Here is a 112270-nt window from a genome sequence, read left to right as displayed (position 1 = left end):
ACCGCGATGGAGGCGGTCGGAAAGCCGGTGCGGTTCATCCGGGGCAGCAGGTCGCCCTCGGCCTCGCCCGCGAGGGCGTCCGCCAAGGCGTGCATGCCGGGGTTGTGGCCGACGAGCAGCAGGTCGCGCACGTCGTCGGGGGTCTCGTTGAGTACGGCGATGAGTTCGCCCAGGCCGGCTTCGTACAGCCGGTCCTCGTAGACGGTCTTGGGGCGCTGCGGCAGCTCGTGGACCGCGAGCTTCCAGGTCTCGCGGGTACGGGCCGCGGTCGAGCAGAGGGCCAGGTCCGGCACGATGCCCGCGTCGGCGAGGCGGCGTCCGGCGATCGGCGCGTCCTTGCGGCCGCGCTCCGCGAGCGGACGTTCGTGGTCGTCCACGTCGGGCCAGTCGGCCTTGGCGTGCCGGAGAATGACGATCCTGCGGGATTCCATGGCTTGGGGGGTCGTACCCCGGGAAGATGCGGCGGCGCTCATACCTCCAGCTTCGCATGAAACCGTCGGTGAGGCGCGGGGTGTTGAAAGCCTCGTTCACCACGGCGGTACGCCGCGGACCGGGCCGCGTCGGCCGGCGCCGGGCTGCCCGAGGGCGTACGGGGCGGCGGTCACTCACCGGGTGGTGGGCGGTCCGCCGGCAGCGCGCCGGTCGGCGCGAGGGCGCGGCTCATATCGACCGCGTCGAAGCCGTTCGCGGCGGCTCGGGCACGGGGCGGATCGCCCGCTCGGGCGGCGGAGGCCCGCAGGGGAGGCAGGGGACAGGGGCCTGCTGCCGGGGACGGCTCGGGCCGGGGGCGCCATGCCCGTACGGCTCGGAGCTGCGCGACTCTTTACGGCCGGTGCGTGCGGCTGGCGCGTGCGAATGGTGTGTACGGCCGGGTGCGTACGAGCGTGGCCTACGCCCCATGCGTACGACCGACGTGTACGACTGTCACGACAGCAAGCCGCCGAGGAAGTGCCTCAGCACCTCCAGCGCGTGCGCGGCCGAGGCGGAGCTCACCGAGTCCGCGGCGGCGGGCGAGATCATCAGCGCGAACAGCACGACGAAGGCGACCGCGGGCAGCACCAGGGCCCACCAGGGCAGCCGCGTCTGCGCGGTACGGGGAGCAGGGACGTGCAGGTGCGTGTCGGCGGACACGTGGATCGCCTCCGAGCGGTTCGATCGGGCACCGCCGGTTCGCGGTGTACATCAAACCTATGGAGCGGAGACCGTCCGCCCCATCCGGTGACCCACCCACTTCTCCCTGACCCACCTCCCCTAGGGGTGGTGGGGTTAGCCCCACCATCGGGACCGACCGCGGCGGTCAAAGGCGCGGTCAGGGGGCGCGGTCAAAGGCCAGGGGCCGGGGTCAGGGGGCCGCGAGGGAGGCGACGACCGCGATGACGACGGTGATGGCGAGCATGACGCCGAGGATGGTCAGCAGGGTCTTCTGACCGTTCTTGGGGTTCTCATCGAGCACGGGCATGGAGCAAGTCTCCCACCCCGCCCGGCGGCCGCGCCGCGGGGTCCGGCCCTCACGCCGGGGCCCGTTGGGCCTGTCCGGTCGCGCCTGGGCGGCGGACCCGCGTACCTGCCCGCCGGGCCCGCGCGCCCGCCCCCTCAGACCTCGCCCTCAGACCTCGTCCTCGATGACGCGGTCGCGGCCCGCCAGTATCCCGGCGAAGACCTGAGGCACCAGGAGGGCCGCCATCAGCGCGATCGGCTGCCCCCAGCCGCCGCTGTGCTGGTAGAGCACACCGACGAGCAGCGGACCGGGGATGGCGATGAGATAGCCGGTGCTCTGCGCGAAGGCGGAGAGCCGGATCACGCCCGCGCTGGTCCGCGCCCGCATCCCGATCATCGTCAGGGCCAGCGGGAAGGCGGAGTTGGCGACGCCGATCAGCAGCGCCCACGCCCAGGCGCCGCCGGCCGGAGCGAGGTAGAGCCCGGCGTAGCCGGTGAGGCCGAAGACGCCGAGGAGCACGACGAGCGGGCTCTGGCTGCGCAGCCGGGCGGCTACGCGCGGCAGCACGAAGGAGAGCGGCACGCTCACCAGCATGACCACGGCCAGCAGCACGCCAGAGGTGGAGGCGGACATCCCCGCGTCGCGGAAGATCTGCGGCATCCAGCCCATGGTGATGTACGCGCCGGTGGCCTGGAGGCCGAAGAAGACGGTCATGGCCCAGGCGGTGGCGGAGCGGGTGATGGGGGCGCGGGGCCCGTCCGGCGCGGCGCCCGTTCCCCCGCCGGACGCGGCGTGCGGCTCGCTCCGGTGCGTACGGTCGCGGGCGACGGCCGCCCAGGGCACCACCGCGATCGCGGCGAGCACGGCCCACACGCCGAGCCCGACGCGCCAACTGCCGCCCAGCGCGTGGGTCATGGGCACGGTCGCGGCGGCGGCCGCCGCGGTGCCCAGTGCCATCGCCATGGAGTAGACGCCCGTCGTCGAGCCGACCCGGTCGGGGAAGTACCGCTTGACGATCACCGGCATCAGGATGTTGGAGACGGCTATGCCGGCCAGCGCGAGGGCGCTCGCGGCCAGGAAGGCGGCCGTGCCGCCGGCGAACGGCCGCAGGACGAGGCCCGCGGCGATGGCCGCCATGCCCGCGCAGACGACGGTGCCGGGGCCCCACCGGCGCGCGAGCCGGGGCGCGGCGAAGCCGAAGACGGCGAAGCACAGGGCGGGCACCGAGGTGAGCAGTCCGGCGACGGCGCCGCTCATGCCGAGGCCGGTGCGTACCTCTTTGAGGAGGGGTCCGAGGCTGGTGACGGCGGGGCGGAGGTTGAGGGCGGCGAGGACCAGCCCGGCGAGCACCAGGGGGCGCAGCCACCGCGAGACGACACCACCGGAGCCGTCCAGCGCCTCGGGCATCTCAGGTGCATCAGGTATCTCGGATGCCGCAGGTATCTCGTGCGCATCATCGGACGCCTTCGGTATCCCGGAAGACTCCGCTGTCCCGGGAGTTTCGTGGCCGCGGTCCGCCGCGCCGGGGCTGCTTGTCATAACCTCTTCATCTGCCATTGGTCCATCATAGAATCATGGGATGAATGGCTGTCCAGATTTTCATGAGGTGGATCACCTCCACCGTTCACACTCAGGAGCCGCATGCCACTGACCTCGCCCCGGCGCTCCGCCCTCGTCGACCAGGTGATCGCCGGGCTCCGGACCCAGATCACCTCCGGCGAGTGGCCCGTCGGCTCCCGCATCCCGACCGAGCCCGAGCTGGTCGAACAGCTCGGTGTGGCCCGTAACACCGTCCGGGAGGCGGTGCGCGCGCTCGCGCACAACGGCCTGCTGGACATCCGGCAGGGCTCGGGCACGTACGTCGTCGCCACCAGCGAGCTGGCCGGGGTGATGCACCGCCGCTTCGCGGGCTCCGATCCGGAGCACGTCGCGGAGTTGCGCGGCGCGCTGGAGACCAGGGCCGCCGCGCTGGCGGCGCTGCGGCGCACCGAGGCGGACCTGCGGCAGTTGGAGGCGCTGCTCGACCGGCGCGAACGAGCGTGGGAGTCGGGGGACGCGGAGCTGTTCGTGGAGGCGGACGCCACCCTGCACGCGGCCGTCGTGGCCGCCGCGCACAACGAGGTCATGAGCGCGGTGTACGCGGACCTCGGCGGGGTGGTGCGCGGCTTCCTGCGCTCGGGTCTCGGCACGGAACTGCGGCCGGAGGCCCGGATGGACCACTCCCGGCTGGTCGCCGCGATCCGCGCGGGCGACAGCGAGAAGGCGGAGACCGAGGCGGCGGCGCACAACTTCGACTGCCGTCCGGCGCGCTGCACCCGGAGTTGACGGGCGGAGCTGATGCACGGAACTCACAGGCGGAAGGAGCGGCCTCGGGGGCCCGTCGTCCCTCAGTGATGGGTCACCCAGGCCGCGCGTATCTCCTTCCAGCAGCGCCCGGCGAGCGAGACGTGCTGGGCGGGGCCGACGGCGGTGTTCGCGCCGTCCATGTCGGGGTCCCACCAGCGGGCGCACTCGATGTGCAGCTGCACGCGGTCCGCGAAGGAGTTGGGGTTGAAGCAGTCGGCGGCGGCGTGCGAGCCGCGTATCTCGGCGCGGCACCGCGTCTCGGGCCGGTCCGGGGACGGCGACGGCTGTTCGGCCCGTACGAACGCGGAGCGCTCGGCCTCGGCTCGTACGAGCGGTACGTGCTCGGCCCGTACGTACGGAACACGCTCAACCCGTATGTCCCGTACGTCCCGTACGTCCCGTACGTGCGGAACGCGCTCGGCCGGGGCGGCGGGCGGCGGGGCCGCGAAGCCGAGACCGGCGGCGGTCAGGACGGCCGCGGCCAGGCGGCGGGGCATGCGCATGGCGGCACCTCCTCGGCCGTACCGCGGCGGTCTGCCGCGGCTGCACCACAAGGGGAACGCCCTTCCACAGTGCCCGGCGGAGCCGCCCGGCCGCCCGGCCTGCTGGACCGAACGGGCGACGCCCCGGCCCCCGCGCGCTGCGGGTTCCGGGGCGTCGTCGCGTACGTACGGCTCCGCGCGAGTCCTGAGGGCTCAGGCCCCCATCATGTGCACGCCGCCGTCCACGTGGACGATCTCGCCCGTGGTCCGCGGGAAGAAGTCCGAGAGCAGGCCGACGACGCCGCGGCCGGCGGGCTCCGGGTCGGCGAGGTCCCAGCCGATGGGCGCGCGGTGGTTCCAGACGTCCGCGAGCTCCTCGAAGCCGGGGATGGACTTGGCGGCCATCGACTTGATGGGGCCGGCCGAGACCAGGTTGCAGCGGATCTTCTTGGCGCCCAGGTCCCGCGCGAGGTAGCGGTTGGTGGACTCCAGGGCCGCCTTGGCCACGCCCATCCAGTCGTACTTCGGCCAGGCGAACTGCGCATCGAAGGTGAGGCCGACGACCGAGCCGCCATGCTCCATGAGCGGCAGGCAGGCCATGGTCAGGGACTTCAGCGAGTACGCCGAGACGTGCACCGCGGTCGAGACGTCCTCCCAGCTCGCCTCCAGGAAGTTGAAGGCGCCCTGCGGGCCGAAGGCGATGGAGTGCACGATGCCGTCGAGGCCCGCGTCGTCGCCCTGGAGCTCGCGGACCTTGTCGGCCAACCCGTCGAGGTGCTCCTGGTTGGTGACGTCCAGCTCGATGACCGGGGCCGGCTTGGGCAGCCGCTTGGCGATGCGCTCGACGAGGGAGAGCCGGCCGAAGCCCGTGAGGATCACCTCGGCGCCCTCGTTCTGGGCGACCTTGGCGGCCTGGAAGGCGATCGAGGACTCCGTGAGGACGCCCGTCACCAGAATGCGCTTGCCTGCGAGGATTCCGCTCATGCTGATCAGTGACCCATGCCCAATCCGCCGTCGACAGGAATGACGGCTCCAGTGATGTATGCGGCCTCGTCCGAGGCGAGGAAGCGGACCGAGGCGGCGACCTCGGCCGGCTCCGCGTAACGCCCGAGCGGGACCTGCCCGACGATGCCCTTGCGCTGCTCGTCGGTGAGTACGCGCGTCATGTCGGTGTCGACGAAGCCGGGGGCGACGACGTTGACGGTGATGTTCCGGGAGCCCAGCTCACGGGCGAGGGAACGGGCGAAGCCGACCAGTCCGGCCTTGGAGGCGGCGTAGTTGGCCTGCCCCGCCGACCCCATCAGCCCCACGACGGAGGAGATGAGCACGACCCGGCCCTTGCGGGCGCGGAGCATGGCCTTCGAGGCGCGCTTGACCACCCGGAAGGTGCCGGTGAGGTTGGTCTCGACGACCGACGCGAAGTCGTCCTCGGACATCCGCAGCAGCAGCTGGTCGCGGGTGACGCCGGCGTTGGCCACCAGCACCTCGACCGCGCCCTGCTTCTCCTCGATCTCCTTGTACGCCTGCTCGACCTGCTCGGGGTCCGTGATGTCGCACTTCACGGCCAGGAACCCGGCCGGCGGCTCACCGGAGCGGTAGGTGATGGCGACCTTGTCGCCTGCGTCGGCGAAGGCCCGGGCGATGGCGAGGCCGATGCCCCGGTTGCCTCCGGTGACGAGAACCGAGCGGCTCAACGGATCACCCTTTCGTAGGTGGTGCTGGATACACCGAACGTATAGGTCCGCGTCGCCGAAAAGAGAATCGAGCTTCGACAGGGGCGAGTGGCGGACCCTGTCGGGTCTCTACAGAAGGGGACACGGACGGCATCGGGCGCCAGGGGCCGCAGGGTTGCCGGGCCGTGTTCGCTCCACGGCTTCTCTCCGTGCGATCCATGCGATTCAGGCATGGGAGGAGCGGCACCAGCCTGGCCTCAAGATCCACTGCGCGAAGCCGCCGGCGCGAAGCCGCCGGCGCGAAGCCGCCGGCGCGGACCCGCGCCGGCGGGCGACATCGCCCCGCCAGACGCCGACAGAGGCGTAACACGGCGTGCTACGGTCGGCTGTATGGCCACCAGGGAACGCTTCAGCGTCAGCATGGACCCGGCTGTCCGCGCATCGGTGAAGGAGCACGCCGACGCCATGGGGCTCGACGTGTCCTCGTACGTCACCGCCGCCGTGCTGCGTCAGATGACAGAGGACGCGGTCGTCACCCGCCGTTTCGCGGAAACGGACGCCGCGGTCAGCGCCACAGAGGCCCTGCCGGCCCCCGAGGGCGCCGGTCCGGAGTTCGATGAGGCCGAGCTGTCGGCGGCTCGGGCCGGGATCGCCGAGGCCCTCGCCGCCGAGGCCCGGGACGCGGCGTGAAAACACCGGTCTTCGTCTATGACGCGGGGATGCTCATCGCCCTGGACCGCCGGGAGAAGTCCGCCCACATCCTGCACACGATCCTGACCGAGGAGGGGCACCCGCCCGTCGTACCGCTCCCCGTCCTGGCACAGGCATGGCGCCCTGGGCGGTGGACTCCGCTGACCCGCGCGGTGACGCAGTGCGTCGTCTTCGGCACTCGTAACGCGGCACAGCCCGCGTGCGGCGTCTGCCAGGCGGGGCACACGGAGGACGACGCGAAACGCGCCGGACACCTGCTGGCCTCGGCGTCGATTCCGCGGGAGAAGCGGCCCGACGCCGTCGACGCGCTCCTCGTGGTCGTCGCCGCCCGACACCCGTCCGCGGTCATCATCACCTCGGACCCCCACGACATCGTGGCGTACCGCGACGCACTCACCGGTTCCGTGGACGACTGCGTCCGCGTGCTCCCCGCACCGGACATCGCCGGATTCATCGCGGGCAAGCGCGTCGTGCGATAGCCCCGACCCACTGCTTCGCAAGCTTGTCACCCGAATTGATGGATCGAGAGTTCGTTCCATCGACTTGCAGTTAAGGCGGCTGCAACACTCCAGCCATGCCAAACGTTCGCCCCACGCCCACCGTCCGCCGCCGACGGCTCGGCGAAGCTCTCAGGCGGTACCGGAACTCCGCTGGTCTGACCCTCGATACGGCCGCCGAGGAACTGGGGTGGATCGGCCCGAAGCTCTCCCGCATCGAGACCGCGAATGGGCACATCCGGCCGGAGGACGTATCAGCACTCCTCGCGTTGTACGGGGTGGAAGACCCGGAAGTGTTCGCCGCGTTGGAGGCGCTGGCGAAAGACGCGCGCAAGCAGGGCTGGTGGCAGACGTACAGCGGGGTGGTGGCACCCGCGTACGCGGACTACATCTCGTTGGAGTTCGACGCGGACAGCGTGCGCGAGTTCGCCCCGCTGCTGGTGCCCGGACTGCTCCAGACCGCCGCTTACGCCCGGGAGACCATCGGGGCCGGCGCCATGACGCGCACTCCGGAGGAAGTGGCGGCGCTGGCCGAGGTCCGTCAGGCCCGTCAGGCCGTACTCACCCGCCCCGACGGGCCGTTGCGGATGTGGGCGGTCATCAATGAAGCGGTCCTGCACCAACGCTTCGCCGTCCGGCCGACGACCATGCGGGAGCAGTTGCGGCGGCTGCTCGACGTTTCCGAAATGCCCAACGTGACCTTGCAGGTCATGCCGTTGGACGCGCCCCCTCACCCCGGCAACGCGGGCAGTTTCAGCCTGGTGGGCCTCCCGGGCCCCATGCCCGACGTAGTACTTCTGGAGAACCTCATCGGGGCGTCCTACGCTGAGGGCACCGACGAAGTCCAGACCTTCGCCGATGCCTTCGAACGCATCGTCGCCGCTGCCCTGCCGATGGATGATTCGTTGGCTCTGATCGCACAGATGGAAGAAAGAAGCCGCGATAAGTGAATGTCGAACGCGAGGCAGAGTCCTACGCCTTCGACCTCTCAGCAGCCGCCTGGCACAAATCCTCCGCCAGCGGTCCGGAGAACAACTGCGTCGAGATCACCGACCTGCCCGGCGGGGCAGTCGCCATACGCGACTCCAAAGACACCGGTCGCGATCCTCTGCGGTTCAACGCCTCAGAATGGGCCGCCTTCCGCAACGGCGTCATATCCGGGGAACTCTGACCCCACAACACGACCGTCAAAGGCCGCCACACCCGCAGCGTGCAACCGGAGGCTACGGCCCCCGCCGAGGCGGGCAACGCATCGCGCAGCGCCTGGCGACAGGAACCGCACCTCACCACCGTGGCGCGAACAGCGCCCGGTATTCAGCCGCGTCGGCTGAAGACACCGTCCAGCCAGTCGCAGACTTCCTGGGCCAGGCGAGTGGGGTTGTTGGCCTGGCAGTGCGCGTCCGCGCCGGTGGACGCGTCGAGTTCGAGCAGTGTCTTGTCCGCGACGGGGAGGCCGTCGTGCCAGCGGCGGGTCTGGTCGATGAAGCCGGGCCCTTCGCTGCTGCCCGCGATGGACAGGAAGGCGCAGTCGACCCCGGACGGATCGGCCCGGAAGGTGGCGAAGAGTTCGGCCAGTTCTGCCGCCGTGGTCAGGCCGGAGCGCCACAGGTACATGAGGAAGCCGGCGTGTACCGCGCCACCGGTGGCGGCCATGGCTTCGAGCGCCTCGACGGGAAGCATGCTGCCGCCGTCGTAGAGCGGGGTGCTGGCGACGCAGGCGGCGACGCGGCGTTCGGTCATCACGGCGCGACTGACCATGTAGCCGCCGGCGCTCATGCCCAGGAGGGCCAGGCTCGCGGGGTCCGTGCCGTAGGCGTCGACGAGGTGGTCGACGGCCGCTCCGACGGGCCGTTCCGCCTCGCTCATCAGGTGCAGACCCCGCAGCGGGGTGGTGCCCTGGCCGGGCAGGTCCACCATCACCGCGGTGTAGCCGCGCCGCCACGCGTTCAGTCCGATGAGGTGGAACACGTCCTCCCGGCAGGTGTCGAGGCCGCCGAACAGCAGCAGTGTCGGGGCCCCGGGGCCGGCGTCCAGGCGCAGTCCGGGGAGCGACGCGGGCCCGAAGGGCACTTCCAGGTACGTCAGGGGCAGTTCCATCAGCCTCGTGGCGTCGGCGAACGCGCTCTCGAACTTACCGATGAGGGCCTCGAACACGGCAGCGTCCGCGGCGGCGAACTGCCATGCCTGCCGATAGGCGTAGTACGCCTTCATCAGGACCTCGCCGGCGCTGCGCCGCCGCCCTTTCGCCTCCCAGTCCGCGGCCAGGGCACGCTGCGCGTCGCCGTAGGCTTCGAATTCCTTCACCCAGCTCTTCGTATCGCCGTCCTCGATCCGGGAGGCGATGGCGTACAGCTCGCCCGCGTCCGGGCCACCGGTCTTGGCGGCGGCCACGGACATCTGGAACACGTAATCCATGTCGCGGTCGTCGAAACGGTAGTGGATCGCGGCGCTGCTGCGCTGAATCGGCTCATTGCTCATGCACGCCACGCTAAAAGCGGTACGAGCGGTGGCGGGAGGACCGAATCCGCGGGCTCGGGGACCGTTCACGCGGTCGTGCCGCGCCGATAGGCGTCGGGACCGCAATCGTGCCGCCGGTGGAAAGCGCGGCGGAACGCCCGGTCATCGGAATAGCCGAGCCGGGTCGCGATGGCTCTGACCGGCAGCGGGCTGTTGCGCAGCAGATCGACCGCCTGGCTGTCGCGAGCCGCCTCGACCTCGGCCCGCCAGTTGGTTCCGGCTTCCCGCAGGTGCTGCTGCATCATGCGGGGGCTTACCGCCAGGTGCCGGGCGGCGGTGTCGAGCGTGACCGGGCGGTCGGCGAAACCGTCGGCCAGGAAGGCCCGTACCCGGTCGGGCCAGGACTCCGCGGGCAGCCGGCGCCCGTCCGCGTGCCGGCGGAGCATCGCGGCGAGCAGGGGGTCGGCTCCGAGCAGCGGCAGGTCGAGGTCCCGGCGCGTCAGCGTGATCGTGGTCGCCGGGCACCCGAAGTCGACGTCGTCCGCCCCCAGGATCTCGGCGAGCGCGTGGCGCCGTTTCGGGGCCGGGGCCGGCTGCACGAGGCCGAGGTGGGCGGGGCGGATCGGGCGGCCGGTGGCGTGCCGGGCCATGGTCAGATGCCAGCTCAGCGCGTAGGACTCCGCGTGCGGGAAACGGGGGCCGCCCGGCAGCGTCCGTTCGACGACGGCCCCGCTGTCGCCTTGGGCCCACCCGTACGCACCGCCGGTGGCGACTACCGAGATGTACCGGATCGCCGTGTCGAAGGCTGCCTTGAGTGAGTCCGCCGTGAGGAACAGGTAGTCGAACAGGCCCTGCCTGCCGGGCTGGTGATCACGGCCGAAGCGCGCGCCGAACAGGGGGTCGCCCACCGTGTCGGCGGCACGGTCCAGCAGATCCATGCCGAGCCGGCCCTCCACCCAGCCGGCCGGGTCGGTGAGCCGGTCCGTGTCGAGACCGGTTGCGCGGGCCAGTCGGCGGCTGTCGACTCCCGTTCTGGACAACAGGTCCAGGAGGGCCCGGGGCCCGGCTACCGAAATGGTGCCCAAGCTCGATGAAAGCGGCCCGCTGCCACGGGGAGAGTTCGTCGGATCACTCACTGTGCCTTTCACCTCATCGCATGAATGGCGTGCCCCTCACCGCCTTGTCGGGCCATCGTGGTCGAGCCTTTGTGCGGCCGCGAATGTCAGGAAGGCCGTGCCGCCGCGCGTTCTTCCGACGCTACACGCCGTGCGATCAGCCCCGGCGAGAGCTCGGCCGCCGCCGCGCGCCAAGGCCGGTAAACGATAAAGGCGCTGGGCAACGGGGCACCCGAGCGGCATGATGCGCAGGAACCACTACCGGAGGATGCCGTGCCTGCTGCTTCGCCACACTCCATCGACATCGACGCGTCGTTTCTCGCGTTGCCGCTGCGACCGCTGGCCGACGCGGCGCTGGCCCGCGCGCGGGCGCTGGGGGCCGATCACGCCGACTTCCGTTTCGAGCGGGTGCGCAGCGCGTCGTGGCGGCTGCGGGACGCCCGGCCTACGGGGGCCTCGGACAGCACGGATCTGGGGTACGCGGTGCGTGTGGTGCACGGCGGGACGTGGGGGTTCGCGTCCGGGGTGGATCTGACCATGGACGCGGCGGCGCGCGTGGCCGCGCAGGCCGTGGCGATGGCGAAGCTGTCGGCGCGGGTGATCGCGGCGGCGGGCTCCGACGAGCGGGTGGAGCTGGCGGCGGAGCCGGTGCACGGGGAGCGGACGTGGGTCTCCTCGTACGAGATCGATCCGTTCACCGTGCCGGACGCGGAGAAGACGGACCTGCTGGCCGACTGGAGTGCCCGGCTGATGCGCGCGGACGGGGTGGCGCACGCGGACGCGTCGCTGATGACCGTGCACGAGAACAAGTTCTATGCCGATACGGCCGGCACCGTGACGACGCAGCAGCGGGTCCGGCTGCACCCGGAGCTCACGGCCGTCGCGGTGGACCCGGCGAGCGGCGAGTTCGACTCGATGCGGACGATCGCCCCGCCGGTGGGGCGCGGCTGGGAGTACCTGACGGACGGGCGTTACGACTGGGACGCGGAGCTGGCGCGCGTCCCGGAGCTGCTGGCGGAGAAGATGCGCGCCCCGAGCGTCGAGCCCGGCGCGTACGACCTGGTGGTGGACCCGTCGAATCTGTGGCTGACGATCCACGAGTCGATCGGCCACGCCACGGAGCTGGACCGGGCGCTGGGCTACGAGTCGGCGTACGCGGGGACGTCCTTCGCCACCTTCGACCAGCTGGGCAAGCTCAAGTACGGCTCCGAGATCATGAATGTGACCGGCGACCGCACGGTCGAGCATGGGCTGGCCACCGTCGGCTACGACGACGAGGGGGTGGCCGGCCAGTCCTGGGACCTGGTCAGGGACGGCACCCTGGTGGGCTACCAGCTGGACCGGCGGATCGCGAGGCTGACCGGGTTCGAGCGGTCCAACGGGTGCGCGTACGCGGACTCGCCGGGCCATGTGCCCGTACAGCGGATGGCGAACGTCTCGCTGCGGCCCGCGCCGGACGGGCCGTCCACACAGGAGCTGATCTCCGGCGTCGAGCGCGGCATCTACGTGGTGGGCGACCGGTCCTGGTCCATCGACATGCAGCGCTTCAATTTTCAGTTCACCGGGCAGCGCTTCTTCCGCATCGAGCACGGGCGGCTCGCCGGGCAGCTGCGCGATGTCGCCTACCAGGCGTCGACGCCCGAGTTCTGGGGCTCGATGGCGGCGGTCGGCGGCCCGCAGACGTACGTGCTGGGCGGGGCCTTCAACTGCGGCAAGGCGCAGCCGGGCCAGATCGCGGCGGTCTCGCACGGCTGCCCCTCGGCGCTCTTCGAGGACGTCAACATCCTCAACACCACGCAGGAGGCCGACCGATGAGCCGGCGCCGACCGCAAGCCGTACGCCCCGCAGCCCTCGGACAGCAGCACCGTCACCACCCCGCCCAGGAGGCCGGCCGATGAGCCCTCGCAGCAGCAAGCCCCACGAGATCGTCGAGCGGACCCTGGAGCTGTCCCGGACGGACGGCTGCGTCGTCATCGCCGAGGAGCGGACCACCGCCAACCTCCGCTGGGCGGGCAACGCCCTGACGACCAACGGCGTCACCCGGGGCCGCGGGCTGACCGTCGTCGCGACGGTCGACGGGGCGCAGGGCACCGCCTGCGGCGTCGTCTCCCGCTCGGCCGTCACGGCCGAGGAGCTGGAGCCGCTGGTACGGGCCGCCGAGGAGGCCGCGCGGACCGCCGGGCCGGCCGAGGACGCCCGGCCGCTGGTGGCGGGCGTGCCGCACTCCCCCGACTTCGCCGACGCGCCCGCCGAGACCTCCTCCGAGGTCTTCGCGGACTTCGCCCCGGCGCTCGGCGAGTCCTTCGCGCGGGCCCGCGCGGACGGCCGGGCGCTGTACGGGTTCGCCAATCACGAGGTCGTCTCCAGCTACCTCGGCACCTCCACCGGGCTGCGGCTCCGGCACGACCAGCCCGCCGGCACCCTGGAGCTGAACGCGAAGGCCGCCCGGCGGGACGGCGGGCCGGCGCGGTCCGCCTGGGCGGGGCGGGCCACCCGGGACTTCAAGGACGTCGACCCGGCGGCGCTCGACGCCGACCTCGCGCGGCGGCTCGCCTGGGCCGAGCGGCGGACCGAGCTGCCGGCCGGGCGGTACGAGACGCTGCTGCCGCCGACGGCCGTGGCGGACATGCTGATCTACCAGCAGTGGCAGGCGTCGAGCGCGCGGGACGCGGCCGAGGGCCGGACCGTCTTCGCCCGGCCCGGCGGCGCCACCCGCATCGGCGAGCGGCTGTCCGAGCTGCCGCTCACCCTGCGCAGCGACCCGGCGGAGCCGGGCCTGGAGGCCGCGCCGTTCGTGATCGCGCACGCCTCGGAGGACGACTCGTCGGTCTTCGACAACGGCCTGCCGCTGGCCGGCACCGACTGGATCCGCGACGGAGTGCTGAACCGGCTGCTGACCACGCGCCACAGCGCCGAGCTCACGGGGCAGCCCGTCGCCCCGGCCATCGGCAATCTGGTCCTCGACGGCGGCGGCGCCCGTTCGCTGGAGGAGATGATCGCGGGGACGGAGCGCGGGCTGCTGCTGACGAGCCTGTGGTACGTCCGCGAGGTCGACCCGGCCACGCTGCTGCTGACCGGGCTGACCCGGGACGGCGTCTATCTGGTGGAGCGCGGCGAGGTCGTCGGCGAGGTGAACAACTTCCGCTTCAACGAGTCGCCGGTCGGCCTGCTCTCCCGCGCCGCCGAGGCGGGCCGCACCGAGCCCACGCTGTCGCGCGAGTGGGGCGACTGGTTCACCCGGGCCGCGATGCCCGCGCTGCGGGTGCCGGACTTCAACATGAGCTCCGTCAGCCAGGGGGTGTGAGCGGCGGCCTCCGAAGCCTCCCCCGAGCCGCGGCCTGGGGGGCGCGAGCCGGAGCCGGCGGTGCGAGCTGTGAGCGCGGCCTGGGGGTACGAGCTGTGAGCCGCGGCCAAGGGGTACGAGCCGCCGAATAGACTGGTCCCGACCATCCGACCGTCAACCGATCATCAGGAACGCCATGACACGCCTCGGCGAATCCGTCGCCCGCGCCAGCGAGCTCCTCGCGCAGGACCTCTCCTCCGACACCACGGTCGAGCGGCTGCTCGCCGAGACGGGTTCGCGGCGCTATCTCGACCTGACGGACCTCTCCGCCGAGGAGCAGGCGGAGCTGATCGCCGGGCGGGCCGTGAACGTACTGCCGTCGGCGGAGAAGCTGGCCGCGGAGATCGAGTCCGTACGGGCCGCCGGCCGCGGCCTGAAGGTCAAGCTCGGCATCGACCCCACCGGGGCCGATGTGCACCTGGGCCACACCGTGCCGATGATCGTGCTGAGCCGCTTCCAGCGGATGGGCCATGACGTCACGCTGCTGATCGGCGACATCACGGCCAAGATCGGCGACCCGTCGGGGCGGTCCGCGGAGCGCCCGCCGCTCACGGACGAGGACATCGCCCGGCACCTGTCCACGTACCAGGACCAGGTCCGGCCGTTCTTCGACTTCGACAAGGTCGCCGTGCGGTTCAACAGCGAGTGGCTGGCGGGGATCACGCTGCCGAAGCTCATCGGCATCCTCGCCCAGGTCCCGGCCTCGCAGCTGCTCCAGCGCGACGACTTCCGCAACCGGCTGGCGGCCGGCTCGGGGCTGACGATGTCGGAGCTGATCTACCCGATCGCGATGGCCATCGACTCCGCCGAGCTCGACTGCGACATCGAGCTGGGCGGCGTCGACCAGTTGCTCAACATGCAGATGGGCCGCAAGGTGATGGAGGTCTACGGTCAGCGGCCGCAGATGATCGCCACCATGCCGCTGATCGAGGGCACCGACGGCACCGGCGCGAAGATGAGCAAGTCCAAGGGGAACGCGGTCGCCCTGACCGCGCCCGCCGACGATGTTTTCGGCAAGATCATGTCGATTCCGGACCGGCTGATGGTCCCGTACCTGCGGGCCTGGACCGAGTGGACCGACGCCGAGATCGACGCGGCGGGCGCGCGGCTGGAGGCGCGGACGCTGCACCCGATGGACCTGAAGAAGGTCCTGGCCGGCGAGGTGGTGGCCGCGCTGTACGGGGTTCCGGCGGCGATGGCGGCGCGGGCCGGGTTCACGGCGCAGTTCTCGAAGAAGAGCTTCGTGGACGTCGACTCGCTGCCCGTGGTGGAGATGGCCGAGCACGGCGAGAAGCCCGCCACGGCCGTGCTCGCCGCGGTCCTGGGGTTCCAGCCCAGCGCGTCGGCGGCCCGCCGGGTCGCCAAGCAGAACGGGCTGCGGCTGGTCGTGGAGACCGGCGACGGCCAGGAGTCGATCGTGCTGGCCGAGGCGGAGGCCATCCGGCCGCTGGCCGAGGTCGTCGCCGAGGTGCTGGCGAAGGCCGGTCTCGGCGCCGAGGGCGGCGTGTACCTGAAGGCCGGCCGCAAGCTCGCCCAGCTCCGGGGCGTGCAGGAGGCCTGACGGCGCTCCTATCACGCACCTGCTCAGCTGGCTACAAGTCGGCTGTAAGTCGCAACGCGGCCGGGAAACCACCCGTCAGGTGGCTTCCCGGCCGCTCCCTCATTCCCCGCGCGCTCACCCGTTCACGTGCGCTGCTTGTTGCCCCGTACCGCGGCCCACAGCCGGTCGCCCACGGCGACGACCACGACCGCGCCCGCCAGTTGCAGCAGGTGCCGCGTCCAGTCGATGCCGCGGGTGTCGTTGACGCCGAGCCCGGTGGCCGCCCAGTTGCCCAGGACGCTGCCGAGGATGCCGAAGACAGCCGTCAGCCAGAGCGGGATCTGCTGCTTGCCCGGAAGGATCGCCTTGGCGATCAGACCGAGCACCAAACCGACGATGATGGCCCACAACCAGCTCATGTCGCCTCCTATGCGGCGCGATGTGGCATGCCCAGCCAGTCTCCGTCCAATACCCGTACGGCGCATGTCGGACCGGGTCGTACGAGGTAGGCATGACAGAGGACCGCGTCGCGGGACGCGCCCCGGTCTCGAACCCCGACGTGGCTCGGCGTAACGTTGGCTACGTCCCGGACGGGGAGAGCCGGCGCTGCGATCAGGTGGTGGAACGTGATGCGGAAGCAGAGCAGTGCCGAGTCCTTCCGGATCACCGGAGCCCGGCAAGGGCTGACGGAGGACGTGCGCGGCCGGCAGCGGCGCTACATCATCTCCATGTCGATTCGGACCCTGGCCGTCATCGCGACCGTCGTCTTGTGGGACGTCGAGCGGTTTGTGGCCATCGCGACACTGGTTCTGGGCGTCGCGCTGCCTTATATCGCGGTGGTCATCGCCAACGCGGGCCGGGAGAACGCCCCTTCGCTGCCGGGTACCTTCGTGCCGCCGCCGACCCGTCCGATGCTGGTCGCCGGTGCGGCGGAGTCCGGCGCGGAACCCGTCCCGGAAGCCAATGCCCGTGAGCGGAGCGAGGGTTCGGCGACGCAGGGCTGATCTTCAGCGCGGTACAAAGCTCAAGAAAAGCTCAGATCAATCATGTGGTTCCGGTGCACCGCCTCCGCCCGCCCGTGACATACTTCGTATGCGCTCCGCATCCCCCGTCGGAGCGACGGACCGACGCCGGGCGGCTCCCCCCGTGGCTGCCCGGCGTCGCCATGTGCACACTGGTTGCCGTGAACGACGAATCGCCGATCTGCTCGGCCAAGGGCTGCCGCACCACCGCCGTATGGGTGCTGGCGTGGAACAACCCGAAGATCCACACTCCGGAGCGCCGCAAGACGTGGCTCGCGTGCGAGGAGCACCGCGAGCACCTCTCCCAGTTCCTCGGCGTACGTTCGATGCTCAAGGACGTGGTGACGCTCGCCGACTGGGAGGCCGGGGCCGCCGGGCGGTCAGCCGCCGATGGCTGACATCGGGCGCTGAGGCTGGAGGAAGGCGGGGTCGTCCAGACCGGAACCGGCCTTCTTCCCCCACATCGCGAGCTTCCAGCGGCGGGCGATCTCCTCGTCGGGCGCGTCCGAGCGCAGCGCGCCGCGCAGGTCCGATTCCTCCTGGGCGAACAGGCACGTACGGATCTGGCCGTCGGCCGTGAGCCGGGTGCGGTCGCAGGCGGCGCAGAACGGGCGGGTGACGGAGGCGATGACGCCCACCCGGGCCGGGCCACCGTCGACGAGCCAGCGCTCGGCGGGCGCGGAGCCGCGCGCGTCGTCGCTCTCGGGGGTGAGGGCGAAGCGGGTGCGCAGCGACGTGAGGATGTCCCCGGCGGTGATCATGCCGTCGCGCTTCCAGCCGTGCTGGGCGTCGAGGGGCATCTGCTCGATGAAGCGGAGTTCGTAGTCGTTCTCGACGGCCCAGGCCAGCAGGTCGGGCGCCTCGTCGTCGTTGAGGCCGGGCATCAGAACGGAGTTGACCTTGACCGGGGTGAGCCCCGCGTCGCGGGCGGCCGCGAGACCGTCCAGTACGTCGCTGTGCCGCTTGCGCCGGGTCATGGCCTGGAAGACGTCGGGGCGCAGCGTGTCGAGGGAGACGTTGACGCGGTCGAGGCCGGCGTCGGCGAGGGCCCGGGCGGTGCGCTGGAGGCCGATGCCGTTGGTGGTCAGCGACATCTTGGGGCGCGGTTCGAGGGCGGCGCAGCGCTCGACGATGGAGACGAGGCCGGGGCGCAGCAGCGGTTCGCCGCCCGTGAAGCGGACATCGGTGATGCCCAGCTCCGTGACGGCTATGCGGATCAGGCGGACGATCTCGTCGTCGGTGAGCAGATCGGGCTTGGCGAGCCACTGCAGGCCCTCTTCCGGCATGCAGTACGTGCAGCGGAGGTTGCAGCGGTCCGTCAGGGAGACGCGGAGGTCGGTGGCGACGCGACCAAAGGTATCGATGAGCATGGTGGCGGCCCCTCCTGCGGAAATGAACCATGGATACATCCAATTGTCCGCAGCGTACGCGATGGGTCGGACACTGGGCATTTCGCCGGAGCGAGCGCCCAGTGACCCTGCGTGATAAGGGGCCGCCACAAGCCGTACGGCCGGCTGGTGATCGTTACGGAGCGGTACGGCCGTTACGGCTAGTGCGCCCCGTAGCCGGTGAGGGAGCGGACCTCCAGTTCGGCGTACTTGCGGGCGTCCGGCCGCTCCTTCGACAGCAGCGAGCCGAGCCAGCCGAGCAGGAAGCCCAGCGGGATGGAGACCAGGCCCGGGTTGGCGAGCGGGAAGTAGTCGAAGGCCATGCCGGGGAAGAGCGCCTTCTCGTTGCCGGACAGCACCGGCGAGAAGATCACCAGCGCGACCGAGGAGATGAGCCCGCCGTAGATCGACCAGACGGCGCCCTGGGTGGTGAAGCGCTTCCAGAAGAGGCTGTAGAGGATGGTCGGGAGGTTGGCGGAGGCGGCGACGGCGAAGGCGAGGGCCACCAGCGCCGCGGCGTTGAGCCGGTGGGCGAAGATGCCGAGCGCGATGGAGATCGCGCCGATGACGACGGCCGCCAACTTGGCGGTGAGGACCTCCTCCCGCTCGCTGGTGCGCCCCTTGCGGATGACGTTGGCCCACAGGTCGTGCGCGAAGGACGCGGACGAGGCGAGGGTCAGCCCCGCGACCACGGCGAGGATGGTGGCGAAGGCGACCGCGGAGATGACGGCGAGCAGGATGGCGCCGCCGGTCGAGCCGGCGCCGCCGCCGACCTCCTGGGCGAGCAGCGGGGCCGCGGTGTTGCCCGCCTCGTTGGAGGCGATGATCGCCTTGGAGCCGACGAGGGCGGCGGCCCCGAAACCGAGCGCGATGGTCATCAGGTAGAACGCGCCGATGATGCCGATGGCCCAGTTGACGGACTTACGGGCGGCCTTGGCGGTGGGCACCGTGTAGAAACGGATGAGGATGTGCGGCAGTCCGGCCGTGCCGAGGACGAGCGCGATGCCGAGCGAGATGAAGTTGAGTTTGGAGGTGCCGTCCTTGCCGTACTGGAGGCCGGGTTCGAGGAACGCCCTGCCCTTGCCGCTCTCCTTCGCCGCCTCGCCGAGCAGCGTGGAGACGTTCCAGCCGAACTTGTTGAGCACCAGGATCGTGACCAGCAGGGTGCCCGCGATGAGCATGACCGCCTTGACGATCTGCACCCAAGTGGTGCCCTTCATGCCGCCGATGGTCACGTAGAGCACCATGACGATCCCGACGAGGGCGATGATCCAGCGCCGCGCGCCCTCGCCCGTGGCGCCGAGCAGCAGCGCGACCAGGGCGCCCGCGCCGACCATCTGGGCCAGCAGGTAGAAGATCGAGACGACGATGGTGGAGGTGCCGGCGGCGGTGCGTACGGGCCGCTGCTTGAGGCGGTAGGCGAGCACGTCGGCCATGGTGAACCGGCCGGAGTTGCGCAGCGGTTCGGCGACCAGCAGGAGCGCGACGAGCCAGGCGACGAGAAAGCCGATGGAGTAGAGGAAGCCGTCGTAGCCGAAGAGGGCGATGGCGCCGGCGATGCCGAGGAAGGAGGCGGCGGACATGTAGTCGCCGGAGATGGCCAGGCCGTTCTGGAAGCCGGTGAAGGAGCGGCCGCCGGCGTAGAAGTCGGTGGCGTCCTTGGTCTGCCGGCCGGCCCACACGGTGATGCCCAGGGTGATGGCGACGAAGACCGAGAAGAGCGTGATGATCAGGGTGCGGTGCTCGCTGGCTGCCGCGGCGGCGAGCTGCTGGCTGGTGGTCACGCGTCGCCCTCCAGGCGCTCTTTGATGGCTTCGGCCTTCGGGTCGATGCGGGCGGCGGCGTGCCGCGAGTACCACCACGCGATGAGGAACGTGGTCAGGAACTGGGCCAGGCCGAACACCAAGGCGATGTTGACGTTCCCGACGACCTTGGTGCCCATGAAGCCGCCCGCGTAGTTGGACAGCAGCACGTACAGCAGGTACCAGGCGATGAACGCGATGGTGAGCGGGAAGGCGAACGAGCGCTGGGAGCGCCGCAGTTCGGCGAATTCTTCACTGGACTGGACGTCCGTGAAACGATCCGGCCCGCCCTGTCCTTCGGCGGTGTGTGGTGCGGAGTCCACGGTCTCTCTCCTGACGGGCGGCAGCGGCGCGTGAGCCATGACATGTGATCCGGATCACGCATCGTAGAGGGGTGCGGCCCCGTTCGACAGGGGGTTGTGGTTGAAGTCGACAAGAACCACCTTCGGGAGCGACACCGCCCGTGCGCGGCTTCGTTGTCCAGATGTGAACAATCCCCAGCCCCCGCCGCCCGGACGGTCCGGTTCCGGCCCGGTACGGCGCCCGTACGGGATGGTCGCCCTGGCGGCCCCGGTAGCGGCCGTACGGTCGGGGCGGCGGGCCTCGCCGGCGGCCGACGGCCGCTGGTACGGGCCCCGGCCGCCGCTGCCGCCGCTGAGCATCGACGCGCTGCGGGGACCCGCGGCGCCGCCTTGAGGGCACCGCCTGGGGGCACCGCCTTGATCGCCCGAGGGCCGGCCGGGGCCGCGTCGCGCGGGGGCCCGTAACGGACTTCGCGTGGCCTCACACGGGTCGTCACAAGAGGCCCGATCGGGGCCCGTACCGGACTTTCTTGGGGAATTCATTGCTCGACGGCCATGATCGGCGCTAGCTTCACTCGTCATGTACCCGTCCGTGCGCGGCATGTGCGCGTGCGGTACCCGGATGATGTGGAGAACCCATGGCTCATCTGCGATCCAGACGTCGGCGCGCCCTGCTGGCGGTGCCGGCCGGACTGGCGCTCGTCGCCTCCCTCGGCCTGCTGCCCGGCGCGGCCTCGGCCGCCCCGCAGGACGCGCTCCCGGCCAAGGCGCCCGTAGCCGCCGACGGGCCCCTGCTGTCGTACGTGGTCAACACCACCGCCGACCACGCCACGGTGGCCAAGGTGAAGAAGGCGATCGGCCGGGCCGGCGGCAGCGTCGTGACCGCCTACGAGCAGATCGGCGTGATCGTCGCCCACTCGAAGAACCCCGACTTCGCGAAGACCGTCCGTACGGTGCCGGGCGTGCAGACCGCCGGCGCCACCCGGACCGCGCCGATCACCTCGGCCGCCACCACCGACATCGGCAAGCCCGAGAAGATCAAGGTCCCGAAGGCCACCGCGCGGAGCGAGGCGCGTTCGCTGGCCACGGGCAAGGAGCCCCTGGAGGGGCTTCAGTGGGACATCGCCGCCATCAAGGCCGACAAGGCCGCGGAGGTCAACCCGGGGTCCCGGAAGGTGACGGTCGCCGTCATCGACACCGGCGTGGACGACACCCACCCCGACCTCAAGGCGAACTTCTCGCGGAGCCAGTCGGCGAGCTGCGTCACCGGCAAGGCCGACACCAGCCCGGGCTCCTGGCGGCCGTTCAACCCGGACGAGGACTACCACGGCACCCACGTGGCCGGTGAGATCGCGGCCCCGCGCAACGGCGTCGGCGTCACCGGCGTCGCGCCCAACGTGAAGGTCTCCTCCATCAAGGTCAGCCAGGCGGAGGGCAGCTTCTTCTACGCCGAGAGCGTGGTGTGCGCCTTCGTCTTCGCCGCCGAGCACCACGTGCAGGTGACGAACAACAGCTATTACGTCGACCCGTGGATGTTCAACTGCGCGGACGACCCCGACCAGAAGGCCATAGCCGACGCCGTCGGCCGGGCCGCGAAGTTCGCCACCCGCAAGGGCGCGGTCAACGTCGCCTCCGCCGGCAACTCCAACTTCGACCTGGCCGCCAAGAAGATCAACGACGCCTCCAGCCCCAATGACGGCACCCCGGCGTCCCGCGACATAGACCCGTCGAAGTGCCTGGACGTGCCCGCCCAGGTGCCGGGCGTCGTCACGGTCGCCGCGACCGGCGTCAAGTCGCTGAAGTCGTACTACTCCAACTACGGCCTCAACCAGATCGACGTCGCGGCCCCCGGCGGCGACGTCCGGCAGGTGCCGGAGCTGCCCGCCAAGGACGGCCGCATCCTCTCCACCCTGCCCGGCGGCGACTACGGCTACCTCCAGGGCACCTCGATGGCGGGCCCGCACGTCGCGGGCGTGGCAGCGCTCCTCAAGAGCGCGCACCCGGACGCGAGCCCGCAGGAGATCCAGTGGCTGCTCAAGGCCCAGGCGGACAACCCCGGTTGCCCGACCGCGCCGGCCGACTCGGCCTGCACCGGCACCAAGCACGTCAACAGCTTCTACGGCTTCGGGATCGTCAACGCCCTGAAGGCGGTGGAGGACTGACCTCCGCCACGTGAGTGACTGAACCGTGGGGCCGGGCGGCGGGACGCGCCCGGCCCCACGTACGTGTTCGGTCGCTGCCCGTCTCCGGTGCCGCCCGCAGCAGTCCGTCCGTGAGGAGGTACTGCGCCGCCAGGTAGGTGACCATGATGCACAGCTGCGGCACGGGCGGCTGCGGCCAGTCGGCGAGGCCGCTCGCGATGAGCGTGTCCGACAGCAGGAACAGCAGCCCGCCCACCGCGGTCCGCACCCCGACGCGTGTCGCGCCGAGCGCCATGGCGGTCAGCAGCAGCGCGTACCCGGCCACCGGCAGCCGCAGCCCGGATTCGAGGCCGGGCCACAGGAGGGCGACGGTGCCGAGCCAGGCGGTTCCGTAGGCGGTCGTGAGTCCGTACGTACGCGAGCGGCCGTTCGCTGTTCCGAGTCGGGCGAAGAGGACGAGGTAGCAGAGGTGCCCGGCGGCGAAGGACCCCATTCCGGCGAGGAATGCGGCCTGGTCGTCGAGTTGCAGCAGAGTGTCGCCGCCGCAGCCGAACAGCAGCGCGGCGAGCAGCGGGCGGGGCGCGCCGCGGGCGGCGGCGTGCAGGGCGAGGGCGGGCATCAGGGCGGGTTTGGTGAGGTGGTGCACGCCGTCGAGGTGCGCGGCGAGGGCGATGAGGTGGGCGGCGCCGAGGGCGGCGAAGAGGGCGCCGGTTGCGCGTACGGCCGGGGCCCGCTGTCGGTGGTTCATGCGACGCGTTCGGGGGCGGTACGGGCAGGGGGCTCTTGTCGCAGGGCTTCCTCCCCGGTCGACCGTACGGGCTGCCACCCCGGCCCCCGGAACACCCGCCCGGCCCGTTCGCGCCAGCTCGTGGCCGCCCGTACGTCGCGCGCGATGGCGACGTACTCATGGGTGGCGACGCGCAGCGGGTTGAACGTGCGGATGTTCTTGGTGAGCCCGTAGACCGGCCGCTCCGTCTCGGGCACGAAGGAGCCGAACATCCGGTCCCAGACGATGAGGATGCCGCCGAAGTTGCGGTCGAGGTAGCCGCCCTGCGAGGCGTGGTGCACCCGGTGGTGGGACGGCGTGTTCAGCACGTACTCGAAGGGCCGCGGCAGCCTGTCGACCCGCTCCGTATGCACCCAGAACTGGTAGACGAGATTGGCCGACGAGCAGAACGCCACCGCCGCCGGGTGCACGCCGAGCGCGATCATCGGCACGTAGAACGGCCACACGGTCAGCGTCGTCCACGGCTGCCGCAGCGCGGTCGTCAGGTTGAACTTCTCGCTGGAGTGGTGGACCACATGGCAGGCCCACAGGACGCGGATGACGTGGTGGCCCCGGTGCGACCAGTAGTAGAAGAAGTCCTGCGCGAGCAGCATCAGGGGCAGCGTCCACCACAGGACGGGGACGCGCAGCGGCGTGAGCTCGTAGACCGCGGTGTAGACCGCCACGATCGGGATCTTCCAGAGGGCGTCGAAGACGAGGCTGCCGACGCCCATGCCGATACTCGTGGCGGCGTCCTTGGTCTCATAACCCGCGGCGCCCCTCTCCTCGGCGGGGTGCCGTCGGTAGCTCGCCATCTCCACGACGGTGAGCAGGACGAAGGCGGGTATGGACCACATCACGACATCGGGGAGATGGGGCATGGCGGCACCATAGGCGGGCGGGAGGGGGTGCCGCTAGGGGTTGTTACCGATCGGTATGGGATGGGGTTACCGAGGGTTCGGCCAGTAGGGGCGGGGGTGCGGGCGGATACTGGCTCCGACGTTGCGACACGGGAGGTAGCCGCGGATGCAAGGAGCGGAAGCGGTCGTCGTACGGCTGGCGGCTACGGTCGTGAGCGCGCTCGCCAAGTCGCTGATCGCCAAGAACCCGAGTGCGGGGCTTGTACGTAAACCCGGCAGCCCGGCGCCGGTCGGGCGGCGGCCCGAGCGGCTGGGCGAGAAGGAGACGGCGCGGCTGGTGGGGGTGCTGGCGCGGCGGTTGGCGGGGATTGGGCCGTCGGGGCCGTCGCTGCCGGAGCATGAGCAGCGGGCGGTTGTGGAGGCTGTGTGCGATGTCTTCAGCGGGCCGGACGTCATCGATCAGGAGACGCTGTTCGCTGCGGACCTCGATCCGGCGCGGCTGCGGGCCGCGCTCTTGGAGCGCTCCCCTGGGCTGCCGGAACGGGCGGGTCTCGGCGAGGCGGGGGCGGCGTTGTTCGGGGAGTTGCTGGATGCTGCTTGCCTGCACCTTGTTGAGTACGTGACGTCGCTGCGGTCTTTCCCGGCGCGCACGAGTGTTGAGTTGGTGCGGCGGTCGGGCGAGGCGGGACGGGCGCTTGAGGCCGTACGGGAGAGGCTGGGGCCCGCGCCCGAGACACGGTCCCTTGAGTTCGAGGAGCGCTACGGGCGGTACGTCGAGGCGACGCACGGCAGGCTGCAGCTCTTCGGGCTGACGCTCGGGGGTGCGGCGGCGCGGGAGTGGCCCCTGAGCACGGCGTACATCGCGCTGAGCATGAGCAGCGAGGCCGAGTGCTATCGAATCGAACCCGACGCTCTTCCCATGACCACGTCCGTCTCGGCCGAACAGGCGCTCTCGGGCTGCAACCGGATGCTGCTGCGCGGCCCGGCGGGCTCGGGCAAGAGCACACTCATGCAATGGCTAGCCACCAATGCGGCGCGCCGCAGCTTCGGGCAGACGTTGGGCGACTGGAACGGCCACGTGCCGTTCGTCCTGCGACTGCGGTCCTTCGCGACGCGCGAGACGCTGCCGCTGCCGGGTGAGTTCCTGGCCGCCACGGGCAACCCGCTGGCGGGGGCCGCGCCGGCGGGGTGGGTGGAGGAACTGCTCAGCGCTGGGCGGGCGCTGGTCCTGGTGGACGGCGTGGACGAGGTCCCGTCGGCGCTGCGGCAGCGCACGAGGGAGTGGCTGCGGTCGCTCTTGGCCGCCTTCCCGAACTCCCGCTACATCGTTACCACGCGCCCTTCCGCCGTCCCGGAGGACTGGTTGCAGGGGCAGGGCTTCACCGTGCACTCCCTGCTGCCGATGGGGCGCGAGGACATCCGGAAGTTCATCGCGCATTGGCATGGGGCGGCCCGCGAAGAATGCGACGACCCGCAGCGGCCACTCCTGGACGGCTACGAACGCTCCCTCCAGCAAGCCGTCACCTCCCGCCGCGAACTGGGCCAGCTCGCCACGAACCCCTTGATGTGCGCCCTCCTATGCGCCCTCAACCGCGACCGCCGCATGCACCTGCCGCGCGCCCGCAAGGAGCTGTACGACGCCTCCTTGGACATGCTGCTCGTACGGCGTGACACGGAGCGCGAGATCACCGGAGTGGAGGGCGTCGACCTCACGCGGGACGAGCAGATGCTGCTGCTTCAGCGCCTGGCGTACTGGCTGATCCGCAACGGGCAAGCGGAGGCTACGTGCGCGGAGGCCGTCGAGATGATCGACGGCTGGCTGGCCGCCATGCCGCAGGTTCGGGCGCAAGGCGATGCGCAAGCGGTCTTCAAGCATCTGCTCAACCGCAGCGGACTGCTTCTTGAACCGATCCCCGGTTCGGTGAACTTCGTCCATCGGACGTTTCAGGACTACTTGGGGTCTAAGGAAGCGGTCGAGACGCGCGACTTCGGGCTGCTGGTCCGCAACGCGCATGACGACCAATGGGACGACGTCGTACGGATGGCGGTGGGGCACGCGCGCGTGGAGGAACGGGCGCGGTTGCTGCGGCAATTGCTACGGCGCGCTGACCGGGTGAAGGGACATCGGCAGCGGCTTGTGCTGCTGGCTGCGGCTTGTCTGGAGCATGCGCCGGAGTTGGATCCGGCGCTCCGGGAGGAGGTGGAGGGGCGGACGGCGGAACTGCTGCCGCCGCGTAGCAATGAGGATGCCGAGAGGTTGGCCAAGGTCGGCGAGTTGGTTCTTGAACTACTGCCGGGGCCAGACGGACTTGACGAGGATGCAGCGGCAGCGGTCGTACGGACAGCAGGGCTGGTCAAGGGGGATGCTGCCTTCGCGCTGATATCCCGGTTCCGAGAAGACACGCGCTCCCGTGTCGCGTTCAGAATTGCGCAGGCTTGGGGTTCTTTTGAATCAGAGCCGTACGCGCGGGAAATTCTGGCCGCTAACTCGTGGGAAAACTGCTACCTGACGGTGGAGAACACAGAGCAGATAACTACCTTAGAGCACATTCCGGAAGTCTGCCGGGTAATTATGAGAGGTTCGCACACCGACTTAATGCCACTAGCTCAGGCCAACGGTATGACAAACCTCATCATTACCGACAATCGCACCCTCAGCGACTTCTCTTCAGTCACCTCAATCTCCCACCTGCAGAGTCTCTCAATTGACCGCTGTCCGAAAGTATGCGACTTGCGCCCACTCGCCGGAACTGGACTGACGAGGCTTTTACTTCATGACGTCCACCCTGATGTCTCCCTGGATCCGCTGCGGGACATGACCGATCTCCTTTTCCTTGAGATCGGGTACCCCGTGATCATCGACGACATAGGGGACCTGCCAGTCGGCCCCCAGCTAACCGGACTCCACCTCCGGCAGCAAACGCGCTATCTGAGCCTGGAAGGGATCGAGCGCTGGCCTCGCCTCACTACTCTCCGGCTCGGGGGCTCGACGCAGTTGCATCAGCTGTCCAGGACGACTCGTCTCACGGAGTTGACCGAGCTGTCCCTTGATGAACTCAGCGCGCTCGACCTCAGCCTGGTAAGCCAACTCACGCAGCTGCAGCAAATCATCCTATGGCGATGTGACATCCCCAACGGCCTCAGCCCGTTGCGTGAACTACCCAACCTCACATCTCTCTGGCTATCGTGTTGCGCGCTGTCGGGGACTCCGATCGACCTGAGCCCATTGGCCGACCTGGAGAAGCTCAGCATCAAACTCATCGCCGGAACCCCAGTGATCGGCGATGACCAGTTCCAGCCCGAACGCCTGGCCCGCCTATAGTCCCTCACCAAACCCGCAAAGAAGCCCCCTTCGCGAACACCGGACTAATAGCCCTCTCCGGCGCCTCCCCCAACGGCTCCTCAATCTCCGCGACCGTAGGCCCGACCCTCCCCGCAATCGAATCCAACAGCCCCAAGTCAAACCCGTAAACCCGCGCCGCGTTTCCCCCGACCATCGCCGCGACCTCCCCCCGCTCCACCCCCGCATAGGCGGCCCGCAGCCCTTCCCGCGTGTACGGATACGTGCCCTCATCGTGCGGGTAATCGCTCCCCCACATGATCTTCTCCAGGCCGATCCGGTCGCGCAGCGGCACCTCATGAGGCCGCATGAAACTCGCGCCGACGAAGCAGTGGTCCCGCCACACTTCACTCGGACGCGCACCCATCAATTCCCCCAGCCCTGCCCCGAACTTGGCCTCCGCCGTAGCCGCGCGCGTAGACGCGGCCACCAATCGCCCGTGGTAGTAATCCAGCATCTCCAGCACACCCGGAATCCAGCCCGAGCCCTGTTCCGTAAGGACCAATCGCAACCCCGGGTGACGGTGGAAAGCTCCGCCGAATATCAAATGCCACAAGGCCCGATGCGAGAACCACGTCGTTTCGACCATGAAGACGGCACGGTCCGAAGGCTCGTCGCCCAGCGGCGGGGAGGCCGAGCCCGCGTGGTGGTTGACCGGGACGTCGAGTTCCGCGCAGACCGCCCACAGGGGGTCGTACGTCCGGGAGTGGAGTTCCGGGAGGCCCGAACCCGGCGGGGTGCCTGGCAGCAGGATGCCGCCGGTCAGGCCCGCCGCCTTCGCCCAGCGGACCTCTCGTACGGCCTCCTCGACATCGTTCAGCAGGATCTGCGCCACCCCCGCGCGGCGGCCGGGGGCCGCCGCGCAGAAGTCGGCGAGCCAGCGGTTGTGGGCGCGCAGGCCGGCCCAGCGTTGGGCGAATTCTTCGGGTGTCGGTGCGGGGGCCATCAGGGCGGCGCTGGGGAAGAACGGCGGGATGGTGTTGGGGAAGACGACTTCCGCGACGATGCCGTCCGCCTCCAGTTCGGCGAGACGGCGGTCGGAGTTCCAGTTGCGGTCGGCGGAGTCGGCGAGGAGGTCCTCGTACGGGTTGACGTACGTGGCCGCCCAGGCGTCGAACGCCTCGTGGTGGGCGCGTTCCAGGTACGGGCGGTAGTCGAGGAGGTCCGCGCCGGCGTGGCAGTCGGCGGAGACGACCGTGTAGCGATCGGCGGGGGCGTGCTCAGTCATCGCCCACCCCGATGTACGGGAAGTCGAACCCGGTCAGCCAGTGCCGGCCGGTCTCCCGCGACCGTCGCCAGGACGCTTCGACGGGCGCCTGGTTCGCGCTCTGGCCGAGGTCGGCCGGGACGGGGCCGATGCGCCGGGCGAGTTCGGTCAGGGCCGGGACGTCGAAGCCGAAGACCTCGGCCGCCGACTGGCCGAGCATCCGGCGGGTCTCGCCGACGGGGATGTCGTGGAACGTGCCGCGCAGCCATTCCCTCGTGCGCGGCCAGGTGCCCTCGGGGTGCGGGAAGTCGCTGCCCCACAGGATGTTGTCGACGCCGATCTCGTAGCGCTGGGCGAGTTCGCGCCGCTTGGTGTTGGTGGCGCAGATGAAGATGTTGCGGTCGAGGTATTCGTGCGGCGCGCGTTTGAGTTCGGCGAAGGGCGAGAGCTTCTTGCCGCCGTGCGAGCCGAGGTAGAGGCGGTCCATGAACCACAGCAGGTTGGGCAGCCACCAGCAGCCCGACTCGGCGATGCCGAAGCGCAGTCCGGGGTGGCGTTCGAAGACGCCGGACCAAAGCATGAACCACAGGGGCCGGGCGGGCCACCAGGTCACTTCGGAGACGTAGATGCCGAGGTGGTCGCCGTACTCGTGGCGCGGCGCGGCCCCCGAGTGGGTGATAACCGGCATCCGGGCCTCGGCGGCGGCCGCCCACACCGGGTCGTAACGGCGGTCGTGGTAGGGGGCCTTGTCCACCCACATGGCGGGGATCATCAGCGCGCCGAGCCCGGCGTCCTTGGCGCGGTGGATCTCGGCGACGGCACGGTCCACGTCGCCGGTGATGGGCAGCAGGGCGACGCCGCAGTGCCTCTTCGGGTCGTGCGCGCAGAAGTCGGCGAGCCAGCGGTTGTGGGCCTGGGCTCCCGCCATGCCGAGGTCCGGGTCCTGGTCGCCGGAGAGGCCGAGGCCGACGCCGAAGGGGGCTGCGGTGCGACTGTCGACGGCGTCGGCGTCCGGGAAGACGACCTCGCCCGCCACCCCGTCGCCGTCGAGCTCCTTGGCCCGCTGGGCGGCGTCCCAGCCGCCGCGCAGCCCTTCCTCGTGTTCCTCGAACCACTTGGCGGCGAAGGTCTCGTTCCGGATGCCGAGGCGGGTCATCTCCTCGCGGCGGCTTTCGCGCTGCCCGAGGAATTCGTCGAAGTCGCGGTGGAACCTCGCGTCCAGATACGGCCGGTACTCCTCGGTGGGCAGCCCGGCGTGCGAGTCGGAGGAGATGATCAAGTACGGGTCCGTCATGTCCGTCATCACTTGCTCCTCGGTCGGGTGGAGTCAGCTGGAATCAGCGGTGATCAGCTGACATCGGGCGATCGGCTGGTATCGGGTGACCAGCCGACATCGGGCGATCAGCTGATATCGGGTGATCTACGAAGCCGCGTGCGCCGGGTCGGCCGCACCGGCTCAGACGCTCCCCTCCGGCGGCCCGTCCATGATCTGCCGGGCGTCGTCGTACCGCTGGTGCACGTACGGCAACAGGGCCTGCGCGCTGACCCGTTCGACGACCCGGCCCTTCTGGTCGGTGGTCTTCTCGCCGATCGTGATCTCCACGAGCCGGCGCACCGGCAGGTCGGCGACCGGGTCGTACGCGGACTCGCGCAGCAGCACGTCGCCGCTCATCGACTCCAGCTTGCGGACCTTCTCGGTGCGCGTGCAGTACACGAGCACCGGGTCGGCGTCGAAGCCGGTGCCGTCCACGCCGGGCAGGAACTTGAAGTAGAAGTCCAGCTTCTCGGCGGGCGGCGGCAGCGGCAGTGCGCCGCCGACCGCGCCGCGCACCTCGACGAAGGCGATGCCGTGCCGCGCCAGGTACGCCCGTACGACGCCGCCGTCCCGTTCGATCACCACCTCGCCGAGCTTCTTGGGCTCGCCGAAGACCTCGCGCCCGCCGATCAGCGCCCGTTCGTGGGTCATCGGCATGACCAGCGGGTACCAGCCGTCGTGCCCGCCGTGGTGCGCCGCGACCGCCACCGAGCCCGCGCCCAGGGGGTAGCCGGGGAGGTCGACCTTGCTGACGGCGGCCCGTACGAGCGGGCGGCCGGCCGGTTTGAGCGGCGGCGGCAGGACCGCCGCCACCGCGTCCGGATCGCTCTCCCAGAGCGCGACCACGCCCGTGGACCAGATGTCGGGGAGCCGCGCGGCCCCCTCCCGCGCCGCCTTCACCTCGGCCGCCTCGCGCGCGCCGTACCGTACGCGTGCCATGTCCTACCGCCCTTCGACAGCGTGCTCGGCCTGTTGCGTGTAACACAGTTACAGGCGGGAGCTCGAAGGGTAAAGAGCGCCGTACACAGCGGAGTTGGGGGCGACATGCCGAAACCGGCGCTGACCCGCGAGGACGTGCTCGACGCCGCCGCGCGACTCGTCGAGCGGCACGGGCCGCAGGCCCTGTCGATGCGCAGACTGGCCGCCGAGCTCGACACCGCCGTCACCTCGATCTACTGGCATGTGGGCAATCGCGAGTCGCTGCTCGACGCGCTCGTCGAGGCGACCGTGGGCCGGCTCGGGGCGGTCCGGCCCACCGGGCGCACCCCTCGGCAGCGCATCGTCTCCGTCGCCCGCGCGCTCCGGCGCGATCTGCTGGAGCATCCGCAGCTGATCGCGGTGGTCCATGAACGGGGCCTGACGGAGCGGATGTTCGTCCCCGCGCAGCAGGCGCTGATCCGTGAGGTGCACGCCGCCGGGCTGCGCGGCGCACGCGCCGCGGCGGCCGTGCGGGCCGTGCAGTTCCAGGTGGTCGGGTACGTCCTCGTGGAGCGCAACCGCGAACGCGCGCCCGTACGGGGGCGGAGCGGGGCGGCCCGGTGGGACGCGTCCGCCGCCGATCGCGATCCGCCGCTCGCGCGCGCCCTCGCCCGTCCGGTCGATTCCGAGCGGCTCTTCGTCACGTCCGTACGGGCCTTGGTCGACGGGCTCCTGCCGCGCTGACGTCGGTTCCCCCCGTACTGACGTCGACGGGCTCCTGCCGCGCTGAGGTCGAGGGTTTCTCCCGCGCTGACGTCAGGGGCTTCTCCCGTACTGACGTCGCCGGGCTCCTGCCGCGCCGGCCCCGCCTCCCCGCCGCCCCTCACCTCCGGCCACCTCCGGCCGGTGCGGGGCGCGGTGCGCGCGGGGCCGGTCCGCCGTGCCCTGGCGGGCCTCGCTGTCAGCGGTGGCCCGTATCCTCTGGGACCATGCTCGAAGACCACACCGCAGCCGCACCGCCGACCCCGTGGCCGACCGCGTACCCCGAGGGTTACGCGGTCGTCGACGTGGAGACGACCGGCCTCGCCAGAGACGACCGGATAGTGTCGGCGGGCGTCTATCAGCTGGACGCGCGCGGCGAGGTGCAGGACCAGTGGTACACGCTGGTCAACCCCGAGCGCGATCCGGGGCCGGTCTGGATCCACGGCCTCACCTCGGACATGCTGGCGGGCGCGCCGCTGTTCGGGGAGATCGCGGCCACGCTGTCCGAGAAGCTGGCGGGCCGGGTGCTCGTCGCGCACAACGCGGCCTTCGACTGGTCGATGCTGGCGCGCGAGTACGCCCGCGCGCGGGCCACGACCCCGGTGCGGCAGCGGCTGTGCACCATCGCGCTCTCCAAGGAGCTGCGGCTGCCGCTGCCCAACCACAAGCTGGAGTCCCTCGCCGCGCACTACGGGGTGGTGCAGCAGCGCGCCCACCACGCGCTGGACGACGCGCGGGTGCTGGCGGAGGCGTTCCGGCCGAGCCTGGCGCTGGCGGCGCGGGCGGGGCTGCGGCTGCCGCTGCTGGCGTGCCAGCCGCTCACGGAGTGGTCGGACGGGCCGTCGGCCGCCTCCCCCATCGGTTATCAGGGCGGGCGCTCCGGGCATGCCGGGGGAGGTTCGTACCGCCCCGGCACCTGGCGGGCCAGCCGCAAGCGGCCCGCCTGCCCGTATCCGAATCCGGGCCGGTACGTACCGGGCGAACAGCTCATCCAGGGCATGCGGGTGGCGTTCTCGGGCGACACGTCCGTGGACCGCGAGCTGCTGGAGGACCGGGCCATCGAGGCCGGGCTGCACATCGCGACCAGTGTCTCCCGGCTCACCAGCGTGCTGGTGACCAACGACCCCGGCTCCGCCACCTCCAAGACCGTCAAGGCCGCCACCTTCGGCACCCCGGTGATCGACGAGGCCGCTTTCATGCAGCTGCTCCTGCACGTGGTGCCCGCGCCTCCCGCACCGTGAGGCCGGCACCAGGTGGCGGTCCGGCGGCCCCGGACGACGACCCGGCGGTCCCAGGCAGCGGCCAAGCGATCCTGGGCGACGGCCCGGCGGTCCCAGGCAGCGGCCCGGCGGCCCCGGGCGGCGACCCGGCGGCCCCGGACGACGACCCGGCGGTCCCAGGCAGCGGCCAAGCGATCCTGGGCGACGGCCCAGCGATCCCAGGCAGCGGCCCGGCGGCCCCGGACGACGGCCCGGCGGTCCCAGGCAGCGGCCAAGCGACCCTGGGCGACGGCCCGGCGGACCCGGACGACGACCCGGCGGCCCCGGGCAGCGGCCCGGCGGCCCCGGACGACGGCCCGGCGATCCCGCACGGCGACCCGGCCGTCCCGCGGGGCCGGGCCCGCGGGACCCAATAGTCCGGGTCCGCACCCCTGCGGGTACCGTCAAAGCCGTGTATCGCTTCCTGTTGTCCCGGCAGTGGGTGATCCTCACGCTGGTGGGGCTCGTCCTGATTCCGGTGATGATCAAACTGGGCTTCTGGCAGTTCCACCGCCATGAGCACAGAGTCGCGCAGAACCAGCTGATCGCGGACAGCCTGGCCGCCGAGCCCGTACCGGTCGGCAAGCTCACCGCGCCCGGCCGCACCGTTCCGCACGACGACATGTGGCGGCGGGTGACCGCGCAGGGAACGTACGACGCCGAGGACGAGGTGGTGGTCCGCCAGCGGACCTCGGCGGACGGGCAGAACCAGGGCTACTACGTGCTCACCCCGCTGCTGCTCGACGACGGCCGCGCGGTCCTCGTCAACCGCGGCTGGATTCCCGCCGACGGGAACCTCACCGAGTTCCCGAAGGTCCCCGCGGCGCCCGCCGGCAAGGTCTCGATCACCGGCCGCCTCAAAGAGGACGAGACCAGCGGCTACAGCGGTATCAAGGACAAAAAGGGCCTGCCGCCCCGCCAGGTCATGCTGATCAACAGCGGCGAGCAGGCGAAGAACGTGCACCGCCCGCTGCTCGGCGGCTACATCGAGCTGATCTCCCCGCACGCCAAGGGCCAGCCCGAGCTCGTCCCCGCCCCCGACCACAGCGGGATCGGCCCGCACATGGCCTACGCCGTGCAGTGGTGGCTGTTCTCCGGCGCGGTCCCCGTCGGATGGGTCATCCTGGTCCGCAGGGAGCGCCGCGACCGCCTCGCCGACGCGGCGAAGGCCAAGGCGGCGGAGGAGGCCGCCCCCGGCGAGCCGGAGGACGCCCAGATCGCCCGTACGGCCGCCGCGGCGGAGTAGCACCCCCGCCAACCGGGAAGGCGGCACGCGTGGCTCAACGCATCGAGGATTACGCGCTCATCGGCGATCTCCAGACCGCCGCCCTGGTCGGCAAGGACGGCTCCATCGACTGGCTCTGTCTGCCCCGCTTCGACTCGTCCGCCTGCTTCGCGGCGCTGCTGGGGGACGAGGACAACGGGCACTGGCGGCTCGCCCCGACCGGCGGTGGGACCTGCACCCGCCGCGCCTATCTCGACGACTCCCTCGTCCTGGAGACGGTCTGGGAGACGGAGAGCGGCACCGTCAAGGTCACCGACTTCATGCCGCAGCGCGACGAGGCCCCCGATGTGATCCGCATCGTCGAGGGCGTCAGCGGCTCCGTCGACATGAGCGGCGTGCTGCGGCTGCGCTTCGACTTCGGCCGCGTGGTCCCCTGGGTGCGCCGCTCCGGCGACAGCCGGCGGGTGGCCATCGCGGGCCCGGACTCCGCCTGGCTGCGCAGCGAACCCCCGGTCAAGACGTACGGCCGCGACTTCTCCACGTGCTCCGACTTCACCGTCGCCGAAGGCGAGCAGGTCGCCTTCGTCCTCACCTGGCACCCCTCGCACAAGCCGCGCCCCAAGGAGATCGACCCGTACAAGGCCCTCGAACACAGTCTCACGGACTGGCGCGCGTGGGCCCGCAAATGCAGCCACCAGGGCCCGCACCGGCAAGCCGTCGTCCGCTCCCTCATCACCCTCAAGGCGCTCACCTACGCCCCCACCGGCGGCATCGTCGCCGCCCCCACCGCCTCCCTCCCCGAGTCCATCGGCGGCGTGCGCAACTGGGACTACCGCTACTGCTGGCTGCGCGACTCCACGCTCACCCTCGGCGCGCTGCTCTCCGCCGGATACCAGGAGGAAGCGGCCGACTGGCGCGACTGGCTGCTGCGCGCCATCGCCGGCGACCCCGCCGACCTCCAGATCATGTACGGCATCGCGGGCGAGCGCCGGCTCCCGGAGTCCGAACTCCCCTGGCTCGCCGGGTTCGAGGGCTCCGCGCCCGTACGCATCGGCAACGGCGCCGTCGACCAGCTCCAGCTCGACGTGTACGGCGAGGTCATCGACTCGCTGCACCTCGCCCGCGCCGCCGGGCTCAAGGACAAGCCGCATGCCTGGAACGTGCAGCGACGCTTCATGGAGTTCCTGGAGTCCACCTGGCGGGAGCCCGACGAGGGGCTGTGGGAGGTCCGCGGGCCGCGCCGGCACTTCGTCCACTCCAAGGTGATGGCCTGGGTCGCCGCCGACCGCGCCGTACGCACCCTGGAGGCCGATCCCGAGCTCGAAGGCGATCTCGACGCCTGGCGGACGATGCGCGACGAGGTGCACCGCGAGGTCTGCGAGAAGGGGTACGACCCCGAGCGCGACACCTTCACGCAGTCCTACGGCTCGGCCGAGCTCGACGCCGCCACGCTCCTCATCCCGCGCGTGGGCTTCCTGCCGCCCGACGACCCGCGGGTGGTCGGCACCGTCGACGCGGTGGCGCGCGAACTGTGCCACGACGGCCTCGTACGCCGCTACAGCACCGAAGGCGGCACGGTCGACGGACTCCCCGGGTCCGAAGGCGCCTTCCTCGTCTGCTCGTTCTGGCTGGCCGACGCGTTGTGCCTGACCGGCCGGAAGAAGGAGGGCGAGGAACTGTTCCAGCGGCTGCTGGCGCTCCGCAACGACGTCGGGCTGCTCGCCGAGGAGTACGACCCGGTGGCCCGGCGGATGCTCGGCAACTTCCCGCAGGCGTTCAGCCACATCGGCCTGGTCGGCACCGCCCACACGCTCTCGGACGGGGAACCGGCAGACTGACCCCATGGATCTTGGACTCGAAGACCGCGTGTACATCGTCACCGGGGCCACGCGTGGGCTGGGCAACGCCACCGCGCGCGAACTGCTCGCCGACGGCGCCAAGGTGATCATCACCGGCCGGGACGAGGAGACCGTGGCCGCCGCCGCGGACCGGCTCGGCGACGGATGTGCCGGAGTGCCCGCCGACAACGCGGACCCCGACGCGGCCGACCGCCTCATCGCCGCCGCCCGCGACCGTTTCGGCCGCCTCGACGGCATCCTGATCAGCGTCGGCGGCCCGCCGCCGGGGTCGGCCGCCGACAACACCGACGAACAGTGGCGTACGTCCTTCGAGACCGTCTTCCTCGGCGCGGTCCGGCTCGCCCGCGCCGCGTCGCGGGCGCTCGACGCGGACGGCGTGATCGCCTTCGTCCTCTCCGCATCCGTGCACGAGCCGATCGACGGACTCACCATCTCCAACGGGCTCCGGCCGGGGCTCGCCGGATTCGCCAAGTCCCTGTCCGTGGAGCTCGGCCCCCGCGGCATCCGCGTACTCGGCCTGCTCCCCGGCCGGATCTCCACCGACCGCATCCGCGAACTCGACGCGCTCGCCGGCGGCGACGCCGAGGAGAACCAGGCGCGCCGAACCGCCGCCATTCCGCTGCGCCGCTACGGCACCCCCGCCGAGTTCGGCCGCACCGCGGCCTTCCTGCTCTCCCCCGCCGCCTCGTACGTCAACGGCGTGATGCTGCCGGTCGACGGGGGCGCGCGACACGGCTTCTAGCCTCTGCGGCCTTCACGGGGTGCGCTGTCCGGCGGCCGCTTGAGCGGTACGGGCAGCGCGGCGGGTGTCCGGCCCGTACCGCGGACGCCCAAGCGGTACGGCCCGGGGCGCGCCGCCCCGGGCCCGTCAGGTCATCAGGTCGTCACGTCACGCGGCGCGCGCGGTGCCGGACCGCTCTGAGGCGGACCTCGGCCGGCAGCCGGTCCAGGCCCGCCGAGGCGCGGGCGTGTTCCAGGGACTCGGTCCGCAGCCGGTCCAGCGCCGCCGCCGGCTGCGCGTGCGCCTGGAGGACCAGGCCCAGCCGGGCGTGCGGTGACGTGCGCCGGCCGCGCAGCGTGACGTGGGCCCGGTCGACGCCGTCCAGGTCCTCGGCCTCGGCCGCCAGGGCGTCCTCCAGCGCCCGGCCGCGCAGCAGCGCGCCTTCGCCGTCGCCGCTGTCCACCAGCAGTTCGCGCAGACGCCGCCGCCGCAGCTGCGCCAGCAGCCACCACAGGCACAGCAGCACCAGGACGGCCAGCACCGCGATGACCACCGGCCACCACCAGCCGTCCGCCCGCCACTTCGTACGGTCCTCGTCGCTCAGCAGCACGTCGTGGGGGTCGCTCCACGGCCAGGCCGAGGGCAGCGAGAAGCCCCACCGGCGCGGCAGGTCCAGGCCGCCGAGGAGCACGGTCGCGCCCAGCGCCACCAGCACCAGGCCCGCGAGCCCGAGCAGTACCCGATTGACGGTCCTCAACACCGCGCGCTCACCTCTTCGCCGGTCGGCGTACGTGCACGGACAGGCCCGGCTGCCGCACCAGCCCCAGCTGGCGGATGCCGTCGGCCAGCGCCGCGTCCAGATCGCCGCGCACCTCGTCCACGTCCCTGAAATGCGACTGCGCCCGCGCCTTGACCCGGCGCCGGCCGACGTCCACCCGCACCGACTGCACCCCGGCGACCTCCATGGCCCGGTCCCGCAGGACGAGGGAGGCCGCCGCTCGGTCCAGCCCGGCCCGCACGTCGCCGGACCGCCGCATGGGCAGCGACCTGCGCAGGCCCGGCGTCAGGGCCAGCACCAGCAGCCACAGCCCGAGCACCACGGCGATCGCGGCCCCGGCGATGACCCAGGCGTGTTCGAGGTGCCGGGTCGCCAACTGGTCCGCGAGCCACCGGCGCCAGCGCATCGCGGGGCGGTCCGCGCGTACGGCCGCCACGTCGTAGAGGAAGAGCCCGGCGGCGCCCAGCAGCACCAGTCCGACCACGATGGCCGGGGCCCGCCGCGCGGACCAGAACCGTCCGGCCCGGCCGCCGTCCACGACGCCCGGCTCCGGGTCCGTGCCGCTCCCGGACCCCTCGGTCCCCGCCGTGCCCGACGCCTTCTCCAGCGTCGGCGAACTCCGCGTACCCGGTTCGATGTCGCTCATCGCACCCTTCCCTGGCCCGCGCGCCGGAGCTGCGGCGAGTGCAGCCGCTCCACGGTGACCGCGACCTCGGGCACCTCCATGCCCGTCAGCGTCCGTACCCGCTCGGCGACCCGGCGGCGCACCGCGCCGCACTGCGCGCCGATGTCGGACGGGTAGCCGAGTTCGACGGAGACCCGCACCCGGGCCGTCATCTCCCGCACGGCCACGGCCGCGTGCGGGACGTCCGCCGCGCCGTCCGCCGCCGGGCCGGCCAGCGCCTCGCGCGCCGCCTGCGAGGCGATCTTCGATACGACCCGGTCCGCGATGCGCGTCGCACCACGCTCAGCCGGCTCCACCGTGCCCCCTCACCGCGCGTTCCCGCTCCGCGTGTTCAGCGTTCCCGGCGTCTTCCGAGTGTGCGGTGACTCCCGTGCTCCCGGGTTCTCCAGGCTTTCCGCGCACTGTCACCGCCGGCGTCCGTCACGCTCGCGCGTGCGGAAGAAGTCGCCCGGCTCCAGATCGCCGTCCAGGAACCGGCCGGCCACGAACCCGATGGCGCCCAGGGCCGCCACCAGCAGAAAGGCTCCGAACCCGCCGAAGTACCCGGCGAAGCCCAGCGCCATGCCCACGATCAGTCCGACCACGGCCATGCTCATCCTGTGCTCCTTCTACTGGAGCCTCGGCTCCGGTTCGTCCTCTTCTTCGTCCGGCAACTTCACATCGCTCACCGCGATGTTGACCTCGACCACTTCGAGGCCGGTCATCCGCTCGACCCCGGAGACCACGTTCTCCCGCACGGAGCGCGCCACGTCGGCGATCGACACGCCGTACTCGACCACGATCTCCAGATCGAGCGCCGTCTGCACCTCGCCCACTTCGGCCTTCACACCACGCGTGACGGACTTCCCGCTGCCGGGCACCCGGTCCCGTACCGCGCCGAAGGTCCGTGAGAGACCACTACCCATCGCGTGCACGCCGACCACATCGCGGGCCGCCAGCCCCGCGATCTTCTCCACGACGCCGTCGGCGATGGTGGTCCGGCCCCGGTCACCCGGCGCGTCGCCGCGCTTGCCGCCCGACCCGAGCGTCTTTCTGCCCTCGCCGCCCTGGTCCTGGCCGGACGATCCGGACTTGTTGAACTGTGCCGTGTCGCTCATCGCCGATCATCCCTTTCCGCGGGGAAGGAGCGGCCTGCCGCTCCTTTTGCCACCCTAAGGGCGATTCCGCCGTCCCGCTCCGGGGATACGTCAGCCGTGGCGCGTCACCCGCCGATCGGGTGGGCCGGTGCGGCAGGCTGGGCGTACGGACGGATGAAGGGCGACGGACACGTGGTCACGGACCGGTTGGCACAAGCGGTACGGCAGCAGCTGAGCCTCGGCAGAGTGGTGCCGCTGGGGGGCCCGGCGGACGGCGCGTGGATCACGGAGCGGGCGGCGGGCGGCGTGCTGCGCCGGGCCGCCGACGCGCTGCCCGGCGTCCGCCTCGGCCCGCTGCGCATCGGGCCGTCCGGCCCTCGAACCGGCCAGGGGCCCGACACCCGATCGGCGGCACGGCCGCCGGTGCCGCCCCCGCCGAGCGCCCTGCCGCCGGGGCCGCTGAGCGTCGAGGCGCGGTTCGCGGCCTCCGCCGACCAGCCGTTGCCCACCACGGCCGGGCTGCTGCGCGACACACTGCGGGCAGCGGCCGTGGACCGCCTCGGGCTGGCGGTGGACACGGTGGACCTGCACATCACGTCGCTGCTCGACAGCGACAGCGACAGCGACAGCGACAGCGACAGCGAGGACGACGACGGGAACGGCGGCGACGGTGCGGCCGACGCCCCCGCCACCAGCGGGGACTCGGCGTCAGCGGGCCCGGACGCCCCCGGCGGCGCTCCCTCGGGCGCCCGCACGGAGACCGCCGCCGTGGAGGACGCGGCGCGGGGCGTCGCGGGCGTCACCCGGCTGGCGCCCGCGCTCGGCGGTCCGGCCGCGCACGCCGTACGTATCGAGGACCGCGCGGCGGAGGGCGACGGGGACGCGGCGGCCGGTCGCCATGTGCAGGTCCAGCTCGCCGTCGGCGCGGACCACCGCGCGCTGGACGTGGCGCTGGCCGTCCGGGCGGCGGTGGCCGAGGCCGTGGGGCCGGCCGCGGCCGGCCCGGTCACCGTCGCCGTGCTCGTGACGGCGGTGGACGACGCCGAGGGCTGAGGTCTTCGCGGAGCGGCGGGGCCGGGGTCTGTGCCGTCCCGCCGACCGGGTACCGCCGGAGCACAGGAGACGAGCGGAAGTTCAGTCGGAGAGCCCCGCCAGGTCGCGCAGCCGGCGCCCCTGCGCCGCGCGCTCCGCGGCGCGCTGCTCCTCGTACGTACGGCCGGCGGCGTCCCGCAGCAGGGCCTTGGTCTCGATGACGGCGTCGCGCGGGGCGGCGAGCAGCGCCGCGGCCAGGTCCGCGACGGCGGCGTCGAGGTCCTCGGCGGGCACGACGAGGTTGGCGAGCCCGGTCCGTTCGGCCTCCTCGGCGTGGACGAACCGGCCCGTGGCGCAGATCTCCAGCGCGCGGGCGTAGCCGACCAGCGAGAGGAGCGGCTTGGTGCCGGTGAGGTCGGGCACCAGGCCGAGGCTCGTCTCGCGCATCGCGAACTGGGCGTCGTCCGCGCAGACGCGCAGGTCGCAGGCGAGGGCGAGCTGGAATCCGGCGCCGATCGCGTGCCCCTGGACGGCGGCGATGGAGACGATGTCGTTCCGCCGCCACCAGGTGAACCCCTCCTGGTACTCGGCGATGGCCGCGTCGAGGTCGCTCTCCGAGCCGCGCGCGAGGTCGAGGAAGGACGGCTCCCCGTCGAAGCCCTCGGGCGTGAACGCCTGCCGGTCGAGGCCCGCGGAGAAGGACTTGCCCTCGCCGCGCACCACGACGACGCGCACGGTGCCCGGCAGCAGCTGCCCGGCCTCGGCCAGCGCCCGCCACAGGGCGGGCGACTGGGCGTTGCGCTTCGCCGGGTTGGTCAGCGTCACCGTGGCCGTGGTCGCCGCTTCGTCGACGGCGAGCCGCACGCCGTCCTTGTCGAGCAGGGTCAAGGGGTGCCTCCGGAGTCAACCGCGGTTAAGTTGACTGAACAGTAACCACCCGGTCGGCCGAACGGCAGACCGGGTGGCACCACTCCTTGCCGGAGCCCGCCTCGTCATGCAGAGGCGGGTTTCTTGCCCCTCGTCGCTCCTCCGCGGCCACGCAGGGTTACGCCCGATTCGCTGAGCATCCGGTGGACGAACCCATAGGAACGGCCGGTTTCCTCGGCCAGCGCCCGAATGCTCGCACCGGAGTCGTACTTCTTCTTCAGGTCTGCCGCGAGCTTTTCGCGCGCGGCGCCGGTAACCCGGCTGCCCTTCTTCAGAGTCTCGGCCACCCGTGCCTCCTCGTGGGAAGTGCGCTCTGGACTCTCATGATCACCCCTCCACGCCGTCATGGCCACCCATTCGGCAAGGTAGGTGGGAGGGGTTTTCCCGGCGTTGAGGGGCCGACAACCGCCGGAACACGGGATTCCGAGAGGGTCCGGCCGTACGGCCGTCCGGGTTGCCGAGCGAAGCGGCAGGTCAGGCCCGGCGGGGGCGCGGGCGGGGCCGGAGCGCCCGGCGGGACGCACAGGGCGCACGCCGGGGCGCTCAGCCACGCTGCGGTACGAGCCGCACTCACTCAGATGATGGATCACCTGTCGGCCGAATGATCCAGTCGGCACTGATCACCTCATGCGGATCGGCCCGCACCCCGAGGGGTACGGGCCGATCGCGGCATTCGGTTACGTTCCGTGCTCAGAGCCGGTGTCAGGCCAGGGCGACCAGATCCAGATAGTCGGCGCCCCACAGGTCCTCGACGCCGTCCGGGAGCAGGATGATGCGCTCCGGCTGGAGCGCGTCCACCGCGCCCTCGTCGTGCGTCACCATCACGACCGCGCCCTTGTACGTGCGCAGCGCGCCCAGGATCTCCTCGCGGCTGGCCGGGTCGAGGTTGTTGGTGGGCTCGTCGAGGAGCAGCACGTTGGCGGAGGAGACGACGAGGGTGGCCAGCGCCAGCCGCGTCTTCTCGCCGCCGGAGAGCACCCCGGCCGGCTTGTCGACGTCGTCGCCGGAGAAGAGGAACGAGCCGAGCGTCTTGCGGACCGCGACGAGGTCGAGGTCCGGGGCGGCGGAGCGCATGTTCTCCAGGACCGTGCGGTCCGGGTCGAGCGTCTCGTGCTCCTGCGCGTAATAGCCGAGCTTGAGGCCGTGGCCGGGCGTGACCTGGCCGGTGTCGGGCTGCTCGGCCCCGGCGAGGAGCCGCAGCAGCGTGGTCTTGCCGGCGCCGTTGAGGCCGAGGATGACGACCCGCGAGCCCTTGTCGATGGCCAGGTCCACGTCGGTGAAGATCTCCAGCGATCCGTACGACTTGGAGAGGCCCTCGGCGGTGAGCGGGGTCTTGCCGCACGGCGCGGGGTCGGGGAAGCGGAGCTTGGCGACCTTGTCGGAGACCCGCACCTCGTCGAGCCCGGCGAGCAGCTTCTCGGCCCGCTTGGCCATGTTCTGCGCGGCGACGGTCTTCGTCGCCTTGGCGCGCATCTTGTCGGCCTGCGAGTTGAGGGCGGACGCCTTCTTCTCGGCGTTCTGCCGCTCGCGCTTGCGCCGCTTCTCGTCGGCCTCGCGCTGCTGCTGGTACAGCTTCCAGCCCATGTTGTAGATGTCGATCTGGGACCGGTTGGCGTCGAGGTAGAAGACCTTGTTGACGACGGTCTCGACCAGCTCGACGTCGTGGGAGATGACGATGAAGCCGCCGCGGTACGTCTTGAGGTAGTCGCGCAGCCAGACGATGGAGTCGGCGTCGAGGTGGTTGGTCGGCTCGTCGAGCAGCAGGGTGTCGGCGTCCGAGAAGAGAATGCGGGCCAGCTCGACGCGGCGGCGCTGGCCGCCGGAGAGGGTGTGCAGCGGCTGGCCGAGCACCCGGTCGGGCAGCCCGAGGCTGGCGGCGATCGTCGCGGCCTCCGCCTCGGCCGCGTACCCGCCCTTGGTCAGGAACTCCGTCTCCAGGCGCTCGTACTTCTTCATCGCCTTCTCGCGCGTGGCCCCCTGCCCGTTGGCCATGCGGTCCTCGTTCTCCCGCATCTTGCGGAGCACCGAGTCCAGGCCGCGGGCCGAGAGGATGCGGTCGCGGGCGAAGACGTCGAGGTCGCCGGTGCGCGGGTCCTGCGGCAGGTAGCCGACCTCGCCGGAGCGGGTGATGGAGCCGGCGGCGGGCTGGCCCTCGCCCGCGAGGCACTTGGTGAGCGTGGTCTTGCCCGCTCCGTTGCGGCCGACGAGGCCGATGCGGTCGCCCTTGGCGATACGGAAGGAAGCGGACTCGATGAGGATGCGTGCTCCGGCACGCAGCTCGACGCCTGAGGCGGTGATCACGGTGTTGCTCCTGGGCAGGGTGGACGGCGGGCGGGACGGTCGAGGTCTGTCTGACGCCGTCTAATGCACAAGGAGGAAAGCCATACGAACCATTCTAACGGTGGCTCGCAACTCGATTGCCGCGACGGCCGGGGCGGCCCGCGGAGCCTCGGCGGATGCGGCCCCGGCGCGTACGGCCGCGCCGGGGCCCGGGCTCAGACGCCCCCGGTGTGCACCTGGAACGCCGCCCGGCGCACCGCTTTGGCGAGCGCGGGGTCGGGGTGGGCCGCGGCGAGGGCGACCAGTACCTGCACGGTGCGGGGGTGGCCGACGGCCCGTACCTCCTCCAGGAGGGCCGGCACGGTGCCCTGCACGGCCGAGTCGAGGTGGCGGACCAGCAGCCGGCTCTCGCCGTGGTCGGCGACGGCCGCGGCGGTGTCGACCCACAGCCAGGTGGCTTCCTCGCGGGTGAGCACGTCCAGGGTGCTCTCCGGGTCGCCGCCCTCCTGCTCGGCCAGCCACAGCAGGGCGTACGGGCGCAGGACGGGCTCGTCGGAGGCGGTGCGGACGGCGGGCTCGGCGGGGGCGCCGACCGCGCGGAGCGCCTCGAAGGCGAGGCCGCGGAGCAGGGCGTCGTCGCCGCGGGCGGCGTCGAGGAGCTCGGTGACGGCGCTGCCCACGGGGCGGGCGGCGAGCCAGGCGCGGTATTCGGCGCGGGCCGGGCCGGGGGTGAGGTCGGCGCAGCCGCGCAGCATGTCCTCGGCGGACAGTTCGATGTTGCCCGCGGGGCTCTGGGCGGCGACGCAGATCTGTTCCAGCTTGACCCACACCGCCCAGTTGCCGAGCGGCGTCAGCGTCGCCACGCGCGTGTCGGCGTAGGCGGTGCCGGGCCGGCCGGCCGTGTCGGTGGCGTCGGCCGGTGTGCCTTCGCGGACGACGAGCGCGCCGACGGAGGCGAGGGCCGCGAGGGCCCAGTCGAGGAGCGGGGGCAGCGGGTCGTCCGAGGGGGCCGGGGGCTCTGGGGGCTCTGCCAGGCGGGTGCCGGCGGTGGCCGCCGGTTCGGCGGGCCCGGAGGCGGCCGGTGGCCGCTGTCCGTACGGGACTTCGCACCGCTCGGCGCGGATCTCGGCCACGCGCTGCTGGAGCAGGTCGAGCAGCATCGCGGCGGAGAGCGCGCCGGCCGACAGGTGCATGACGGACAGGAGCTGCGGCACGGCCTCGACGACTTCGGCGGCTATGGCGGGGTCGGCGTCGGGGTGGGCCGGGTGGGCGAGCGACCAGGCGTCGAAGAGGGCGACCCAGCCGCGCAGTACGGCGCTGTCGTCGCGGTCCCACGCCTGGAGCCGCCAGCCGGGGCGGGCGGCGGCGCCGTGGAGCTCGACGAGGCCCGCGAGGCGGGCCCGGTCCCAGTCGGCGCGCACCCTGGGCGCGGGGAGCAGCAGGGCGGCGGCGGCCCGCTCGGCCGCCTCGTCGGAGAGCGCCGCGACGTGACCCGGTCTCGGCTCCGCGCCCTGGTCGCGCTCCCCTGCCATCCAGCGGGCGACCTTGACGGCGCCGGTGAGCCCGACTCTCGCGTGCCGGGCCAGCTCCGTCGGTGGCGGCATGCCCGCTGGTGGGCGGGGCGCCGGGCGGGAGCCGCGGTTCGCCACGGCCCGGCGGGCAGCGGCGATCGGCGCTTGAGGGACGAGTCGGAGCCGGGAGTCGCGCGGAGTACGGGACGTCACAGGAGCAGTCTTGCCGTTGACGCTCCGAAAACCCAATCGGAATGCCCGATGGGGATCTTCGCCGCGGTGCGCGACGGTGTCCGGGGCGCTACATGAGCGGTGTCATGAAGCGCCGCAGGGCTTCTTCGTAGCCCTGCGGATCAGCGTTCCACATCGCGGCGTGCGGCGCGCGCGGAACGGCGTGAAGTGTGATCAGTTCGGGTCGCGCGTCGGCCAGTTCGCGGGAGCTCTCCCATGGCGCGATGACGTCGTCCGGGCCGTGCACGATCAGGGTGGGCACGGCGAGGCCGGCGGCTGCCTCGGCGGTCTCCGCGCGGCCGCCGTCGAGCAGGCCCGTACGGCCCTGGGCGGCCCGTACGGCCAGCGGCAGCAGGGCGGCGGGGGTGTGCCGGGCGGCGGCCGTGGCGCGCAGGGTGGCCTGCCAGTCGAGCACCGGGGAGTCCAGGACGACGCCGCTGACGCGGTGGCGCAGCGCCGATCCGGTGGCGGCGCGCAGCGCCATGGTGGCGCCGGTGGAGAAGCCGTGCAGGACGACGCCGCGCGCGCCGTAGCGCACGGCGAAGCGGATCGCGGCGTCCAGGTCGCGCCATTCGGTGTCGCCGAGGCGGCCGATGCCGTCCGGCTGACGGGGCGCGCCGGGGTCGCCGCGGTAGGCGAGGTCCAGTACGGGCAGCTGCTGGCCGTGCAGGAACGGCATGACCACCATGGGGTGTTCGCGGGTGGTGCCGAGGCCGTGGGTGGTGATGACCCAGATGTCCCGGGCGCCGGGCACGAACCAGGCGGGGAGGGAGCCGAGTTCGCCGGGCACGTCGACGTCGGCGTGGTCGAGGCCGAGCGCGTCGCGCGGGTTGCCCACGTGCACCTGGGGGGTGAGCCGCAGGCGCAGGCCGGGTTCGAGCCTGCCGTGGGTGACGCGTTCGAGGCGGCGGACGACGCAGGCGGCGGGGGACGGGGCGCCCTCGACGACGGGGCCGACGACGGCGTGGACGCCGGGGCCGGTGAGTCCGTACGTGCCGGGGCGCAGCGAGGCGAGGGTGCGGCTCAGGGTGATCTGGCCGGCCGCGATGGCGTGCACGGTGAGCTGCGGTTCGCCCGGCAGGGGGCGGCCCGGCGCGGGTTTGAGGGCAGCATCGCTGGCGTACCGTCCGGCCGCCACGACGGCGGCCCCGGCACCGAGCACGGTGGTGACGGCCGCGGCCGCCGCTGTACGCAGGCGCATCCTCCTCAGTGTGGGTGCGCGCGGGCGGCCCGGCCAGTGGGCAGGCGCGGGCGGGTGACGCGGGCGCGGCGCGGCGGGGGCCGGAACCTGCCGCCCCCGCCGCGCTTCGGCCCGGACCGGACCGACCGTCATCGGTCAGGGCCGGTCCGGGTCGGGCGATACGGGCGGGCCGGGGCGAACCGGACGGCTCGGGCCCGCGCGGCGAACGCGGGTCGGGCTCGACGGGAGCCGCGGTCGGGCGCGTACGACGGGCGCGGCCCGAGGGCGAGCGGCCGGCGCGGGTCGGGCACGAGCAGCCGGCTCGGGCCGGGCACGAGCAGCCGGTGCGGCTCGGGCGCGAGCGCCGGTGCAGCCGAGGCACGTACGGCGGGTGCGGCCCGGGCGCGAGCGCCGGTGCGGCCAAGGCACGTACGGCGGGTGCAGCTCAGGCGCGAGCGCCGGTATGGCCGAGGCACGGACGGCGGGTGCGGCTCGGGCGCGAGCGGGCCCGGCCCGTTTCAGTCGCTGTCGCTGTCGTGGTCGCGGGCGGGGGCGCGTTGCCCGTAGCCGCGGAGTTTCTCGGTCACCTGCTGGAGCTGTTCGCCCGTCAGCAGGGTCGGGGTGCGGCCCGGCAGGGCGGCGGCGGTGAGCCAGACCCGGCACATCCAGTCGAGCTGGGCGGTGCGGTCGTACGCCTGGTCGAGGGTGTCGCCGTAGGTGACGGTGCCGTGGTTCTGGAGGAGGCAGCCGGTGCGGTCGCGGAGGGCGTGGAGCATGTTCTCTGCCAGTTCCCGCGTGCCGTAGAGGGCGTACGGGGCCACGCGGACGGGGCCGCCGAGCGCGGCGGCCATGTAGTGGATCAGCGGCAGTTCGGGGACGAGCGTGGAGACGGCCGTGGCGTGCTCGGCGTGGGTGTGGACGACGGCGGCGGCGGGTGTCTCGCGGTAGACGGCGAGGTGCATGGGGAGTTCGCTGGTGGGGATCAGCTCGCCGAGCACCTGGCGGCCGTCGAGGTCGACGGCCACGGCGTCGTCAACACCGAGCCTGTCGTAGGGGACACCGCTGGGGGTGACGAGGATCAGGTCGCCGACGCGGGCGGAGACGTTGCCCGAGGTGCCGACGACGAGTCCGTCGGCGACCGTCCTGCGGGCCGTGGCGACCACGTCGGTCCAGGTCCGTTCCACCGCTGCGCGGTCCGTCATGAGCCTTCGCCTCCGCTGGGTTCCGTGCGCTCCGGCCGGTTCGCGCCGGTTCGCGTCCGCTTCCGTCCGCCTCCGTCGCGCGATGGTACGGGCGGCGGGGCGGACCGTGGGCGCGGACGGCCGGAGGACTCCAACCGGAGGACCCCGAAGGGATGGCGTCAAGGGGTGCGGCGGCGGAGGGCGCTGTCGCGCGGACTCCGGGCATCCGGAATCCGCTATAGAGAGCCCGATAAGCGACTTACTGTGATTGGCTGGTGATCGACGGTGTTGGTCATGACATCCACGAATTTCGCACGACTTTGTCATGTACTCCGCCCTCTGGCGGGAGACATGGACCATGGCGGCCATCCGCCACGGCGGCGGGGCAGGCTGATCGCCGCCTCCGCCGCCGCGCTCGCACTCGGGGCCGCCGTCCTGGCCGAGGGCACTCCGGCCGCCGCCGGGGCCCAGCCGCAGGGCCATGACGTGTCCTCGCACCAGAAGAACGTCAGCTGGCCGGCGGTCCGCGCCGACGGCGGGAGCTTCGTCTACGTGAAGGCCACCGAGGCCACGGACTACCGCAACCCGTACTTCGCGCAGCAGTACAACGGCTCGCGGAAGGCCGGGATGCTGCGCGGCGCGTACCACTTCGGGGTGCCCAGCCGCTCCTCGGGCCGTACGCAGGCCGCGTACTTCCTGCGGCACGGCGGCGCGTGGCGCGCGGACGGCTGGACCCTGCCGCCCGCGCTGGACATCGAGGGGAACCCGTACAGCAAGAGGAAGTGCTACGGGCTGGACCGGACGGAGATGGTCCGCTGGATCTCGTCCTTCAGCGGCGAGGTGCGGCGGCGTACGGGCCGCCATCCGGTGATCTACACGACCACCCGCTGGTGGAACAGCTGCACGGGCGGCAGCCGGGCCTTCGGGGCGGATCATCCGCTGTGGCTGGCGAACTGGCACGATTCGCCGGGGCCGATGCCCGCCGGCTGGTCGTTCGCGACCTTCTGGCAGCACGCGAACCGCGGCCTCCTCCCCGGCGACCAGGACGTGTTCAACGGCACGATGAAGGGGCTGCGGCAGTTCGCCTCCGGGTGATTCTCCGGGCGCGGCCCAACCCCCGCACCGCGGTGGCGCGGCTCCCGGGACGCCGGGCGCCGCGCCACTCCGGTTGGCGTCACCACCACGCCCGTTCCAGTTCACCTTCCGTTCATCCAGGCTCTTTAGGTTCGCCGCGTCACTGCTCACCAAACTGATTGCCTGGGTGAATGGAACACATCACGCTTCTCATCGGGATCGTGATCGTCACGGCCTTGGTGTTCGACTTTACGAACGGCTTCCACGACACGGCCAACGCCATGGCCACCACCATCTCCACCGGCGCCCTGGGCCCCCGCACCGCGGTGGCGATGTCGGCGGCGCTGAACCTCGTCGGCGCGTTCCTCTCCGTCGAGGTGGCCAAGACCATCTCCGGCGGGATCATCGACGAGAGCGCGGGCATCAGACCTGAGGTGATCTTCGCCGGGCTGGTCGGCGCGATCGTCTGGAACCTCCTGACCTGGCTGGCCGGACTCCCCTCCAGCTCCTCGCACGCCCTCTTCGGCGGACTGATCGGCGCGACGCTGGTCTCCGTCGGCACCGGCGGGGTCAACGGCGACGCCGTCATCATGAAGGTCGTCATCCCGGCAGTGGCCGCGCCCTTCGTCGCGGGCCTCGCCGCGCTGCTCGCCACCCGCCTGACCTACCGCCTCGCCCGGGGCCGCGACGAACGGGACACCGCCAAGGGGTACCGCGCGGGCCAGATCGCCTCCGCCGCCCTGGTCTCCCTCGCCCACGGCACCAACGACGCGCAGAAGACCATGGGCGTGATCACCCTCGCGCTGGTCACCGGCGGCGTCGTCGCCCCGCACTCCGACCCGCCGCTGTGGGTCATCGTCTCGGCCGGCCTCGCCATCGCGCTCGGCACCTATCTGGGCGGCTGGCGCATCATCCGCACCATGGGCAAGGGCATCACCGACATCCAGCCGCCGCAGGGCTTCGCCGCCCAGACCGGCGCGGCCGCCGTCATCCTCTCCTCCTCCCACCTCGGCTTCGCGCTCTCCACCACCCAGGTCTGCTCCGGCGCGGTGATGGGCTCCGGCCTCGGCCGCAAGGGCGGCGTCGTCCGCTGGTCGACCGCCGGCCGCATGGTCATCGCCTGGTGCCTGACGCTCCCGGCCGCGGCCCTCGTCTCCGGCGGCGCGGCGCTCCTCGCCGATCAGGGCGACTGGGGCATCACCGCGGTCGCCGTCCTCGCCCTCGCCGTCTGCGGCGCGATCTGGGCGGCCTCGCGCCGCAAGCCGGTCGACCACACCAATGTGAACGCGCCCGAAGCCGCCGCCCCGGGGGCCGCGGACGCCCCGGCCGCCGAGCCGGCCGGCGTGGTCACCGCCGCGCTCCAGAGCGTCGCCCCGCCGCCCGCCGGTCCGCTCGCCGCGGCGGACGCGCCGGGCCCCCAGTCCCACGACCTCGCCCCGGCCGCCGCGGCCACCAGCTAAGGAACCAGGAACCACGCCATGAACATCGACTGGGCGGCCCTCGGGCAGGTCTTCGGCGTCAGCCTCGTGGTGACGGTCGGCATGGTGGGCGTGTTCACGCTCGGCATCGTCGGCACGTCCCGCAAACCACGGGAACAGGGGAACGGCACGGCCGCCGCGACCGGCGGCCCCGGCGCCCTCGCCCGCACCGGCGCGTACGCCTGCTTCGCCCTGTGCGCGGCGGTCGTCGCGTACGGCATCTACCTCATCGTCGCCTGAGCCGGGCGACGGCGGCGCCTTCGGGCCCGCCGGGCGGCGGAGCGTTTCGACGCCGCCGCCCGGCGGGCCCTTCCGCGCTTCCCGCTGTGTGCCTCCGCACACTCCCCCGTCGCAGGTCAAGCGTGAGTTGACGGCCGTTCCCGGGCCATGGTGGACTTCCGGAGCCAAACGGCGACAGCAGAGGAAGCCGGTGCGAATCCGGCGCGGTCCCGCCACTGTTACCGGGGAGCGCTCCCCCACTGCTCACAGGCCACGGCTCGCCGACAGCGAGCTGGAAGGCCGGGGAAAGCGCGGATCCGGGAGCCAGGAGACTCTGGTCGCCGGTCACGTCGAGCCAGGGCGCGGACCCTGAGTGAGGACACATACGGATGCGTGCCGGTCACGCCCCTTTCGCGTACGGCGCCGCCCTCGGCTTCCTCGGCGACCTCCTCGCGGGCGACCCCCGCCGCGGCCACCCCGTGGCCGCCTTCGGACGCGCCGCCGCCGCGGCCGAGCGCGCCCTGTGGCGCGACCACCGCGGCCTCGGCGCACTGCACACCGCGCTGTGCGCGGGCGGCGCCGCCGCGGGCGGCGCGCTGCTGGCCCGTGCCGTACGCACCGCCCCCGCGCCCCGCGCCGCCGAGACCGCGCTGACCGCCGCCGCCGTCTGGGCCGTGCTCGGCGGCACCTCCCTGGGCCGCGAGGCGCGGGCGGTCGGCGGCGCGCTGGCCGCCGGGGACCTCGCGGCGGCGCGGGAGCGGCTGCCGCATCTGTGCGGGCGCGACCCCCGCGAACTGGACGAGCAGCAGATCGCGCGCGCCGTGGTGGAGTCCGTCGCCGAGAACACCTCGGACGCGGTGGTCGGCGCGCTGGTGTGGGGCGGCCTCGGCGGAGTGCCGGGGCTGATCGGCTTCCGCGCCGTCAACACGCTGGACGCCATGGTCGGCCACAAGTCGCCGCGCCACCGCCGGTTCGGCTGGGCCGCCGCCCGCCTCGACGACGTCGCCGGCTGGCCGGGGGCGCGGCTGACCGCCGTGCTCGCCGCCGTCGCCGGGCCCGACCCGCGCGGCGCGTGGCGCGTGGCCCGCCGCGACGCGGCAAAACACCCGAGCCCCAACGCCGGCCCGGTCGAGGCCGCCTTCGCGGGCGCCCTCGGCGTGCGCCTCGGCGGCACCCTCGCCTACCAGGGCCGGGTCGAGCACCGACCCGTACTCGGAGCGGAGCTGCGCCCGGTCGCCGTCGCGGACATCGAACGGGCGGTACGGCTCTCGCGGCGGGTCTCCCTGCTGGCGCTGGGCTGCGCGATCGCCGGACGGGCGGCGCTCCTGGCCGCCGCGGGCAGGGGGCGGAGCCGGGGAGGCGGCAGCGCGGCCGAAGCCGTCACGGGCGTGGCGCGCGCTGTCGCGGGCGTGGCGGAGGCGGCGGAGGCGCTGGGCCGTACGGGCGCGGCCGGACGGGCCGGAGCGGTCGGCCGTACGGGCGTGGCGGGCGACGTCACGGGCGTGAGCAGGAGGAGTACGGGCGTTGGCGACGGACGGACCGGGGCGCCGGTTGTTGTCCCTGTCCCGAGCGACGAGGCTGGGGCGGCAAGAGCGGTGGCGGGCATAACCCGCCGCGCAGGTGCGGCCTGCGGGCCGGTCGGCGCGGCGAGCAAGGTAACGGGCGTGACCGGCCCGGCGGATGCGGCCGGCCGTACGGGCGCGGCGGGCGACGTCGCTGGCGTGAGCAGGAGGAGTACGAGCGTTGCCGACGGACGAACCGGGGCACCGGCTGCTGTCCCTGCCCCGAGCGACGGGGGCGGCGCGGCGGGGGCGGTAAGAGCGGTAACGGGTGTGAACCGCCGCTCGGGCGCGGCCTGCGGACGGACCAGCGTGGCCGCCGCTGTCGGTCCCGGCCGGGCAGGTGCCGCAGGGCCGGGGCGCGGTGCCGTCCTGCTCCGTGGTGTTGCGGGAGTGGTCGGCGGGGTGGCAGTGGCCGGTGTTGTGGGCAGGCTCGTGGCGGGTGAATGGGGGCCGGTGTGGGTTCGCGGAGCGAGGAGACAGCGGTGACAGGCGACGTACACGGGCCGGGCGGCCCGATCGGCGGTGGGCTGCTCGTCGCGGGGACCACCTCGGACGCGGGCAAGAGCGTGGTGACGGCGGGGATCTGCCGGTGGCTGGTCCGCAAGGGCGTCAAGGTCGCCCCGTTCAAGGCGCAGAACATGTCGCTGAACTCGTTCGTGACCCGCGAGGGCGCGGAGATCGGGCGGGCGCAGGCGATGCAGGCCGCGGCGGCGCGCGTGGAGCCGAGCGCGCTGATGAACCCGGTGCTCCTCAAGCCCGGCAGCGACCGCAGCAGCCAGGTCGTACTGATGGGCAAACCGGTCGGCGAACTCAGCGCGCAGGGCTATTTCGGCGACGGCGAAGCGGCCCGGTACACCGGGCGGGAGCAGCTGCTCGGCACCGTGACGGAGTGCCTGGAGGAACTGCGGCGCACGCACGACGCCGTGATCTGCGAGGGCGCGGGCAGCCCGGCCGAGATCAATCTGCGGCGCACCGACATCGTCAACATGGGCATCGCGCGGGCCGCGCGGCTGCCGGTCGTCGTGGTCGGCGACATCGACCGCGGCGGCGTCTTCGCGTCGTTCTTCGGCACGACCGCGCTGCTCTCCGAGGCGGACCAGCGGTTCATCGCGGGGTATCTGGTCAACAAGTTCCGCGGCGACGTGTCGCTGCTCGAACCGGGTCTGGACATGCTGCGGGACCTCACCGGGCGGCCGACGGTGGGCGTCCTGCCGTACGCGCACGGGCTCGGCATCGACGAGGAGGACGGGCTGCGGGTGTCGATGCGCGGCGCGGTGCGCGAGAGCGTCGTCGCGCCGCCGCACGGCGCGGACGTGCTGCGCGTCGCGGTGGCCGCCGTGCCGCTGATGTCGAACTTCACGGACGTGGACGCGCTGGCCGCCGAGCCGGGCGTCGTCGTGCGGTTCGTGGACCGGGCGGAGGAGCTGGTCGACGCCGACCTCGTGGTGCTGCCGGGCACCCGCGGCACCGTACGGGCGCTGGCCTGGCTGCGCGAGCGCGGGCTGGCCGACGCCGTCGTGCGCCGGGCCCGCGAGGGGCGGCCGGTGCTGGGCGTCTGCGGCGGTTTCCAGATGCTGGGCGAGCGCATCGAGGACGACGTGGAGTCGAAGGCCGGGACGGTGCCGGGGCTGGGCCTGCTGCCGGTACGGGTCCGGTTCGCCGCCGGCAAGACCCTGGCCCGGCCGGCGGGCAAGGCGCTGGGCGAGCACGTGGAGGGGTACGAGATCCACCACGGGGTCGCGGAGGTGGCGGGCGGGGACGAGAAGTTCCTGGACGGCTGCCGGGTGGGGTCCGTATGGGGCACGCACTGGCACGGGTCGCTGGAGAGCGACGGTTTCCGGCGGGCGTTCCTGCGGCGGGTCGCGGAGGCGGCGGGCCGGGCGTTCGTACCAGCGCCGGACACGAGCTTCGGGGCGCTGCGCGAGGAGCAGCTGGACCGGCTGGGCGACCTGATCGAGGAGCACGCGGACACGGACGCGCTGCTGCGGCTGATCGAGGACGGCGTGCCGGAGGGGCTGCCGTTCATTCCGCCGGGTGCGCCGTGACGGGCGCCGGCTCGGCGGGCGCGAGGGGCCTGTGCTTCGGATACCCCGGACGCCCCGGCCGCCCCGGACGCCACAGACACCCCGAATGCCTAAGACACCTCACACACCTCACACCCCTCGGAAACCAACGAACCAATCGCCAAAGGCCACTCGAAGGAGTGATCACCGGATGAGCACCACCTATCCGTTCACCGCGGTCGTCGGGATGGAGGACATGCGGCTGGGCCTGCTGCTCAACGCCATCTCGCCCGCTATCGGCGGTGTGCTCGTACGGGGCGACAAGGGCACCGCGAAGACCACCACCGTGCGCGGCCTCACGGCGCTGCTGCCCGGTGTCGCGGTCGTGCCCGGCTGCCGCTTCTCCTGCGACCCCGCCGCCCCGGACCCCCAGTGCCCCGACGGGCCGCACGAGAGCGGCGCGGGCGGTACGGCGGAGACGTCCGGCACGCGCGGCGCGAAGATGGTCGAACTGCCCGTCGGGGCCTCCGAGGACCGGCTCGTCGGCGCGCTCGACATCGAGCGGGCGCTGTCCGAGGGCGTGAAGGCGTTCGAGCCCGGCCTGCTGGCCGCCGCGCACCGGGGCGTGCTGTACGTCGACGAGGTCAACCTGCTGGGCGACCACCTGGTCGACGCGCTGCTGGACGCCGCCGCCACGGGCGCTTCCTACGTGGAGCGCGAGGGCGTCTCCGTACGGCACGCGTCCCGCTTCCTCCTCGTCGGCACGATGAACCCCGAGGAGGGCGAGCTGCGCCCGCAGCTGCTGGACCGGTTCGGCCTGACGGTGGAGGTCGCGGCCTCGCGGGAGCCGGACGAGCGGGTCGAGGTGGTGCGCCGCCGGCTCGCCTACGACGAGGACGCGGCGGCCTTCTCCGCGAAGTGGGCGGCCGAGGAGACCGCCCTGCGGGAGCGGATCGCGGCGGCGCGGGCGCTGCTGCCGTCCGTACGGCTCGGGGACGGCGCGCTGCGGCGGATCGCCGCGGTGTGCGCGGGGTTCGAGGTGGACGGCATGCGCGCGGACATCGTGACCGCGCGGGCCGCGACGGCGCTGGCCGCGTGGGCGGGCCGGTCCGATGTGGCGACCGAGGACGTGCGGCAGGCCGCGCTGCTCGCGCTGCCGCACCGGCGGCGGCGGGCGCCCTTCGACGCGCCCGGTCTGGACGAGGAGAAGCTCGACGACATCCTGCGGCGGTTCGAGGAGGAGAACCCCGAGCCGGAGCCCGACCCGGAGCCGGAGCCGGAGGGCCCGGACGACGGCGGGCCGGACGAGGGCGGTCCGGGCGACAGCGGACCGGAGGACGACGGTCCCGGCGGCGGGTCGCCGCAGGACCACCAGGACGGGGACGGGCCCGACAGCCCGGACCTGCCCACGCAGCGCGAGTCGGGCGCCGATCAGCAGGACGCGCCCGAGCCGCAGCCCCAGTCGCAGGAGCCCCGCGGGGACCACGGGCCGGAAGCGGACGGCGATGGCGGCGAGGACGGCGAAGGGGGCCCGCTCGCCGCGGCCGTCCGCGCGGACGAGCCGTTCAAGACGCGCAGGCTGGACGTGCCGGGGCTCGGGGAGGGCGCGGACGGGCGGCGCTCGCGGGCCCGTACCGCGCACGGGCGTACGACCGGTGCGCGCCGCCCCCGGGGCGCGCTGTCCAAGCTGCACCTGGCGGCCACCGTCCAGGCCGCCGCCCCTCATCAGCGGGTGCGCGGGCGGTCCGGGACGGGCCTCGTCGTGCGCCGGGACGATCTGCGGGAGGCGGTGCGCGAGGGGCGCGAGGGCAACCTCGTGCTGTTCGTCGTGGACGCCTCCGGGTCGATGGCGGCCCGGAAGCGGATGAGCGCCGTCAAGGGCGCGGTGCTGTCGCTGCTGCTCGACGCCTACCAGCGCCGCGACAAGATCGGCATGGTCACCTTCCGGGGGTCGGGGGCCGCGGTCGCGCTGCCGCCGACGTCCTCGGTGGAGGCGGGCGCGGCGCGCCTGGAGCAGTTGCCGACCGGCGGCCGGACGCCGCTGGCCGCCGGGCTGCTGACCGCGCACGAGGTGCTGCGCGTCGAGCGGATGCGGGACCCCTCGCGCCGCCCGCTGCTGGTCGTGGTGACCGACGGCCGGGCGACCGGCGGGCCCGAGCCGGTCGTACGGGCCACCCGCGCGGCGCGGCTGCTGGCCGGCGGCGGCACGGCCTCGGTGGTCGTGGACTGCGAGGCCGGGCCGGTGCGGCTGGGGCTGGCGGGTCAGCTGGCGCGCGAGCTGCGGGGCCCGGCGGTGACCCTCGACGAACTGCGCGCGGACAGCGTCTCCGCGCTCGTCCGGACCGTACAGAACTCACGGAAGGCCGCGTAATGCCCAAGGGACAGCCGTCAGTCGTGCCCGAGGACGGGCTCACCACACGCCAGCGCCGCAACCGGCCGCTGGTCTTCGTACACACCGGGGTCGGCAAGGGGAAGTCGACGGCCGCCTTCGGGCTCGCGCTGCGGGCCTGGAATCAGGGCTGGCCGGTGGGGGTCTTCCAGTTCGTGAAGTCGGCGAAGTGGAAGGTCGGCGAGGAGCGCGCGCTGAAGGTGCTCGGCGAGAGCGGCGAGGGCGGGGCCGTGGCCTGGCACAAGATGGGCGAGGGCTGGTCGTGGGTGCAGCGCGACATGGCGTCCAGCGAGGAGGCCGCGCGCGAGGGCTGGGAGCAGGTCAAGCGGGACCTGGCGGCCGAGACGTACAAGCTGTACGTGCTCGACGAGTTCGCCTATCCGATGCACTGGGGCTGGGTGGACGTGAACGAGGTGGTGTCGGTGCTGCGCGACCGGCCGGGCACCCAGCACGTCGTCATCACCGGCCGCAACGCGCCGCAGGAACTGATCGACTTCGCCGACCTGGTCACCGACATGTCGAAGGTCAAGCACCCGATGGACACCGGCCAGAAGGGCCAGCGGGGCATCGAGTGGTGAATGCCCCCCGTACTGCCCCCCGCGCCGTCCCCCGCCTGGTCATCGCCGCCCCGGCGTCCGGGAGCGGCAAGACGACCGTCGCGACGGGCCTGATGGCGGCCTTCGCGGCGGCCGGGCTCGCGGTCTCCCCGCACAAGGTCGGCCCGGACTACATCGACCCCGGCTACCACGCGCTCGCCACGGGGCGGCCGGGACGCAACCTGGACGCGTACCTGTGCGGTCCGGAGCGGGTCGCGCCGCTCTTCCTGCACGGCGCCCGCGGGTGCGACCTCGCGGTGGTCGAGGGCGTGATGGGGCTCTTCGACGGGGCCAGCGGCCAGGGCGAACTGGCGTCGACCGCGCACGTCGCCAAGCTGCTGCGGGCGCCGGTCGTGCTCGTCGTAGACGCGTCCTCGCAGTCCCGGTCGGTGGCGGCGCTGGTGCACGGCTTCGCCTCGTGGGACCCGGAGGTGCGGCTCGCGGGCGTCATCCTCAACAAGGTCGGCACGGACCGCCACGAACACCTGCTGCGTGAGGCGCTCGACGGCGCGGGCGTCCCGGTGCTCGGCGCGCTGCGGCGGGTACGGACGGCGAGCACGCCCAGCCGCCACCTCGGCCTGATACCGGCGGCCGAGCGGCACGCGGAGGCGCTGGAGGCTGTGGCCGCGCAGGCGGCGCAGATCCGCGAGGGCTGCGACATGGAGGCGCTGCTCGCTCTGGCGCGCAGCGCTCCCCCGCTGACGGAGAGCGCGTGGGACCCGGCGGAGGAAGCCCGGGGGGCGATGGCTCCCGCGGCCGCTTCGGGTGCGGCGGGAACGGACGGTGCGTCGGCATCGGCATCGGCGGCGTCGGGAGTGGCGGGGACGGACAGCACACCGGTGGCGGGCCTGCCGGGCGCGAGCGGCCCCGGGACCGCCCCGGCCGGCAGGCCCGTGGTGGCCGTGGCGGGCGGCGCCGCGTTCTCGTTCTCGTACGCCGAGCACGCCGAACTGCTCACCGCCGCCGGGGCCGAGGTCGTGCCCTTCGACCCGCTGCGGGACGAGGAGCTGCCGCCGGGTACGGGCGGGCTGGTCATCGGCGGCGGCTTCCCCGAGATGTACGCGCCGGAGCTGTCGGCGAACGAGCGGCTGCGCAAGTCCGTGGCGGAGCTGGCCGCGTCCGGGGCGCCGATCGCCGCCGAGTGCGCGGGGCTGCTGTATCTGGCGCGCTCGCTGGACGACAAGCCGATGTGCGGGGTGCTGCCCGCCGCCGCGCGGATGTCGGAGCGGCTGACGCTCGGGTACCGCGAGGCGGTGGCCGTGGCGGACAATCCGCTGGCGGCCGCCGGGCAGCGGGTGCGCGGGCACGAGTTCCACCGCACGGTGATCGAGCCGGGCGCGGGCGCGGGCCCGGCGTGGGGGCTGACCCACCCGGAGCGGCGCGTGGAGGGCTTCGTACAGGGCTCGGTGCACGCCTCGTATCTGCATGTGCACTGGGCGGGCGCGCCGGGGACGGCGGGGCGGTTCGTGTCGGGCGCGGCCGGGCCGCGCCGGTGACCGTACGGGCGGCCGCGTGTGCCGAGGCGCTCTCAGGCGGCGAGGCCGACGACCAGCCAGATGAAGCCCACCCCGGCCGCCGTGCAGGCCAGCGTGGACAGGGCCGGGTGGTCGTGGTGGGCCTCGGGGAGGATGTCCGAGGTGGCGAGGTAGAGCAGTACGCCGCCGAAGAAGCCGAGGTAGATTCCGAGCAGTTGCTCCGGAAGGGTGAACAGCAGCGTCGAGGCCGCGCCGACGAGCGGGGCCAGGGCGTCCGCGCAGAGCATGAGGACCGCCTTGCGCCGCGCGTTCCCGTACAGGCTGGTGATCGTGTACGTGTTGAAGCCGTCGGCGAAGTCGTGGGCGATCACGGCGAGCGCCACGGCCGCCGCGACCCCGCCGCCCACCTGGAAGGCCGCGCCGATGGCGACGCCGTCCATGACGCTGTGCCCGACCATCGCGGTGGCGGCGGTCAGGCCGACCTGCGGTACGCGTTCGTCGGGGTCCAGCCCGTGGGCGGCCTTGCGGACGGCGAGCAGCCGTTCCACGGCGTGGGCGGCGAGGAAGCCGAGCACGAAGCAGAGCAGGGCGGCCGGGACGCCGAAGACCTCGCGGTCGGCGGCCTCCAGCGCCTCGGGGAGCAGGTCGAGTCCGACGACGCCGAGCATCAGGCCGCCCGCGAGCCCGAGTATCAGGTGCCGCCGGTCGGTGACGCGCTGGGCGGTCCAGCCGCCGAGCAGCGTCATCAGGAACGCCCCCAAGGCTATGACCACCGGCACGGGTGCACCTCTTCTCTTGACTGTCTCGGCTTCGCCACGTGCTGATCCCTGCTTACTGACCCCGGCCCTTCCCCGCATGTCCGACGAACGCGATTCCATCCCCTTCCGCCGCACGAGAGGAGCCCGTCATGACGCCCGGCCACGCTCCCTCGTTCTTCGTCGGGCTCGGCGCGTCCAGCGGGGCCGACGCGGCGGAGGTGCTCGGGCTGATCGGCCGGGCCCTGGCCGAGGCGGGGATCGGCCCCGAGGAGGTCGCCGCGCTGGCGACGGCCGAGACGAAGACGGCCGAGGCCGGGCTGGTCGCTGCCGCCGCGCGCCTCGGCGTGGAGCTGCGCGGGTACGCGGCCGAGGCGCTGGCCCGCGTCGAGGTACCGCATCCGTCGGGCGCGGCGCTGGCGGCCGTTGGCACGCCGAGCGTGGCCGAGGCGGCGGCGCTCCTCGCGGCTGGGGCGGGCGGCGCGCTCGTGGTGGGCAAGCGGAAGTCCGCTCCGGCGGCCGGGCCCGCGAGGGTGACCTGTGCCGTCGCGCGCGGCGCGGGCGTCGAACGAGACGGACCTGCCCGCACGGGGACGCCGGGCCGAAAGTAACGTCTGGGGGCGGCCGTACGCCCGTACCCCTGCCCGTACCGCCCGCAGGAGCCGCGTCCCGGAGCGCGAAGTCCCATCAAGTACGGAATCAGCATGATTCAGCACGGAGGAGATCGAGTGACCACCCCGCCAGCGCTGCTCATCGCCGGCCACGGCACCCCCGACGAGGCGGAGGCCGAGGCGTTCCGGGAGGTCGTACGGGCGGTGAGCGGCCGGGCCCCCGGGGGCGCCGTCGCGGGCGCTCCCGTGGGGCGGCGCGACCCGCGGCAGCTCGACGAGGCGGTCGCCGCCCTCGTCGGGGAGGGCGCCGGCCGCATCGCGGCCGTACCGCTCGCGCTGGCCTCGGACGGGCCGGGCGACGGCGGCCCCGGCGGCGTACCGGCCGCGCTGGAGCGCGCGCTGGCCCCGTACCCCGGCGTCGGCTACACCTGCGGCCGCCCGCTCGGGGCGGAGCCCGGGCTGCTGGCGGTGCTGGAGCGGCGGCTGGACGAGGCGCTGGGCGAGGCGGCCCGTACGCCCTCGGACCGGGCGGCGACGACGGTGCTGCTGGTGGGCCGTGGGTCGGCCGACGCGGAGGCCAACGCCGAGGCGCACCGGGCGGCGCGGCTGCTGTGGGAGGGGCGGGGTTACGCGGGCGTGGAGACGGCGTTCGTGTCGCTGGCCGCCCCCGATGTGCCCTCCGGGCTCGACCGCTGCGTACGGCTGGGTGCGCGGCGGATCGTCGTGCTGCCGTACGTGCTCTTCCCCGGGGCGCTGCCGGCCCGGATGCGGATGCAGACGGAGGGGTGGGCGGCGGCCCATCCCGAGGTGGAGGTGGTCGCGGCGGAGGCGATCGGTCCTGCGGAGGAGCTGGTCGAACTGGTCGTGGGGCGTTACGAGGAAACGGTGGGTGCTCATGCGTAGGACGACGGCGGACAGCCAGGCAGCGCCGACGCACGATCTCCGGCACCACGGGGATGCCGAAGTGCGGGGCAGCGGGGCGGAGTTGACCGATCTGGCGGTGAATGTGCGGTCCGGCACCCCGCCGGTCTGGCTCAAGGAGCGGATCGCCGCCTCCCTGGACGCTCTCGCGGCCTACCCGGACGGGGGCGCGGCGCGGTCGGCGGTGGCGGTGCGGCACGGGCTCGGGGCCGAGCGCGTGCTGCTGACGGCGGGTGCCGCGGAGGCGTTCGTCCTCATCGCGCGCGCCCTGCCGGCCCGGCGGCCGGTGGTCGTGCACCCGCAGTTCACGGAGCCGGAGGCCGCGTTGCGGGACGCGGGCCACGACGTGGAGCGGGTGCTGCTCGACGAACGCGACGGGTTCCGCCTCGCGCCGGAGGCGGTGCCGGTCGACGCCGACCTGGTCGTCATCGGCAACCCCACCAACCCCACGTCCGTACTGCACCCGGCCGACGACATCGCCCGGCTCGCCCGGCCGGGGCGGACCCTGGTGGTGGACGAGGCGTTCATGGACGCGGTGCCGGGCGAGAGCGAGTCCCTGGCGGCCCGTACGGACCTGCCCGGCCTGGTCGTGCTGCGCAGCCTCACCAAGACCTGGGGGCTGGCCGGGCTGCGCATCGGCTACGCGCTGGCCGCACCCGGCACGATCTCCGCACTGGCGGGCGCGCAGCCGCTGTGGCCGGTGTCGACTCCGGCCCTGGCGGCGGCCGAGGCGTGCAGCGCTCCCCCGGCCCTCGCGGAAGCCGGCCACGCCGCGCACCGCATCGCCTCGGACCGGGCCCATCTGGCGGCGCGGCTGGCGGAGTTCGAGGAGGTGCGGGTGTACGAACCGGCGTCGGGCCCGTTCCTGCTGATCCGCCTGCCGAACGCCGCCCGCGTCCGCTCCCGCCTCCGCGACCTGGGCTTCGCCGCCCGGCGCGGCGACACCTTCCCGGGCCTCGGCCCGGACCACCTCCGCCTGGCCGTCCGCGACCGCGCCACCACGGACCGCTTCGCGGTGGCACTGGCCAAGGCGCTGGGCGAGGGGTGACGGGCGGCCTCGAAGTGCCCGGCGGACGGTAGCCGCTACGGAACGGCCGGGTTGCGGCGGATCGGCCGCGACCCGGTCGTTCCTGGCGCCGGAGGGGCGACGGTCCCGGACCCCTCCGGCGCTTCGCGCTGTCGGCCTCAGCCGCGTCCCCCTGCGGCGGCGGACCGGCGGCGGAGGGCGATGAGGGTGCCGGCGCCCGCCGCCACCAGCAGGGCGGCGCCGCCGGCCAGGTACGGGGTGAGGGAGCTGCCGCCGGTCTCGGCGAGGTCGGCGGGGGCGTGGCCGGAGCCCGTCTGGGGCTTGGGGGCCGGGCCGGCCGGGGTGCTGGGGGCGGGGGCGGAGGGGCTCGGGGCCTTGGTGGCCTCGGGCGACTCGCAGGTGGCCTGGGCGAGGGTGATTCTGCCCTTCACGTCCGCCACGTTGAGCTTGAGCGGATTGACCGCGACATCGAGTTCGAGGGCGGTCGCCGCCGCGGTGCGCGACGTGGTCGAGGTCTTCGACAGGTCGAGCCGGACCTCGCCGACGCCCGGCACGTCCACCTTGGTCGTACCGGCCGCCGAGAGGGCGACCTTCTTGCCGAGCACCGACACGTCGCCGAGGACGTTCGACGAGGCGGTCGGCTTGCGGCCCGCCTCGCACACGGCCTTGGACGTGACCTGCCGGACCTCGATGAGGGAGAGCAGCGGCAGACCCGGTACGTGCACCTTGGCGTGCGCGAGGTCGGCGTACCCGCGCGCGGCGTGCCGGTCGGCCGTGGCGCGGGCCGTGGCGGCGTCGGCGCGCAGCACGTTGACGGGGTTGCCCCGGTCGACGCCGTCCAGGGTGACGCTGAGCGCCGTCTTGGACGCCTCGGCGGGTGCGTGGACCTCGTTCAGGGAGGTGGTGAGCGGCACCTCGATCGCCTTGTTGAGCAGCGAGACGTCGAGCCCCGCCCGGAGGACGACCGCGCCGGCCTTGCCCTTGCCGGTGGACTTGCCGCCTCCGGCGGCTTTTCCGGCGTCGGTGGCTTTTCCGTCACCGGTGGGCTTTCCGTCACCGGTGGGCTTTCCGTCACCGGTCGCGGTGGTGCCGGTGGCGGGAGCGGCCTGTGCCGGTGCGGCGCCGGAGAGGACGGCCGGTCCGGCGGCGAGCGCGGTGGCCACGGCGACCGACGCGAGACGGCGTACGGGCAGGCCGAAGGGAGAGTTGGTGGTGCTGGGCATGTGTGTGGAACCCCCACATGAGGCATGGAGCCGTCGGCGCTGCCAATGGGGGACATCGCGCGCCGACGGCATCGACCCCGTCATGTTTGACGCACCTAGGGTGAACGGACAGCTACCTGGCGTCAGTTCATTCCAAAGGGTGGTTTCCGCATCTGGATTCGATTCTCCTAGCGCTCACGTCACATCCCGTCACCTAAGCCGCCGCACCCCCACCCCGTCCAGCCCAGCCCCATCAGGTCCAGTCCGCTCCAGGCCATGCCAGTCCAGTCCAGTCCAGTCCACGATGCGGAACCACTTGTTCGAAATACGCGGGTCATCGCTAAAGTGCCGTTCTGTGTCACATGAGCAGACGGACCAGCGCACCGAGACCCCGACAGCAGCCGCCCCCGCGGGCGACTCTCCCGCGGGCGACTCCCCCGCCACCGACCGGGCCGCACGCCTCGCGGTAACGGTCTTCCCGCTGCTCGTGGTAGCGGCCGGGGTACTCGGGCTGGCCCTCCCCTCGCCCTTCACGGGCTGGGCGCCCGCGGTCCCGTACCTGCTGGGCATCGTGATGTTCTCGATGGGGCTGACCCTGACGCTGCCGGACTTCACGGCCGTCGCCAAGCGCCCGTGGGCGGTCGCGATCGGGCTGGTGGCGCACTACGTGATCATGCCGGGACTGGGCTGGCTCATCGCCACCGTGCTCGATCTGCCGCCGCAGCTCGCGGCCGGGGTGGTCCTGGTCGGCTGCGCGCCGAGCGGCACGGCCTCCAACGTCGTGACCTACCTGGCGCGCGGCGACGTGGCCCTCTCGGTGTCGGTCGCGACGGTCTCGACGCTCGTAGCGCCGCTCGTCACGCCGCCGCTGACGCTGCTGCTCGCGGACCAGTTCCTGCACGTCGACGCGGGGGCGATGGTCTCCGACATCCTGAAGACGGTGCTGGCGCCGGTCCTGCTGGGCGTGCTGGTCCGGCTGGCGGCGAGTCGTTATGTCGACAAGATACTGCGTGTGCTGCCATGGATCTCGGCGGCCACCATCGCCGTCATCGTGCTGACGGTGGTCTCCGGCAGCGCGCAGCTCATCATGGACGCGGCGGCGCTCGTCTTCGTCGCCGTCATACTCCACAACGGTCTGGGCCTCGCACTCGGCTACGCCTCCGGAAAGCTGGCCCGGCTCGGCAGGCCGGGCAGCAAGGCGATGGCCTTCGAGGTCGGCATGCAGAACTCCGGCCTCGCCGCCTCGCTGGCCACCGCCCACTTCAGTCCGGCGGCGGCGCTGCCGGCGGCGGTCTTCTCCGTCTGGCACAACATCTCGGGCGCCCTGGTGGCGGCCTGGATGGCCCGCTCGTCCCGCCGCTCGGAGTAGCCCCGGCCGCGACGAGCCCGGCCATCGCGCGTCGGAGACCGGCCACCGATCGACGGCGCGGCCCACCTCGCCCGCGCCCCCGCGCCCGCGCCTCCGCGCCCGTCGCCTCCGCCCCGCGCCCCGCGCCTCCCCCGCCGCCTCCGCTCAGCGGATCACCTTCCCCCGCAGCACCACCCGGTCCGGCGCCCCCAGCACCCGTACGTCGGCACGCGGGTCCGTCCCGTAGACGACCAGGTCGGCCGGGGCGCCCTCCTCCAGCCCCGGGCGGCCGAGCCACTCGCGGGCGCCCCAGGCGGTGGCGTGCAGCGCGTCGGCGGCGGGGATGCCGGCCTTGACCAGTTCGGCGACCTCCTGGCCGACCAGCCCGTGGGCCAGCGCGCCGCCCGCGTCCGTGCCGACGTAGACCGGCACGCCCGCGTCGTACGCCGCGCGCACCGTCTCGTAGCGCCGCTCGTGCAGCCGCCGCATATGGGCGGACCAGCGCGGGAACTTCCGCTCGCCGCCGTCCGCGAGCTTCGGGAAGAGCGCGATGTTGACGAGCGTGGGCACGATGGCGACGCCGCGCTCCGCGAACAGCGGGATCGTCTCCTCCGTCAGCCCGGTGGCGTGCTCGACGCAGTCGATGCCCGCCTCGACCAGCGGGGCCAGCGTCTCCTCCGCGAAGCAGTGCGCGGTGACGCGCGCGCCGAGCCGGTGCGCCTCCGCGATGGCGGCCTCGACCTCGCCGCGCGGCCAGCAGGCCGACAGGTCGCCGGTCTCGCGGTCGATCCAGTCGCCGACGAGCTTGACCCAGCCGTCGCCGTTGCGCGCCTCGCGCGCCACGTACGCCACGAGGTCCTCCGGCTCGATCTCGTGCGCGTAGTTGCGGATGTACCGGCGGGTGCGGGCGATGTGCCGGCCCGCGCGGATGACGCGCGGCAGGTCGTCCCGGTCGTCGATCCAGCGGGTGTCCGACGGGGAGCCGGCGTCGCGCAGCAGCAGCGCGCCCGCGTCGCGGTCGGTCACCGCCTGCTTCTCGCTGGTCGAGGCGTCGACCGGGCCGTGCTCGTCGAGGCCGACGTGGCAGTGGGCGTCGACCAGGCCGGGCAGCGTCCAGCCCTCGATGACGGTGGTCCCGCGCGCGCCGCGCGGCCGTTCGTACGTGATGCGGCCGTCGACCACCCACAGTTCGTCGCGTACGTCCTCGGCGCCGACCAGCACCCGCCCCTTGATGTGCAACACCGGCACCCCCGGCAGCACAGCGCTATCGCTCATGGACGGCACTGTACGAGCCCGAACGCGCGTATGCGTAGGGCGCCCGCGAGCAGTGGCGCCAGGGTGCGCCAAGCCTTCCCGAGTCTCTCCCGAGCCCTCCCCGGGGCCGTCCCGGTTCTTTCCGGCGCGCCTTTCCGGCACGGCTCTCCGGCGAGCCTTACCGACCCCTTCCCGTAACCGGCACCCCTATCCCTATTGATGAATTACTTATTCCATCCCTAGAATCCTATTAAGCGCAGCTTCCCGGATTCTTCTGCCCGCTTTCCCGGACCTTAAACACCAAGATTCCGCTAACGCCAGATGGCGTAATTCCAGGGAATCTCAAGACCGTTACGCAGATGTGACACACTCCACAACACGCCCGGATCGCCCGTAAAATACCGGACAAACCCCAACATCTTGCAGGAGATCCGCGCGCTCGCGAGCCCCCGCGCGTTAACACAAATGCGCATCCGACGTAACCCCTACCCGCGATGCAATTTCGAATTTAGCTCGGTAAATTCAATCCGCATGACCGCCGCACAAGCAGACCTTGCACGTGCCCGCTGCGAATTTCTCGAAATGCCGGAGGGGCTCAAGCTCGACACTCCATGCCTGGAGGACGGAGCCGCGATCTGGCGCATCGCCCGCGACTCCGAGGTGCTGGACCTCAACTCCTCGTACAGCTACCTCCTGTGGTGCCGCGACTTCGCCGCCACCTCGGCGGTGGCCCGTTCCGAGGACGGCGAGCCGGTCGGCTTCGTCACCGGCTACATACGCCCCGAGCGCCCGCGCACTCTCGTCGTCTGGCAGATCGCCGTCGACCGTGCGCACCGCGGCCGGGGGCTCGCCGCCGCGCTGCTGGACGGACTGGTGGAGCGGACCTCCCGCGAGCCCGGCGTGGACGAGGTCGAGACCACGATCACGAAGGACAACGCCCCCTCCAACCGGCTGTTCGCCTCGTTCACCGAGCGGCACGGCGCCCGCGTGGAGCACGAAGTCCTCTTCGACGCCGGACTGTTCCCGGACACCGGGCACGAGCCCGAGGTGCTGCACCGCATCGGGCCGATCGTGGTCTGAGGAAGGCCCCGCGCCGCCGCGGTCCGAGCCCGGACCGCGCCGCGGCGGCCGGGCCGCACACGGCCCCGCCTCTCCGGCACACCCCCATCGCTTCTCACTCACCCCCTCGCGATTCGTCTCCCAGGAGAACGCTGTGACCATCACCCCGCCCGCCCTGAGCGTCTTCGAGACCCTGGAGTCGGAGGTGCGCAGCTACTGCCGCAGCTGGCCCGCCGTCTTCGACCGTGCCCAGGGCAGCTACATGTACGACGAGGACGGCCACACCTACCTCGACTTCTTCTCCGGCGCCGGCGCCCTCAACTACGGCCACAACAACCCGGTGCTCAAGCGCGCGCTGATCGACTACATCGCGCGGGACGGCGTCACGCACGGCCTCGACATGGGCACCACCGCGAAGCGGGCGTTCCTGGAGTCCTTCCAGAACATGATCCTGCGCCCGCGGGACCTGCCGTACAAGGTCATGTTCCCCGGCCCGACGGGCACCAACGCCGTGGAGGCCGCGCTCAAGCTGGCCCGCAAGGTCAAGGGCCGCGAGTCGATCGTGTCGTTCACCAACGCCTTCCACGGCATGTCGCTCGGCTCGCTCGCGGTCACCGGCAACGCCTTCAAACGGGCCGGCGCGGGCATCCCGCTGGTGCACGGCACCCCGATGCCGTTCGACAACTACTTCGACGGCCGCGTCCCCGACTTCCTGTGGTTCGAGCGGCTGCTGGAGGACCAGGGCTCCGGCCTGAACACCCCCGCCGCCGTCATCGTCGAGACGGTGCAGGGCGAGGGCGGCATCAACGTCGCCCGGCCCGAGTGGCTGCGGGCCCTCGCCGACCTGTGCAAGCGCCGCGACATGCTGCTCATCGTCGACGACATCCAGATGGGCTGCGGCCGTACGGGTGCCTTCTTCTCCTTCGAGGAGGCGGGCATCACCCCGGACATCGTGACGCTGTCGAAGTCCATCGGCGGCTACGGGATGCCGATGTCGCTGACCCTCTTCAAGCCGGAGCTGGACATCTGGGAGCCGGGCGAGCACAACGGCACCTTCCGCGGCAACAACCCGTCCTTCGTCACCGCCGCCGCGGCCCTGGACACCTACTGGGCCGACGGCCAGACGGAGAAGCAGACCCTCGCCCGCGGCGAGCAGGTCGAGCAGGCGCTGCGCGCGATCTGCGAGGAGCACGTGCGGCTCGGCGCCGAGTACCGCGGCCGCGGCCTGGTCTGGGGCCTGGAGTTCACCGACAAGTCGCGCGCCTCGGCGGTGGCCCGGCGCGCCTTCGAACTCGGCCTGCTGATCGAGACGTCCGGCCCGGAGAGCGAGGTCATCAAGCTCCTCCCGGCGCTGACCGTCACCCCCGAAGAGCTGGACGAGGGTCTGCGGACCCTCGCCCGAGCGGTCAACGAGACCGCCTGACCGCAGTACGCGCGGTGAGCGCGCCAGGCGCGACGAGCGCAGTATGTACGTACGAGAGAAAGGCAGCACCGCACCGTGATCGTCCGATCCTTCAAGGACATCGAGGGCACCGACCGGCACGTCAAGGCGGCGACCGGCACCTGGGAGAGCAAGCGCATCGTGCTGGCCAAGGAGCGGGTCGGCTTCTCCCTGCACGAGACCACGCTCTACGCCGGCACCGAGACGTCGATGTGGTACGCCAACCACATCGAGGCCGTCCTGTGCGTGGAGGGTGAGGCCGAGCTCACCAACGACGAGACCGGCGAGAAGCACTGGATCTCGCCCGGCACCATGTACCTGCTCAACGGGCACGAGAAGCACACCATGCGCCCGAAGACCGACTTCCGCTGCGTCTGCGTGTTCAACCCGCCGGTCACCGGCCGCGAGGACCACGACGAGAACGGCGTGTACCCGCTGCTCACCGAGGAGGAGGCCACTCCGGAGACCGTCAGCAGCTGAAGCCAGAGCCCCGCAGGCCCAAGAGAGGAGAGATCATGACCACCGCCCCCGAGCGCACCACTGACCTGTACCCCACCCGTGGCACGAGCGAGGTGACCACCCAGCGCCAGGACCCGGTGGTGTGGTCCGACCCTGGGGCGCCGGGGCCGATAGACCCGGCGGAGCTGCGGGACTACGAGCGGGACGGCTTCCTGTCGGTGGAGCGGCTGATCACTCCGGACGAGGTCGAGGTCTACCGGGCCGAGCTCGACCGGCTGATCGCCGATCCGGCCGTACGGGCCGACGAGCGCTCGATCGTCGAGCCGAAGTCGCAGAAGGTGCGGTCGGTGTTCGAAGTGCACCGGCTCAGCGAGGTGTTCGCCGGCCTGGTCAGCGATCCACGGGTGGTGGAGCGCGCCCGGCAGATCCTGGGCTCGGACGTGTACGTCCACCAGTCCCGGATCAACGTCAAGCCGGGGTTCGGGGCGAGTGGCTTCTACTGGCACTCGGACTTCGAGACCTGGCACGCCGAGGACGGGCTGGCGAACATGCGGACCGTGTCGGTCTCGATCGCGCTGACCGAGAACTACGACACCAACGGCGGCCTGATGATCATGCCGGGCTCGCACCGGACGTTCCTGGGCTGCTCGGGCGAGACGCCGAAGGACAACTACAAGCAGTCGCTGAAGATGCAGGACGCGGGGACGCCCTCGGACGAGGCGCTGACCGGCTTCGCCGAGCAGCACGGCATCAAGCTCTTCACGGGGCCGGCCGGCTCGGCGACCTGGTTCGACTGCAACTGCATGCACGGGTCGGGCGACAACATCACGCCCTTCGCGCGCAGCAATGTCTTCATCGTCTTCAACAGCATGGAGAACCCGGCGGTGGAGCCCTTCGCGGCGCCGGTCCCCCGCCCGTCGTTCATCGGCGCGCGGGCCCCGTTCACGCCTGTGAAGTGACAACCGCGCGCGAGTAGCGCCGACACCGTGTGATGTGACGCGCCGGTGGGCGGCTCCCCGATCGGGGGGCCGCCCACCGGCGTACGGTCATTTGACGCCGACCACCGCCGCCTGGGCCCCCGCCAGATGGCGTACCCGGCTCTCCCGGAACCCGGCCTCGGCCAGCCAGCGGCGGCAGTCCGCGCCGGTGAAGTCGAAGCCGCCCGTGGTCTCTATGAGCATGTTGAGGCTCATCAGCAGCCCGGTCGCGTTCTCCCGCCGGTCGTCGTCGATCAGCGACTCGTAGACGATGACGGCCCCGCCCTCGGGCAGCGCCTCGTACGCCTTGCGGAGCAGCATGCGCTTGGTGGGCAGGTCCCAGTCGTGCAGGATGTGGCCGAAGATCAGCACGTCGGCGGTGGGCAGCGGCCCGGTGAAGAAGTCGCCGCCGGTGAACGAGAGGCGGTCGGCGAGGCCGGTTCTCTCCAGCCGGCGGTGGAAGTTGCCGGCGACGGCCGGCAGGTCGAAGCCGATGCCCGACAGGTGGGGCCGCATGCGCAGCAGCTGGGTGAGCAGCGCGCCCTCGGCGCAGCCGATGTCGGCGACGGTGCGGCGCCCGGACCAGTCGAAGGCATCAGCGAGGGCGTGGGCGGAACGCGCGGAGAGGCCGGTCATGGCCTGCTGGAACTCCGAGACCCGGGAGGACTCCCCATAGAGGGCGTCGAAGAGGTCGCCGCCCTCCTGGCTCTTCTTGACCTCGTTCTGCGGCTCTCCGGTGCGCAGCGCTTCGGAGAGGGTGCCCCAGAATTCGTACAGGCGGCTGTCCGCCATCTCCAGGAAGCCGCCGATGTAGGTGGACTGGCCGCGGTCCAGGTAGCGGGCGGTGGCGGGCGTGTTGGCGTACGTGCCATAGCCGCCCTCGCGGCCGTCGGAACCCTCGCGGCCGTCGGAACCGTCGGTGTCGTCACGGCCTTCGGGTCCCGTGAGGTCGCCGCCGGTGCGGTGCAGCATGCCGAGCGCCACGAGCGTGTCCAGGAAGTCGCGGGCGGAGCGCGGGTGCAGGTCGAGCCGGGCGCGGAGCTCCTCGTACGGCATGGGGCGCTCGGCCAGCACCGTGAACAGGTCGAGGCGGACCGCGCTGAGCAGGACCTTCGCCGCCTGGAAGCCCAGACCGACTTCGAGGATGCGGTCGGGGGATGCGGTCGGGTCCGGCTCGGTGCGTGCGTGCTGCATGGTGGCTCTCCTCGTAGGCGTCCGTGCTGACCGGCCGGGTTCGGCGATCACTGCGTCCTACCCGCTCGGTCCGTTCCGACCACCTCCAGCAGCCGGTCCACGTCGGCCTCGGTGTTGTAGAGGTGGAAGGCCGCGCGGAGGTTTCCGGCCCGGTTGGAGAGCTGGATGCCCTGCTCGGCGAGGTCTGCGGCGTGTCCGCCGAGGCCGGGGACGGAGACGATGGCCGAGCCCTCGGCCGGGACGGGCGTATGGCCGAGCCCGGCCAGTCCGCGCCGGAAGCGGTCGGCGAGGGCGCGGTCGTGGGCGCCGATGGCGTCGACGCCGAGCTCCTCGATGAGGGCGAGGGAGTGCCGGGCGGCGACGTACGAGTACAGGCTGGGGCTCTCGTCGAAGCGGCGGGCGGATTGGGCGAGTTCCTCGACGGCGCCGTAGCAGCTGTCCCAGGGCTGCTCGCCGGAGACCCAGCCGGCGAAGGACGGGGTGAGCGGGGTGACGGCGGGGTCGGTGGGATCGGCGGGGGTGGTGAGGAAGGCGGCGCCGCGCGGGCAGAGCAGCCACTTGTAGCAGACCGCCGCCGTGTAGTCGTAGTCGTTCGCGTCCAGCGTCAGCCAGCCGGCCGCCTGGCTGACGTCGATGAACGTACGGGCGCCATGGGCCCCGGCCGCGGCCGCGACGGCGTCGAGGTCGGCGATCCGGCCGTCCGCGGACTGCACCGCGCTGACGGCGACGAGGGCCGTGCCGGGCCGTACGGCGTCGGGGAGCTTCTCCAGCGGCACGGTGCGCACGGTGAGGTCGGGGCGCATGTGGAAGGGGTTGACGAGTGAGCTGAAGTCGCCCTCGGCCACGAGGACTTCGGACCCGGGCGGCAGGGACTGGGCGATCAGTCCGGCGTAGACGGCGACGGAGCCGCCCGCCGCGACGCGCTCCGCCGCCACGCCGACGAGCCGGGCGTACGAGGCGCGCGCCGCCTCGACCGCCTCGTAGTGGACGGTGAGGGAGCGGCCGGCCGCGGTGTCCTCGACGGCTCCGGCCATGGCGGCGACGGCGGGCGCGGGCAGCAGGCCGGCGGAGGCGGTGTTGAGGTAGGTCGTCTCCGGCGCGAAGTGCGTGGTCGAAAGTTTCTCCATGGTGGCGACTATGCAAGGCGGCCCGCCGCCGCGTCCACGGTCGTTCGCCGGACCGGGGGCGCGTACGGCGGGCGGAGAGGCGTGCGGAGGCGCGTCCTGGCTGATGCGTACGGGCGTCTCGAAGGGCCGGTCACCGGTCAGCCGGTCAGTCGGTCAGTCGGTCAGTCGGTCAGTCGGTCAGCGCGGGGTAGTCGATGTAGCCCTTGTCCGCGCCGCCGAACATGGTCGCCCGGTCGGGCGCATTGTACGGGCCGCCGGCCGCGAGGCGCGCGGGCAGGTCGGGGTTGGCGAGGAAGAGCGCGCCGTAGGCGAGCGCGTCGGCGGTGCCGTCCTCGACGAGGGACAGCTCCTCCGCGCCGGTGGGGCGGTCGCCCGTACCCGGGTTGAGCAGGAAGACGCCGCCGAACAGCTTGCGCAGGGCCGTCGTCAGTTCGCGGTCCCGGCCCTCGGCGACGTGCAGATAGGCGAGGCCGAGCGGGTCGACGGCCTTGACGAGGGCGGTGTAGAGGGCTTCGGGGGCGGGTTCGTCCATGTCGTTGTACGGGTTTCCGGGCGAGATGCGCAGCCCCGTGCGGTCGGCGCCGATCTCGGCGACGACGGCGCGGGCGGCCTCGACGGCGAAGCGGACGCGGTTCTCGTCGGAGTCGCCCCAGGCGTCGGTGCGGCGGTTGGTGTTCGGGGCGAGGAACTGGTGGATGAGGTAGCCGTTGGCGCCGTGCAGTTCGACGCCATCGAACCCGGCGGCGATCGCGTTGCGGGCCGCGGCGGCGAAGTCGGCGATGGTCGCGTGGATCTCGTCCTCGGTGAGTTCGCGCGGGGTGACGAAGTCCTTCGGGCCGTCGTGGGTGTAGGCCTGCCCGGCGGCGGGGACGGCGGAGGGGCCCACCGGAACGAGGCCGTCCGGCAGCAGGGAGGGGTGGCCGATCCGGCCGGTGTGCATGAGCTGGACGAAGATCCGGCCGCCGGCCGTGTGCACGGCGTCCGTGACCTTGCGCCACGCGGCGATCTGGGCGGCGCTGTGCAGGCCGGGGGTGTCGGGGTAGCCCTGGCCGACGACGGAGGGGTGGGTGCCCTCGGTGATGATCAGCCCGGCCGAGGCGCGCTGGGCGTAGTAGGTGGCGACGGAATCGGTCGGGGTCGCGCCCGGCCCGAAGGATCGGCTGCGGGTCATGGGGGCCATGACGACGCGGTTGGCGAGGCGGACAGCGCCGAGGTCGATGGGGTCGAAGGCGGTGGTCACGGGGTTCCTCCAGCGTTCGTTTGGTCGGCCGACCAAATAACCGCGGGATGCCGCGCGGCATTCCTTGGCCGGCCAACGTAATCTGGGGACGAGCGCGAGCGCCTCGAAAGCCGAGCAGCGCCGCCCGCACGCCGTGGAGGCCCGTCATGACACCGACCGACGACGTTCCCTGTCCGGACTCCCCCGCCACGCTCACCGCCGCACCCCTCGTGACCAGCCACGTCATCCCCCGGATCGCCCGGCTGCACCGCGCCGCGGCGGGCCGCCTGCTGCGCCGCGCCGGCCTCCACCCCGGCCAGGAGTTCCTGATGCTGCTGCTGTGGGACCGGGGCCCCCAGCGGCAGGCGGAACTGATCAGGACGCTGGCGCTGGACGCGTCGACGGTGACCCGGATGGTGCAGCGCCTGGAGCAGGCCGGGCTGGTGACCCGTACCCCCGACCCGGCCGACGGCCGTGCGATGCGCGTCGAGGCGACCGAGGCCGGCCACGCGCTGCGCGCGGAGGTCGAGCGGGTCCGGCAGGAGCTGGACGAGCAGACGCTCGCCGGCCTCGACGCGGACGACCGCCGCGAACTCGCCCGGCTGCTCGCGCGCGTGGAGGGCAATCTGTGCCCCACTTGGGCGGCGGCACAGTAGCCCTACGAACCCGCCGGCCTGGGAAGCGTGAACTCGTCGCCGAGGCCGAGGCGGCGCAGCACCCCCGAGATGTGCCGGTGCAGCAGCTCGCGGGCCTCGGCGCCGTGGCCCGCGCCCATGGCCAGGGCGATGGCCTCGTGCTCCGCGACATCGTCCGCCGCGTGGCCGGGGCCTACGATCGAGGCGGCGGAGACGCGCAGCCCCTGACCCCAGAGGGCGGCGTGCATCGAGGCCAGGACCGGGTTGTCGCTCGCTTCGACGAGTCCGGCGTGGAAGGCGCGGCCGATGACGAGGGCCTGCACGGACGACAGCGGCGGGCCCGCCGGCACCTCGTCCTCCAGCGCGTGCAGCCGCTCGCCCAGCCGGCGCAGTTCGTTGTGGCCGCGCGCGGCCACCGTGTCCAGCGCGAACAGCTCGATGAGCAGCCGCGCCTCCAGCACGCACCGGGCCTCGCCCAGCGATACGGGCGCCACCAGCGCGCCGCGCTCGGCGACCAACTGGAGGTAGCCCTCGTCGCTCAGCCGCCGGAACGCCTCCCGCACCAGGTCCGCGTCGGCCCCGAGCCGGTCGGCGACGGCCTCCACCGAGAGCACCGCGCCGCTGAGGAAGGTGCCGTCGAGCACCCGTGCCCGCAACTCGGCGTGGACACGGTCCACCGGGGCGTTCTCCTGGGACATATGTCCAGTGTGCACCTATACGGCCCTTGCTACGCCCGGCACCGGCCCCAAGCGGGTGGCGGCGCGAGAGGCGTCCGTACGCCCGTACGAACCCTCACCGGGCGCACTCCCCGAGCCGTGCGCTTGCCGGTAGCCTCCCGGCGCATGACGCATCCCCGTGACGTACGGCAGACAGGACGCACGCGCGAGTACTGGGAGTCCACCGGGGCCGCCCACACCTTCACCCATCCGCTCGATCGGGAGCTGCTCGCCGCCCATCTGCCCGTGGACGGGCGGATTCTCGACTACGGCTGCGGGTACGGCCGACTGGTCCTGGAGCTCACCGAATTGGGGTACCGCGACGTGCGGGGCGTCGATCCGTCGGCGGCGCTCGTCGCGCGCGGTCTCGCGGACCACCCGGAGCTGCGGCTGACGCGGCTGCGCGCGCTGCCGCTGCCGTTCGCCGACGCGTCGTTCGACGGGGCGCTCCTCTTCGCCGTCCTCACCTCGGCCCCCGACCCGGTCGCGCAGGAACGCGCGGTCGCGGAGCTGGCCCGGCTAGTGCGGCCCGGCGGCGCGGTGTACGTCAGCGACATACCGCTCCAGACCGACGAGCGGAGCCGCGCCCGCTACCGCGCGCAGGAGGCGAGCACCGGCACGTACGGCGTCTTCCGCATCGAGGACGGCGGGACCTTCCAGCACCAGCCGCTGGAGCGGTTCCACGAACTCTTCGGCCGCCATGGCTTTTCGGTGGCCGAGGAGCGCCGGGACGTGACGCCGACGCTCGACGGCGGCACGGACCTCAGGGTCCAGCTGATCGTGCGCCGGGCGGCTTAGACACAGGCGCTCAACTCTCGCGGCGGCCGTCCACGCGGCGGGGCAGTCCCAGCGGGTTGCCGTCGCGCAGCTCGGGCGGGAGCAACGCGGCCGGGGCGCCCTGGTAGGCAACGGGGCGCAGCCAGCGTTCGACGGCGGTGGCGCCGACGGAGGTGGAGGTGGAGGTGGTCGCCGGGTACGGGCCGCCGTGGTGCTGCGCCTCGGTGACGGAGACGCCGGTGGGCCAGCCGTCCACGAGCACGCGGCCCGCGAGCGGTACGAGCGCGGCGAGCAGTTCCGCGCCCTGGCCCGCCCCCTCCGCCTCCTCGGCGCCGAGGTGGACGGTGGCGGTGAGGTTGCCGGACAGCTGCGCGAGGACCGCGCCGATCTCCGCGTCGTCGGCGTAGCGGACGACGACGGTGACGGGGCCGAAGCACTCCTCCAGCAGGAGTCCGTACGGGCCGCCGGAGGCGAGGAGGTCGGCGGGCACGGCGAGGAACCCGGCGCCGACGGTGTGCTCGCCCGCCGCGCCCGGGACCACGGGGGCCTGCACGCCGGGGAGTTCGGCCCGTTCCCGTACGCCCTCGGCGAAGGCGTCCCGCATCCGGGCGTCGAGCAGGACGCCCGCGCCGGCGCCGCCGACGGTGTCGGCGAGGGACTTCAGCAGCCGGTCGCCCGCCTCGCCGGCCGGGGCCAGGACGAGGCCGGGCTTGGTGCAGAACTGGCCGACGCCCATCGTCATGGCCCCCGCGAGCCCCGTCCCGATCTGCTCGGCGCGCTCCTCGGCGGCGGCGCGGGTGACCACGACCGGGTTGAGGCTGCCGAGTTCGCCGTGGAAGGGGATGGGGCGCGGCCGGGCGGCGGCCGCGTCGAACAGGGCCCGGCCGCCGCGTACCGAGCCGGTGAACCCGGCGGCCGCGACCAGGGGGTGCCGTACGAGTTCGAGGCCTGCGTCGAAGCCGTGCACGACCGTGACGACGTCTTCGGGGAGACCTGCTTCGACGGCGGCGCGGCGCAGCAGGGAGCCGCAGAGTTCGGAGGTGGCGGGGTGGTCGGGGTGGGCCTTGACGACGACGGGGCAGCCGGCGGCCAGCGCGCTCGCGGTGTCGCCGCCGGGCACGGAGAAGGCCAGCGGGAAGTTGCTGGCGGCGTAGACGGCGACGACGCCGAGCGGCACCTTGTAGCGGCGCAGGTCGGGGCGGGGCACGGGCTGGGCGGAGGGGTCGGCGTGGTCGACGATGATGTCGAGGAAGGCACCTTCGTCCACGGCGTCCGCGAAGGCGCGGAACTGGTAGGAGGTGCGGGCCAGTTCGCCGGTGAGGCGGCCCGCGCCGAGCGCGGTCTCCGCGTCGGCGGCGGCGATGAGCCGCTCGCCCGCCCCGTCGAGGAGGCCGGCGGCGGTGCGCAGCAGGGCGGCCCGCGCGGTGCGGTCGGCGAGCGCCGTGCGGGCGGCGTGCGCGGCTCGTACGGCGCGGTCCACCTCGGCCGGGCCCGCTTCCTCGGCGACCTGCTCGTACTGCTTCCCGGTCCGGGGGTCGACGCTCCACACTGGTGCTGCCACCGCGGGCTCCTCCTCCTGCTGGTTGCGGTTCGCACACCGGGTGTTGTTCGATATGCTGAACGCTGTCCCTGATGGTGAATATCCTGGGGACTCTATGGCGGGCCGAACAGAGGGGTCAAGGGCGATGTCAGCTGCCGAGACGGGCGGAGCCCAGGTCAAGTCCGCGGTCCGCACGGTCGAATTGCTCGAATTCTTCGCCGGACAGCCGGGCATGCACAGCCTCGCCGCCGTCCAGGAAGCCGTGGGATACCCCAAGTCCAGCCTGTACATGCTGCTGCGCACCCTGGTCGAGCTGGGCTGGGTCGAGACGGACGCCACCGGCACCCGGTACGGGATCGGCGTCCGCGCCCTGCTGGTCGGCACCTCCTACATCGACGGCGACGAGGTGGTGGCCGCCGCCCGCCCCACCCTCGACCGGCTCTCCGACGACACCACCGAGACCATCCACCTCGCCCGCCTCGACGGCACCAACGTCGTCTACCTGGCCACCCGCCAGTCCCAGCACTACCTGCGCCCCTTCACCCGCGTCGGCCGCCGGCTGCCCGCCCACTCCACCTCCCTCGGCAAGGCGCTGCTGGCCACCTGCACCGACGAGCAGGTCCGCAAGCTGCTGCCGGAGTCCCTGGCGCCGCTCACCGAGCACACCATCACCGACCGCGAACAGCTCATCGAGGAGCTCCGCACCATCCGCGAACAGGGCTACGCCGTGGACCGCGAGGAGAACACCCTGGGCCTGCGCTGCTTCGGCATCGCCATCCCGTACCGCACCCCGGCCCGCGACGCGATCAGCTGCTCGGTCCCGGTGGCCCGGCTGACCCCGGCCCACGAACAGATGATCAAGGACGCGCTCTTCGACGCCCGCGACCGCCTGACGCTGGCGACGCGGCGGCTCTGAACACCCGCACGGGACACGGCGGATGACGCCGGATCGACGGCGAATCACCCTCGTCACCGTGCGTGCCTGGCTACGATTCCCGGGTGACCAACCCCCCTGAGCCGTTGCCGTACCAGGAGACGCACCTCCCCTCCTACAACCGGGCAGCCGCCGACACGGCGCTGGTGCGGCTCCTGCCGGACGAGCGCGATCCGGAGGAGATCCTCATCGAAGGCCCGTGCGTGCGATGCCGGCACGAGGCCTCGTTCCGGGAACCGATCGTGTCCTACCGCGACGCGAACTGGGCGCCGCTGCGGGACCGGCTCTTCGACAGGGTGCTGCGGGCCGCCGCGGCCGGTCTCACCAAACGGGCGGTCACGGTCTACTGCCGCTGCCGCGGCCACCACCCCGGCGCCCCGAACGGCGAGGGCTGCGGCGCCTACTGGACGCTGAACGTCGAGTGGGGAGAGCCCCATGGTCAGGGTTAGCCCGGGGCCGGACGCCACCCCGAGCGAACTGCGCCGCGCGGAGGAACTCCAGGAACTGCGGGTCGGCGAACTCGAAGCGGTGCGCGAACAGGCCGAGAAGTGGCGCACCGGGCTCGGCGGCCTGGTGGGCCTGACGACGGTCGTCGCGGCGCTCAGAGGCCCGGGCGACGCGGCCTCCCTGGACACGGCGGGCAAGATCGCGGCCGGGGCGCTGCTGCTGCTCGCGGTCGCCGTCAGCGCGGCGGGCGGCTTCTCCGCGATGCGCGCCGCCTACGGATTCCCGGCCCGCAGGCTGGCCGAGGCGACGGTGGACGAACTGACCGCGCGGCGCCGCGACCGGCTGCGCCGCGCGTGCCGGGATCTGCGGCGGGCGGTGGTGATGGCCTACGTGTCGCTGGCGATGGTGCTCGGTTCGCTGAGCGTCGACTGGTTCGCCTAGTCGCCTTGGATTGCCTTGAATTGCCTTGGATTCCCTTGAATCGCCTGGCCGTCTGGTTCACCTGATCGCCTGGTTCACCTGATCGTTCGCCTAGCCGTCCCAGGCGGAGGACGGGCGAGCGCCCGCGGCGTGCGCCTTCTTCAACATCGGCACGGTGGCGGTCCAGAGGGCCCGCACGATCTCGTGGACGACGTCCAGCCCCGTCTCGGTCTCGTTCCAGACGCGCTCGAACGCGGCCTCGTCGCCGACGGCCTGCTTCATCTCCGCGGCGAACAGCGCCTTCAGGATCGTCCTCCGGGCGTTGACGCTCGCGCGCTGATGGCGTTCGCCGTCGCTCAGGCCGCGCCACTCGTGTCCGGAGCGGAGCAGCGAGATCGCTTCCGTCGCGATCTCGTTGGCGTGGAAGAAGAGCTCCACGCCCCAGTAGGTGAAGTTGTGGTCATAGCCCTGCCGCCGCATCACGTCGAGCGTGAGGTTGAGCCCCACGCGGTCGGCGTGCCCTTCCAGCGCCAGCGACCACAGCGACTGGGCCACGCGCTCCCCGTCGGCGCCGGAGGCGTCGCGCCGCCCGTCGCTGAGGTGCCCCAGCAGCACATGGGCGTACTCGTGGGCCAGCACGAAGGTCTGCGCGGCCCGCATGATGATGCCGTAGAGGCGCTCGGTCCCCAGCGGTACGCGGTACGCCTCGGCGTGCGACGCGCGGCCCGTCATCGCATAGCTGAGCACGACGTCGGAGAAGCGCGCCAGGGCCCGGCCGTCGCTCCGCAGGTGCGCGCGGACGTCGTCGATCCTGGTCGCGTACGTGAGCCACCCGTCGGGCGCCGGCGACCCGGTGGGCACGGCGAGGGCCACCGCCTTGCTGAACAGGAAGAGGAACTGGAGCAGTTCGGTGTCCACCAGCACGATGGAGTCGCCGGTGTGGGGCGCCCGGATCGTACGCGCGTTGACGTGGCCGAACTCCATCAGCGCGAACACCGGCGGGTCCGCCGCGCCCCGCCGGCGGCCGAGGCGCGCCGCGGCCTCGTCGAGTTCGGCCGCGCAGAGCTGGACCTTCTTGTGGTGGCCGGCGCTCTCGTACGGGGTCGGCGGCCTGATCGAGGATTCGATCTCCTCGAAGTACCGGGTCATCTCCGCGATCTGGGCCCCGGTCGCGCCGGCCGGCATCGCCCGGATGAAGTCGGCCGTCGTCATCGGCTTCGGCTGGCGCGTGCACACGCCTGCTTGCAGCCGTTCCACGAACGCCATGGTGTCGGGGTGGGGTTCGCGGCGGCGCGAGCGGAGCCGCCGGAGCAGTGCGTAGTCCTCGTCGTCCCGCCGCGGCGGTCGTGGATCCATGCGTTCAGTGAATCAGGGCCACGACCGCACCATGGCCGCTTCGCCCGCCCCCGGTCGGTACGCGCCATGCCGTTAAGTGTTCGATCCCCGACCCGCCAGTGGAGGGACCCGGCCTCCGCTCATGCCGCCGAGGCGACGGCGGCGCCCGCCGGTGCGGAGGCGGTTGGCCCGACGGTGCGGAGGCGGGCGGTCCGACGGCGACGGGTGGTCGCGGACCCCACAGGCGGCCGTGAACTCACCAGATACGGCACGTGACGGCGGTGCGAGACCGTCGCTCCGCGCCGGTGGCCGCCCGGTAGCACGGCTGTCAACCGCACGCCGTAAGGTCTGCACATCAACGCGGGCCGCGCAAGGGGGAGTTGCGGTCCGCTCTTCATGCCGATCGCGCCCTGGAGTACCCCTCATGTCCGGCTTCCCGCCGATTCGTACGCCCCGTTCACCGTCCGGCTGGACCATGGCGGTCTTCGGGGCCCTCGCCGCGCTGCTGGGCGTGGTGGGGCTCGTCGCTCCGGAGTCGCTGATAGCGGCGATGGGGCTCGAACCGCTCGGCTCCGCGCACCGCGCGCCGGTCGACCACACGCGTACGTTCATCACGGCGTCGTCGATGGCGGCGCTGAACATGGGCGTGTACTACGTGCTGGCGGCCTTCGCCAACTGGCGCGCCTTCTTCATCTGGACCGTCCCCTTCCGCCTCCTGACCTGCGCCGTCTTCACCCTCGCCGTTCTCTCCGGACGCGCCCCCACGCCCTTCATAGGAGTCGGCCTCTGGGAGGGAGCGGGCGCGCTGGCCACGGCGATAGCCCTGCGGGCCGAACACCGCCGCCGCCTCGCCACCCTCCCGGAACCGGCCCTGCGGTCGGGCGGCTGACCGGGCGCCGGGGCTCAGCCGAGGCGCCGCAACGCCGCCCGTACCGCCGCGAGGTCGGCGTCGGAGGCCAGCCCCGCGTGGTAGAGCCGCAGTTCGTTCGCGCCGAGTGAGGCCGCGTGGGCGGCGTCGTCGGCGAGGGCGGCGGGGCTGCCGCCCATGCCGGAGACGACGGTGAAGTTGGCGGCGAGAGTGCGGTCCGTGGCGCCGTGGCCGGCGAAGGGGCGCAGGATCGCTTCGCGGGCGGCGTCGGGGCCCGTACAGGGGAGTACGACGCCGTCGGCGTGTGCGAGCACGTCGGCGGGGACGACGCCCGCGTTGGCGCCGCAGCGGTGCGGGGCCGGGTCGGCGTGGAGCATGACGCGGAAATCCGGGCGGCCGGCCCCCGCCGCCGCACGTACGGCCGCCACGCACTCCCGCTGGAGCGTGGCCGCGACGGAGTCGCGCCAGCCGCGCGCGGCCTCGGCGAGGTCCGGGCCGAGGAGTTCGCGCACCTCGGCCCACTCCCCCGCCCGGTCGGCCGCGCTGCCCGTCCCGTCCGCCGCGCCCGCCGTCTCGCCGGACCAATACGGCCGCAGGGCCCGTATGGTCGCGGCGCGCAGTTCCTCGGGGTCCGCGCCGTGCTCGGAGTAGCCCGCGGCGCAGACGTCGCAGAAGCACAGCGACATCAGGTACTGGCCCGCGCCGTCCAGCCCCACCCCGCCGATCTTGTCGTGGGCGTGCAGGTGGGCCAGGCCGTACCAGCCGCAGGACTCCAGGTCGGTCCCGGTCGTGCCGGGGCGGGTCGCCGCCTCCGCCGCCAGGTCGACCAGGTACGTACGGACCTCGGGCCGGGCGATGCAGGGGGCCCAGGGGTAGCGGTCGCCGTACGCGTTGCGCACGGAGGTGGCCGGATGCTCCTCGCCCAGGCGGGAGTTGTGCGCGAGGACGACCCAGGTGTGCACGTCGAGCCCCGCTGCGGCCAGCGCCTCCGCGGCCTCGGCGAACGGATCGGCCCCGGCCGCCCACGACTGCTCGTACGGACGCAGCTCGCGCCCCCGCCAGCGGTCCGCGTCCGGCGGGTAGAGGACGGCGGAGTGGCGGGCCGTGACGATGCGGCGGCTCGGGTGACGGGGGGTCAGGGCGCGGGTGGAGTGGTAGGCGGAGGCGAGGGTGACGCGCTGGACGCCGAGGTCCGCGACGCGGCGGGCGGCGTCCGGGTCGCCGACGACGTCCCAGGGGTAGAGGAACGCGGAGGCGATCACTTCGCGGCCTTCGGCGGGACCGCCTCCGCCAGCAACGCCCGCCCCCGCTCGATGAGTTCGGCGAGTTCCTTCATATGGGCGGCGGTCGGTTCGGTCAGCGGGGGCCGCACCTCGCCGACGTCGAGGCCGCCGAGCCGGACCCCGGCCTTGACGAGCGCGACGGCGTAGCCGCGCCCCTGGTTGCGGAGTTCGACGAGCGGTACGTAGAAGCCGTCGAGGAGCTTGGTCACCAGTGCGTCGTCGCCCGTGGTGAACGCCCGGTGGAAGGCGAGGGCGATCTCGGGCGCGAAGCAGAAGACGGCGGAGGAGTACAGGCGCACGCCGATGGCGCGGTAGGAGAGGCCGGTGAGTTCGGCGGTGGGCAGCCCGTTGAAGTAGAGGAACTCCTGCCCGGGGAGTTCGGTGCGGACCGCGCTCACGATGCGCTGCATCAGGTCGAGGTCGCCGTGGCCGTCCTTGAGGCCGATGATGCCGGGGGTGCGGGCGAGTTCGACGACGGTCTCGGGGGTGAAGATCGCGTTGTCGCGCTGGTAGACGATGACGTCGAGGGAGGTGGCCTCGGCGAGTGCGGTGTAGTGCCGCAGCAGCCCTTCCTGGCCGGGCACGACGAGGTACGGGGGCATGGCGAGCAGGCCGTCCGCGCCCGCTTCCTCGGCATGCCGGGCGTACTGCTGGGCGAGTGCGGTCCCGTAGCCGGCCCCGGCGACGACCGGCACCCGGCCCCCCGCCTCCTCGACGGCGGCGGCGACGCACGCGCGGAACTCCTCCGCGGTCAGCGCGTGGAACTCCCCCGTGCCGCAGCACGCGAAGACCGCCGCCGCGCCCGCGTCGACGCCCGCGCGCACATGCGCGCGGAACGCCGCGAGGTCGAGCCCGCCGTCGGGCCCGTACGCGGTCACGGGAAAGAACAGCAGGCCGTCGAGGCGCTCGGCGAGTGCGGCAGAGGTCACGGGCTCTCCCTGGCGTGTACGTGCACGTTTCTGATTGGTGTCCATATTTCTGAACGCGGCCACGCTAAGGCAGCCCGCCGGAGCCGGTCAAGTGCCGGGCGTCGCGCTGCTTTTGTCCGTGCCTTGCTCGCGCGGTACGGGCGAACACCGTCCGAGCCGGCTGGTCGCGGAATTGGCCTCCCCCTGAGGTCAACTAAGGTCAACGCGCATGAACTCTCCCGATGATCAGAGCCTCGGCGTTCCGATAGACGTCCGGGTGCGCCAGGCCGATCTCGGCCGGGACGGCTCGGCGAGCACGATCGGCATGGCCCGCTGGCTGGAAGACGCCCGGATCCGGCTGCGGCTGCGCCGCTTCGAACGCCTCGTCGGCACGGGCGGACTGGGCCCGTTCCAGATCCTGCTCGTCGGCCAAGGCGTCGACCGGCTCGCCCCGGCCGGCCCGACCGGCGCCCGCGTACAGGTGCACACCGGCATTCGCCGGATCGGGAGTTCCTCGTTCACCTTCGCACAGGCGATCATGGCCGGCGACAAGCAGGTGGGGAGCGGCGGCGCCACCGTCGTCCTGGCCGACAGCTCGGGCCCGCTCCGGCTTCCCGACGAACTGGCCGCCGACCTCGCCGAACTGCAACTGCCGGAAGCCGGATCGCCGGCCGCTGCCCGCCCACGCCCGGAGCGCCTGCGACATGCCCACTACGCGCGCTGGGCCCCGCTGCGTTCCCGGATCGGCGACGTCGACTCCAACCAGCACGTCAACTTCCAGGCGCAGGCCACCTGGTACGACGAAGCCGTCGCCGCGTTCGCCATGCACGCGGCCGGGACGAGGGATTCGGGCCCGGTGCCGGATCTGCCCCCTTGGTCGTACCGGATTCAGTATCTCGGCGAGGTGACCTACCCGGGCGACTACGAGATCGGACTCACGGTCCGCTCCGCCGACGCCGAGTCCGTCCACTACGACCTCGGCATCTTCCGCGACGGCACCTGCCTGGGCGTGGCCGACGCCATCGGCCCACGCGGCGCGCTGCCCGCCGAGGCCTTGGACACGGCCCGGGTCGCGGCCATGGACACGGCCCTGGACACGGCCCAGGACGCGGACTGACCGCAGGCTCCCGACGCCCGGCGGCGGGCCCGATGCGCCGACGGCGGCACGGCCCGTTCTTCCCGTTCCATGGGCTCTCAGCCGGACGTGGCGGGGGCCATCGCCACCCGGTCGCTCTCCCCGTCCGAGAGGAAGGACGCCAGGGCCTGCCCCTCCTCGGCGACGGCGGCGCGTTCGGCTCGGGAGAAGGCGCGCAGCGGGGCGACCGTCACCGTGCCGTCCTTCGCGGTCCAGGTCGCGGCGGCCCGTCCGTCGACGAGGACGACGCGGGCGCCGGTGACCGAGAGGCCGCGGTGGGCGTCGTCGATGATCCGGCCGCGGTCCTGGAAGCCGAGGATCGCGTTGTCGAACGCGGGCAGGAACCGCACCGGGGCCGGCGTGTCGGCGTCGGGGCGCGGCGCGTCGGGCAGGTCCAGCAGCTCCCGGCCCCGCTCGTCGCGGAAGCTCACCAACTCCTCGCGCAGCGCGGCGACCGCGGCCGGCAGCCCGGCGAGGCCGCTCCAGGCGCGCAGGTCGGCCGTGGCGGCGGGGCCGAACGCGGCCAGGTAGCGCCGTACCAGCGCCTGGCCCACAGGGTCGGTCCCGTCCACCGCCGGCGGGTCGATCTCGCGCCCGAGCCACGAGGAGAGCGGGACGTTGCGCACCCCGCCCTTCGTGCGCCAGAGCCCGCGCGGCGGCAGTTGCACCACGGGGACGAGGGCCGCGACCAGCATCTCGCCCAGCGCCCGCGGGCCCGGTTCCGGCCAGCGGTCGGCGAGCGCCCGCGCGAGTTCGGTCATCGAGCGGGGTTCGCCGTCCGCGAGCACCGCCCGCCCCGCCGCGGCGAGTTCGCCGAGGTCGACGCCGTCGAGCTCGCGGCGGTAGTTCCCGAGCACCCGTTGGCGCAGCATGGCGTCGTGGCGGGCCCGCCAGGCCAGGGCGTCGGCGGCGGTGACGAGGTGGACGGTGCGGCGCATGAGGTGGGTCCGTACCACTTGCCGCCCGGCCAGCAGCTCCGACAGCTCCGCCGGGTCGAACGCGCGCAGCCTCGACCAGAGCCCCACGAACGGCTCCTGCGGCTCTTGCGCCTGCATGCCGCCGAGGTGCGCGACGGCGTCGAGGGCCGGCAGGCCGGCGCGGTCGAGCAGCAGTTGCCGGGCGAGCGTGGCGCGGTTGAGCGCCCGGGAGTCGAGGACGACGGTCATGGCGCTGTTCCTTTCGAGTACGTACGTGCGTACGAGATGGCCCGCCCCGGTACGAGTACGAGGCGGGACGGGCCAGGGGCGGGACGGACCGGGGCGGGCGGTGGCCCGCCTCGGCCGGCCTGCGCCCGTCAGCCTGCCGTGTGCCCGTCGAGCGACTCGCGCAGGATGTCGGCGTGCCCCGCGTGCTGGGCGGTCTCCGCGATGACGTGCATCAGCACCCGGCGCACGCTGCGCACCGCGCCCGGCTCGTTCCAGGGGGCCTCCGGCAGCGGGTGCGCGGCCGAGAGGTCCGGCACGGAGGCGATGACCTCTTCGCTCCGGGCGGCGACGCGCTCGTAGCTCTCCAGGACCCCGGCCAGGGTGTCGCCGGGCAGCATCTGGAGGTTGTTCTGGTGGTCGATCGCCCACCGCGGGATCTCGCGTGCGGTACCGGCGCCCAGATCGGCCCAGGTGACGCCCTCGGGCAGGTCGTGGCGGAGCGCCGACGGGCCCTCGACGACGAAGCGCAGCCACCCTTCCTCGATGGACGCCACGTGCTTGATCAGCCCGCCCAGGCACAGGGCGCTGACCGTCGGGCGCTCGCCGGCCTGCTCGTCGCTCAGTCCGCGCACCGTGGCGGTCAGCGCGCCGCGGGCGGTCGCGAGCGCGGCGATCAGTTCGGTCCGCTCGGCGTCGAGAGCGGAGGGGGACGTGGTAGTGGCAGTCACAGTGATCGGGTCCTTCTGGTCGTTCTCGTCGTGTGGACGGGACCACGGTCGCAGAGGTAGCGGACAGGTTGTGGCCGCTTCTTGGGTCGGTGTGGGAACGTATGGGAACCATGCCGAAGACGTCAGCGCGACTGCTGTCACTGCTCTCCCTGCTCCAGGCGCGCCGCGACTGGCCGGGGGCGCTCCTGGCCGAGCGGCTGAGCATCAGCCCACGCACCGTACGCCGCGATGTCGACCGCCTGCGCGAGCTCGGCTACCCCATCGCGGCCGTGAAGGGGCCGGACGGCGGATACCGGCTCGGGGCCGGCACGGATCTGCCGCCGCTGCTGTTCGACGACGAACAGGCCGTGGCGCTCGCCGTCGCGCTCCAGATCGCCGCCGCCTCCGGCGCCGGCATCGAGGAAGCCGCGGCGCGCGCACTGACCACGGTGCGGCAGGTCATGCCCGCGCGGCTGCGCCGCCGCATCGACACCCTCCAGGTCACCGCCGTCCAGCAGCCGACGGCCGAGCCGTGCCCGCGGGTGGAGAGCGGTGTGCTCATGACGCTCAGCGCGGCCGTGCACGCCCGTGAGGTGCTCCGCTTCGACTACACCCCGGCCTCCCCGCCGGGCGCGGGCGGCGACGGACCCGCCACGGCTGCGCCGCGCCGGGCGCAGCCCCACCACCTCGTGACCTGGGGCGGGCGCTGGTACCTCGTCGCCTGGGACCTCGACCGCGAGGACTGGCGCACCTTCCGCGCCGACCGCGTCTCCCCGCGCTCCCCCACCGGGCCCCGCTTCACCCCGCGCGAAGTGCCCGGCGGCGACGTGGCCGCCTTCGTGGCAGGCAGGTTCCGCGGCTCCGACGACCCCGGCGGCCCGGGCGACTGGCCCTGCCGCGGCCAGGTGATCCTCGACCTGCCCGCCGCCGACGTATACCGCTACGTCCACGACGGGCTGGTCGAGGAACTCGGCCCGAACCGCTGCCGGCTCACCCTGGGCTCGTGGTCATGGCCCGGCCTGGCCGCCGCCATCGGCCGATTCGACGCGGACGTCGAGGTCGTGGGCCCGCCCGAACTGGGGCGCGCCTTCGCCCAATTGGCCCGCCGCTACGCCCGAGCGGCGACCGGCAGCACACCGCCGCCTCCGGAGCCGGACCCACCGCCGCCCTCGTCACCGCCCTCGTCCCCGCCCTCGGACCGATGAGCCGGACGCGGGTCGGCCCCGGTGCGGGCCGTACGGACAGACGGCACCGGGACCGAAGCCGGGACAGGAGCAGGAACAAGGACCGAGGCCGGGGCCGGAATCGGTGCGGCTACTCCTCGGCGCTGCCGTAGGGCCGGGTGATGACCTCCATCCCGTGCCCGGCCGGGTCCAGGAAGTACAGCCCGCGACCGCCGTGGTGATGGTTGATCTCGCCGGGCTGCTTCAGGTGCGGATCGGCGTAATACGTGATCCCGGCCTCCTTGATGCGGCCGAAAGCGGCGTCGAACTCGTCGTCGGAGACGAGGAACGCGTAATGCTGCATGACGATCGACTCCGCCGGGATGGCGGCGAAGTCCAGGGTGACCGCGTTGCTGGTGTCCACCGGAATGAACGGGCCTGCCTCGGCCCCGACCTCAAGCCCCAGGATGTGCGCCAGGAATTCGGCGGACTCCCGGTTGTCCCGGGCGTGGACGATGGTGTGATTCAACTCGACTGACATACGTGGAATGCCTCCGTAAGGCAATCTCACGGGCGCCTCCATGCCTCACCCGGTCGGTGACCGACACGCGATGCCGTACTGGTGATCCTAAGCAGCACGGCCCGAGGCGTCGAGGCGCGGGCCCGAATCCACCGCCGTCGCCCCGTCGCCGCCCCTCCCGCCGCCCGTTCCGGATGTCTTGACCACGGTCGCCACCGCTCCATAGCGTGTCCACACATCTGAATGGCGTCCGCACATGCAACCGCCCCGCTCGGAGGAGAACCGCCCATGCCCGCTCCCCGTACCGTCCTGCTCACCGGCGCCGCCGGCGGCCTGGGCACCCTGATGCGCGAGTTGCTGCCCGCGTACGGCTACGCGCTCCGGCTCTTCGATGTGCGGCCCATCGAGGGCGAGCCGGACGCCATCACCGCCGACCTCGCCGACAAGGAAGCGCTGCGCGAGGCCGTACGCGGCGTGGACGCGGTCGTTCACCTCGCGGGCATCTCGCTGGAGGCGCCGTTCGAGAAAATCCTGCGCGCCAACATCGAGGGCACGTACAACCTTTACGAGGCCGTGCGCGAAGAGGGCGTGCGCCGCGTCGTGTTCGCCTCCAGCAACCACGCCGTGGGGTTCACCCCGCGCCCGGCGCCGACCCCGGCCGGGCCCGGCGCGCTCATCCCCGTGAACACCGCGCGCCGCCCGGACACTTACTACGGCCTGTCCAAGGGCTTCGGCGAGGACCTCGCCTCGCTCTACTGGGACCTGCACGGCATCGAGACCGTGTCCATCCGCATCGGCTCCTGCTTCCCCGAGCCGACATCGGTGCGCATGCTCTCGGTCTGGATGAGCCCCGCCGACGGCGCGCGCCTGCTGCACGCCGCCCTCACCGCCGACGGCGTCGGGCACACCGTCGTCTACGGCAGCTCCGCCAACACCCGCCTGTGGTGGGACCTCTCCACCGCCCGCGCCCTCGGGTACGAGCCGCAGGACGATTCGGAGCCCTTCGCGCCCGCCCTCGTCGCCGCCCAGGGCGAACTCGACCCCGCCAACCCCGACCACGCCCACCTCGGCGGCCACTTCTGCACCAACCCGCCGATCTGGCCGTACTGACCGGGCGGTGGACCGGCCCCCGCGCCGCACGCCCTGTCCGCCCCGCTCTGCCGCTTCGCCCTGCCCCCAACCGGGCCCGAACGGCAGCCAGGCCGAACGCCCCCACCGGGCCCGGCGAAAGGATCGCGTAAGTAATGGAACTGCAAAGCAAGGCCGCTCGTTACCCGTGACATGACCGCTATGACACCCGGCTCGAACATCCCTCTCACCGTCGCCCGCGTGACGGTGGACGTCACCGCACCCGTGCGGCTCGACGTGTCGGGCCTGCTGCTCACCCCCGACGGCAAGGTGCGCTCCGACGACGACTTCGTCTTCTACAACCAGCCCAACGGGCCGGGCGTGACGCACCGCGCCGGGACCGGCGGCGCGGGCGACTCGATCACGGTGGACACCGCGGCCGTGCCGCCCGGCATCGAGAAGATCGTGGTGACCGCGAGCCTGGACGCGGCGGGCGCGACCTTCTCCGGCACGGAGCCCACGGCGACGCTCCGCAACGCCGACGACGGCTCCGCCATCACCACGTTCACCCCGCCGCGGCTGGGCGCGGAGACGGCGCTGGTGGTCGTCGAGGTGTACCGGCGGGGCGACGCCTGGAAGGCCCGCGCGGTCGGTCAGGGGTACGCGAACGGGCTGTCCGGGATCGCCACGGACTTCGGCGTGAGCGTGGAGGAGCCGGCGGCCGAGCCCGCGCCCGTACAGCCGTCCGCCCCCCTGCACGCGCCCGCGCCCACCGGGCTCGCGGCGCCGCTGCCGCCGCCCCCGTCCGCACCGGCCCCGAGCCCGGCGCAGGCCCCGCAGCCCGTACAGCCGCCGCCCGCTCCCCCGGCGGCGCCCGGCGCTCCGGCGCCCGGGACGGGGAAGGTCAACCTCGACAAGGGCAAGGTCAGCCTCCAGAAGAACCAGACCGTCTCGCTCGTCAAGGGCGGCCGACCGCTCATGCTCTCGGTGAAGATGGGCCTCGGCTGGGAACCGGCGTTCCGCGGCAAGGACATCGACCTCGACGCGTCCGTCATCGCCTTCGGCCCGAACCGCAACATGCTCGACGCCTGTTACTTCGGCAAGCTCCAGATCCTCAACGGCGCGATCCAGCACTCCGGCGACAACCTCACCGGCGCGGGCGCGGGCGACGACGAGTCCATCACCGTGCACCTGGGCGGTCTCCCGCCGGAGGTGACCGGGCTGGTCTTCACCGTCAACTCCTTCAGCGGCCAGAAGTTCAGCGAGGTCGCGAAGGCGTACTGCCGGCTGCTGGACGCGCAGTCCGGCGAGGAGTTGGTGCGCTTCGACCTGACGGGCTCGGAGCCGAAGACGGGCGTGCTGATGTGCAAGCTGATCCGCCAGTTCTCCGGCGAGTGGGACATGACGGCCATCGGCGGCTTCGTCAAGGCGCGTACGGTCCGCGGCCTGGTCAAGCCCGCCGCCGAGGCGCTGTAACCGCCGTCTGCCATAACCGAGGGCCGGTGTAACCGCCGTCCGCCGTATCGGCCGGATAACCGCCGGCTGCCGTATCCGAGGGCCGCACTCGACCGCTGAGCGCGGCCCTCGCGCCTGCCGCCGTCCGACCGGCGAGGGGTTACGGGCCCGCGGACGGTTTCCGGTGCTGGGCGCGATGACGGCGCACCGCGTCGTTGTTGGAGCATCTGAGGGAGCAGTAGGCGCGGCGGCCGTTGCGGGAGACGTCGACGAACACGTGGTCGCACTCCTCGCGGGCGCACCGCCCCAGCCGCTCCGGGGACGCGAAGCACGCGACGTAGGAGAGTCCGGCGGCGGTGACGGCCCGGATGTGCGCGGCCGGATCGGCGTCCTCGGAGCTGTAGTGCAGGTGCGGGGTGCCGTCGTGCAGGGAGATGTACGGGCGGCTGGCCGAGTCCGCCAGCAGTGCGTTGATCCTTTCGCAGCGCCGGTCGAGCGGCTGCGCCCCGAAACAGGCGCCGAGCCGCCGGCTCCACTCCCAGACGCTCCGGGTCCGCGCCGGGGTGAGGCGGCGGTCCGCTATGCCGTGAGCGTCCAGAACGGGTTCCAGTTCGTGCGGCTCCCAGGGGGCGCTGCTGTTGGCCAGGGCGGCGGCCAGCCGGGCGGCCTCGCCGCCGTAATGGTTGAAGTGCACTGAATGATTACAGCATGGTGGCGACCGGGCCGCTCACGGCCTCCCCGAGCCAGGAGGCCCCATGCCCGTACGCCGTTCCAGCTGTTCCAGCCGCTACGGCCGTCAGAACGACTACGCCCGCCGTCTGCCCCTCGTGCTCGTGCTGGCGCAGATATGCAGCCTCCAGGTGGGCGCCGCCGTGGCCAAGAGCGCGTACGACCAGGTCGGGGCCACGGCCCTGGCGGGGATGCGGCTGCTCTTCGCGGCCGTGATCATGTGGGTGGCCGTCCGGCCGCGCCCCCTGCGGACCGACTGGCCGCAGCGGCGGGCCGCTGCCGCCCTCGGCCTGGCGCTCGCCGCCATGAACGTCGCCTATTTCCAGGCCATCAGGTTTCTGCCGATCGGCGTGGCCTCGACGGTGGAACTGCTGGGTCCGCTGACGCTGGCGGTCGCCCTCTCCCGGCGCGTACGGGACCTGGCCGCGGCCCTGCCCGCCCTGTTCGGCGTGCTCCTGCTGGCGGCCCCCGGGCAGGCCCTCCCGGCGGCGGGCCTGCTGCTCGGCGCCCTGGCCGCGCTCTGCCGGGCCGGTTACGTGGTCCTCAGCCGACGCGTGGGGCAGCGCTTCCCGGACGCGAGCGGACTCGCCCTCGCCCTGTCCGTCGGCGCGTGCGTGCTGACCCCGGTGGCCGCCGTGACAGCGGGGCGCGAGGTGGTCGCGCACCCGGGTGTGCTGGGCATCGGGTTCCTGGTCGCGGTGTTGTCCTCGCTCGTTCCGTACTCCCTGGACATGACCGTCCTGCGCCGTGTCGGCGTCCGCGCCTTCGGCATCCTGCTGTCGCTGAGTCCGGTGGTCGGGGCCGGTGTGGGCGCTCTGCTGCTGCACGAGAGCCTTACGGGCCGTCAGATCACGGCTGTCGCCCTGGTCGTGGCGGCCACGACCTGGTCGATCGCGGGCTCGGGCGGTGACGGCTCGGGCGGTAACAGCTCGGACGGCGGCGACTCGGGCAGCCACGGCCCGGGCAACTGCGACTCCGCCGACAGCGGCCGCGACGACCGCCATTCGCGCCGCCCGGCTCGGAGCTCCCGCCGCCGCTCCGGTAGTTGACGGTACGTCCGGAGTGTTCGCGGGCCGGGTTCAACCCCGGTACACCGCGCGCGGACGCGCGCGTACGCCCGTACTGGTCAGGTTCACGCCCGTAAAACAGTGTGGCGTTGGTCGCACCCATGACCTTGGACACGTCGCGTCCAAGGGTGTTGGGGAGCGGACCCCGCAGCCTCGCCGGCCCCGCCGCGCGGCGAGCCGGAACGGCCGCCGCCAAAGTCGGCAACCCGCGCGTGAGCAGGGGTTTTACGACACCGGGGCAGTTCGCCCGATCGGTGCGCGAACTGCCGTCAACGGGGCGGAAGGTGCTGTACGGGCCGTACGAGCACGTGCCGAACGGAGCCTCGGAGGGCGGCCGGAGGGCTCCGGGTGCGGACCGTCACCCCGCATATCGGGGTGCGTTGTCAGTACCTGCCCCTAGCCTGTACTCATGCCCACCCACCGTTCCGACCCCGCTGCCGCACGCCCGAACACCGCCGAACTGAACGCCGCCGAACTGAACGCCGCGATCCACGCCCTGTGGGCCTCCGCGGCGCGGCGCGGAGGCGGCCTGACCTCCATGGAGCGCCGCGAGTACGAGCGGCTGCGCCGGGAGTGGCTGGCGGCGATGGGCCAGGAGCGGTGCGCCGCCGCCATGGCCTGACGGGGCCCGGTCAGCGGCGAACGACGGGCGGGGCCGATCAGCGGGGAACAGCGGGTGGAGTCGATCAGCGGGGGACGGCAGGCGGGGCCGATCAGCGGGGCCCGGCACCCGGCGGTCAGCCCCCCAGCGGTCAGGCCCTCAGCGGTCAGGCCGCCGCCGCGCGGGCCAGCCGCCGGTAGGAGTCCCGCAGCGCCTCGCGGTCGTACGTACTGGTGGTGACCAGCACCTCGTCGGCCCCGCTGCGCTCGATCGCGTCCCCCAGCGCGGCCGCGACCTCCGCCTCCGTGCCGTGCAGCTGGCCGCGCAGGGCCGAGGTGTAGTACTCGCGCTCCTTCGCCGTCATCCGCGGCTCCAGCGCCTCGATCTTCTCGGCCGGTACCAGCGGCGGGAAGACCCCCTGCGTACGGGAGCGGGCGAGCGAGTACGCCTCGGGGAGCAGCAGGCGGCGGGCGTCCTCGGTGGTCTCCGCGACGGCCACGGTGCCCGCGATGACGACGTACGGGGCCGCCAGCCACGGGGACGGACGGAACTCCGCCCGGTAGCGCTCGATCGCGTCGGTCATCCGGTCCTGGCCGCGGAGGTCGCCGATGACCAGGGCGAGCCCGGCGGCGGCCGCGAGCCGCGCGCCGGCGGCGTTGGCCAGCACGAACACCGGCACCCGCAGCCCCTCGGCCGGCTGCGCGCGCACCTCGGGGTGTACGCGCTGGTCACCGGTGAAATAGCCGGTCAGCTCGGCCAGCTGGTCGGCGAAGTCGCGGGTGGCGTCCTTGTCGGCGCCCAGCGCCCGCCGGATGCCGTCGGTGAAGCCGACCGACCGGCCGAGCCCCATGTCGATACGGCCGGGGAAGAGCGATTCGAGGACCCCGAACTGCTCGGCGACGACCAGCGGTCGGTGGTTGGGCAGCATCACGCCGCCCGTGCCGACCCGGATGCGCGAGGTCGCGGCGGCCACCGCCGCGGCGAGGACCGTGGGGGCGGAACCGGCCACACCGGGCACGCTGTGGTGCTCGGACACCCAGAACCGGTGATACCCGAGCTCCTCGGCCAGCCCCGCAAGGCGCACGGTGTCCCGCAGCGCCTCCCCCGGCTCCCGTCCCTCGCGGGTGCGGGAGCGGTCGAGGATGGAGAGCGGGGTGGTCCGTAGTGCCGAGTTCACGTCCGTATCAACATCGTCGGACGCTCAAGATTCCCGCGGGGAGATGCGCCGGAGCAGGACGAGCCAGAGCGGGGCGAGCCGGAGCGGGGGCGGGCCACGGCCGGGCAGGGCGGAGTCGGCCGTCAGCGGCGGGTACGGCCCTGGCGCCGCCACGGGCCGGTGATCGCCAGCATGATGCCGGGCTCCTGGATGTTGGCGAACAGTGTTCGCTCGTCGGGCGAGAAGGTCACCCCGGTGAACTCGCTGTACGCGGGCTTGTCCGCGGTGCCGATGTTGAGCTCGTTGCGCGCGATGGGGTACGTACGTCCGTCGTCGAGCGCCCCGAAGAGGTGCTGCACGCCCTCGCCGTCCTCGGCGAGGACGAGCCCGCCGTAGGGCGAGACCGTGATGTTGTCCGGACCGTCGAAGGCGCCCTCCCGCTCCGGGCGGGGATTGACGCCGAGCCGCACCTTGAGCGTCAGGGTGCGCCGCTTCGGCGCGTAGAACCAGACCTGCCCGTCGTGCTGCACAGGGCTCTCCTGCCGGGCGAACGAGCAGACGACGTAGACGCCGCCGTCGCCCCACCACATGCCCTCCAGCTTGCGGGCGCGTGTGACCTGACCGCCCGTGAACTGCTTGCGCACCGGGACCGTCCGCGCGTCGCGGTCCGGCACGTCCACCCAGTCCACGCCGTAGACCGTGCCCGGCTTCGTGGCGCGCGCGAGGTCGTCGACGAACCGGCCGCCGGAGTCGAAGCACCTGAACGCCTGGAGCACGCCCGCGTCGTCGGCCAGCCGGCGCAGCTCCCCGCGCCCGTGCTCGAATCCGCGCGGCGGCGCCCAGCGGTAGAGCAGCCCGTTCGGGCCCGCGGCGTCCTCGGTGAGGAAGACGTGGCCGCGCTGGGGATCGACGACGGCCGCCTCGTGCGCGTACCGGCCGAAGGCCTTGAGGGGCTTGGGGCCGCGCGCCGCGCGCCGGTCGTACGGGTCGACCTCGAAGACGTAGCCGTGATCCTTGGTCATGCCGTTCTGCCCGGCCTTGTCCTCGGTCTCCTCGCAGGTCAGCCAGGTGCCCCACGGGGTACAGCCGCCCGCGCAGTTGGTGGAGGTGCCGGCGATGCCGACCCACTCGGCGACATGGCCCCGGCCCTGGGGCCCGGTGCCGGGGGCGCCGACCTCGACGACCGTGCAGCCGCCCGCGGCCGCCGGGTCGTAGACGAGGCCGTCGGCCAGTGGCACCGGGTGCGGCCACTTGGCGCGCGGGCCGCCCAGCTCGTGGTTGTTGACGAGCAGCGTCACGCCGCGCCGCCCCTCGAAGGCGGCGGTGCCGTCGTGGTTGGACGGGGTGAACTCGCCGGACTCCAGCTTGGTGACTCCGGCGCGGGTGATGACGCGGTACGAGAATCCGGCGGGCAGCGCGAGCAGCCCGGCCGGGTCCGGGACGAGCGGCCCGTAGCCGGCCCGCCCGCCGTGGCGTCGGTCGTGCTCGTCGGAAGGCCCGGCCTCGACCTGTTCCGTGTCCGCGGCGAGGGCGCCGGGCGCGCTGGCGAGCACTCCGGCGCTGCCGGCGAGCACGACCCCGGCGCCGGTGTACGCGGACCGCTTCGCGAAGTCCCTGCGGCTGACGGGGCCGCCTGGACCAGCTGGGCTGTCCGAGCTGTCTGAGCTGACGGGATCGACAGGGCCGATGTCGCCGATGTCGCCGATGGGGCTGGTGCGGCTGATCGTCATCTTCGTCTCCAGGGATGGCCGGATCTGTCGCTCGGTGGTGCGGCGGCCCGGCTCCTCGACGGCGCCGTGCCCCAACGGCCGGCGGCGGGCCGGCGGCGGCGCTCACCCTCCCGCCCCGTGCCGAACGCCGGGTGAACAGAGCACGACATCCACGCCGACATTCGACGATCCGTACCTTTTCTCAGCCTGGGCAGCCGCCGGAGAACCATGACAAAGAAGATCATCAAAGGCATCTGCCCAGTAATGCCATGATTGCCCGCAGAACCCCTTGACCTTCGACCGCCCCGGCAATAGACAGTCCCTTACCTGCATCACCCGTCAGGAGCGCGCGCGACGCGCGGCTCCCACCGAGTCCGGCCCCCGCCCCCCTCAGGGCCGGGCTCCACGCACACACGGTCCCGCGCACGGAACGACGGAACGTCCGCATGCCCGCGCGGGCCCAGGATCGGGGAAGAGGTGGTTCGGCGTGAGCCGACCCGAGATGATGCGAGGACCCACCGGCGGCCAGGTCAGCGACTCCTCCCGCCAGCAGGCGATGTCCGACTTCATGCGTCCGCAGGCACCGGTCGCCAACGTCATCGGCTTCGGCCACGGCGTGAAGTGGACCGACGGAGAGCCCACCGGCCAGGAAGCGGTCCTGGTCTTCGTGACCCAGAAGGTTCCGGAGTCGATGCTGACCGAGCGGGACATGATCCCGCATCAGATGGACGACGGCACCCCGACCGACGTCGTGGCCGTCGGCCACGTCGCCGCCCAGCGCCAGCGCCAGAGCGGCGGCCGTCCGATGTCGGGCGGCGGACGTCAGGAGGGCTCGTACGCTCCGGACAGCGGCGCCTCCGAGTCGCTGTCGCGCCTCTCCCAGCCGCTGCTGGACGAGATCAGCCGCGAACTCGGCTCCTTCGAGCCGCAGACCCTCAAGCGCAGGATGCGCCCGTGCCCCTCCGGCTTCTCGGTCGGGAACGTGACCGTGACGGCCGGCACGCTCGGCTCGGTCGTGTACGACTTCCTGCCGGGAGCGACCACCGACCCGCCGGGGCCCGGCCTCGGCATCCCGAGCAAGTACTACATCCTCAGCAACAACCACGTGCTGGCCGACTCCAACCGCGCGCAGCGGGGCAGCTCCATCGTGCAGCCCGGCGTGTTCGACGGCGGCCAGGACCCGGCGGACCGGATCGCGACGCTGGACCGGTTCATCACCATCCAGTTCGCCCCGCAGACACCGCTGGAGCAGCAGAACAACGTGGTGGACTGCGCACTCGGCGAGGTGGAGTTCCAGGACGCCACGCGTCAGCAGTACTTCGGCGGCGCGCCGCGCGCCTGGCGCCGCAAGGCCAATGTGGCCGTCGGCGACCCGGTGAAGAAGACGGGCCGGACCACCAACCTGACCCTCGGCCGGATCATGGCGGTCGACGCGACCATCGACGTCAACTACGGCACGGCGGGCACGGCGCGGTTCAAGGACCAGATCCTCACCACCAACATCTCGGCGGGTGGCGACTCCGGTTCCCTGGTGACCTCGCTGGACGACGTCGCGCTCGGACTGCTCTTCGCGGGCTCGTCCGTCGTGACGGTCATCAACCACATCGAGAACGTCCGCGCGCTGCTGCGCGTCGAGATCTCCGAGCAGCTGGCCTGACGGGCGGAGGACCCATGACCATGTCGTCCCAGAAGAAGAAGGGCCAAAGCCGCTCCGAGCACCGCTTCGTCAACCCGCAGGGCGCCGAGGTCAAGACGAGGGACGAGGCGTTCGCCGCACCGTCCATGGACGTCTCGGCCGACGCCCTGACCACGACGGCGAAGCTGACCCTGCACAACGGTGCGGTGACCTTCGCCATGGAAGTGCAGTACAACCCCAACACCTACCCGCACGTCGTGAGCGGCGGCCGGATCACCTCCGGCATCTGCGGCGCCCCGTGGGACATCACGGGCGGCTACGTAGGCCAGCAGATCAGGCTGGACGCGAAGCGCTCCGGGCAGGGCGCGTGCGCGAACACCATCACCATCGTCGGCGAGTTCCAGAACCCACCGGCCTACCGCGGCACGTACGGCTTCGACGGCGCGTCGTCGTCGTTCAAGCACACGACCCGGTACGAGTGCTGACAGCCAGCCGCTCAGCCGCCGGGCGGGCTTCCCCAAGCCCGCCCGGCGGACCAATCCAGCCCGTCCGGCGCACCAATTCAGCCCGTCCGGCGATTGAGGACACCACCACGAGGCGCGCCTCGCCAACATCCCGCACCAATCAAGCCCGTCCGGCGATTGAGGACACCGCCCGCAGGGCGGCCCCTGCGAACCGCCCCGCACCGAACCCAGCCCGCCCGGCGCTTGAGGGCGACCGCAGCGGGGGCGAGCCCCCGCACAAACCAACCCCCTACGCCTGAGACCTGGCCTTGAACGCGGCCTTACGAGCCTCCTTGGCCACCTTCTTGTCCGGGTGCAGCCTCCCCATCGCCTCCAGCACCTCCGCGGTGGCCGGGTGCTCGACCCGCCACGCCGCGTCGAAGAAACCATTGTGCTGACCGACGAGCCCCTCCACCAGGCTCCGCAGCTCCTCCGTGTCCCCCTCCGCCGCCAGCTGCGCAGCAATGGTGTCCACGGTCAGCCAGAAGATCATCGACTCCGTCGGCTCGGGAATCTCCGTCGCGCCGTGCTCGGCGAGCCAGACCCGGGCGAGCCCGCCCAGCTGCGGGTCGTCGAGGACCTCCCGCAGCGCGGGCTCGGCCTCCGCCCCGACGAGCGTCAGGGTCTGCTGGCAGGCGAGGCGGCGCAGGGGCGCGGCCTCGTCGTCCCCGCGGGCGGCCGCGAGCAGCTCGCGCGCCGCGCCGAGCGGCGCGCGGCCGGCCAGCCACGCCTCCGCCTCGGCACGGGCGGCGCCCTCCGGGTGGTCCGGCAGCGCGCCGAGCAGGACGTCGGCCCCCTTGTCGGCGAGGTCGCCGACGGCCGGCGCGTCGACCCCGGCGTCGAGCATCCGGGCCCGTACGGCGAAGACGCCGAGCGGGGTGAGCGCGACCATGCCGTAGCGGGTGACGTCCTCCTCGCCCAGCGGCTCGGCGGCGCTGTCCTGGGGGATGCGCCCCTCGCCGTCGACCTCTTCGATGAGCGCCTCGTCGACGGGCTGGTACTGGATGATGCCGGTCGGCTCAAGCATCCGGAACTGGTCGTCGAGGCGCATCATCGCCTCGGAGACCTCTTCGAGGATGTCGTCGGTCGGCTCGTCCATGTCATCCGGGACGATCATGGACGCGGCCAGCGCCGGCAGCGGTACGGGCCGGTCGGCCGCGCCCTCGTCGAGGGCGGTCAGCAGGTAGAGGTTGCCGAGCACGCCGTCGAGGAAGTCGACTTCCTCCTCCGGGTTCCAGTCGAGCGAGTCGAGGTCGAGCTCGCCGCCCTCACGGATCTGGTCGACGATGTCCGCGAGGTCCGGGGCGGCGGCGTCGGCCAGTACGGTCTCCAGTCCGCCGAGCCAGACGTCGAGGATGTCCTGCGGGCTGCCCGAGGTGAGCGTGGCCAGCTCCTCGCCCGCGGCGGCGGCGCCGGCGGGCTGGTCGGGGTCGTCCGACTCCTCCGCCTCCGGGTCCTCGGCGAACTCGATCAGCCCGGTGTCCAGGGCGAGCTGCCAGGCCTCGGCCGCGTAGCCGGGCCCGTCCTCGTCCGCGAGGAGGCCGAGATGCTCGGCGGCGCCGCGCAGCTGCTCGGCCAGCAGTTCGCCGCCCGCTCCGACAGGGGTGCCGTCCCCGGCCCAGCGGGCGAGTTTCGCGGCGCGCGCGAAGAGGGGCGCGGACAGCGCGTCCCGCGCGAGCTCCGCGTCGGAGTGCAGCCGCACCGGCGGCATGGTGGGACGGTCTCCGGACATCTGGGGGTTCATCTCCTCGGGGTACGGCCGCGCCCGCTCGCTCGGGCGCGCTGCTCAAGCGTAGACGGAACGGCGGGGCGCTTTCCTCCGGATGCGGCGAGAGCGGGTACGGACCGCCGCGCCCGGTCCGTGCGTACCGGACGCCGCTCCCGCGGTTCACGGGGCCGTCGGGGCCCGTACACCCGGAATCTCTTGACAACTCCCTTACACGCACAAGAGATTGACGCGCGTAGACGCTTATGGCGTGGACGCGCACCGCGCGGACACGCTGCTGCCTGGACACCGCAAGCCGCCGCCCCGCACCTCTCGTCCCGCTCCGGAGGCCCCCAGATGCCCACTCGCCGCCCTCTGCCCTCACTCCCCCCTCGTCCCTCTCTGTCCTCCCGGACCTCGCTGCGCGCCCCCGCGACCGTCGCCGCACTGGTCGCCACCGCGCTCGCGGCCGGGCTGCTCGCCGCGCCCGCGGCCGTGAGCGCCGGGCCGGCTCCCTCGGCCGCGAGCGCCGCCGCCTCGGCCCCGGGTCACGGCCACCGGGTCACGGCCTCGGCCCCGGTCCGTATCCACGACATCCAGGGCGACACCCGCATATCGCCGCTGGCCGGGCAGCGGGTGGCCGGGGTGCCCGGCACCGTGACGGCCGTACGGGCCTTCGGCTCGGCGCGCGGCTTCTGGGTGCAGGACCCGCATCCGGACAGGGACCCGGCGACCAGCGAGGCGGTCTTCGTGTTCACGGGGTCCACCACCCCCGCCGTCGCGGTCGGCGACTCCGTGCTCGTCTCCGGCACGGTCACCGAGTACTACCCCGGCGGGGCCGCGGCCGGGCTCCAGTCCGTGACCGAGCTGACCCGGGCGGCGTGGACGGTCGAGTCGTCTGGCAACCCGCTGCCCGCCGCCGTGCCCATGCGCCCCTCCACCGTCCCGGACCGGTACGCGCCGGACGCGAAGGGCGGCTCCATCGAGGGCCTCCGCCTGCGGCCGGCCCGTTACGCGCTCGACCGCTACGAGTCGCTGGAGGGGATGCGGGTCAGCGTCCGCGACGCACCCGTCATCGGCGCGACCAACACCCACCACGAGCTGTGGGTCACCGCCGAGCCGGGGCACGCCCGTACGGCGCGCGGGGGTGCGCTGTACTCCTCCTACCGGGACCCGAACAGCGGCCGGGTGAAGATCGGCTCGCTGCTCCCCCTCGCGCAGCACCCCTTCCCCGCGGCGAACGTCGGCGACGAGCTGACCGGCACCACCGCGGGGCCGCTGGACTACGACAACTTCGGCGGCTACACCATCGCCGCCACCGAGCTGGGCTCCCGCACCGACCGCCATCTGGAGCGCGAGAAGACCCGCAAGCAGCGGGCGGACGAGCTGGCGGTGGCCACGTACAACGTGGAGAACCTCTCGCCCAAGACCCCGCAGACGAAGTTCGACCGGCTGGCGGGGGCGCTGGTGGACCAGCTCGCCGCGCCCGACATCGTGGCGCTGGAGGAGGTCCAGGACGACGACGGGCCCACCGACAGCGGGCACGTCGGCGCCGACCGCACGCTGAAGCAGCTCACGGACGCCATCGCGGCGGCCGGCGGTCCCCGGTACCAGTGGCGGCAGATCGACCCCGTGGACGGCCGCGACGGCGGACAGCCCGGCGGCAACATCCGCAACGTCTTCCTCTTCAACCCCGAGCGGGTCTCCTTCACCGACATCCCCGGCGGGGACTCCACCACCCCGGTGAAGGTCGTCGGACGCGGCGGCTCAACGGCCCTGTCCGCCTCGCCGGGCCGCGTCGCCCCCGCCGACGAGGCGTGGCACGACAGCCGCAAGCCGCTCGCCGGGCAGTTCTCCTTCCGGGGCCGGCCGGTGTTCGTCGTCGCCAACCACTTCAACTCCAAGGGCGGCGACCAGGGCGTCGACAGCCGCTTCCAGCCGCCGGCCCGCACGTCGGAGGCGCAGCGGCTGGGACAGGCCAAGGCGGTCAACTCCTTCGTCAAGGAGCTGGTGGCGGCCGACCCGCGCGCCGACGTGGTGGTCGCGGGCGACCTGAACGACTACCAGTTCGCACCCGCGCTGAAGGCCCTCACCGCGGGCGGGGTCCTGACGGACCAGGTCGGTCGGCTGCCGAAGAAGGACCGGTACGGCTATGTCTACCAGGGCAACTCGCAGGTCCTGGACCACATGCTGACCAGCCGTCACCTGCGCCGGGCCGACTACGACATCGTGCACATCAACGCGGAGTTCGCCGACCAGGCGAGCGACCACGACCCGCAGGTGCTGCGGCTGCGCCGGTAACCAGTAGTCGGCAGTCGGCAACCGAGCGGCCGACAGCCGGTATCCAAGCGGCCGATGGTCACAGCCGCGCGACCTCCGACCGCGGTCGCGCGGCCCGCAGTGCAGGGGTGCCGTGAAGCCCGTAGACGCGCGGAAACACTCATAACGCGCCCACGGAGCCCCGAAGGCCCGCGCTCCCCTCCTAGATCTTCAGATACTGGGCCGCCTGCAAGGAGTGCAGGTCGGCGAAGCAGCCGCCGGAGTGCAGCAGTTCGCCGGGGGTCCCTTGTTCGACGAGCCGGCCGTCGCGCAGCACGTGGACGATGTCCGCGTGGCGCACGGAGGCCAGCCGGTGGGTGATGAGCACGATCGTGTGCCCCGCGTCGGCCAGGGCGCGGATCTGCTCGAACGCCTCGATCTCGGCCCGCGCGTCGAGTGCGGCCGTCGGTTCGTCGCAGATGAGCAGGGGCGCGTCGCGGAAGTGGGCGCGGGCGATGGCGAGGCGCTGCCACTGCCCTCCGGACAGTTCCACGCCGCCGGTGAACTCCCGTGCCACCAGTGTGTCGAGGCCCCGCGGCAGTCCGTCCACGAGCCGCCGCGCGCCGGCGTGTTCGGTGGACTTCTCGATGCCGTCCCGGTCCGCCGCCCGCCACGGCTGCCCGATGCCGATGTTGGTGTGCACGGTGAACGGCCAGCGCATGAAGTCCTGGTCGACCAGGGCGACCTGCTGGAAGATCTGCTCCCTGTCGGCTTCGGAGACCTCCACCCCGTCCCAGTGGATGGTGCCGGCCGTGGGCAGGCACAGGCCGCTGAGGAGCTTGGCGAGGGTCGTCTTCCCGGAGCCGTTCTCACCGACGAGGGCCACGATCTGACCGCGCCGGATCGTCAGGCTCACCTTGTCGAGCGCGGGCCGGTCCGCACCGGGGTAGGTGTAGCCGACATCGGTGAAGACGATCCGCTCGGTCGGGTACGGCGGCGGTGCGCCGCCCGGGGGGATCGCACGGCGCTCGGCTTCCTTGACGGCGCGGCGCAGGTCGAGGAAGAACAGCGACTGCTCGTAGAGATGGTTGATCTGGCTGATCATGAGCCGCAGGTTGCCGGTGCCGTTGCGGATGGCGAGGACCGCGGTGCCGGCGGCCGCCAGCGGCACCGCCTGGTGGACGAGCAGCAGGGCGAGCACGGTGTAGGTGAGGGCGGTCGCGACGCCTGCCAGGGCGCTGGCCGCGAGGGAGGTCGCCGCCTCGGCGTGCGCGAGCCGGGTCTGCTCCCGGCCCGAGCTCTCCGTCATGCGCTCGAAGTGGTCGAGGAGGTACGGCCCGGCGGCGTGCACCCGCACCTCTCTGGCCGCTTCGCGCTGGGTCAGCAGCGAGGCCAGCAGGTTCTGCTGGCGGGTGTGGTCGAGCCACGCCTGGAGCGAGAGGTACGAGCGGCGCGCCGACCGTACGGTGCCCCACCCCTTGGGCACCGCGATGAGCCCGAGCAGCGGGAGGAGCGCCGGGTGCAGGAGGGCCAGGACGACGGCCGAGGCGCCGAGCGAGATCACGGCGTTGAGCACGCCGACGCTGTGGGAGACCATCCGGCGCGCGGCCATCGCCCCGAGTTCGGCGGAGTCGACCAGCCGCCGGAAGGCCGGGTCCTCGACGGCGGTGAGCTCGGCCCGGATCACGCGGCGCAGGAGCTGGGCGGTGGCGGTGCGCTCGACCTTCGGTTCGAGGCGGCCGGTGGCGGCGAGGGAGACGGCGGCGAGTACGGCCGTGAAGGCGCTCGCGGCGGCGACCAGGGCCAGTGAGGGCAGGGCGTGGTAGACGCGGTCGGGGGCGGGGACGGCGGCGAACAGGCGCAGCAGCACCTGGTTGGTGGCGAGCAGTCCGGCCGCGCCGGCGACGCCCTGCCCGGCTTCGGCCACGGCGACGGCGATCAGGGCCGTACGGTCGGCGGCCCAGCCGAGCCGCGTGGTGTCGGCGACGAGGGTCGGCAGGCGGCGGGCCATCGCGAGGAACGACACACGAAGCCGGGCCATTTCGTGGCCGGCGGCGGCGTAGTGCAGCCGACCGCCGAAGAGCACATCCTCACTCGCCGGCGGGTCCGGTTCCTTTGGCATGCGGCATGTTCCTTCAATCGAGAATGGATACATGTAGAGTCGCGAATTATCCCCGCACCAAGGTATTCCAATCCTCGGCGGGCGACATTTTTCCGTGATTATCTTGACGGCTCGTCAGTGAATCGATTCAGCACGCAAACCGTTCGGCAAAACCTTTCCACCTGCGGTTTTTGGACAGCTTGTTTCGGCCAGTCGTATTTATTCACTCACATGAGTAATACCTCCTCACGCGCCCTTGCGTGGATATGCCTCGGGACTTCACCGTGGAAATTGAGCGGAGTGGCCAATCACTCCGCAATCGGGATCGAAAAACTCACCGGAAGGCAGGTATTTCCATGCCCATCGCGACCGCCACCCTCGAAGCCACCGAAGACGTCTTCGACCTCGACGTCCGCGAGATCGACGGAGTCGCCCCCGATGGAGGCGCCATGATCTCGCCGACGTCCGACTGCACCCGCTGCGGCTGCACCCTCTTCACCTGTCCCGAGACGGGCTGCCACTAGTCCTTGTGGCCGCGGGCGTCCCTCCCAGGCCGGCGGGAGGGGCGCCCGCGCTCTGCCGTTCAGCGTCGGCACGCGTCATCGGGCAGAACGGGAAGATCGGAGAAGAGCGGGCATGAACGCCGAATCACTTTTCGCCTGTGCGGACTTCGCGATGCTGCGAGCACCGGTCCATCCCGCGCACCGGACGCGCGACACCTGCCCGGACGTGCCGGAGGGCGCCCCCGACGAGGCGGACCGCCTCATCGACTATCTGCGCCGGGCCGCGGCGGAACCGCTCCTCCGGGAGGCCGTCAGCGTCTCCAGCGCGTCACTCGGCCTCGTACTCGACCGCATCGCGGACCTCGACCGGACCACGGACCTCGACCACATCGCGGACCGCGATCGAATCACGGACCTCGACCGGATCACGGGCCTCGGCCGGGTCGCCGACAGCGAGGCCGGTGAGGCCGGTGAGGCGGCAGGCGCGACCCCGCCGAGCCTGGCGGAGCTCCGGCGCGCCGCCCGTGCCCTGACCGGGTACCGGCTGCGGATGGCGGCCCGCTGCACGCCGTTCGGGCTGATGGCCGGGGTCGCCACGGCGGCGTTCACCGACGGCGACGGCGAGGAGGCGAAGGTCCGCTTCGGTGCGGAGCACCGCCGGGCGGTGCGCCCCGACCGGCAGTGGCTCACGGCGCTGCTGACCGACTGGGAGCGGCGGCCGGAGCTGCTGCGGCAGTTGAACGTCACCCTCAACAACCTTTGCTTCGTGCGCGGCCGGCGGCTCGTACTGCCTTACCTGCCGCACGCCGCCGACCAGGCGCGCGCGCACCGCACCGTGCACGAGGTGAGCGTGCGACACACCACGGCGCTGCGGCTGGTGGCGGAGCGGGCGAGCGGCCCGGTCCGCTTCGGCGAGCTGGAGCGGCAGCTCGCCGAGTCCTTTCCCGGCGCGCCGGCGGAGGCCGCCCGGCGGATGCTGACGCAGCTGGTGGAGAAGGACATCCTGCTCACCGAGGCGCGACCGCCGCTGGAAGCCACCGACCCGCTCGGCCACGTGCTCGACGTCCTCGGGGCGCTGCCGGACGCCACGGCCCTGCCGGAACTGCCCGAACTGCGTTCCGTACGAGACGCGTTGGCGGACTACGCCCGGCGGGAGGCCGGGCAGGGGCTCGCTCCCTGGCGGAGCCTCACCAGCCGGATGGCGCGGCTGCGCCCGGCCGACCGCCTCGTCCAGGTGGACCTGGCGCTGGACGCCGATGTGACGCTGCCCCGGGAGGTGGCCGAGGAGGCGGAGCGGGCCGCGCGGCTGCTGTGGCGACTGGCGCCCGAGGAGAGCGGCCCGGCCCATCTGCGCCAGTACCACGAGGCGTTCCTGGAGCGGTACAGCACGGACCGTTTCGTGCCCGTGCGGGAGCTGCTCGACCCGGACGTCGGGCTGGGCGCGCCCGCCGGTTACAACATGCCGCCGAGTCACCGGTTCGCGCGGCCGGAGGCCGTCACCGAGACCGAGCGGGACCGGCTCCTCACGGAGCTGGCCCAGGAGGCGATGCTGGCGGGGGCGGCCGAGGTGGTGCTGGCGGACGACGGCGCCGACCCCGTGATCCGCGCGCTGTCGCGGTCCGAGGGCACCCCGCCCGCCTCGCTGGAGCTGTGGACCAAGCTCCTCGCGGACTCCCCCGCCGCGTTGCAGGCCGGTGACTTCCGGCTGGTGGTGACGGCGGGTTCGCAGACCGCCGGGGGCATGTTCGGGCGGTTCGCCTATCTGCTGCCCGACGAAACGCAGGCGGCCCTCGCCTCGCTCGCCCGCTCGGTGGGCCATCCGAACCCCGAGGCCCTGCCCGCCCAGCTCACCTACCAGACCTCGCACTCCCGCAGCGGCAACGTCTCGCAGGTCCCGCAGTGGCTGGAGCGCAAGGTGCCGGTCGCGGTGTACGCGGACCCGGCCGCGCCGGGCCATCTGGATCTGGCGGACCTCGCCGTGGGCGCGGACATCCGGCGGCTGTTCGTCGTGGACCGGCGCAGCGGCCGGGAGGTGGTCCCCACCGCGTTCCACATGCTCGACTCCCAGTGGCAGGCCCCGAACGTCGCGCGGTTCCTGCGGGAGATCTCGCTCAGCGGGGTACGGCGCTGGCGGCCGTGGGACTGGGGCCTGGCGTCGAGCCTGCCGTTCCTGCCCCGGGTCCGCTGCGGGCGCACGGTCCTCTCGCAGGCCCGCTGGCGCGCCACGGACGCGGTGCGCGACACGGAATCCCCCTTCGAGCGGTGGGCGGAGGCGGTCGCCGCGTGGCGGTCGCGGTGGCGGGTCCCCGACCGGGTCTGCCTCTCGTTCTCCGACCAGCGCCTCGAACTGGACCTCACCCGGCCCCAGCACCTGCGGCTGCTCCGCCGCGAGCTCGGCCGGCGGCCGGGCGCCGAGCTGTACGAGGTCGAGGCCGGGGCGGAGCAGGACGCAGGGTGGCTGGTCGGGCCGCTGGGCACGCACCGCAACGAGGTCGTGTTCCCCATGGTCACGCGGTACGGGCCGCAGCGCGCCCGGCCCGCCGCGGCCGCGGAGCCCCGCGACCGGCTCTCACCGCCGCGCCCCGCACCGGCCGAGCACCTGCCGGGCGGCCAGTGGCTGTACGCGTCCGTGTACTGCGCCGCGGAGCGCCAGGACGAGCTGATCGCCACCGAACTGCCGGCGCTGCTGCACTCGCTGCCGCCCGAGGGCATCGACCGCTGGTTCTTCCTCCGCTACCGCGACCAGGAACAGCCGCAGCTGCGCCTGCGGCTGCACGGCGACCCCGCCGTTCTCACGGCGAAGGCGCTGCCACGGCTCAATGAGTGGGTCGCCGGGCTGCGCGCCTCGGGGCTGGCCAGAAGGCTGATCCTGGACACGTACGATCCGGAGGCCGAGCGGTACGGCGGCCCGGAGGCGATCGAGGCCGCCGAGCACGCCTTCCACGCGGACAGCCTCGCCGTCCTGGAGCAGCTCAGACTGCTGGACACCGGCCGCCTCACCGCCGATCCGCTGCTGCTGGCCGCGGCCAACTATGTCGATCTGATCAGGGCGTTCTGGCCGGACGACGCCGACGTCCGCACGCCGGACGGCGAACCGCAATGGGTGCACTGGCTGCTCGGCAACTACGCGAAGGACAGCACGAGCGACGCGTACCGCACGTTCCAGAAGCGCCGCCGGGAGGCGGTCGCCCTCATCGACCCGTACGACGACTGGGCCTCGCTGCGCGAACGCCCCGGCGGCGAGGCGGTACTGGCGGCCTTCGCCCGGCGGGCCCCGGCCGTCGCGGAGTACGGGCGCACCCTGCGCCGCCTGTCGCCGCCGTGGGCGCCACCGCCGCAGATCCTGAACTCGCTGTTCCACATGCACCACAACCGGCTGATCGGCATCGACCGGGAAGGCGAGCAGTCCACCTACGCCATCGCACGCGGCGCCGTCCAGGCCCACCGAGACCGCCGGAGGCACAACGGATGAATCCAGTGAGCACACAGCGCACCGCCGACGAGACGGCGGCGACGGGCGAGACGGCGGGCGAAGCGGCGAGCCGCTCGGCGGCCGGCGAAGCGGCCTCGCGAACGGCGGATGAGCGGACGGCCGATGAGCGGACGGCCGACGCCTCGGGGGCAGCCGACGGCCCAAGGGCAGCCAGTGTCCCGGGGGCAGCTGAAGTCCCAAGGGCAGCCGATGCCTCAGAGGCAGCTGAACAGGCGACGGCCGCCCGCGCGGCCGCGGTCGTGGTCGAGCTGGCCGGGCGGCTCGCCGATCCGGAGGCGGTCGTGGCCGTCGCGACCGCCGAAGGGAACCTGGACCGGCAGCCGGGCCGCAGCCCGTTGCACCCCTGGGGCGGGGTGACCCTGGCCGAGGGGCACCCCGGCGTGGCCCTGCTCTTCGCCGAGCTCGCCCAGGAGGACCCGCGCCACCGCGCCCGCGCCCATGCCCATCTGGCCGCCGCCGCCCGCTCGTTGTCGGCCGGTCAGGGCGCGGGGCTCTACACCGGCCCGCCCGCACTGGCGCTCGCCGCCTGCGCGGCCCGTCGGGGCCCGGCGGACTACGCGACTCTGCTCGACCGGCTCGACGCTCAAGTGGACTCCCGAGTCCGGCAGTTGATCGACGCGGAGAACGAGCGGCTGGCAGCGCGCCGCGCAGGCGTGAGCATGGACGTCTACGACCTGATCCTCGGCCTCGCGGGGATCGGCCGATACCTGTTGCTCCGCGCGGACCGGCACCGGGACGCGCTCACGGACACGCTGTCGTATCTGGTCCGGCTCACGGAGCCGGTGCGGCACCTCGGGCACACCGTGCCCGGCTGGTGGGTGCCCGACGCGCCCGGCCTCGGCCAGGAGGCGCACTTCCCGCGCGGCCACTTCAACCTGGGCCTGGCCCACGGCGTCTGCGGGCCCTTGGCGCTGTTCGCGCTCGCCGAGGAGGCGGGCGTGTCCGTGCCCGGCCAGCGGGAGGCCGCGACGCGCATCGTCGACTGGCTGCTCAGCCGCCAGTCGGCCGACCTGAGCTGGCCCGCCGTCGTCGGCTGGGACGACGAGACCGCCTGCGCCCGGCCCGGTCCGGCACAGGGCCGTACGGCCTGGTGCTACGGCACGCCGGGGGTGGCCCATACCGTCTACCTGGCCGGGCGCGCCTGGGACCGCGGCGACTGGCGGCAGACCGCGACGGAGGCGCTGGCCAGCTCCTTGGACGGCCCGCAGTCCCTGGTGGACTGCGGGCTGTGCCACGGCTGGTCGGGGCTGCTCCAGATCGCCTGCCGGATGGCGCGCGACAGCCGGGACGAACGACTGCTGGCGCAGTTGCCCGGCCTCGCGGAGCGAGTGCTCGCCGACTACGACCCGGCCCTGCCGCTCGGCTACCGCTACGCGGACACCCCGCCCGGCCTCTGGGCGCCCCACCGGGCGGGGTTCCTCGAAGGCACGGCGGGCATCGCCCTCAGCCTGCACACATACGCATCGGGCGCCACGCCCCGCACGCCGTGGGACGCCGCGCTGCTGCTGGCGTGAGGACCGCCGTCGGGCCGGTCATGGGTCGTCGCGGCCGATGACCTTGGCCAGCTCGCTCTGGAACCAGTCCAGCCGGGCTTGGAGCAGCGCCGCCTCGGCGACGAGTTCGGGGACCGTGCCCCCACTCGTCGCGTGCACTTGAAGCGTCCCCGCCGCGGTTCCGGGCGCCACGGAGACGGCCAGCCGCTCCCCCGCCAGCCGCGCGAAGCCGGGAAAGGAGATGCTCATCCGGTCCGCGGCGCAGCCCGCGCAGCTGCCCGTCACGGTGCGCCAGCCCGCCCGCCCCCATCCGGCGTCGGCGAACCGGTCGGCGGTGCGGCCGCAGGAGCAGGGGCCGACGCGGGCGGCGCGGACGCGCTGACGGGCGTAGCGCATCCCGCGCTCGTAGCGGATGTACGAGCCGAGCACGGTGATCTCCAGCACGACGGCCCGGCGGTGCTCGGTGAGGCAGACGAGGCCGAGGGCCTCGTCGCGGGAGTGCAGGCAGTGGAAGCCGCAGTCGCAGCGGCGGGAGGGGCAGCGGTGGCGGCGTCCGTAGACACAGCGCGCGTCGTCGAGTACGCCGTACGGGAGTGCGCCGCCGAGGGAGACGCCGGTGAAGCCCGCCCGGCGGCCGTTCTGGGACAGCACCGGGTAGGCGATCTTGTAGCCGGTCGGCGGCTCCGTCGGGTGTTCCTCCGGGAGCCGCAGCCTCATCGCGGTGCCGTCGCCTCGGCCCCGGCGACCAACGCACCACCGTCGCCGTCGCCGACTCCGGCAGCGGCCGCGATCCCGGACTCGGCTTGGACGCCTGCCCCGGCTTCCGTCCCGGCGGAAGCGGGCCGCGCGGTGGGCGCCGGCTCGTGCTCCTGCCGCTCGTACTCCTGCCGCTCGCGCTCCTCGGCGAAGCCGACGGCGAGTGGTTTGCCCAGCCTCATGTTGTCCTCCCCTGACCACTGCGATGGACAGCGAACCTCCCCATGGTGGCCCACAAGGGCGGGAATTGGCACCAGTGCATCCCGGACACCTGGATACCCCGGCCCCCGGACACAGCACCGCGGCCGTACGGACGGGTGATGTGCTCCCGTCGTACGGCCGCGGAGGCCGCCCATGGCGGCCGGTGCCCGGCTGTCGTCGTCGCTGTGCGGCCGGTGTTGTGCCCGCCGCGGTCAGTCGTCACTGTGCGGCCGGTGCGCCCGCCGGGGTCAGTCGTTGCTGTGCAGCGCCTCGTTGAGGCCGCCCCACGAGCCGGAGCGGGGCAGGGCCTCGACGCGGCCGGAGGTGGAGTTGCGGCGGAAGAGGAGGTTGTTCACGCCGGAGAGGTCCAGCGCCTTGCTGACCTCGCCGTCCGGCAGCGTGACGCGGGTGCCCGCGGTCACGTACAGACCGGCCTCGACGATGCAGTCGTCGCCCAGGGCGATGCCGATGCCGGCCTCCGCGCCCAGCAGGCAGCGCTCGCCGATCGAGATGATCTGCTTGCCGCCGCCGGAGAGGGTGCCCATGATCGACGCGCCGCCGCCGATGTCGGAGCCGTCGCCGACGACGACGCCCGCGCTGATCCGGCCCTCGACCATGGAGGCGCCGAGAGTGCCCGCGTTGAAGTTCACGAAGCCCTCGTGCATCACGGTGGTGCCGCCGGCGAGGTGTGCGCCGAGGCGGACGCGGTCGGCGTCGGCGATGCGCACGCCGGCCGGGGCCACGTAGTCGGTCATGCGCGGGAACTTGTCGACGCTGGTGACCGCGAGGTGCAGCCCCTCGGCGCGGGCGTTGAGGCGCACCGTCTCCAGCTGGTTCACGGCGACGGGGCCCAGCGAGGTCCAGGCGACGTTGGCGAGGAAGCCGAAGATGCCGTCGAGGCTCTGGCCGTGCGGGCGCACCAGCCGGTGGGAGAGGAGGTGCAGGCGCAGGTACACGTCGTGCGTGTCGATCGGCTTCTCGTCGAGAGAGGCGATGACCGTACGGACGGCGACGATCTCGACGCCGCGGCGGGGGTCGGGGCCCAGCGCCTTGGGGGCGGCGTCGCCCAGCAGCTCGGCGGCGCGCTCGGCGCTCAGCCGCTCGGTGCCGGACGGGCCGGGCTCGGCGGTCAGCTCGGGCGCCGGGAACCAGGTGTCGAGGACGGTGCCGTCCTCGGCGATGGTGGCAAGGCCGGCGGCGACGGCGCCGGTGGGACGGGGGGCAGCAGCATCGGTCATGACCGAAAAATAACCGGACACGGCCCGTCGAAGCGAACCGGTCCCGGCGCCCGGCCCCGCTACCGGCCGCGCCCGCCGCTTTCCCCGCGATCCCGTACCGGCCGCGCCCGCCCCTTCCCCCGCGACTCCCCGCGACTCCCCCGCGATCCCGCCCTACGTGGAACGCCCGTGCCGCGTCCGAGCTCAGCCGACGACGCGCGCCAGGGCCGCCCGCACTTCCGCCCGGTCGAAGGGGCGCCCGGTGAGGAGCAGCTGGAGCAGCAGCCCGTCGATCAGCGCGACGAGCGTCCGCGCGGTGGCGTCGTCCTTGGTGTACCGGGCGAGCAGCTCGACCATCTCGTCCAGGCAGGCCGCCGCGATCGGCTGGAGCCGGTCGCGGCGCAGGGCCGCGAGGTAGAGGTCGTACTCCAGCCGTACGTGGCTGCGGTCGTCCGTGGCCGCGCAGTCCTCCAGCAACCGGACGAGCCCGTCCACGAGCGACTGTCCCGACTCCAAGTAGTGCTCCCAGCTCGCGAGGAAGGACGCCGGGTCGCTGTTGACCTGGCGCAGGGCCGCGATCAGCAGGTCGTCGAGGGTCGCGAAGTGGTACGTGGTGGAGCCGAGCGGCACATCGGCGGCGGCGGCGACGCTGCGGTGGCTGAGCCCGTCGATGCCGTGCTCGGAGACCACGCGGATCGCGGCGTCCACGATGCGCTGCCGCCGGTCCGGGTCGTAGCGGCGAGCCATCAGTGGGACGCTCCGCCGACGTTGAGCACGACGACACCGGCGATGATCAGGCCGATGCCCAGCATCTTGGCGGCGGTGGCGGCCTCGCCGAGGAAGACCATCCCGATCGCCGCGATGACGGCGGTCCCGGCCGCCGACCAGATGGCGTAGACGGTCCCGACCTCCATGCTCTTCAGCGTCTGCGCGAGCAGTACGAAGGCCACCAGATAGCCGGCGGCGGTGCCCAGCGACGGCCACAGCTTGCTGAACCCGTGGCTGTACTTCATGGCCGTGGTCGCCAGAACCCCCGAGAGGATCGCGCCGGCCAGCATCACATAAGGCATGAGTACGAGCGTACACAACGTTACGTACGACCGTACACACCAGCCCCGACCACCCGTCCGGGCCCGGCCGCCGTCCCCCGCACACAGCGGCAGCCCGTCCCTGACCGAGGTCGGGGACGGGCTGCTCGACGTCGGTCGCCCGGGCGAACGCTCAGACGTTGAAGCCGAGTGCGCGGAGTTGTTCGCGGCCGTCGTCGGTGATTTTGTCGGGGCCCCAGGGCGGCATCCAGACCCAGTTGATGCGGAGTTCGTTGA

General features: G+C 72.9%; 104 protein-coding genes, 3 pseudogenes and 1 riboswitch (1 of these 108 cut by a window edge). Of the genes and pseudogenes, 53 read left to right on the top strand and 54 right to left on the bottom strand.

All coding sequences use genetic code 11. The annotated features are described in order from the left end of the window. The 4 genes from AB0I22_RS26340 to AB0I22_RS26325 form a co-directional block, all read right to left on the bottom strand. Positions 1-431 carry the 5' portion of a histidine phosphatase family protein gene (locus AB0I22_RS26340; RefSeq protein ID WP_363133377.1) on the bottom strand. It extends 79 nt beyond the left edge of the window, so 431 of the gene's 510 nt are visible here — the first part of the coding sequence; the start codon lies at positions 429-431; the stop codon falls past the left edge of the window. Between the two features lie 493 nt (positions 432-924). Continuing rightward, positions 925-1131, bottom strand: coding sequence for a hypothetical protein (locus AB0I22_RS26335; protein ID WP_363133376.1), 207 nt, complete (start codon positions 1129-1131; stop codon positions 925-927). A 211-nt stretch (positions 1132-1342) separates the two neighbouring features. Continuing rightward, positions 1343-1459, bottom strand: a complete 117-nt coding sequence (locus AB0I22_RS26330; RefSeq protein WP_363133375.1) for an SGM_5486 family transporter-associated protein — start codon at positions 1457-1459, stop codon at positions 1343-1345. A gap of 147 nt (positions 1460-1606) precedes the next feature. Continuing rightward, positions 1607-2845, bottom strand: coding sequence for an MFS transporter (locus AB0I22_RS26325; protein WP_363133374.1), 1239 nt, complete (start codon positions 2843-2845; stop codon positions 1607-1609). A gap of 234 nt (positions 2846-3079) precedes the next feature. Here AB0I22_RS26325 and AB0I22_RS26320 point away from each other — a divergent pair, with 234 nt between their 5' ends. Further along, on the top strand, positions 3080-3763 hold the full coding sequence (locus AB0I22_RS26320) for an FCD domain-containing protein (RefSeq protein ID WP_363133373.1): 684 nt from the start codon (positions 3080-3082) through the stop codon (positions 3761-3763). 62 nt (positions 3764-3825) lie between these two features. Here AB0I22_RS26320 and AB0I22_RS26315 read toward each other — a convergent pair whose 3' ends face one another. The 3 genes from AB0I22_RS26315 to fabG form a co-directional block, all read right to left on the bottom strand. Then, positions 3826-4287, bottom strand: coding sequence for a hypothetical protein (locus AB0I22_RS26315; protein WP_363133372.1), 462 nt, complete (start codon positions 4285-4287; stop codon positions 3826-3828). Between the two features lie 192 nt (positions 4288-4479). Beyond that, positions 4480-5250 carry an enoyl-ACP reductase FabI gene (gene fabI / locus AB0I22_RS26310; RefSeq protein ID WP_363133371.1) on the bottom strand — a complete coding sequence of 257 codons (771 nt, stop codon included), beginning with the start codon at positions 5248-5250 and terminating at the stop codon, positions 4480-4482. Between the two features lie 5 nt (positions 5251-5255). After that, on the bottom strand, positions 5256-5960 hold the full coding sequence (gene fabG, locus AB0I22_RS26305; protein ID WP_363133370.1) for a 3-oxoacyl-[acyl-carrier-protein] reductase: 705 nt from the start codon (positions 5958-5960) through the stop codon (positions 5256-5258). A gap of 369 nt (positions 5961-6329) precedes the next feature. On the opposite strand from fabG, the gene AB0I22_RS26300 reads away from it, so the two are divergent. From AB0I22_RS26300 to AB0I22_RS26285, 4 genes are all read left to right on the top strand, one after another. After that, positions 6330-6629, top strand: a complete 300-nt coding sequence (locus tag AB0I22_RS26300) for a hypothetical protein (RefSeq protein WP_363133369.1) — start codon at positions 6330-6332, stop codon at positions 6627-6629. Then, a complete protein-coding gene (locus AB0I22_RS26295; protein ID WP_363133368.1) occupies positions 6626-7129 on the top strand; it encodes a hypothetical protein in 504 nt (167 codons plus the stop codon). Before AB0I22_RS26300 ends, AB0I22_RS26295 begins: the two co-directional genes overlap by 4 nt. A 95-nt stretch (positions 7130-7224) precedes the next feature. Next, positions 7225-8097 (top strand): helix-turn-helix transcriptional regulator, encoded by an 873-nt coding sequence (locus AB0I22_RS26290; RefSeq protein WP_363133367.1) that lies wholly within the window; start codon positions 7225-7227, stop codon positions 8095-8097. Then, positions 8094-8318: a DUF397 domain-containing protein gene (locus AB0I22_RS26285; protein WP_363133366.1), complete on the top strand. Its 225-nt coding sequence runs from the start codon at positions 8094-8096 to the stop codon at positions 8316-8318. The genes AB0I22_RS26290 and AB0I22_RS26285 overlap by 4 nt, the downstream gene beginning before the upstream one ends. A 143-nt stretch (positions 8319-8461) precedes the next feature. Here AB0I22_RS26285 and AB0I22_RS26280 read toward each other — a convergent pair whose 3' ends face one another. Further along, positions 8462-9625, bottom strand: coding sequence for a prolyl oligopeptidase family serine peptidase (locus AB0I22_RS26280; RefSeq protein ID WP_363133365.1), 1164 nt, complete (start codon positions 9623-9625; stop codon positions 8462-8464). Between the two features lie 65 nt (positions 9626-9690). Further along, on the bottom strand, positions 9691-10644 hold the full coding sequence (locus AB0I22_RS26275) for an AraC family transcriptional regulator ligand-binding domain-containing protein (protein ID WP_363133364.1): 954 nt from the start codon (positions 10642-10644) through the stop codon (positions 9691-9693). A 348-nt stretch (positions 10645-10992) separates the two neighbouring features. Between AB0I22_RS26275 and AB0I22_RS26270 the strand changes: the two genes are divergently transcribed. The 3 genes from AB0I22_RS26270 (at position 10993) to tyrS (ending at position 15623) form a co-directional block, all read left to right on the top strand. After that, on the top strand, positions 10993-12534 hold the full coding sequence (locus AB0I22_RS26270) for a TldD/PmbA family protein (RefSeq protein ID WP_363133363.1): 1542 nt from the start codon (positions 10993-10995) through the stop codon (positions 12532-12534). 79 nt (positions 12535-12613) lie between these two features. Then, a complete protein-coding gene (locus AB0I22_RS26265) occupies positions 12614-14023 on the top strand; it encodes a metallopeptidase TldD-related protein (RefSeq protein ID WP_363133362.1) in 1410 nt (469 codons plus the stop codon). A gap of 175 nt (positions 14024-14198) precedes the next feature. After that, entirely contained in the window at positions 14199-15623 is a 1425-nt protein-coding gene (tyrS, locus tag AB0I22_RS26260; protein WP_363133361.1) for a tyrosine--tRNA ligase, read from the top strand. Between the two features lie 122 nt (positions 15624-15745). Here tyrS and AB0I22_RS26255 read toward each other — a convergent pair whose 3' ends face one another. After that, on the bottom strand, positions 15746-16021 hold the full coding sequence (locus AB0I22_RS26255; protein WP_363133360.1) for a GlsB/YeaQ/YmgE family stress response membrane protein: 276 nt from the start codon (positions 16019-16021) through the stop codon (positions 15746-15748). 210 nt (positions 16022-16231) lie between these two features. Here AB0I22_RS26255 and AB0I22_RS26250 point away from each other — a divergent pair, with 210 nt between their 5' ends. After that, complete coding sequence (locus AB0I22_RS26250) at positions 16232-16606, top strand: DUF3099 domain-containing protein (RefSeq protein WP_363133400.1); 375 nt, start codon at positions 16232-16234, stop codon at positions 16604-16606. 161 nt (positions 16607-16767) lie between these two features. After that, positions 16768-17022, top strand: a complete 255-nt coding sequence (locus AB0I22_RS26245; RefSeq protein ID WP_363133359.1) for a hypothetical protein — start codon at positions 16768-16770, stop codon at positions 17020-17022. On the opposite strand, the gene moaA is transcribed toward AB0I22_RS26245, so the two are convergent. From moaA to AB0I22_RS26230, 3 genes are all read right to left on the bottom strand, one after another. Then, positions 17005-17994, bottom strand: coding sequence for a GTP 3',8-cyclase MoaA (gene moaA, locus AB0I22_RS26240; RefSeq protein ID WP_363133358.1), 990 nt, complete (start codon positions 17992-17994; stop codon positions 17005-17007). The genes AB0I22_RS26245 and moaA overlap by 18 nt on opposite strands. 179 nt (positions 17995-18173) lie before the next feature. Further along, the gene (locus AB0I22_RS26235) at positions 18174-19796 is read right to left on the bottom strand and encodes a cation acetate symporter (protein WP_363133357.1); all 1623 of its coding nucleotides are present in this window, start codon (positions 19794-19796) and stop codon (positions 18174-18176) included. Continuing rightward, on the bottom strand, positions 19793-20137 hold the full coding sequence (locus tag AB0I22_RS26230) for a DUF485 domain-containing protein (RefSeq protein ID WP_363133356.1): 345 nt from the start codon (positions 20135-20137) through the stop codon (positions 19793-19795). Before AB0I22_RS26230 ends, AB0I22_RS26235 begins: the two co-directional genes overlap by 4 nt. A 617-nt stretch (positions 20138-20754) precedes the next feature. Here AB0I22_RS26230 and AB0I22_RS26225 point away from each other — a divergent pair. Next, on the top strand, positions 20755-22278 hold the full coding sequence (locus AB0I22_RS26225) for a S8 family serine peptidase (protein WP_363133355.1): 1524 nt from the start codon (positions 20755-20757) through the stop codon (positions 22276-22278). On the opposite strand, the gene AB0I22_RS26220 is transcribed toward AB0I22_RS26225, so the two are convergent. Together AB0I22_RS26220 and AB0I22_RS26215 are read right to left on the bottom strand one after the other, a co-directional pair. Continuing rightward, positions 22250-23005 (bottom strand): lysoplasmalogenase, encoded by a 756-nt coding sequence (locus AB0I22_RS26220; RefSeq protein WP_363133354.1) that lies wholly within the window; start codon positions 23003-23005, stop codon positions 22250-22252. The genes AB0I22_RS26225 and AB0I22_RS26220 overlap by 29 nt on opposite strands. Beyond that, positions 23002-23904 (bottom strand): sterol desaturase family protein, encoded by a 903-nt coding sequence (locus AB0I22_RS26215; protein ID WP_363133353.1) that lies wholly within the window; start codon positions 23902-23904, stop codon positions 23002-23004. The genes AB0I22_RS26220 and AB0I22_RS26215 overlap by 4 nt, the downstream gene beginning before the upstream one ends. A gap of 190 nt (positions 23905-24094) precedes the next feature. On the opposite strand from AB0I22_RS26215, the gene AB0I22_RS26210 reads away from it, so the two are divergent. Next, positions 24095-27205 carry an NACHT domain-containing protein gene (locus AB0I22_RS26210; RefSeq protein WP_363133352.1) on the top strand — a complete coding sequence of 1037 codons (3111 nt, stop codon included), beginning with the start codon at positions 24095-24097 and terminating at the stop codon, positions 27203-27205. Positions 27206-27209: 4 nt separating this feature from the next. Here AB0I22_RS26210 and AB0I22_RS26205 read toward each other — a convergent pair whose 3' ends face one another. The 3 genes from AB0I22_RS26205 to AB0I22_RS26195 form a co-directional block, all read right to left on the bottom strand. Next, complete coding sequence (locus tag AB0I22_RS26205) at positions 27210-28451, bottom strand: amidohydrolase family protein (RefSeq protein ID WP_363133351.1); 1242 nt, start codon at positions 28449-28451, stop codon at positions 27210-27212. Then, complete coding sequence (locus AB0I22_RS26200) at positions 28444-29733, bottom strand: amidohydrolase family protein (protein WP_363133350.1); 1290 nt, start codon at positions 29731-29733, stop codon at positions 28444-28446. Before AB0I22_RS26200 ends, AB0I22_RS26205 begins: the two co-directional genes overlap by 8 nt. 153 nt (positions 29734-29886) lie before the next feature. After that, positions 29887-30684, bottom strand: a complete 798-nt coding sequence (locus AB0I22_RS26195; RefSeq protein WP_363133349.1) for an acetoacetate decarboxylase family protein — start codon at positions 30682-30684, stop codon at positions 29887-29889. A gap of 105 nt (positions 30685-30789) precedes the next feature. Between AB0I22_RS26195 and AB0I22_RS26190 the strand changes: the two genes are divergently transcribed. From AB0I22_RS26190 to AB0I22_RS26165, 6 genes are all read left to right on the top strand, one after another. Continuing rightward, positions 30790-31407, top strand: a complete 618-nt coding sequence (locus AB0I22_RS26190) for a helix-turn-helix domain-containing protein (RefSeq protein ID WP_363133348.1) — start codon at positions 30790-30792, stop codon at positions 31405-31407. Positions 31408-31652: 245 nt separating this feature from the next. After that, a complete protein-coding gene (locus tag AB0I22_RS26185) occupies positions 31653-32666 on the top strand; it encodes a DEDDh family exonuclease (RefSeq protein WP_363133347.1) in 1014 nt (337 codons plus the stop codon). Beyond that, the gene (locus tag AB0I22_RS26180; RefSeq protein ID WP_363133346.1) at positions 32663-33061 is read left to right on the top strand and encodes a hypothetical protein; all 399 of its coding nucleotides are present in this window, start codon (positions 32663-32665) and stop codon (positions 33059-33061) included. The genes AB0I22_RS26185 and AB0I22_RS26180 overlap by 4 nt, the downstream gene beginning before the upstream one ends. A gap of 35 nt (positions 33062-33096) precedes the next feature. Continuing rightward, positions 33097-33930, top strand: coding sequence for an SURF1 family protein (locus tag AB0I22_RS26175; protein WP_363133345.1), 834 nt, complete (start codon positions 33097-33099; stop codon positions 33928-33930). Between the two features lie 29 nt (positions 33931-33959). Further along, positions 33960-35747, top strand: coding sequence for a glycoside hydrolase family 15 protein (locus AB0I22_RS26170; RefSeq protein WP_363133344.1), 1788 nt, complete (start codon positions 33960-33962; stop codon positions 35745-35747). A gap of 4 nt (positions 35748-35751) precedes the next feature. Further along, positions 35752-36510 (top strand): SDR family oxidoreductase, encoded by a 759-nt coding sequence (locus AB0I22_RS26165; RefSeq protein ID WP_363133343.1) that lies wholly within the window; start codon positions 35752-35754, stop codon positions 36508-36510. A 142-nt stretch (positions 36511-36652) separates the two neighbouring features. Here AB0I22_RS26165 and amaP read toward each other — a convergent pair whose 3' ends face one another. The 5 genes from amaP to AB0I22_RS26140 form a co-directional block, all read right to left on the bottom strand. Next, positions 36653-37249, bottom strand: a complete 597-nt coding sequence (amaP, locus tag AB0I22_RS26160) for an alkaline shock response membrane anchor protein AmaP (protein ID WP_363133341.1) — start codon at positions 37247-37249, stop codon at positions 36653-36655. A 7-nt stretch (positions 37250-37256) separates the two neighbouring features. Continuing rightward, on the bottom strand, positions 37257-37913 hold the full coding sequence (locus AB0I22_RS26155) for a DUF6286 domain-containing protein (RefSeq protein ID WP_363133340.1): 657 nt from the start codon (positions 37911-37913) through the stop codon (positions 37257-37259). Continuing rightward, entirely contained in the window at positions 37910-38248 is a 339-nt protein-coding gene (locus AB0I22_RS26150; protein WP_363133339.1) for an Asp23/Gls24 family envelope stress response protein, read from the bottom strand. The genes AB0I22_RS26155 and AB0I22_RS26150 overlap by 4 nt, the downstream gene beginning before the upstream one ends. Positions 38249-38356: 108 nt before the next feature. Beyond that, positions 38357-38548 (bottom strand): hypothetical protein, encoded by a 192-nt coding sequence (locus AB0I22_RS26145; RefSeq protein WP_030889278.1) that lies wholly within the window; start codon positions 38546-38548, stop codon positions 38357-38359. A gap of 12 nt (positions 38549-38560) precedes the next feature. Further along, positions 38561-39049: an Asp23/Gls24 family envelope stress response protein gene (locus AB0I22_RS26140; RefSeq protein ID WP_363133338.1), complete on the bottom strand. Its 489-nt coding sequence runs from the start codon at positions 39047-39049 to the stop codon at positions 38561-38563. Positions 39050-39145: 96 nt separating this feature from the next. Between AB0I22_RS26140 and AB0I22_RS26135 the strand changes: the two genes are divergently transcribed. Then, positions 39146-40081: a hypothetical protein gene (locus AB0I22_RS26135; RefSeq protein WP_363133337.1), complete on the top strand. Its 936-nt coding sequence runs from the start codon at positions 39146-39148 to the stop codon at positions 40079-40081. Positions 40082-40162: 81 nt separating this feature from the next. Here the strand turns inward: AB0I22_RS26135 and AB0I22_RS26130 are convergent, their stop codons facing one another. The 6 genes from AB0I22_RS26130 to AB0I22_RS26105 all read right to left on the bottom strand — a co-directional run bounded on the left by AB0I22_RS26130 (position 40163) and on the right by AB0I22_RS26105 (position 47391). Then, entirely contained in the window at positions 40163-40948 is a 786-nt protein-coding gene (locus AB0I22_RS26130; RefSeq protein WP_363133336.1) for an enoyl-CoA hydratase/isomerase family protein, read from the bottom strand. Positions 40949-41052: 104 nt separating this feature from the next. Next, positions 41053-41274, bottom strand: a complete 222-nt coding sequence (locus tag AB0I22_RS26125; RefSeq protein WP_030889289.1) for a helix-turn-helix domain-containing protein — start codon at positions 41272-41274, stop codon at positions 41053-41055. Between the two features lie 415 nt (positions 41275-41689). Continuing rightward, on the bottom strand, positions 41690-43288 hold the full coding sequence (locus AB0I22_RS26120; RefSeq protein ID WP_363133335.1) for an ABC-F family ATP-binding cassette domain-containing protein: 1599 nt from the start codon (positions 43286-43288) through the stop codon (positions 41690-41692). Between the two features lie 194 nt (positions 43289-43482). Continuing rightward, entirely contained in the window at positions 43483-44991 is a 1509-nt protein-coding gene (locus AB0I22_RS26115; RefSeq protein WP_363133334.1) for a hypothetical protein, read from the bottom strand. An 88-nt stretch (positions 44992-45079) separates the two neighbouring features. Continuing rightward, the gene (locus AB0I22_RS26110) at positions 45080-46210 is read right to left on the bottom strand and encodes a hypothetical protein (protein ID WP_363133333.1); all 1131 of its coding nucleotides are present in this window, start codon (positions 46208-46210) and stop codon (positions 45080-45082) included. 497 nt (positions 46211-46707) lie between these two features. Beyond that, positions 46708-47391: a class II aldolase/adducin family protein gene (locus tag AB0I22_RS26105; RefSeq protein WP_363133332.1), complete on the bottom strand. Its 684-nt coding sequence runs from the start codon at positions 47389-47391 to the stop codon at positions 46708-46710. A gap of 330 nt (positions 47392-47721) precedes the next feature. Here AB0I22_RS26105 and AB0I22_RS26100 point away from each other — a divergent pair, with 330 nt between their 5' ends. The 8 genes and pseudogenes from AB0I22_RS26100 (at position 47722) to AB0I22_RS26065 (ending at position 58187) form a co-directional block, all read left to right on the top strand. Then, complete coding sequence (locus AB0I22_RS26100) at positions 47722-48465, top strand: lysozyme (protein WP_363133331.1); 744 nt, start codon at positions 47722-47724, stop codon at positions 48463-48465. 170 nt (positions 48466-48635) lie between these two features. Then, positions 48636-49904 (top strand): inorganic phosphate transporter, encoded by a 1269-nt coding sequence (locus AB0I22_RS26095; protein ID WP_363133330.1) that lies wholly within the window; start codon positions 48636-48638, stop codon positions 49902-49904. Positions 49905-49922: 18 nt separating this feature from the next. Further along, positions 49923-50162, top strand: a complete 240-nt coding sequence (locus AB0I22_RS26090) for a hypothetical protein (RefSeq protein ID WP_363133329.1) — start codon at positions 49923-49925, stop codon at positions 50160-50162. Between the two features lie 179 nt (positions 50163-50341). Next, a riboswitch (cobalamin riboswitch) is annotated at positions 50342-50476 on the top strand. A gap of 54 nt (positions 50477-50530) precedes the next feature. Beyond that, a pseudogene (locus AB0I22_RS26085) lies at positions 50531-51472 on the top strand (cobalamin biosynthesis protein); the annotation flags it as partial. 746 nt (positions 51473-52218) lie between these two features. Beyond that, positions 52219-53748, top strand: coding sequence for a cobyric acid synthase (locus AB0I22_RS26080; protein WP_363133399.1), 1530 nt, complete (start codon positions 52219-52221; stop codon positions 53746-53748). 169 nt (positions 53749-53917) lie between these two features. Next, positions 53918-56077 (top strand): putative cobaltochelatase, encoded by a 2160-nt coding sequence (locus tag AB0I22_RS26075; protein WP_363133328.1) that lies wholly within the window; start codon positions 53918-53920, stop codon positions 56075-56077. Further along, the gene (cobO, locus tag AB0I22_RS26070) at positions 56077-56673 is read left to right on the top strand and encodes a cob(I)yrinic acid a,c-diamide adenosyltransferase (protein WP_363133327.1); all 597 of its coding nucleotides are present in this window, start codon (positions 56077-56079) and stop codon (positions 56671-56673) included. Before AB0I22_RS26075 ends, cobO begins: the two co-directional genes overlap by 1 nt. Next, complete coding sequence (locus AB0I22_RS26065) at positions 56667-58187, top strand: cobyrinate a,c-diamide synthase (RefSeq protein ID WP_363133326.1); 1521 nt, start codon at positions 56667-56669, stop codon at positions 58185-58187. The genes cobO and AB0I22_RS26065 overlap by 7 nt, the downstream gene beginning before the upstream one ends. Positions 58188-58219: 32 nt before the next feature. On the opposite strand, the gene AB0I22_RS26060 is transcribed toward AB0I22_RS26065, so the two are convergent. Next, positions 58220-58945: a ZIP family metal transporter gene (locus AB0I22_RS26060; RefSeq protein WP_363133325.1), complete on the bottom strand. Its 726-nt coding sequence runs from the start codon at positions 58943-58945 to the stop codon at positions 58220-58222. 128 nt (positions 58946-59073) lie between these two features. Here AB0I22_RS26060 and AB0I22_RS26055 point away from each other — a divergent pair, with 128 nt between their 5' ends. The 3 genes and pseudogenes from AB0I22_RS26055 to cobC all read left to right on the top strand — a co-directional run bounded on the left by AB0I22_RS26055 (position 59074) and on the right by cobC (position 61501). After that, on the top strand, positions 59074-59532 hold the full coding sequence (locus AB0I22_RS26055; protein WP_363133324.1) for a cobalamin biosynthesis protein: 459 nt from the start codon (positions 59074-59076) through the stop codon (positions 59530-59532). A gap of 93 nt (positions 59533-59625) precedes the next feature. Further along, positions 59626-60420: pseudogene (locus AB0I22_RS26050) on the top strand (sirohydrochlorin chelatase); the annotation flags it as partial. A gap of 7 nt (positions 60421-60427) precedes the next feature. Next, positions 60428-61501 carry an Rv2231c family pyridoxal phosphate-dependent protein CobC gene (gene cobC, locus AB0I22_RS26045; protein WP_363133323.1) on the top strand — a complete coding sequence of 358 codons (1074 nt, stop codon included), beginning with the start codon at positions 60428-60430 and terminating at the stop codon, positions 61499-61501. A 137-nt stretch (positions 61502-61638) separates the two neighbouring features. Here cobC and AB0I22_RS26040 read toward each other — a convergent pair whose 3' ends face one another. Continuing rightward, positions 61639-62703, bottom strand: a complete 1065-nt coding sequence (locus tag AB0I22_RS26040) for an SCO1860 family LAETG-anchored protein (protein WP_363133322.1) — start codon at positions 62701-62703, stop codon at positions 61639-61641. A 334-nt stretch (positions 62704-63037) separates the two neighbouring features. Between AB0I22_RS26040 and AB0I22_RS26035 the strand changes: the two genes are divergently transcribed. Continuing rightward, complete coding sequence (locus AB0I22_RS26035) at positions 63038-64051, top strand: bile acid:sodium symporter family protein (protein ID WP_363133321.1); 1014 nt, start codon at positions 63038-63040, stop codon at positions 64049-64051. Positions 64052-64195: 144 nt separating this feature from the next. Here the strand turns inward: AB0I22_RS26035 and AB0I22_RS26030 are convergent, their stop codons facing one another. Then, the gene (locus AB0I22_RS26030; protein ID WP_363133320.1) at positions 64196-65305 is read right to left on the bottom strand and encodes an amidohydrolase family protein; all 1110 of its coding nucleotides are present in this window, start codon (positions 65303-65305) and stop codon (positions 64196-64198) included. 510 nt (positions 65306-65815) lie between these two features. Here AB0I22_RS26030 and ectA point away from each other — a divergent pair. The 4 genes from ectA (at position 65816) to thpD (ending at position 69202) form a co-directional block, all read left to right on the top strand. Beyond that, complete coding sequence (ectA, locus tag AB0I22_RS26025) at positions 65816-66364, top strand: diaminobutyrate acetyltransferase (protein WP_363133319.1); 549 nt, start codon at positions 65816-65818, stop codon at positions 66362-66364. A 133-nt stretch (positions 66365-66497) separates the two neighbouring features. Then, complete coding sequence (gene ectB / locus AB0I22_RS26020) at positions 66498-67766, top strand: diaminobutyrate--2-oxoglutarate transaminase (RefSeq protein WP_363133318.1); 1269 nt, start codon at positions 66498-66500, stop codon at positions 67764-67766. Positions 67767-67841: 75 nt separating this feature from the next. After that, complete coding sequence (locus AB0I22_RS26015; RefSeq protein WP_363133317.1) at positions 67842-68264, top strand: ectoine synthase; 423 nt, start codon at positions 67842-67844, stop codon at positions 68262-68264. Positions 68265-68299: 35 nt separating this feature from the next. Next, complete coding sequence (gene thpD / locus AB0I22_RS26010) at positions 68300-69202, top strand: ectoine hydroxylase (protein ID WP_363133316.1); 903 nt, start codon at positions 68300-68302, stop codon at positions 69200-69202. Between the two features lie 87 nt (positions 69203-69289). Here thpD and AB0I22_RS26005 read toward each other — a convergent pair whose 3' ends face one another. From AB0I22_RS26005 to AB0I22_RS25995, 3 genes are all read right to left on the bottom strand, one after another. Next, positions 69290-70414, bottom strand: a complete 1125-nt coding sequence (locus tag AB0I22_RS26005; protein ID WP_363133315.1) for a methyltransferase — start codon at positions 70412-70414, stop codon at positions 69290-69292. A 47-nt stretch (positions 70415-70461) separates the two neighbouring features. Then, on the bottom strand, positions 70462-71541 hold the full coding sequence (locus AB0I22_RS26000) for an aminotransferase class V-fold PLP-dependent enzyme (protein WP_363133314.1): 1080 nt from the start codon (positions 71539-71541) through the stop codon (positions 70462-70464). A 169-nt stretch (positions 71542-71710) separates the two neighbouring features. Then, positions 71711-72781 (bottom strand): alkene reductase, encoded by a 1071-nt coding sequence (locus AB0I22_RS25995; RefSeq protein WP_363133313.1) that lies wholly within the window; start codon positions 72779-72781, stop codon positions 71711-71713. A gap of 146 nt (positions 72782-72927) precedes the next feature. Between AB0I22_RS25995 and AB0I22_RS25990 the strand changes: the two genes are divergently transcribed. Further along, complete coding sequence (locus AB0I22_RS25990) at positions 72928-73416, top strand: MarR family transcriptional regulator (RefSeq protein ID WP_363133312.1); 489 nt, start codon at positions 72928-72930, stop codon at positions 73414-73416. 2 nt (positions 73417-73418) lie between these two features. Here the strand turns inward: AB0I22_RS25990 and AB0I22_RS25985 are convergent, their stop codons facing one another. Next, positions 73419-74093, bottom strand: a complete 675-nt coding sequence (locus tag AB0I22_RS25985) for a GntR family transcriptional regulator (protein ID WP_363133311.1) — start codon at positions 74091-74093, stop codon at positions 73419-73421. Between the two features lie 144 nt (positions 74094-74237). Between AB0I22_RS25985 and AB0I22_RS25980 the strand changes: the two genes are divergently transcribed. Beyond that, entirely contained in the window at positions 74238-74909 is a 672-nt protein-coding gene (locus tag AB0I22_RS25980) for a class I SAM-dependent methyltransferase (protein WP_363133310.1), read from the top strand. A 10-nt stretch (positions 74910-74919) separates the two neighbouring features. Here the strand turns inward: AB0I22_RS25980 and AB0I22_RS25975 are convergent, their stop codons facing one another. Then, the gene (locus AB0I22_RS25975) at positions 74920-76449 is read right to left on the bottom strand and encodes an aldehyde dehydrogenase (NADP(+)) (protein WP_363133309.1); all 1530 of its coding nucleotides are present in this window, start codon (positions 76447-76449) and stop codon (positions 74920-74922) included. A 124-nt stretch (positions 76450-76573) separates the two neighbouring features. Here AB0I22_RS25975 and AB0I22_RS25970 point away from each other — a divergent pair, with 124 nt between their 5' ends. The 3 genes from AB0I22_RS25970 (at position 76574) to AB0I22_RS25960 (ending at position 78250) form a co-directional block, all read left to right on the top strand. Then, on the top strand, positions 76574-77344 hold the full coding sequence (locus AB0I22_RS25970; RefSeq protein ID WP_363133308.1) for an IclR family transcriptional regulator: 771 nt from the start codon (positions 76574-76576) through the stop codon (positions 77342-77344). A gap of 83 nt (positions 77345-77427) precedes the next feature. Continuing rightward, positions 77428-77811 carry a hypothetical protein gene (locus tag AB0I22_RS25965; RefSeq protein WP_363133307.1) on the top strand — a complete coding sequence of 128 codons (384 nt, stop codon included), beginning with the start codon at positions 77428-77430 and terminating at the stop codon, positions 77809-77811. Continuing rightward, positions 77798-78250 carry a hypothetical protein gene (locus tag AB0I22_RS25960; protein ID WP_363133306.1) on the top strand — a complete coding sequence of 151 codons (453 nt, stop codon included), beginning with the start codon at positions 77798-77800 and terminating at the stop codon, positions 78248-78250. Before AB0I22_RS25965 ends, AB0I22_RS25960 begins: the two co-directional genes overlap by 14 nt. Before the next feature lie 90 nt (positions 78251-78340). Here AB0I22_RS25960 and AB0I22_RS25955 read toward each other — a convergent pair whose 3' ends face one another. Then, positions 78341-79585, bottom strand: coding sequence for a hypothetical protein (locus AB0I22_RS25955; RefSeq protein ID WP_363133305.1), 1245 nt, complete (start codon positions 79583-79585; stop codon positions 78341-78343). Positions 79586-79988: 403 nt separating this feature from the next. Here AB0I22_RS25955 and AB0I22_RS25950 point away from each other — a divergent pair, with 403 nt between their 5' ends. Further along, positions 79989-80453, top strand: coding sequence for a hypothetical protein (locus AB0I22_RS25950; RefSeq protein WP_363133304.1), 465 nt, complete (start codon positions 79989-79991; stop codon positions 80451-80453). Positions 80454-80467: 14 nt separating this feature from the next. Here the strand turns inward: AB0I22_RS25950 and AB0I22_RS25945 are convergent, their stop codons facing one another. Further along, on the bottom strand, positions 80468-81694 hold the full coding sequence (locus tag AB0I22_RS25945; RefSeq protein ID WP_363133303.1) for a hypothetical protein: 1227 nt from the start codon (positions 81692-81694) through the stop codon (positions 80468-80470). Next, on the bottom strand, positions 81691-82644 hold the full coding sequence (locus tag AB0I22_RS25940) for a 5-dehydro-4-deoxyglucarate dehydratase (RefSeq protein ID WP_363133302.1): 954 nt from the start codon (positions 82642-82644) through the stop codon (positions 81691-81693). Before AB0I22_RS25940 ends, AB0I22_RS25945 begins: the two co-directional genes overlap by 4 nt. 208 nt (positions 82645-82852) lie before the next feature. On the opposite strand from AB0I22_RS25940, the gene AB0I22_RS25935 reads away from it, so the two are divergent. Further along, positions 82853-83740, top strand: coding sequence for a hypothetical protein (locus tag AB0I22_RS25935; protein WP_363133301.1), 888 nt, complete (start codon positions 82853-82855; stop codon positions 83738-83740). A gap of 77 nt (positions 83741-83817) precedes the next feature. On the opposite strand, the gene AB0I22_RS25930 is transcribed toward AB0I22_RS25935, so the two are convergent. Then, on the bottom strand, positions 83818-84924 hold the full coding sequence (locus AB0I22_RS25930) for a winged helix DNA-binding domain-containing protein (RefSeq protein ID WP_363133300.1): 1107 nt from the start codon (positions 84922-84924) through the stop codon (positions 83818-83820). 128 nt (positions 84925-85052) lie between these two features. Continuing rightward, positions 85053-85631 (bottom strand): DinB family protein, encoded by a 579-nt coding sequence (locus AB0I22_RS25925; protein WP_363133299.1) that lies wholly within the window; start codon positions 85629-85631, stop codon positions 85053-85055. 110 nt (positions 85632-85741) lie between these two features. Between AB0I22_RS25925 and AB0I22_RS25920 the strand changes: the two genes are divergently transcribed. Continuing rightward, complete coding sequence (locus AB0I22_RS25920) at positions 85742-86815, top strand: WYL domain-containing protein (RefSeq protein WP_363133298.1); 1074 nt, start codon at positions 85742-85744, stop codon at positions 86813-86815. A 109-nt stretch (positions 86816-86924) separates the two neighbouring features. Here the strand turns inward: AB0I22_RS25920 and AB0I22_RS25915 are convergent, their stop codons facing one another. Continuing rightward, positions 86925-87314 (bottom strand): VOC family protein, encoded by a 390-nt coding sequence (locus AB0I22_RS25915; RefSeq protein WP_363133297.1) that lies wholly within the window; start codon positions 87312-87314, stop codon positions 86925-86927. Positions 87315-87581: 267 nt separating this feature from the next. On the opposite strand from AB0I22_RS25915, the gene AB0I22_RS25910 reads away from it, so the two are divergent. Together AB0I22_RS25910 and AB0I22_RS25905 are read left to right on the top strand one after the other, a co-directional pair. Next, positions 87582-88403 (top strand): NAD(P)-dependent oxidoreductase, encoded by an 822-nt coding sequence (locus tag AB0I22_RS25910; RefSeq protein WP_363133296.1) that lies wholly within the window; start codon positions 87582-87584, stop codon positions 88401-88403. Positions 88404-88583: 180 nt separating this feature from the next. After that, positions 88584-89837, top strand: a complete 1254-nt coding sequence (locus AB0I22_RS25905) for a TerD family protein (protein ID WP_363133398.1) — start codon at positions 88584-88586, stop codon at positions 89835-89837. A gap of 139 nt (positions 89838-89976) precedes the next feature. On the opposite strand, the gene AB0I22_RS25900 is transcribed toward AB0I22_RS25905, so the two are convergent. Next, on the bottom strand, positions 89977-90510 hold the full coding sequence (locus AB0I22_RS25900) for a CGNR zinc finger domain-containing protein (protein ID WP_363133295.1): 534 nt from the start codon (positions 90508-90510) through the stop codon (positions 89977-89979). 61 nt (positions 90511-90571) lie between these two features. On the opposite strand from AB0I22_RS25900, the gene AB0I22_RS25895 reads away from it, so the two are divergent. Both AB0I22_RS25895 and AB0I22_RS25890 read left to right on the top strand, forming a co-directional pair. Further along, positions 90572-91594 (top strand): EamA family transporter, encoded by a 1023-nt coding sequence (locus tag AB0I22_RS25895; RefSeq protein WP_363133294.1) that lies wholly within the window; start codon positions 90572-90574, stop codon positions 91592-91594. 427 nt (positions 91595-92021) lie between these two features. Continuing rightward, positions 92022-92234, top strand: coding sequence for a hypothetical protein (locus AB0I22_RS25890; RefSeq protein WP_363133293.1), 213 nt, complete (start codon positions 92022-92024; stop codon positions 92232-92234). Between the two features lie 145 nt (positions 92235-92379). Here AB0I22_RS25890 and AB0I22_RS25885 read toward each other — a convergent pair whose 3' ends face one another. Next, positions 92380-93390, bottom strand: a complete 1011-nt coding sequence (locus tag AB0I22_RS25885) for an MsnO8 family LLM class oxidoreductase (protein WP_363133292.1) — start codon at positions 93388-93390, stop codon at positions 92380-92382. Positions 93391-93512: 122 nt separating this feature from the next. After that, positions 93513-95099, bottom strand: a complete 1587-nt coding sequence (locus AB0I22_RS25880) for an alkaline phosphatase PhoX (RefSeq protein WP_363133291.1) — start codon at positions 95097-95099, stop codon at positions 93513-93515. 466 nt (positions 95100-95565) lie between these two features. On the opposite strand from AB0I22_RS25880, the gene AB0I22_RS25875 reads away from it, so the two are divergent. Together AB0I22_RS25875 and AB0I22_RS25870 are read left to right on the top strand one after the other, a co-directional pair. Continuing rightward, positions 95566-96735 (top strand): hypothetical protein, encoded by a 1170-nt coding sequence (locus AB0I22_RS25875; protein WP_363133290.1) that lies wholly within the window; start codon positions 95566-95568, stop codon positions 96733-96735. Between the two features lie 14 nt (positions 96736-96749). Further along, on the top strand, positions 96750-97199 hold the full coding sequence (locus tag AB0I22_RS25870) for a hypothetical protein (RefSeq protein WP_363133289.1): 450 nt from the start codon (positions 96750-96752) through the stop codon (positions 97197-97199). Between the two features lie 268 nt (positions 97200-97467). Here AB0I22_RS25870 and AB0I22_RS25865 read toward each other — a convergent pair whose 3' ends face one another. Continuing rightward, positions 97468-98949 (bottom strand): hypothetical protein, encoded by a 1482-nt coding sequence (locus tag AB0I22_RS25865; protein WP_363133288.1) that lies wholly within the window; start codon positions 98947-98949, stop codon positions 97468-97470. 330 nt (positions 98950-99279) lie between these two features. On the opposite strand from AB0I22_RS25865, the gene AB0I22_RS25860 reads away from it, so the two are divergent. Further along, on the top strand, positions 99280-101223 hold the full coding sequence (locus tag AB0I22_RS25860) for an endonuclease/exonuclease/phosphatase family protein (RefSeq protein ID WP_363133287.1): 1944 nt from the start codon (positions 99280-99282) through the stop codon (positions 101221-101223). A 181-nt stretch (positions 101224-101404) separates the two neighbouring features. Here the strand turns inward: AB0I22_RS25860 and AB0I22_RS25855 are convergent, their stop codons facing one another. Beyond that, positions 101405-103303, bottom strand: coding sequence for an ABC transporter ATP-binding protein (locus AB0I22_RS25855; protein WP_363133286.1), 1899 nt, complete (start codon positions 103301-103303; stop codon positions 101405-101407). Positions 103304-103638: 335 nt separating this feature from the next. On the opposite strand from AB0I22_RS25855, the gene AB0I22_RS25850 reads away from it, so the two are divergent. From AB0I22_RS25850 to AB0I22_RS25840, 3 genes are all read left to right on the top strand, one after another. Next, entirely contained in the window at positions 103639-103806 is a 168-nt protein-coding gene (locus AB0I22_RS25850; protein WP_363133285.1) for a hypothetical protein, read from the top strand. Positions 103807-103918: 112 nt separating this feature from the next. Next, positions 103919-107257: a lantibiotic dehydratase gene (locus AB0I22_RS25845; RefSeq protein WP_363133284.1), complete on the top strand. Its 3339-nt coding sequence runs from the start codon at positions 103919-103921 to the stop codon at positions 107255-107257. Between the two features lie 5 nt (positions 107258-107262). Further along, complete coding sequence (locus tag AB0I22_RS25840; RefSeq protein ID WP_363133283.1) at positions 107263-108792, top strand: lanthionine synthetase C family protein; 1530 nt, start codon at positions 107263-107265, stop codon at positions 108790-108792. An 18-nt stretch (positions 108793-108810) separates the two neighbouring features. On the opposite strand, the gene AB0I22_RS25835 is transcribed toward AB0I22_RS25840, so the two are convergent. The 6 genes and pseudogenes from AB0I22_RS25835 to AB0I22_RS25810 all read right to left on the bottom strand — a co-directional run. Continuing rightward, a complete protein-coding gene (locus AB0I22_RS25835) occupies positions 108811-109488 on the bottom strand; it encodes a hypothetical protein (RefSeq protein WP_363133282.1) in 678 nt (225 codons plus the stop codon). Beyond that, positions 109485-109709 carry a hypothetical protein gene (locus tag AB0I22_RS25830; protein ID WP_363133281.1) on the bottom strand — a complete coding sequence of 75 codons (225 nt, stop codon included), beginning with the start codon at positions 109707-109709 and terminating at the stop codon, positions 109485-109487. Before AB0I22_RS25830 ends, AB0I22_RS25835 begins: the two co-directional genes overlap by 4 nt. A 267-nt stretch (positions 109710-109976) precedes the next feature. Then, positions 109977-110966, bottom strand: coding sequence for a 2,3,4,5-tetrahydropyridine-2,6-dicarboxylate N-succinyltransferase (dapD, locus tag AB0I22_RS25825; RefSeq protein WP_363133280.1), 990 nt, complete (start codon positions 110964-110966; stop codon positions 109977-109979). A 183-nt stretch (positions 110967-111149) separates the two neighbouring features. Then, positions 111150-111692 carry a TetR family transcriptional regulator gene (locus tag AB0I22_RS25820; RefSeq protein WP_363133279.1) on the bottom strand — a complete coding sequence of 181 codons (543 nt, stop codon included), beginning with the start codon at positions 111690-111692 and terminating at the stop codon, positions 111150-111152. Next, complete coding sequence (locus AB0I22_RS25815; RefSeq protein ID WP_363133278.1) at positions 111692-112015, bottom strand: multidrug efflux SMR transporter; 324 nt, start codon at positions 112013-112015, stop codon at positions 111692-111694. Before AB0I22_RS25815 ends, AB0I22_RS25820 begins: the two co-directional genes overlap by 1 nt. Before the next feature lie 151 nt (positions 112016-112166). After that, positions 112167-112270, bottom strand: a pseudogene (locus AB0I22_RS25810) (metal-sulfur cluster biosynthetic enzyme); the annotation flags it as partial.

Origin of the sequence: Streptomyces sp. NPDC050610, assembly GCF_040654875.1 — a bacterium.
Lineage (GTDB): Bacteria > Actinomycetota > Actinomycetes > Streptomycetales > Streptomycetaceae > Streptomyces.
Note: the sequence above shows the minus strand (reverse complement) of the source record. Positions and strands in the feature narration are given on the sequence as shown.

Coding starts and splice junctions, on each gene's coding strand:
- AB0I22_RS26330 (WP_363133375.1), bottom strand. CDS start 1,459: ATGCCCGTGCTCGATGAGAACCCCAAGAACGGTCAGAAGACCCTGCTG.
- AB0I22_RS26325 (WP_363133374.1), bottom strand. CDS start 2,845: ATGCCCGAGGCGCTGGACGGCTCCGGTGGTGTCGTCTCGCGGTGGCTG.
- AB0I22_RS26320 (WP_363133373.1), top strand. CDS start 3,080: ATGCCACTGACCTCGCCCCGGCGCTCCGCCCTCGTCGACCAGGTGATC.
- AB0I22_RS26315 (WP_363133372.1), bottom strand. CDS start 4,287: ATGCGCATGCCCCGCCGCCTGGCCGCGGCCGTCCTGACCGCCGCCGGT.
- fabI (WP_363133371.1), bottom strand. CDS start 5,250: ATGAGCGGAATCCTCGCAGGCAAGCGCATTCTGGTGACGGGCGTCCTC.
- AB0I22_RS26300 (WP_363133369.1), top strand. CDS start 6,330: ATGGCCACCAGGGAACGCTTCAGCGTCAGCATGGACCCGGCTGTCCGC.
- AB0I22_RS26290 (WP_363133367.1), top strand. CDS start 7,225: ATGCCAAACGTTCGCCCCACGCCCACCGTCCGCCGCCGACGGCTCGGC.
- AB0I22_RS26280 (WP_363133365.1), bottom strand. CDS start 9,625: ATGAGCAATGAGCCGATTCAGCGCAGCAGCGCCGCGATCCACTACCGT.
- AB0I22_RS26265 (WP_363133362.1), top strand. CDS start 12,614: ATGAGCCCTCGCAGCAGCAAGCCCCACGAGATCGTCGAGCGGACCCTG.
- tyrS (WP_363133361.1), top strand. CDS start 14,199: ATGACACGCCTCGGCGAATCCGTCGCCCGCGCCAGCGAGCTCCTCGCG.
- AB0I22_RS26255 (WP_363133360.1), bottom strand. CDS start 16,021: ATGAGCTGGTTGTGGGCCATCATCGTCGGTTTGGTGCTCGGTCTGATC.
- AB0I22_RS26250 (WP_363133400.1), top strand. CDS start 16,232: ATGCGGAAGCAGAGCAGTGCCGAGTCCTTCCGGATCACCGGAGCCCGG.
- AB0I22_RS26245 (WP_363133359.1), top strand. CDS start 16,768: ATGTGCACACTGGTTGCCGTGAACGACGAATCGCCGATCTGCTCGGCC.
- moaA (WP_363133358.1), bottom strand. CDS start 17,994: ATGCTCATCGATACCTTTGGTCGCGTCGCCACCGACCTCCGCGTCTCC.
- AB0I22_RS26225 (WP_363133355.1), top strand. CDS start 20,755: ATGGCTCATCTGCGATCCAGACGTCGGCGCGCCCTGCTGGCGGTGCCG.
- AB0I22_RS26220 (WP_363133354.1), bottom strand. CDS start 23,005: ATGAACCACCGACAGCGGGCCCCGGCCGTACGCGCAACCGGCGCCCTC.
- AB0I22_RS26215 (WP_363133353.1), bottom strand. CDS start 23,904: ATGCCCCATCTCCCCGATGTCGTGATGTGGTCCATACCCGCCTTCGTC.
- AB0I22_RS26205 (WP_363133351.1), bottom strand. CDS start 28,451: ATGACTGAGCACGCCCCCGCCGATCGCTACACGGTCGTCTCCGCCGAC.
- AB0I22_RS26200 (WP_363133350.1), bottom strand. CDS start 29,733: ATGACGGACATGACGGACCCGTACTTGATCATCTCCTCCGACTCGCAC.
- AB0I22_RS26195 (WP_363133349.1), bottom strand. CDS start 30,684: ATGGCACGCGTACGGTACGGCGCGCGCGAGGCGGCCGAGGTGAAGGCG.
- AB0I22_RS26190 (WP_363133348.1), top strand. CDS start 30,790: ATGCCGAAACCGGCGCTGACCCGCGAGGACGTGCTCGACGCCGCCGCG.
- AB0I22_RS26185 (WP_363133347.1), top strand. CDS start 31,653: ATGCTCGAAGACCACACCGCAGCCGCACCGCCGACCCCGTGGCCGACC.
- AB0I22_RS26165 (WP_363133343.1), top strand. CDS start 35,752: ATGGATCTTGGACTCGAAGACCGCGTGTACATCGTCACCGGGGCCACG.
- AB0I22_RS26155 (WP_363133340.1), bottom strand. CDS start 37,913: ATGAGCGACATCGAACCGGGTACGCGGAGTTCGCCGACGCTGGAGAAG.
- AB0I22_RS26145 (WP_030889278.1), bottom strand. CDS start 38,548: ATGAGCATGGCCGTGGTCGGACTGATCGTGGGCATGGCGCTGGGCTTC.
- AB0I22_RS26140 (WP_363133338.1), bottom strand. CDS start 39,049: ATGAGCGACACGGCACAGTTCAACAAGTCCGGATCGTCCGGCCAGGAC.
- AB0I22_RS26110 (WP_363133333.1), bottom strand. CDS start 46,210: ATGCGCCTGCGTACAGCGGCGGCCGCGGCCGTCACCACCGTGCTCGGT.
- AB0I22_RS26105 (WP_363133332.1), bottom strand. CDS start 47,391: ATGACGGACCGCGCAGCGGTGGAACGGACCTGGACCGACGTGGTCGCC.
- AB0I22_RS26100 (WP_363133331.1), top strand. CDS start 47,722: ATGGACCATGGCGGCCATCCGCCACGGCGGCGGGGCAGGCTGATCGCC.
- AB0I22_RS26095 (WP_363133330.1), top strand. CDS start 48,636: ATGGAACACATCACGCTTCTCATCGGGATCGTGATCGTCACGGCCTTG.
- AB0I22_RS26090 (WP_363133329.1), top strand. CDS start 49,923: ATGAACATCGACTGGGCGGCCCTCGGGCAGGTCTTCGGCGTCAGCCTC.
- AB0I22_RS26075 (WP_363133328.1), top strand. CDS start 53,918: ATGAGCACCACCTATCCGTTCACCGCGGTCGTCGGGATGGAGGACATG.
- cobO (WP_363133327.1), top strand. CDS start 56,077: ATGCCCAAGGGACAGCCGTCAGTCGTGCCCGAGGACGGGCTCACCACA.
- AB0I22_RS26055 (WP_363133324.1), top strand. CDS start 59,074: ATGACGCCCGGCCACGCTCCCTCGTTCTTCGTCGGGCTCGGCGCGTCC.
- cobC (WP_363133323.1), top strand. CDS start 60,428: ATGCGTAGGACGACGGCGGACAGCCAGGCAGCGCCGACGCACGATCTC.
- AB0I22_RS26040 (WP_363133322.1), bottom strand. CDS start 62,703: ATGCCCAGCACCACCAACTCTCCCTTCGGCCTGCCCGTACGCCGTCTC.
- AB0I22_RS26030 (WP_363133320.1), bottom strand. CDS start 65,305: ATGAGCGATAGCGCTGTGCTGCCGGGGGTGCCGGTGTTGCACATCAAG.
- ectA (WP_363133319.1), top strand. CDS start 65,816: ATGACCGCCGCACAAGCAGACCTTGCACGTGCCCGCTGCGAATTTCTC.
- thpD (WP_363133316.1), top strand. CDS start 68,300: ATGACCACCGCCCCCGAGCGCACCACTGACCTGTACCCCACCCGTGGC.
- AB0I22_RS26005 (WP_363133315.1), bottom strand. CDS start 70,414: ATGCAGCACGCACGCACCGAGCCGGACCCGACCGCATCCCCCGACCGC.
- AB0I22_RS26000 (WP_363133314.1), bottom strand. CDS start 71,541: ATGGAGAAACTTTCGACCACGCACTTCGCGCCGGAGACGACCTACCTC.
- AB0I22_RS25990 (WP_363133312.1), top strand. CDS start 72,928: ATGACACCGACCGACGACGTTCCCTGTCCGGACTCCCCCGCCACGCTC.
- AB0I22_RS25985 (WP_363133311.1), bottom strand. CDS start 74,093: ATGTCCCAGGAGAACGCCCCGGTGGACCGTGTCCACGCCGAGTTGCGG.
- AB0I22_RS25980 (WP_363133310.1), top strand. CDS start 74,238: ATGACGCATCCCCGTGACGTACGGCAGACAGGACGCACGCGCGAGTAC.
- AB0I22_RS25970 (WP_363133308.1), top strand. CDS start 76,574: ATGTCAGCTGCCGAGACGGGCGGAGCCCAGGTCAAGTCCGCGGTCCGC.
- AB0I22_RS25960 (WP_363133306.1), top strand. CDS start 77,798: ATGGTCAGGGTTAGCCCGGGGCCGGACGCCACCCCGAGCGAACTGCGC.
- AB0I22_RS25955 (WP_363133305.1), bottom strand. CDS start 79,585: ATGGATCCACGACCGCCGCGGCGGGACGACGAGGACTACGCACTGCTC.
- AB0I22_RS25950 (WP_363133304.1), top strand. CDS start 79,989: ATGTCCGGCTTCCCGCCGATTCGTACGCCCCGTTCACCGTCCGGCTGG.
- AB0I22_RS25935 (WP_363133301.1), top strand. CDS start 82,853: ATGAACTCTCCCGATGATCAGAGCCTCGGCGTTCCGATAGACGTCCGG.
- AB0I22_RS25930 (WP_363133300.1), bottom strand. CDS start 84,924: ATGACCGTCGTCCTCGACTCCCGGGCGCTCAACCGCGCCACGCTCGCC.
- AB0I22_RS25920 (WP_363133298.1), top strand. CDS start 85,742: ATGCCGAAGACGTCAGCGCGACTGCTGTCACTGCTCTCCCTGCTCCAG.
- AB0I22_RS25915 (WP_363133297.1), bottom strand. CDS start 87,314: ATGTCAGTCGAGTTGAATCACACCATCGTCCACGCCCGGGACAACCGG.
- AB0I22_RS25910 (WP_363133296.1), top strand. CDS start 87,582: ATGCCCGCTCCCCGTACCGTCCTGCTCACCGGCGCCGCCGGCGGCCTG.
- AB0I22_RS25905 (WP_363133398.1), top strand. CDS start 88,584: ATGACACCCGGCTCGAACATCCCTCTCACCGTCGCCCGCGTGACGGTG.
- AB0I22_RS25895 (WP_363133294.1), top strand. CDS start 90,572: ATGCCCGTACGCCGTTCCAGCTGTTCCAGCCGCTACGGCCGTCAGAAC.
- AB0I22_RS25890 (WP_363133293.1), top strand. CDS start 92,022: ATGCCCACCCACCGTTCCGACCCCGCTGCCGCACGCCCGAACACCGCC.
- AB0I22_RS25880 (WP_363133291.1), bottom strand. CDS start 95,099: ATGACGATCAGCCGCACCAGCCCCATCGGCGACATCGGCGACATCGGC.
- AB0I22_RS25870 (WP_363133289.1), top strand. CDS start 96,750: ATGACCATGTCGTCCCAGAAGAAGAAGGGCCAAAGCCGCTCCGAGCAC.
- AB0I22_RS25865 (WP_363133288.1), bottom strand. CDS start 98,949: ATGTCCGGAGACCGTCCCACCATGCCGCCGGTGCGGCTGCACTCCGAC.
- AB0I22_RS25860 (WP_363133287.1), top strand. CDS start 99,280: ATGCCCACTCGCCGCCCTCTGCCCTCACTCCCCCCTCGTCCCTCTCTG.
- AB0I22_RS25855 (WP_363133286.1), bottom strand. CDS start 103,303: ATGCCAAAGGAACCGGACCCGCCGGCGAGTGAGGATGTGCTCTTCGGC.
- AB0I22_RS25850 (WP_363133285.1), top strand. CDS start 103,639: ATGCCCATCGCGACCGCCACCCTCGAAGCCACCGAAGACGTCTTCGAC.
- AB0I22_RS25845 (WP_363133284.1), top strand. CDS start 103,919: ATGAACGCCGAATCACTTTTCGCCTGTGCGGACTTCGCGATGCTGCGA.
- AB0I22_RS25835 (WP_363133282.1), bottom strand. CDS start 109,488: ATGAGGCTGCGGCTCCCGGAGGAACACCCGACGGAGCCGCCGACCGGC.
- AB0I22_RS25830 (WP_363133281.1), bottom strand. CDS start 109,709: ATGAGGCTGGGCAAACCACTCGCCGTCGGCTTCGCCGAGGAGCGCGAG.
- dapD (WP_363133280.1), bottom strand. CDS start 110,966: ATGACCGATGCTGCTGCCCCCCGTCCCACCGGCGCCGTCGCCGCCGGC.
- AB0I22_RS25820 (WP_363133279.1), bottom strand. CDS start 111,692: ATGGCTCGCCGCTACGACCCGGACCGGCGGCAGCGCATCGTGGACGCC.
- AB0I22_RS25815 (WP_363133278.1), bottom strand. CDS start 112,015: ATGCCTTATGTGATGCTGGCCGGCGCGATCCTCTCGGGGGTTCTGGCG.